Origin of the sequence: Burkholderia sp. FL-7-2-10-S1-D7 (assembly GCF_001524185.1) — a bacterium.
GTDB classification, from domain to species: Bacteria; Pseudomonadota; Gammaproteobacteria; order Burkholderiales; family Burkholderiaceae; genus Burkholderia; species Burkholderia diffusa.
This window is the reverse complement of the sequence record NZ_LOWY01000014.1, coordinates 172,845-288,187: the sequence shown is the minus strand read 5'-3', so window position 1 is coordinate 288,187 and position 115,343 is coordinate 172,845. Positions and strand designations below refer to the sequence as shown.

General features: G+C 65.1%; 90 protein-coding genes and 7 pseudogenes (2 of these 97 cut by a window edge). 59 read left to right on the top strand and 38 right to left on the bottom strand.

The annotated features are described in order from the left end of the window. A protein-coding gene (locus tag WS75_RS05795) for a PAS domain-containing sensor histidine kinase (RefSeq protein WP_059679561.1) crosses the window boundary here: on the bottom strand, positions 1 to 1,612 show its 5' portion. It extends 500 nt beyond the left edge of the window; only the first 1,612 of its 2,112 coding nucleotides appear in the window; its start codon is at positions 1,610 to 1,612; its stop codon lies off the left edge, out of view. A 319-nt stretch (positions 1,613 to 1,931) separates the two neighbouring features. Here WS75_RS05795 and WS75_RS05790 point away from each other — a divergent pair, with 319 nt between their 5' ends. The 5 genes from WS75_RS05790 to WS75_RS05770 all read left to right on the top strand — a co-directional run bounded on the left by WS75_RS05790 (position 1,932) and on the right by WS75_RS05770 (position 7,481). Further along, positions 1,932 to 2,402 carry a universal stress protein gene (locus WS75_RS05790; protein ID WP_059679560.1) on the top strand — a complete coding sequence of 157 codons (471 nt, stop codon included), beginning with the start codon at positions 1,932 to 1,934 and terminating at the stop codon, positions 2,400 to 2,402. 370 nt (positions 2,403 to 2,772) lie between these two features. Continuing rightward, positions 2,773 to 3,279: a cupin domain-containing protein gene (locus WS75_RS05785; protein WP_059679559.1), complete on the top strand. Its 507-nt coding sequence runs from the start codon at positions 2,773 to 2,775 to the stop codon at positions 3,277 to 3,279. Between the two features lie 166 nt (positions 3,280 to 3,445). Further along, positions 3,446 to 4,471: a DedA family protein/thiosulfate sulfurtransferase GlpE gene (locus WS75_RS05780; RefSeq protein ID WP_059679739.1), complete on the top strand. Its 1,026-nt coding sequence runs from the start codon at positions 3,446 to 3,448 to the stop codon at positions 4,469 to 4,471. A 440-nt stretch (positions 4,472 to 4,911) separates the two neighbouring features. Beyond that, positions 4,912 to 6,294: an amino acid permease gene (locus WS75_RS05775; RefSeq protein WP_059679558.1), complete on the top strand. Its 1,383-nt coding sequence runs from the start codon at positions 4,912 to 4,914 to the stop codon at positions 6,292 to 6,294. Positions 6,295 to 6,545: 251 nt separating this feature from the next. Continuing rightward, on the top strand, positions 6,546 to 7,481 hold the full coding sequence (locus WS75_RS05770; protein WP_059679557.1) for a universal stress protein: 936 nt from the start codon (positions 6,546 to 6,548) through the stop codon (positions 7,479 to 7,481). A 502-nt stretch (positions 7,482 to 7,983) separates the two neighbouring features. On the opposite strand, the gene WS75_RS05765 is transcribed toward WS75_RS05770, so the two are convergent. Continuing rightward, positions 7,984 to 8,394, bottom strand: a complete 411-nt coding sequence (locus WS75_RS05765; protein WP_059679556.1) for a hypothetical protein — start codon at positions 8,392 to 8,394, stop codon at positions 7,984 to 7,986. A gap of 587 nt (positions 8,395 to 8,981) precedes the next feature. On the opposite strand from WS75_RS05765, the gene WS75_RS05760 reads away from it, so the two are divergent. Both WS75_RS05760 and WS75_RS05755 read left to right on the top strand, forming a co-directional pair. After that, a complete protein-coding gene (locus WS75_RS05760; RefSeq protein ID WP_059679555.1) occupies positions 8,982 to 9,236 on the top strand; it encodes a DUF3562 domain-containing protein in 255 nt (84 codons plus the stop codon). A gap of 259 nt (positions 9,237 to 9,495) precedes the next feature. Continuing rightward, positions 9,496 to 11,295: a methyl-accepting chemotaxis protein gene (locus tag WS75_RS05755; protein WP_059679554.1), complete on the top strand. Its 1,800-nt coding sequence runs from the start codon at positions 9,496 to 9,498 to the stop codon at positions 11,293 to 11,295. Between the two features lie 53 nt (positions 11,296 to 11,348). On the opposite strand, the pseudogene WS75_RS05750 reads toward WS75_RS05755, so the two are convergent. Then, positions 11,349 to 12,387: pseudogene (locus WS75_RS05750) on the bottom strand (sigma-54 interaction domain-containing protein). A 356-nt stretch (positions 12,388 to 12,743) separates the two neighbouring features. On the opposite strand from WS75_RS05750, the gene WS75_RS05745 reads away from it, so the two are divergent. Then, positions 12,744 to 14,696 (top strand): hybrid sensor histidine kinase/response regulator, encoded by a 1,953-nt coding sequence (locus WS75_RS05745; RefSeq protein WP_059679553.1) that lies wholly within the window; start codon positions 12,744 to 12,746, stop codon positions 14,694 to 14,696. A gap of 157 nt (positions 14,697 to 14,853) precedes the next feature. Continuing rightward, positions 14,854 to 15,426: a DUF4142 domain-containing protein gene (locus WS75_RS05740; protein ID WP_257129331.1), complete on the top strand. Its 573-nt coding sequence runs from the start codon at positions 14,854 to 14,856 to the stop codon at positions 15,424 to 15,426. A 34-nt stretch (positions 15,427 to 15,460) separates the two neighbouring features. Here the strand turns inward: WS75_RS05740 and WS75_RS05735 are convergent, their stop codons facing one another. The 3 genes from WS75_RS05735 to WS75_RS05725 all read right to left on the bottom strand — a co-directional run bounded on the left by WS75_RS05735 (position 15,461) and on the right by WS75_RS05725 (position 17,046). Then, positions 15,461 to 15,961, bottom strand: coding sequence for a PRC-barrel domain-containing protein (locus tag WS75_RS05735; protein ID WP_059679552.1), 501 nt, complete (start codon positions 15,959 to 15,961; stop codon positions 15,461 to 15,463). 65 nt (positions 15,962 to 16,026) lie between these two features. Next, positions 16,027 to 16,458, bottom strand: a complete 432-nt coding sequence (locus WS75_RS05730) for a CBS domain-containing protein (RefSeq protein WP_059679551.1) — start codon at positions 16,456 to 16,458, stop codon at positions 16,027 to 16,029. A 339-nt stretch (positions 16,459 to 16,797) separates the two neighbouring features. Then, the gene (locus tag WS75_RS05725) at positions 16,798 to 17,046 is read right to left on the bottom strand and encodes a hypothetical protein (protein WP_059679550.1); all 249 of its coding nucleotides are present in this window, start codon (positions 17,044 to 17,046) and stop codon (positions 16,798 to 16,800) included. Between the two features lie 521 nt (positions 17,047 to 17,567). Between WS75_RS05725 and WS75_RS05715 the strand changes: the two genes are divergently transcribed. The 4 genes from WS75_RS05715 (at position 17,568) to WS75_RS05700 (ending at position 23,068) form a co-directional block, all read left to right on the top strand. Beyond that, positions 17,568 to 17,879, top strand: coding sequence for a hypothetical protein (locus WS75_RS05715; RefSeq protein WP_059679548.1), 312 nt, complete (start codon positions 17,568 to 17,570; stop codon positions 17,877 to 17,879). 207 nt (positions 17,880 to 18,086) lie between these two features. Continuing rightward, entirely contained in the window at positions 18,087 to 18,965 is an 879-nt protein-coding gene (locus WS75_RS05710) for a MipA/OmpV family protein (protein ID WP_059679737.1), read from the top strand. Between the two features lie 105 nt (positions 18,966 to 19,070). Then, positions 19,071 to 20,771 carry a VRR-NUC domain-containing protein gene (locus tag WS75_RS05705; protein WP_059679547.1) on the top strand — a complete coding sequence of 567 codons (1,701 nt, stop codon included), beginning with the start codon at positions 19,071 to 19,073 and terminating at the stop codon, positions 20,769 to 20,771. Then, positions 20,768 to 23,068, top strand: a complete 2,301-nt coding sequence (locus WS75_RS05700) for an ATP-dependent DNA helicase (protein WP_059679546.1) — start codon at positions 20,768 to 20,770, stop codon at positions 23,066 to 23,068. Before WS75_RS05705 ends, WS75_RS05700 begins: the two co-directional genes overlap by 4 nt. Positions 23,069 to 23,107: 39 nt before the next feature. Here WS75_RS05700 and WS75_RS05695 read toward each other — a convergent pair whose 3' ends face one another. From WS75_RS05695 to shiA, 3 genes are all read right to left on the bottom strand, one after another. Continuing rightward, positions 23,108 to 23,878: an IclR family transcriptional regulator domain-containing protein gene (locus tag WS75_RS05695; protein ID WP_059679545.1), complete on the bottom strand. Its 771-nt coding sequence runs from the start codon at positions 23,876 to 23,878 to the stop codon at positions 23,108 to 23,110. Between the two features lie 268 nt (positions 23,879 to 24,146). After that, positions 24,147 to 25,448, bottom strand: a complete 1,302-nt coding sequence (locus WS75_RS05690) for a UDP-N-acetylglucosamine 1-carboxyvinyltransferase (protein WP_059599449.1) — start codon at positions 25,446 to 25,448, stop codon at positions 24,147 to 24,149. Positions 25,449 to 25,658: 210 nt separating this feature from the next. Beyond that, a complete protein-coding gene (shiA, locus tag WS75_RS05685) occupies positions 25,659 to 26,966 on the bottom strand; it encodes a shikimate transporter (RefSeq protein ID WP_059679544.1) in 1,308 nt (435 codons plus the stop codon). A gap of 357 nt (positions 26,967 to 27,323) precedes the next feature. Between shiA and WS75_RS05680 the strand changes: the two genes are divergently transcribed. After that, on the top strand, positions 27,324 to 28,451 hold the full coding sequence (locus WS75_RS05680; RefSeq protein ID WP_059679543.1) for a 4-hydroxyphenylpyruvate dioxygenase family protein: 1,128 nt from the start codon (positions 27,324 to 27,326) through the stop codon (positions 28,449 to 28,451). 53 nt (positions 28,452 to 28,504) lie between these two features. Here the strand turns inward: WS75_RS05680 and WS75_RS05675 are convergent, their stop codons facing one another. The 5 genes from WS75_RS05675 to WS75_RS05655 all read right to left on the bottom strand — a co-directional run bounded on the left by WS75_RS05675 (position 28,505) and on the right by WS75_RS05655 (position 33,836). Beyond that, positions 28,505 to 29,740, bottom strand: a complete 1,236-nt coding sequence (locus WS75_RS05675) for an NADH:flavin oxidoreductase (RefSeq protein WP_059679542.1) — start codon at positions 29,738 to 29,740, stop codon at positions 28,505 to 28,507. 104 nt (positions 29,741 to 29,844) lie between these two features. After that, a complete protein-coding gene (locus WS75_RS05670) occupies positions 29,845 to 31,179 on the bottom strand; it encodes a type II toxin-antitoxin system HipA family toxin (RefSeq protein WP_059679541.1) in 1,335 nt (444 codons plus the stop codon). A 2-nt stretch (positions 31,180 to 31,181) separates the two neighbouring features. Then, on the bottom strand, positions 31,182 to 31,604 hold the full coding sequence (locus WS75_RS05665) for a helix-turn-helix transcriptional regulator (protein ID WP_059679540.1): 423 nt from the start codon (positions 31,602 to 31,604) through the stop codon (positions 31,182 to 31,184). Between the two features lie 172 nt (positions 31,605 to 31,776). Continuing rightward, a complete protein-coding gene (ribBA, locus tag WS75_RS05660; protein WP_059679539.1) occupies positions 31,777 to 32,901 on the bottom strand; it encodes a bifunctional 3,4-dihydroxy-2-butanone-4-phosphate synthase/GTP cyclohydrolase II in 1,125 nt (374 codons plus the stop codon). Then, positions 32,898 to 33,836 carry an alpha/beta hydrolase gene (locus WS75_RS05655; RefSeq protein WP_059679538.1) on the bottom strand — a complete coding sequence of 313 codons (939 nt, stop codon included), beginning with the start codon at positions 33,834 to 33,836 and terminating at the stop codon, positions 32,898 to 32,900. The genes ribBA and WS75_RS05655 overlap by 4 nt, the downstream gene beginning before the upstream one ends. A gap of 281 nt (positions 33,837 to 34,117) precedes the next feature. On the opposite strand from WS75_RS05655, the gene WS75_RS05650 reads away from it, so the two are divergent. Next, positions 34,118 to 35,308, top strand: a complete 1,191-nt coding sequence (locus WS75_RS05650; protein WP_059599475.1) for a helix-turn-helix transcriptional regulator — start codon at positions 34,118 to 34,120, stop codon at positions 35,306 to 35,308. Between the two features lie 217 nt (positions 35,309 to 35,525). On the opposite strand, the gene WS75_RS05645 is transcribed toward WS75_RS05650, so the two are convergent. From WS75_RS05645 to WS75_RS31565, 7 genes are all read right to left on the bottom strand, one after another. Further along, positions 35,526 to 36,395 carry a 4Fe-4S dicluster domain-containing protein gene (locus tag WS75_RS05645; protein ID WP_059679537.1) on the bottom strand — a complete coding sequence of 290 codons (870 nt, stop codon included), beginning with the start codon at positions 36,393 to 36,395 and terminating at the stop codon, positions 35,526 to 35,528. Positions 36,396 to 36,405: 10 nt separating this feature from the next. Next, positions 36,406 to 39,384, bottom strand: coding sequence for a molybdopterin-dependent oxidoreductase (locus tag WS75_RS05640; protein WP_059679536.1), 2,979 nt, complete (start codon positions 39,382 to 39,384; stop codon positions 36,406 to 36,408). 39 nt (positions 39,385 to 39,423) lie between these two features. Continuing rightward, a complete protein-coding gene (locus tag WS75_RS05635) occupies positions 39,424 to 40,167 on the bottom strand; it encodes an OmpW/AlkL family protein (RefSeq protein WP_059679535.1) in 744 nt (247 codons plus the stop codon). A gap of 115 nt (positions 40,168 to 40,282) precedes the next feature. Next, positions 40,283 to 42,277 (bottom strand): acyl-CoA synthetase, encoded by a 1,995-nt coding sequence (locus tag WS75_RS05630; protein WP_059679534.1) that lies wholly within the window; start codon positions 42,275 to 42,277, stop codon positions 40,283 to 40,285. Beyond that, positions 42,274 to 43,230 (bottom strand): fumarylacetoacetate hydrolase family protein, encoded by a 957-nt coding sequence (locus tag WS75_RS05625; RefSeq protein WP_059679533.1) that lies wholly within the window; start codon positions 43,228 to 43,230, stop codon positions 42,274 to 42,276. Before WS75_RS05625 ends, WS75_RS05630 begins: the two co-directional genes overlap by 4 nt. A 37-nt stretch (positions 43,231 to 43,267) precedes the next feature. Continuing rightward, the gene (locus WS75_RS05620; protein ID WP_059679532.1) at positions 43,268 to 44,338 is read right to left on the bottom strand and encodes a VOC family protein; all 1,071 of its coding nucleotides are present in this window, start codon (positions 44,336 to 44,338) and stop codon (positions 43,268 to 43,270) included. Positions 44,339 to 44,350: 12 nt separating this feature from the next. Beyond that, positions 44,351 to 44,761 carry a hypothetical protein gene (locus WS75_RS31565; RefSeq protein WP_257129328.1) on the bottom strand — a complete coding sequence of 137 codons (411 nt, stop codon included), beginning with the start codon at positions 44,759 to 44,761 and terminating at the stop codon, positions 44,351 to 44,353. Positions 44,762 to 44,897: 136 nt separating this feature from the next. Between WS75_RS31565 and WS75_RS05610 the strand changes: the two genes are divergently transcribed. After that, a complete protein-coding gene (locus tag WS75_RS05610) occupies positions 44,898 to 45,647 on the top strand; it encodes a TetR/AcrR family transcriptional regulator (protein WP_059679530.1) in 750 nt (249 codons plus the stop codon). 161 nt (positions 45,648 to 45,808) lie between these two features. Here WS75_RS05610 and pstS read toward each other — a convergent pair whose 3' ends face one another. Both pstS and WS75_RS05600 read right to left on the bottom strand, forming a co-directional pair. Continuing rightward, positions 45,809 to 46,834 (bottom strand): phosphate ABC transporter substrate-binding protein PstS, encoded by a 1,026-nt coding sequence (gene pstS / locus WS75_RS05605; RefSeq protein WP_059679529.1) that lies wholly within the window; start codon positions 46,832 to 46,834, stop codon positions 45,809 to 45,811. Between the two features lie 51 nt (positions 46,835 to 46,885). Beyond that, positions 46,886 to 47,152, bottom strand: coding sequence for a hypothetical protein (locus tag WS75_RS05600; RefSeq protein ID WP_059679528.1), 267 nt, complete (start codon positions 47,150 to 47,152; stop codon positions 46,886 to 46,888). Positions 47,153 to 47,660: 508 nt separating this feature from the next. Between WS75_RS05600 and WS75_RS05595 the strand changes: the two genes are divergently transcribed. Next, positions 47,661 to 47,975: a hypothetical protein gene (locus WS75_RS05595; protein WP_059679527.1), complete on the top strand. Its 315-nt coding sequence runs from the start codon at positions 47,661 to 47,663 to the stop codon at positions 47,973 to 47,975. A gap of 312 nt (positions 47,976 to 48,287) precedes the next feature. Here the strand turns inward: WS75_RS05595 and WS75_RS05585 are convergent, their stop codons facing one another. The 6 genes from WS75_RS05585 to WS75_RS05560 all read right to left on the bottom strand — a co-directional run bounded on the left by WS75_RS05585 (position 48,288) and on the right by WS75_RS05560 (position 57,879). Then, complete coding sequence (locus tag WS75_RS05585) at positions 48,288 to 48,959, bottom strand: PqiC family protein (RefSeq protein WP_257129327.1); 672 nt, start codon at positions 48,957 to 48,959, stop codon at positions 48,288 to 48,290. A 26-nt stretch (positions 48,960 to 48,985) separates the two neighbouring features. Continuing rightward, positions 48,986 to 50,581, bottom strand: a complete 1,596-nt coding sequence (locus tag WS75_RS05580) for a PqiB family protein (protein ID WP_059679524.1) — start codon at positions 50,579 to 50,581, stop codon at positions 48,986 to 48,988. Positions 50,582 to 50,620: 39 nt separating this feature from the next. Further along, positions 50,621 to 51,955: a paraquat-inducible protein A gene (locus tag WS75_RS05575; protein ID WP_059679523.1), complete on the bottom strand. Its 1,335-nt coding sequence runs from the start codon at positions 51,953 to 51,955 to the stop codon at positions 50,621 to 50,623. A 127-nt stretch (positions 51,956 to 52,082) separates the two neighbouring features. Continuing rightward, positions 52,083 to 53,549 carry an efflux transporter outer membrane subunit gene (locus tag WS75_RS05570; RefSeq protein ID WP_059679736.1) on the bottom strand — a complete coding sequence of 489 codons (1,467 nt, stop codon included), beginning with the start codon at positions 53,547 to 53,549 and terminating at the stop codon, positions 52,083 to 52,085. Further along, positions 53,549 to 56,716, bottom strand: coding sequence for an efflux RND transporter permease subunit (locus tag WS75_RS05565; RefSeq protein ID WP_059679522.1), 3,168 nt, complete (start codon positions 56,714 to 56,716; stop codon positions 53,549 to 53,551). Before WS75_RS05565 ends, WS75_RS05570 begins: the two co-directional genes overlap by 1 nt. Beyond that, positions 56,713 to 57,879 (bottom strand): efflux RND transporter periplasmic adaptor subunit, encoded by a 1,167-nt coding sequence (locus WS75_RS05560; protein ID WP_059679521.1) that lies wholly within the window; start codon positions 57,877 to 57,879, stop codon positions 56,713 to 56,715. Before WS75_RS05560 ends, WS75_RS05565 begins: the two co-directional genes overlap by 4 nt. 373 nt (positions 57,880 to 58,252) lie before the next feature. Here WS75_RS05560 and WS75_RS05555 point away from each other — a divergent pair, with 373 nt between their 5' ends. Continuing rightward, positions 58,253 to 58,990 (top strand): TetR/AcrR family transcriptional regulator, encoded by a 738-nt coding sequence (locus WS75_RS05555; protein WP_059679520.1) that lies wholly within the window; start codon positions 58,253 to 58,255, stop codon positions 58,988 to 58,990. Between the two features lie 320 nt (positions 58,991 to 59,310). Here WS75_RS05555 and WS75_RS31555 read toward each other — a convergent pair whose 3' ends face one another. Continuing rightward, positions 59,311 to 59,487, bottom strand: a complete 177-nt coding sequence (locus WS75_RS31555) for a hypothetical protein (protein ID WP_156429714.1) — start codon at positions 59,485 to 59,487, stop codon at positions 59,311 to 59,313. 185 nt (positions 59,488 to 59,672) lie between these two features. Between WS75_RS31555 and WS75_RS05550 the strand changes: the two genes are divergently transcribed. The 3 genes from WS75_RS05550 to WS75_RS05540 all read left to right on the top strand — a co-directional run bounded on the left by WS75_RS05550 (position 59,673) and on the right by WS75_RS05540 (position 61,663). Next, positions 59,673 to 60,128 (top strand): hemerythrin domain-containing protein, encoded by a 456-nt coding sequence (locus WS75_RS05550; protein ID WP_059679519.1) that lies wholly within the window; start codon positions 59,673 to 59,675, stop codon positions 60,126 to 60,128. A gap of 37 nt (positions 60,129 to 60,165) precedes the next feature. Then, positions 60,166 to 61,290 carry a zinc-binding metallopeptidase family protein gene (locus WS75_RS05545; protein WP_059679518.1) on the top strand — a complete coding sequence of 375 codons (1,125 nt, stop codon included), beginning with the start codon at positions 60,166 to 60,168 and terminating at the stop codon, positions 61,288 to 61,290. Between the two features lie 151 nt (positions 61,291 to 61,441). After that, positions 61,442 to 61,663 carry a hypothetical protein gene (locus WS75_RS05540; protein WP_059679517.1) on the top strand — a complete coding sequence of 74 codons (222 nt, stop codon included), beginning with the start codon at positions 61,442 to 61,444 and terminating at the stop codon, positions 61,661 to 61,663. Between the two features lie 520 nt (positions 61,664 to 62,183). On the opposite strand, the gene WS75_RS05535 is transcribed toward WS75_RS05540, so the two are convergent. Genes WS75_RS05535 through WS75_RS05525 form a run of 3 tightly spaced genes read right to left on the bottom strand, consistent with a single transcriptional unit; the run spans position 62,184 to position 63,167 of the window. Then, on the bottom strand, positions 62,184 to 62,495 hold the full coding sequence (locus tag WS75_RS05535) for a hypothetical protein (RefSeq protein WP_059679516.1): 312 nt from the start codon (positions 62,493 to 62,495) through the stop codon (positions 62,184 to 62,186). Next, positions 62,495 to 62,866 (bottom strand): hypothetical protein, encoded by a 372-nt coding sequence (locus tag WS75_RS05530; RefSeq protein ID WP_059679515.1) that lies wholly within the window; start codon positions 62,864 to 62,866, stop codon positions 62,495 to 62,497. The genes WS75_RS05535 and WS75_RS05530 overlap by 1 nt, the downstream gene beginning before the upstream one ends. A 52-nt stretch (positions 62,867 to 62,918) precedes the next feature. Further along, positions 62,919 to 63,167, bottom strand: a complete 249-nt coding sequence (locus tag WS75_RS05525; RefSeq protein ID WP_059679514.1) for a CsbD family protein — start codon at positions 63,165 to 63,167, stop codon at positions 62,919 to 62,921. Between the two features lie 231 nt (positions 63,168 to 63,398). Between WS75_RS05525 and WS75_RS31550 the strand changes: the two are divergent. Further along, positions 63,399 to 63,964 (top strand): annotated as a pseudogene (locus WS75_RS31550) (transposase); the annotation flags it as partial. Positions 63,965 to 64,513: 549 nt separating this feature from the next. Further along, positions 64,514 to 65,314: a metallophosphoesterase gene (locus tag WS75_RS05515; RefSeq protein ID WP_059679512.1), complete on the top strand. Its 801-nt coding sequence runs from the start codon at positions 64,514 to 64,516 to the stop codon at positions 65,312 to 65,314. Between the two features lie 295 nt (positions 65,315 to 65,609). Here the strand turns inward: WS75_RS05515 and WS75_RS31545 are convergent, their stop codons facing one another. After that, a complete protein-coding gene (locus tag WS75_RS31545; protein ID WP_082729505.1) occupies positions 65,610 to 66,332 on the bottom strand; it encodes a TetR/AcrR family transcriptional regulator in 723 nt (240 codons plus the stop codon). A 371-nt stretch (positions 66,333 to 66,703) separates the two neighbouring features. Here WS75_RS31545 and WS75_RS05505 point away from each other — a divergent pair, with 371 nt between their 5' ends. From WS75_RS05505 to WS75_RS05475, 7 genes are all read left to right on the top strand, one after another. Beyond that, positions 66,704 to 67,678 carry an enoyl-CoA hydratase/isomerase family protein gene (locus WS75_RS05505; protein WP_082729504.1) on the top strand — a complete coding sequence of 325 codons (975 nt, stop codon included), beginning with the start codon at positions 66,704 to 66,706 and terminating at the stop codon, positions 67,676 to 67,678. 47 nt (positions 67,679 to 67,725) lie between these two features. Then, complete coding sequence (locus WS75_RS05500; RefSeq protein ID WP_257129326.1) at positions 67,726 to 68,607, top strand: alpha/beta hydrolase; 882 nt, start codon at positions 67,726 to 67,728, stop codon at positions 68,605 to 68,607. Between the two features lie 38 nt (positions 68,608 to 68,645). Continuing rightward, entirely contained in the window at positions 68,646 to 70,109 is a 1,464-nt protein-coding gene (locus WS75_RS05495) for a class I adenylate-forming enzyme family protein (RefSeq protein WP_218919264.1), read from the top strand. Between the two features lie 97 nt (positions 70,110 to 70,206). Then, positions 70,207 to 71,055: an SDR family oxidoreductase gene (locus tag WS75_RS05490; RefSeq protein ID WP_257129325.1), complete on the top strand. Its 849-nt coding sequence runs from the start codon at positions 70,207 to 70,209 to the stop codon at positions 71,053 to 71,055. Between the two features lie 147 nt (positions 71,056 to 71,202). Continuing rightward, entirely contained in the window at positions 71,203 to 72,840 is a 1,638-nt protein-coding gene (locus WS75_RS05485) for a GMC oxidoreductase (RefSeq protein ID WP_059679509.1), read from the top strand. A gap of 245 nt (positions 72,841 to 73,085) precedes the next feature. Further along, positions 73,086 to 73,814, top strand: a complete 729-nt coding sequence (locus WS75_RS05480) for an OmpW/AlkL family protein (protein WP_059679508.1) — start codon at positions 73,086 to 73,088, stop codon at positions 73,812 to 73,814. Between the two features lie 223 nt (positions 73,815 to 74,037). Beyond that, positions 74,038 to 74,562 carry a DUF2147 domain-containing protein gene (locus tag WS75_RS05475; RefSeq protein WP_059679507.1) on the top strand — a complete coding sequence of 175 codons (525 nt, stop codon included), beginning with the start codon at positions 74,038 to 74,040 and terminating at the stop codon, positions 74,560 to 74,562. Between the two features lie 588 nt (positions 74,563 to 75,150). Here the strand turns inward: WS75_RS05475 and WS75_RS33315 are convergent. Further along, positions 75,151 to 75,308, bottom strand: a pseudogene (locus WS75_RS33315) (IS3-like element ISBvi4 family transposase); the annotation flags it as partial. 123 nt (positions 75,309 to 75,431) lie between these two features. Between WS75_RS33315 and WS75_RS05465 the strand changes: the two are divergent. Next, a pseudogene (locus WS75_RS05465) lies at positions 75,432 to 75,808 on the top strand (transposase); the annotation flags it as partial. A 33-nt stretch (positions 75,809 to 75,841) separates the two neighbouring features. Here the strand turns inward: WS75_RS05465 and WS75_RS05460 are convergent. Then, a protein-coding gene (locus WS75_RS05460; RefSeq protein ID WP_156429713.1) for an IS3 family transposase occupies positions 75,842 to 76,965 on the bottom strand; the annotation gives its coding sequence in 2 pieces (ribosomal slippage) (positions 75,842 to 76,704 and positions 76,704 to 76,965; 1,125 coding nt in all). A 239-nt stretch (positions 76,966 to 77,204) separates the two neighbouring features. On the opposite strand from WS75_RS05460, the pseudogene WS75_RS05450 reads away from it, so the two are divergent. The 7 genes and pseudogenes from WS75_RS05450 to WS75_RS33310 all read left to right on the top strand — a co-directional run bounded on the left by WS75_RS05450 (position 77,205) and on the right by WS75_RS33310 (position 85,970). Next, positions 77,205 to 78,221 (top strand): annotated as a pseudogene (locus WS75_RS05450) (AraC family transcriptional regulator). A gap of 346 nt (positions 78,222 to 78,567) precedes the next feature. Next, positions 78,568 to 80,256, top strand: a complete 1,689-nt coding sequence (locus WS75_RS05445; RefSeq protein ID WP_059679732.1) for a tannase/feruloyl esterase family alpha/beta hydrolase — start codon at positions 78,568 to 78,570, stop codon at positions 80,254 to 80,256. Between the two features lie 1,004 nt (positions 80,257 to 81,260). Beyond that, positions 81,261 to 81,986: a nitroreductase gene (locus WS75_RS05440; protein WP_179948879.1), complete on the top strand. Its 726-nt coding sequence runs from the start codon at positions 81,261 to 81,263 to the stop codon at positions 81,984 to 81,986. 14 nt (positions 81,987 to 82,000) lie between these two features. Continuing rightward, positions 82,001 to 83,653 (top strand): AMP-binding protein, encoded by a 1,653-nt coding sequence (locus tag WS75_RS05435; protein ID WP_059679731.1) that lies wholly within the window; start codon positions 82,001 to 82,003, stop codon positions 83,651 to 83,653. A gap of 116 nt (positions 83,654 to 83,769) precedes the next feature. Next, the gene (locus WS75_RS05430) at positions 83,770 to 84,738 is read left to right on the top strand and encodes an NADPH:quinone oxidoreductase family protein (protein ID WP_059679504.1); all 969 of its coding nucleotides are present in this window, start codon (positions 83,770 to 83,772) and stop codon (positions 84,736 to 84,738) included. Between the two features lie 440 nt (positions 84,739 to 85,178). After that, positions 85,179 to 85,607, top strand: a pseudogene (locus WS75_RS05425) (alpha/beta fold hydrolase); the annotation flags it as partial. Between the two features lie 162 nt (positions 85,608 to 85,769). Then, positions 85,770 to 85,970 (top strand): hypothetical protein, encoded by a 201-nt coding sequence (locus WS75_RS33310; protein WP_156429712.1) that lies wholly within the window; start codon positions 85,770 to 85,772, stop codon positions 85,968 to 85,970. 62 nt (positions 85,971 to 86,032) lie between these two features. Here WS75_RS33310 and WS75_RS05420 read toward each other — a convergent pair whose 3' ends face one another. Then, on the bottom strand, positions 86,033 to 86,662 hold the full coding sequence (locus WS75_RS05420; protein ID WP_059679730.1) for a TetR/AcrR family transcriptional regulator: 630 nt from the start codon (positions 86,660 to 86,662) through the stop codon (positions 86,033 to 86,035). 132 nt (positions 86,663 to 86,794) lie between these two features. Between WS75_RS05420 and WS75_RS05415 the strand changes: the two genes are divergently transcribed. The 21 genes and pseudogenes from WS75_RS05415 (at position 86,795) to WS75_RS05320 (ending at position 109,127) form a co-directional block, all read left to right on the top strand. Next, positions 86,795 to 87,877 (top strand): alkene reductase, encoded by a 1,083-nt coding sequence (locus tag WS75_RS05415; RefSeq protein WP_059679503.1) that lies wholly within the window; start codon positions 86,795 to 86,797, stop codon positions 87,875 to 87,877. 56 nt (positions 87,878 to 87,933) lie between these two features. Further along, positions 87,934 to 88,722 carry an SDR family NAD(P)-dependent oxidoreductase gene (locus WS75_RS05410; RefSeq protein ID WP_059679502.1) on the top strand — a complete coding sequence of 263 codons (789 nt, stop codon included), beginning with the start codon at positions 87,934 to 87,936 and terminating at the stop codon, positions 88,720 to 88,722. A 40-nt stretch (positions 88,723 to 88,762) separates the two neighbouring features. Beyond that, a complete protein-coding gene (locus WS75_RS05405; RefSeq protein ID WP_059679501.1) occupies positions 88,763 to 89,608 on the top strand; it encodes an alpha/beta fold hydrolase in 846 nt (281 codons plus the stop codon). 55 nt (positions 89,609 to 89,663) lie between these two features. After that, positions 89,664 to 90,062 (top strand): hypothetical protein, encoded by a 399-nt coding sequence (locus WS75_RS05400; protein ID WP_059679729.1) that lies wholly within the window; start codon positions 89,664 to 89,666, stop codon positions 90,060 to 90,062. A 6-nt stretch (positions 90,063 to 90,068) separates the two neighbouring features. Beyond that, complete coding sequence (locus WS75_RS05395; RefSeq protein ID WP_059679500.1) at positions 90,069 to 91,319, top strand: NADH:flavin oxidoreductase/NADH oxidase family protein; 1,251 nt, start codon at positions 90,069 to 90,071, stop codon at positions 91,317 to 91,319. Positions 91,320 to 91,568: 249 nt separating this feature from the next. Beyond that, a complete protein-coding gene (locus WS75_RS05390; protein ID WP_059679728.1) occupies positions 91,569 to 92,432 on the top strand; it encodes an alpha/beta fold hydrolase in 864 nt (287 codons plus the stop codon). 67 nt (positions 92,433 to 92,499) lie between these two features. After that, the gene (locus WS75_RS05385; protein ID WP_059679727.1) at positions 92,500 to 93,501 is read left to right on the top strand and encodes an NADP-dependent oxidoreductase; all 1,002 of its coding nucleotides are present in this window, start codon (positions 92,500 to 92,502) and stop codon (positions 93,499 to 93,501) included. A gap of 6 nt (positions 93,502 to 93,507) precedes the next feature. Continuing rightward, positions 93,508 to 93,904 (top strand): annotated as a pseudogene (locus WS75_RS31535) (transposase); the annotation flags it as partial. Positions 93,905 to 94,278: 374 nt separating this feature from the next. After that, positions 94,279 to 95,289 carry a DNA-binding protein gene (locus WS75_RS05380; protein WP_059679499.1) on the top strand — a complete coding sequence of 337 codons (1,011 nt, stop codon included), beginning with the start codon at positions 94,279 to 94,281 and terminating at the stop codon, positions 95,287 to 95,289. Positions 95,290 to 95,412: 123 nt separating this feature from the next. Beyond that, entirely contained in the window at positions 95,413 to 96,033 is a 621-nt protein-coding gene (locus tag WS75_RS05375) for a TetR/AcrR family transcriptional regulator (protein ID WP_059679498.1), read from the top strand. A 201-nt stretch (positions 96,034 to 96,234) separates the two neighbouring features. Continuing rightward, positions 96,235 to 97,293: an NADP-dependent oxidoreductase gene (locus tag WS75_RS05370; protein ID WP_059679497.1), complete on the top strand. Its 1,059-nt coding sequence runs from the start codon at positions 96,235 to 96,237 to the stop codon at positions 97,291 to 97,293. A gap of 93 nt (positions 97,294 to 97,386) precedes the next feature. Then, a complete protein-coding gene (locus WS75_RS05365; protein ID WP_044843118.1) occupies positions 97,387 to 97,686 on the top strand; it encodes a putative quinol monooxygenase in 300 nt (99 codons plus the stop codon). 141 nt (positions 97,687 to 97,827) lie between these two features. Next, positions 97,828 to 98,283, top strand: coding sequence for a (2Fe-2S)-binding protein (locus WS75_RS05360; protein WP_059679496.1), 456 nt, complete (start codon positions 97,828 to 97,830; stop codon positions 98,281 to 98,283). A gap of 1 nt (position 98,284) precedes the next feature. Continuing rightward, complete coding sequence (locus WS75_RS05355) at positions 98,285 to 100,519, top strand: xanthine dehydrogenase family protein molybdopterin-binding subunit (protein ID WP_059679495.1); 2,235 nt, start codon at positions 98,285 to 98,287, stop codon at positions 100,517 to 100,519. A gap of 15 nt (positions 100,520 to 100,534) precedes the next feature. Next, entirely contained in the window at positions 100,535 to 101,854 is a 1,320-nt protein-coding gene (locus WS75_RS05350; RefSeq protein ID WP_059679494.1) for a c-type cytochrome, read from the top strand. Positions 101,855 to 102,018: 164 nt separating this feature from the next. Beyond that, positions 102,019 to 103,464 carry an NAD-dependent succinate-semialdehyde dehydrogenase gene (locus tag WS75_RS05345; protein ID WP_059679493.1) on the top strand — a complete coding sequence of 482 codons (1,446 nt, stop codon included), beginning with the start codon at positions 102,019 to 102,021 and terminating at the stop codon, positions 103,462 to 103,464. Positions 103,465 to 103,819: 355 nt separating this feature from the next. After that, complete coding sequence (locus tag WS75_RS05340; RefSeq protein ID WP_059679492.1) at positions 103,820 to 104,086, top strand: hypothetical protein; 267 nt, start codon at positions 103,820 to 103,822, stop codon at positions 104,084 to 104,086. A gap of 147 nt (positions 104,087 to 104,233) precedes the next feature. Further along, positions 104,234 to 104,719 (top strand): hypothetical protein, encoded by a 486-nt coding sequence (locus WS75_RS05335; RefSeq protein WP_059679491.1) that lies wholly within the window; start codon positions 104,234 to 104,236, stop codon positions 104,717 to 104,719. A gap of 249 nt (positions 104,720 to 104,968) precedes the next feature. Then, complete coding sequence (locus WS75_RS05330; RefSeq protein WP_059679490.1) at positions 104,969 to 106,432, top strand: PepSY-associated TM helix domain-containing protein; 1,464 nt, start codon at positions 104,969 to 104,971, stop codon at positions 106,430 to 106,432. After that, positions 106,410 to 106,841, top strand: coding sequence for a DUF2946 domain-containing protein (locus WS75_RS05325; protein WP_059679489.1), 432 nt, complete (start codon positions 106,410 to 106,412; stop codon positions 106,839 to 106,841). The genes WS75_RS05330 and WS75_RS05325 overlap by 23 nt, the downstream gene beginning before the upstream one ends. 171 nt (positions 106,842 to 107,012) lie before the next feature. Beyond that, the gene (locus WS75_RS05320) at positions 107,013 to 109,127 is read left to right on the top strand and encodes a TonB-dependent receptor family protein (protein WP_059679488.1); all 2,115 of its coding nucleotides are present in this window, start codon (positions 107,013 to 107,015) and stop codon (positions 109,125 to 109,127) included. A 421-nt stretch (positions 109,128 to 109,548) separates the two neighbouring features. Here WS75_RS05320 and WS75_RS05310 read toward each other — a convergent pair whose 3' ends face one another. Next, positions 109,549 to 115,343, bottom strand: the 3' portion of a protein-coding gene (locus WS75_RS05310) for an LWXIA domain-containing protein (protein ID WP_059679486.1). The gene runs 6,538 nt beyond the window's last position; 5,795 of the gene's 12,333 nt are visible here — the last part of the coding sequence; its start codon lies beyond the right edge, outside the window; the stop codon is at positions 109,549 to 109,551.

The following is a 115,343-nucleotide window of genomic DNA, read 5'->3' as shown; positions in this document are numbered from 1 at the left end:
CCTGCAGTTGCGACAGCACGTCGTCGTCGGGTTGCGCACGGTTCGGCGCGCGCAGCTGCTGCTCGATGACCGACAGGTCCATCTTCAGCGCGGTGAGCTGCTGCCCGAGGTCGTCGTGCAGTTCGCGCGCGATGCGGGTCTTTTCCTCTTCGCGCACGTTCTGCAGGTTCGCCGACAGCTCGCGCAGCTCCTCGCGCGACTGCTTCAGCGCATTCTCGGCGCGCTGCCGCTCGGTGATGTCGCGCAGCATCACCGTATAGAGCTTGCCCGACGCGTCGCGGATCTGCGAGATCGACGCCTCGATCGGGAATTCCTCGCCGTTGCCGCGCAGCCCGAACAGCACGCGCTGACGGCCCATTTGCCGCTCGGACACGCCCGTCACGCCGAACTGGTCGACGTGCTTCGCATGCGCGGCACGAAACCGCTCGGGGATGAAGCGCGACAGCGGCGCGCCGATCGCTTCCATCGCCGATACGCCGAATACCTGTTCGGCCATCGGGTTGAAGATCACGACCGTCTGCTTCTCGTCGATCGTGATGATCGCTTCCATCGACGAACGGATGATGCCCATCATCCGCGCCTCGTTCAGGATGCCGCGGCTGCTGGCGCCCGTATCGGCGGTGCCGGCGCGGCCGCGCAGCAACGCATGGACGAGTGCCGCGAACGCGAACGACGCGATCAGCCCTGCGGCGAGCACCGTGCCCGCCGCGCGCTGCGCGCCGGTCGCGCTCGGGCGGCCGTCCGCGGAATAGGCGAGCGTCAGCACGGTCCCGCCGAAATTCAGCTGGTCGCTGCGCCGCATCAGGTCGGGCGACGCCAGGGCCTCGTCGGTCGTCGTCTCGGCGCTCGCGATCGGCCGAGGATCGTCGCCGGCGCTCAACCGCAGGTCGAGCCCGCGTTCCGCGTCGAGCGCGCGCTCGATCAGGCTTTTCGGGCTCACCTGCGCGAACAGCACGCCGTCGGCACCGGTTTCACGGGCGCCGGCCTGTGCGGCGGTCGTGCGCGGTGAAGCCGTGGCGGGCAGGAACAGCGTGAGGGTGCGCGCATCGCGTGATGCGTCGTCGTCGGCCGAATGGATGCCGAGTGCGACATCGCCGGTCCGCAGCGCGCGCGCGAGGGGGGCCTGATCCGATGCACCGAAGTGCACGTCGGCCGAGCTTGACGCGGGCGCACCGAGCGTCGCCACCGCGAGCGGGCCGGCCGGCATCGGCGCTTGGCCGGCGAGGGCGCTGCGCGCCGCGGGCGACAGCGGCGCATAGCCGAACTGCCGGATCGGCGAACGCCCGCTGTCGAGCTCGAGCGTGTCGGCATACCGGCGCCATTGCTCGGGCGTCATCTGTGGCGCGAGCGCGAATGCGCCGCGCGTGCTTTCGAGCACGGCGACGGCGGCTTGCAGCTCGTGGCGCAGCATCGCCGTCACGTGCGTGGTGCGTCGCTCGAAGCGCGTATGGACGGCGCCTTGCCACTGCTCGCGAACGAGCAGCGCAACGCCGAGCGACAGCGCCGCGCCAGCGAACAGCGCAACGACGCCAGCCGTGAGCGGCTGGCGTAACATGATCTGGAAGCGCGCGGGCCCTCGGGCGTCACGCGGCGGGGTTCCACTGGCGGTCATTCGATGGCCATTCTGGTGTCGGGGCCGCCCGTGGCACTCGGGCGGCGCGGTATAACCGGGAAAAATCGCACCGGCCGCGTGCGGTATCTATTTTCAAGATGAAATTGTGCGCGTTTTACACGTTTTTTGTAATAGGGTCAGCTAAAAATGAGATAGTCAGGCGGTGCAGCGGGCGTTCCGGCCGCGATTGATACGCGTCAACCGGTGTGTCCGCACGTGGGGCAGACTGTTCGGCAGGCGAGCCGGCATCGGGCCGGCTTGCGGTGACGGGGGCGTCGTTCGCGCGATGTGCGGCGGGCTTCCGGTCGGAGGGCGGACCATGTACAAGCGGATTTTCGTCGGGCTCGATGGGGGCCCGAGTGCGCGTCTTGCGCTGAACGAGGCGATCCGGATCGCGGCGGCATCCGGCGGCGAGGTCACGTGCGCGTATGTCGTTGAGCACCGGCCGCAGCTCGTCGACGTCGATGCGGGCTTCGCGGCCGAACACGACGGCGACGCGGCGGCAGCCGAAGCGGCGACGCTCGTGCTCGACGATGCGAAGGCGGCGCTCGCGCAGCGGCACGTGCCGGGCACCGTGCGCGCGCTCGACGCGTACGGCGAGGACATCGCCGCGGTGCTGATGCGCACGGCGGCCGAGGCCGGCGCCGATCTGATCGTGATGGGCACGAGCGGGCGGCACGGCCTGCGCCGGCTGCTGCTCGGCAGTGTCGCGGAATCGCTGCTGCGCGCGGCCGATCGGCCCGTGCTGCTGGTGCGCCACGACGAGCCGGCCGCGGCGCCAACCGCGTGACGGCGCGGTGCGGCGTCGCGCCGTGAGCGGCGGGCAGGCGGCTGCCGCGCGGATGGCGGTGTGATGGCGGTGTGATGGCGGTGTGATGACGGGCGCGGCGGTGCGTCCGCTGCATCGATCGACGTGCCGCCGATATCTTGCGTCGCTACGGCGTGAGCGCGTAGCGCCGGTTGCGTCGCGTCCCGCACTTCTGGCAGCATCGGCCGGTGTTCGCTTCATCGTCGCGCGCCGCGTTCAGCGCGCGATCCCGTCGCTGCGTGCATGGCCGCGGCGATCGACGCAGCGGCACGCGACGTCGGCCGATGGGATTCCCGAGCGGCCGGGCCGTGTGTCGCGTGCCCGGTTCAATCCTTCACCGACGTCATCCGCCATGCCGATCTCCGCCGCCGACCTGATTCACCAGTTCGATCTGCAACCGCACCCCGAGGGCGGCTATTTCCGGGAAACCTACCGCGCGGCCGACACGGTCGTGCGTCCGGCCGACGGCGCGCCACGCGCGGCGTCGACCGCAATCTATTACCTGTTGTGCGACGGCGCGTATTCGTCGTGGCACCGGATCCGTTCCGACGAGGTCTGGCACTTCTACGCGGGCGATCCGCTCGAAGTGTGGGTGCTCGACGAGCGCGAGGGGCTGACGATCCACCGGCTCGGCAACCCGCTCACGCATCCCGGCACCGTATTCCAGGCGGTCGTGCCGGCCGGGCGCTGGTTCGGCGCGCGTTGCGCGTCGCCGGAGCACGTCGCGCTCGTCGGCTGCACGGTCGCACCCGGGTTCGAGTTCGCGGAATTCGAACTCGCGGACGCGACGGTACTGGCCGCGGCGTTCCCCGAGTACGCGGAATACGTGGCGGGGCTCGCGCAGCGCCCCGACGCGTGAGCGCGGCGGCCGCCGCCAACGGTAGGTGTTCCGCGCGGTCCGGGCCAAACCCGTTTAGAATGCACGACTGTGCAGGATCGGCCGCGGACGTGCCGCGGCGACCGCTGTCAGCCGTATCGACGGCCTCCCCCGTGGCACGGTCAGCATGTCTTTCAGGAGCGCCGCCGTGTGGCACTTTCCCATTGCGATTCCCTCGTCGCTCGGCCCGTGGGCCGTGTTCGCGAGCGTACTGATCACGCAGCTCGGCGTGCCGGTGCCGGCCGTGCCGATGCTGATTCTCGGCGGTACGATGGCGGCGATGGGGCAGGCGTCCTGGACAAGCATGTTCGCGGCGGCGATCGGCGCGACGATGCTTGCCGATTCGCTGTGGTTCTTCATGGGCCGCACGCGCGGCCGTCGCTTGCTGAACGGCCTCGTGCGATTCTCGCTGTCGCTCGACACGACGCTGCGCTTCGCGCGTAATGTATTCGAAAGATTCGGCGCGCCGCTGCTCGTCCTTTCCAAATTCCTGCCGGGCCTCGGCCTTGTGTCGGCGCCGCTGCTCGGCACGACCGCGATCGGCATCGGCGTGTTCCTGTTCTGGGATCTGGCCGGCGCGTCGCTGTGGGCTGCGTTCTGGCTCATCGGCGGCGCGGCCGTGCATGAGCAGATCGTGCAGTTCGTGCTGTGGGTGCGCGCGAGCGGCGGCACGATCCTCGACGCATTCCTCGCGATCTTCATCACGTTCCTGCTCTACCGCTGGGTGCGCCGCGTGCAGTTCCGCCGCTACCTCGCGCAGGTGCGCATCTCCCCGCCGCAGCTCGTCGAGATGATGACCTCGAACGAGCCGCCGCTGATCTTCGATGCACGGCCGCGCGCGATTCGCGAACGCGAGCCGTATCGGATCTCCGGCGCGGTGCCGGTCGATCTCGATTCGCCTGACCTGCTGGATCCGGAGCTGCTGAAGCGGCCGATCGTCGTGTATTGCGTGTGCCCGAACGAGGCAACGGCGAAACGCCTGATCGCGAAGATGCAGCGCAAGAAGATGCTTCACAACATCAAGGCGCTGAAGGGCGGGCTCGATGCGTGGGAGAAGCACGGCTATCCGGTCGAGCCGCTGCCGGCCGATCTCGATTCATCGAGGTATTTCGTGCGGCCGGAGCATGGGGCGCTCGCAGGCGAATATACGGTGCGGGCGACGCTGTCGAAATAAATCGTGCGCGGGATCCCGCGCACATCCCGATTTGGCCTCCGATTTCACACATCGCATTACCGCTAAAAATCGGCTGGCGAGAAACCGCTGATTATTCTTATAATCCCGCCTGCATATTGCGTGCTTGATTGCGCGCATTCGACGCGCGTTCGTTCGCACCGAAAACGGTTGATCCCGTAGCCGACCACCACGCGCACATCCCCGTCGAACGGGCCGCACGGGCTTAACCCGTGAAAGGCCGGATCCGTTTTCCGGATTGTTCCGGAGAATGTCGATAATCAACGGCGATTCCAATCGGAGTGGCGCAGTATCCGCAACGTTTTTCATCCGGAAAACGGCGGTGGGGGTTTTGCGTTTTCGGTTTTCCGGTATCGGCATGAACGGCCACGCATTGACATCCACAATGACGGCGGCCCGTTCGCGGCTGCCAGGAGACGGACTTGAAACAACCAGAAGACCAGCTGCACCGCGGGCTGGAGGAGCGACACATCAACCTGATGGCGCTCGGCGCGACGATCGGCGTCGGCCTGTTCCTCGGCTCGGCCACCGCGATCCGCACGGCGGGCCCGGCCATCCTGCTGACCTACCTGCTGGGCGGCATCGCGATTTTCCTGATCATGCGCGCGCTCGGCGAAATGGCGATCACCAATCCGGTCGCCGGCGCGTTCAGCCGCTATGCGCGCGACTACCTCGGCCCGCTCGCGGGCTACCTGACCGGCTGGACCTACTGGTTCGTGTGGATCGTCACCTGCATGGCGGAGATCACCGCAGTCGGCGTCTACATGCACATGTGGTTCCCAGGCGTGCCGAACTGGATCTGGGCGCTCGCGGCGCTCACGGCGATGGGCGCGGTGAACTTCATCGCGGTCAAGCTGTACGGCGAATTCGAGTTCTGGTTCGCGCTGATCAAGATCGTCACGATCGTGCTGATGATCATCGGCGGCGGCCTCATGATCGCGTTCGGCATCGGTAACGGCGGCGTCGCGACGGGCATCTCGAACCTGTGGGCCCATGGCGGCTTCATGCCGAACGGCATCGACGGCGTCATCGGCGCGCTGCCGATCGTGATGTTCGCGTATCTCGGCGTCGAGATGCTCGGCCTCACGGCCGGCGAGGCGCGCAATCCGGAGAAGTCGCTGACGAAGGCGGTGAACTCGGTATTCTGGCGCGTGCTGATCTTCTACATCGGCGCGCTGTTCGTGATCATGTCGCTCTATCCGTGGGACCAGATCGGCACGCAGGGAAGCCCGTTCGTGATGACGTTCTCGCGGCTCGGGATCCCGGCGGCCGCTGGCATCATCAACTTCGTCGTGCTGACCGCGGCGCTGTCGTCGTGCAACAGCGGGCTGTTCAGCACCGCGCGGATGCTCTACAACCTCGCGCAGCAGGGCCAGGCGCCGGCCAGCCTCGGTCGCGTGAACCGCAACGGAGTGCCGGTGTACGGCGTCGCCGTGTCGGTCGCGCTGCTGCTGATCGGCGTGCTGCTCAACTATCTGGCGCCGCAGCAGGTGTTCACGTGGCTGACGTCGGTGTCGACGTTCGGCGCGATCTGGACGTGGTGCGTGATCCTGATCGCGCAGATGCGCTTTCGCCGCACGCTGTCTGCCGACAAGATCGCGCGCCTGCCGATCCGCGTGCCGTTCTATCCGCTCGGCTCGTTCGTCGCGCTCGGGTTTCTCGCGCTGGTCGTCGTGCTGATGGCATTCACGCCGGACACGCGTGTCGCGCTCGTGATCGGCCCGGCGTGGATCGTGCTGCTCGGCATCGCATACGCGGTGTTCCATGCGAACCGCGCGGGCGCACCCGCGTCGACGAAGTCGTAAGCAAACCGGGGCAAAAGTCGCCGCGCCGCGTGCCGCACGCGTGCGGCGGCGCATGGCGGCCCGCACGGGGTTTGATCGCGATCATGCACGCGGGGGCCGGACGACATATGCTGTTTGAATCGTTGTCCACGCTTCGCGTGGCCGTCCGCCGATCCCTGCGACCGCGTCGGCCGTTCGTCCGCCGCGCGCAGCTGCCCGCGCGAAGCTCCGGTCGTCGTCCGCGACGACGCGTCCGCCAGGAGACCTTCGCCATGCAATCCAGCCCGACCATCCCGCCGCTCGCTCGAATTTCGCTGGCCGTCGACCTGACGCCGGAGTCGCTGGCCGCCGCGCGCTACATGCGCACGCTGCTGCGTCCCGGCATGCAGGTGCGCATCGTCTGCGCGATCGACAATCCGCGTCTCGTGCTGCCCGACATTCCGCGCGTCGATGCGCTGCTGACCTCGGCGCGCGAGGAGATGACGCGCGAAGCGCAGGCGACGCTCGAGCGCATCGCGGCACTGTTCGCCGGGAGCGGCGCGGAGATCGAACAGGTGATCATCGACACGTCGGTCACGGGCGGCACGGTGGCCGATGCACTCGCGAACGACACGTCGGCATCGCACGCCGACGTGCTCGTGGTCGGCGCCAATCCGCACCATGGACTGTTGCGGCTCGTCGAGGGCGCGGTGTCCGACACGCTGGCCTCACGCGCACGCTGCGCGCTGCTGATCGTACCCGCCGACTACACGCGACCGTCGGAAGGGCCGCTGCAGCGCCTGATGTTCGCCGTGGACGGCAGCGAGCCGTCGCTGCATGCGGTGCGCGTCGGGCTCGGCTTCGCGGCGCCGACGACGCTGCTGTATGCGGCCTATGTCGTCGATCGCGCGGTCCGTCTGACGGATCTTGTGCCGGTGCGCGCGCTCGAGGATGCGTATCGCGCGGAGGGCGAGGACGCGCTGGCACGGATCGGCCCGCTGTTCCATGCAACGGGGAACCCGACCAAGCGCGGCATTGTCGAAACTCGCCCGACCAGCGACGACGTCGCCCATGCGCTGATGCGCGACGCGGTGCACTGGCATGCGGAACTGCTGGTGGTCGGCACGCACGGCCGGCGCGGCATCGCGGCGTGGCTGATCGGCAGCGTGGCGCGCCGGATCGCGCATCTCGCGCAGGTGCCGGTGCTGCTCGTGCGCGGCGCGGAGTGAAAATCGCGACGCAATGGTGCAGAAGCGGACTTTTGTTGATCTGGATCAGAATTGCCGTGCGCCTGGTATGAGAGGGTGACAAATCGTCCGGCGTGGCGGGTTGCTCGTCGTCCGTGCGCGACGCGGCGATTCGACACGCCAGGTCCAGAACCGCGCGAACGGGCGCATATCTGACGCTGTTAGTTTGCGCTTCAACCGATTTCCGGAACCGTGCCACGCAGCGCGTGGCGCATCAGCCGATCACGAACTCTCTGGCGCGAGGGTAGGCAGCCGACGGCTGCCTTGGAATGACGGACGGGGTGATTTTCACCCCGTCCGCTTCCTGGCCCCGTGCAGACTACTTTCCTCGCAGGTATTGTCTTGCTCGATCCCGCCGTGCGGAACGGCGTGTGGCGGCACGCGATGTGATGGCGCGCAGCGGTCGTTGCCGATTGGCGTGACAGCCCTCGTCGCCATCGCGCAGCCCCGCGCCGCGTCGGCTGCGTTCGGCTTTTTTCGGCCTTTACGCGACGCGAGGCGCTCGCAGGCCGTGCCCGCTGCGGGCGCCGCGGCATACGCGTGCGCGCCGACGCACGCCATGCAGCCGTCCTCGTCCGCCCGGCCTGCGATTGCGCAGCCGCGGCCAGCCGGGGCGCGCCTTGCGGCGCGGCCTCACGACGACCGGTGCGTCGGCACCGGCCCGCGCGCAGAGGGCGGCGGCGAAGCGCTGCAGCGCGAGCACCGACCCCGCGACGCTCTGATATTTCTCGCGGCCGATCTGCCCGTCGAGCGTGACGAGCAGACCCGATTCGCGCGCGAGCGCGAGCAGCGCGTCGAGATCGTCGGGCGGGCGGATTGCGACCGGCACGGCAGTCGCGAACAGCAGGCGCGTGCGCCGCTGTCCGTCCCGCGCCGGGAAGTTGCGATGGGCCATGATGGTCTCCCTGCGCCCGACCCCGCGTGCCGGCTCGATGGCCGGCTGAGCGATGACCGGGTATGAACGCATCGTTCATGACTGCAGTATCCGCCGGGCAGGCCGCGTTGCCAATCGGCGCGGGCTGAAGTCGCTGTCAGACATTGCGCGTACGGTATCGGAATCCGCTGACACGCACGGCCGACGATCGGTTGCGGCGGCGCAAGGGGAGTCATCAAGCGATGTTCGGCCCCCGATCCGGTGCATTCGAACAGACGAATCGCGGCCGGCGATCATCGCTTGACGCGGGATTTCGGCCGGTCTAAGTTTTCCGTTGCATCGGCGTCGCGCGACGGTTCGTCGTACGCGCGATCGGCGATGCCGCGCCTCCGGGGGGCGTGGGCAATCCTTCCAGTCGTTCGCGGGCCACGCGCGCCGCGAATCCTGCGCGCGAGCCGATCCAGCGACGGATCGGCTCGGCGACACGCTACGTGCCGTTGATCGCGCGCAAACACGCTTCGGCGCATCGTACGCTGGGCGGCTGTCCAGTCTCTAATCTTCCAGTAGCGTCATTTTCCTCTCGTTACTCGACCGTCAGGAGCTCGTCGATGTCACAGGACAATCTGCTTGATGCTTTGAAGGCCGTCGCCGAAGAGCGCGCGATCGGCGCCGACCAGTTGCGCACGATGCTCGACGACGAAGTGCGGGCGTTGTCGTCCGATGCCCGCGTGCACGACTACATCCACGTGTTCGCGATCCGCCACCTGCGCGAACGGATGCGCAGACAGGACGAACTCGAGCGCGACACGCCAGCCAGTACGCCGAACCGGGAGCCGGATACGAGTACCAGTCAGCGTCTGTAAGGAGGCCCGCCGCGGCCAGCGCCATCGACGCCGGGACAGCGGCCGACTGCCGACCGATTGCCGACCGACGCCGACGCGCAGGCATGCCGTATCGGCAACCGCTGCGCGCAAGCGTGCCGACAACGCACGCGCGGCCGTCGGCGTCTTTCGTCATACGTTTCATCGAATCGACACAACGACCTCAAGTTCGTGGCGCGAATGCCGTTTACCCGGACAATTCGTCCACCGGGCGTTCGCGCTCCCTTACCGAGTCGTTGCCATGCTCTCGTCCCTCCGCACACGCATTCTTGCAGCGTGCGTCGCCATCGTCGTATTCGCGCTCGTCGCCACCACGCTGATCAATTACTTCATCGCGCGCACCTATAACGAAGATGCGATCGACCGCAACCTGAAATCCGTCGCCAGCGGCCACGTGGTCGGCATCGGCGACTGGGTCGCGACCCGAAGCCGGATGATCGCGTCGCTGCAGGACGCCGCGCTGTCGCCCGATCCGCTGCCGGTGTTCAAGCAGATGGCCGCGGCCGGCGGCTTCACGAACGTCTACGCGGGCTACGCGGACAAGGTGTTCCGTTTCTCCGACCCGACCGGCATCCCGCCCGACTACGATCCGACCGGCCGCCCGTGGTACAAGCAGGCCGCACAGGCCGGCAAGCCGGTCGTCACGCCGCCGTACGTCGATGCGGGAACCGGCAACCTGGTCGTCACGTTCGCGGTCCCGATCCTGCGCGACGGCGCGCTGAAGGGTGTCGTCGCGGCCGACGTCGCGATGGACAGCGTGATCGCGAACGTGAAGTCGATCCACCCGACGCCCGCGAGCTTCGGGATGTTGATCGACAGCAGCGGCCACGTCGTCGCGCATCCGGACGCGAAGCTCACGCTGAAGCCGGTCGCCGACGTGTCGCCCGACCTCGGCGGCATGGGCGTCGCGTCGCTGGCAGCGGCCGTCGCGCCGGTCGAAGTGCACGTGGGGGGCGACGCGAAGCTGGTGCGCGCGCAGGCCGTGCCGGGCACCGACTGGTACGCGCTGGTCCTGCTCGACAAATCGGAAGCGACGGCAGGGATGCGCTCGCTGCTGACCGCATCGCTGATCACGCTGGTGGTGATCGTGGGCGTCGCGTCGCTGATCGTCGGCGCGATCACGGCAACGGCGTTCCGCCGGCTGTCGCAGGTGCGCCAGGCGATGGCGTCGATCGGCTCGGGCACCGGCGACCTGACGCAGCGCCTGCCGGCTGAAGGCAGCGACGAAGTCGCCGACATCGCGCGCTCGTTCAACAGCTTCGTCGACAAGCTGAACGACGTGATGCGGCAGATTCGCGACGCGAGCGAATCGGTGCGCACGGCCGCGAACGAGATCGCCGCGGGCAACCAGGACCTGTCGTCGCGGACCGAATCGGCGGCGGCGAGCCTCCAGGAAACGGCCGCCTCGATGGAAGAGATCACCGCGACGGTCGGCCAGTCGGCGGCCGCTGCCAGCCAGGCCGACGAACGGGCGGCCGCCGCGTCGCGCATCGCGTCGCACGGCGGCGCGGTCGTGTCGGACGTGGTGTCGACGATGGGGAAGATCGAGGAAGCGTCGGGCCGGATCGGCGACATCATCGGCGTGATCGACGGGATCGCGTTCCAGACCAACATCCTCGCGCTGAACGCGGCGGTGGAAGCCGCGCGTGCCGGCGAGCAAGGGCGCGGTTTCGCGGTCGTCGCGCAGGAAGTGCGCAGTCTCGCGCAACGCAGCGCGCAGGCCGCGCGCGAGGTGAAGGTGCTGGTCGAGTCGACGGTGGCGAGCGTGTCGGCCGGGTCGGGACAGGTGCGCCAGGCCGGCGACACGATGCGCGAAATCGTGTCGAACGTCGCCAATGTGACGACGATCATCTCCGAGATCACGCACGCGGCGAACGAGCAGACGCGCGGCATCCAGGAAGTGAACCGCGCGGTCACGCAACTCGACGAAATGGTGCAGCAGAACGCGGCGCTCGTCGAACAGTCGACCGCTGCGGCGACCGCGCTGCAGACGCAGGCGAACGCGCTCGCGACGACGGTCGGGCAGTTCAAGGTCGCGTGACCTGCATCGGGCGATGCGGGCCGGGTCGCTGCGCGCCACGCGCGCGGCGACGCTCAGCCGGGGCCGCCGTCGCGCATCAGCGCCAGCCGGTTGTAGAGCGTTTTCAGGCTGATGCCGAGCGCTTTCGCCGCTTGCGGCTTGTTGCCGTCGAAGTGCTGTAGCGTCGCCGCGATGAAGCGCTGCTGCGCGTGGTGCAGTGTCGCGCCGAGCGGCAGCGCCATCGCATCGTCCGACGTCTGGTCGGGCAACATCGTCGGCTTGGGCAGCGCGACGTCGATGCCGTCGTCCGCGAGGATGTACGCGCGCTCGATCGTGTTGTGCAGCTCGCGCACGTTTCCTGGCCACGAATACGCACGCAGCGCGGCGATCGCCGCGTCGGTCAGGCGCTTGTGCGAGTGGTGCCGCACGTTGAGCGCATCGACAAACTCGTGCGCGATCGTCTCGACGTCGTCGTTGCGCTGGCGCAGTGGCGGCACGTACACCGCGAACGCGGCGAGACGGTAGAACAGGTCCTCGCGCAGCCGGCCGTCGCGCACGGCTTCGGCGGGATTGTGGCGGGTCGCCGACAGGATGCGCACGTCGAGCGGAATCGATTCGGTGCCGCCGACCCGCACGATCGTGTTCGATTCGAGCGCCCGCAGCAGCTTCACCTGCAGCGACGCGGGCATCTCCGCGATCTCGTCGAGCAGCAGCGTGCCGCCGAACGCGGCTTCGAAGAACCCTTCGCGTTGCGCGATCGCGCCGGTGAAGCTGCCTTTCTCGTGACCGAACAATTGCGCTTCGGCGATGTCCGCCGGAATCGCGCCGCAGTTGACGGGGACGAACGGCCCGTCGCATCGCGCGCTCAGGTCGTGGAGTCGCCGCGCAACGATATCCTTGCCGACCCCGCTTTCGCCGGCAATCATCACGCTGGCGCGGGTCGGAGCGATTTTCTCGATACGGCCGAGCAGCGTGCGCATCGCCGCGGAGCGGCCGGACAGCCGGCGCGCGTCGGCGCGTGGCTTCGGACGGTTTGCAGAGTCGACCATAGGCGTTCAGCGGGCCGTTTTGAAAATCGGCACCGCGCACTCCCTTCTTTGCAATATTTATCATCGACAGCGAAACCGCACGGAAGGTGCCGCGATTTAGAAATTTCCAATGTCCGGTCCGACGATGGAAGAAATAAGCGATCGCTGGGGCACGATGCCGACAGGCGGCAGCCGATGCCGCCCCATGGTGCTTTTTTACAGCCGACGAATGAAAAATCGAAACACGCCTGCCATCGCGCTCTCCGCAAACGCGGCAGGCGGCTGAGCGACGCGGCGCGACGGCACGTGCAACACCTGGCGTTGCCGCGAAGTCGCCAGGCGCCATGCGGCGGGTACGCGCGTTGCGGCGGCTCGTAGGCTCGCCCGGTCCGCTCGAGGGCATACCGTCGAGCGACGGTCGCAGGGCGATGCAGGGAAACGATGAGAACCTTTACCCGTGAGGTGTTTCGGCAGGGCGCATGGGTCGTGCTGGCCGTCGGGCTGGCGTCCGCGCTGCAAGTGTGGGCGATTCACGCCGTCGGCATGCGTGAACCGTTTACACCGCTGCCTTTCTACGTCGGTGTCGCGGCCGCGGCCTGGCTGACGTCGTTCGGCGGCGGTCTGGCCGCGACCGCCGCGAGCGCGGCTGTGATCGGCGCGTTGGGGTGGCCCGATATGCCGCTGCTCGCGCTGCTGACGCGGGCCGGCGTCTTCGTCGCGATCGGTTTCGTCGAATGCATGCTCGTGCTGGCCGTCAAGCCGCTGTTCGCGAACGACCGGCTGCGCGGAGCCGACGATGCCGAAGACGATGACGCGTGCCCGGCGAGCCGCGAACCGGCGCGTGCGCCGCTCGCACTCGACGACATCCTTCTGCGCCGCGTGGTCGACGCATCGCCCGACGCGATCGTCGGCGTCGATGCCGCACGGCGGATCACGAGCTGGAACGCGGCGGCGCGGCGCCTCTTCGGCATCGACGTCGCGGCGGTGATCGGACACGACGTCACGACGTTGATCGCGCCGCGCTGGCTGCGGCTGCATCCCGTTCCCGCATCGTTCGCGAACGCGCGCGCGCCCACCGGCCCACTCGACATCCTGTGTGTGCGTCGCGACGGCGGCCGCTTTCGCGCGACCTTCGCGGCAGCGCCGATCGTCGACGCGCAAGGCAACTGCACCGGCCTGTCGATCACGCTGCGCGAGGCGCACGAACGCCGCGACGAGCGGCGCGAACTGCGTTCGCTGCGCGGCGTGCGCGTGCAGGCCGACGAATCGAACCGGATGAAGGACGAACTGCTGGCGACCGTGTCGCATGAATTGCGCACGCCGCTGAACGTGATCTACGGCTGGGTCGAGGTGCTGCGCAGCGCCGACGGCCAGGGCTTCGCGCATCAGGCGATCGACGCGATCGATCGTAGCGCGCGGTCGCTGTCGCGGATGGTCGGCGACCTGCTCGACGCCTCATCGCTCGCGACGGGCCGGATGCGGCTCGAACGCACGCCCGTCGACCTGGTGCGCGCCGTGAACGAGGCAGTGCGCGAGCTCGACGCGAGCGCGGAGGCGCACGGACTCGAACTGTCGACCGCGTGCGCGATGTCCAACTGCGTGATCTACGCGGACGGCGAGCGCATTCGTCAGGTGCTGTCGAACCTGCTGTCGAACGCGATCAAGTTCACGCTGCCGGGCGGCCACATCAAAGTGTCGCTGACCCGCGCCGGCGCGCGCGTACGGCTGTCGGTCGCCGATACGGGGCAGGGCATTTCCGCGGATCGCCTGCCGCATCTGTTCGATACGTTCAACCGGCCGGAAGGCGCGTCCGCGTCGCCGAAACGCGGCCTCGGGCTCGGCCTGTCGATCGTGCGCGACATCGCGCGGCTGCACGGCGGCGAGGTGGCGGCCGCGAGCGACGGCGTCGGCCGTGGCACGACCGTGACCATCATGTTGCCGGTGGACTGGAGCGCGGACGACCTGATCGGCCAGCCCTTGCGGCCGAGCGGGGCGTCGACGGCGGTGGCGCTCGACGGCCAGCGCGTGCTGGTGGTCGACGACGATGCGACGTCGCGCGCGAGTCTTGCGGCGGCGCTCGAAACGCTGGGTGCCCAGGTGTCGACCGCGCAATCGGGGCGCGACGCGCTCGACGTAGTCGCGCGGCAGCACCCGAGCGTCGTGCTGTCCGATCTCGCGATGCCGGACGGCGACGGCTTCTGGCTGATCGACCACATCCGCCATTTGCCGAACGGCGGCGGGCGTCTGCCCGTCGTGGCGGTGACCGCACACGCGGGCACGGACCGGCGGCGCGTGATGGCCGCCGGCTTCGACGCGTTTCTGTGCAAGCCGGTCGACGTGCCGACACTGGCCGGCGTGATCGTCGACGTGGCGGCCGCCGGACGGCACCGCTGACGCCCGGCGGCCTCCGCAACACCCGCCAGGAGGCACGATGAAGCGATCGAACGACACGCAGCGCGACGTCCCGGGCGCCAAGCCGGCGCGCTCCGGGCGCATGCCGCTGATCGTGCGGATCCCGTTTGCCGGAAATGCCTGCTTGCTGGTATCGGGCATGCTCGCGGCGTTCTGCGCGCCGGCATTCACGCCGGCGCATGCGCAGGCACCGCCTGCATCGTCCGTTCATGTCGCGCCGGGCGTCGTCCGTCCCGGCGAGACCGCCGACGAGGCGGACATGACGCGGCGGCCGAACGGCATCGACGCGGAATTCGTCGACAAGGCAGGCATCGTCGGCAAGACGGCGCTGCAGGCGAGCGAGCTCGCGCTCGATCGGTCGTCGAATCCGGACGTGAAGGCCTTCGCGCGCCGGATGGTGGACGATCACGTTCGCATGGCCGCGGAATTACGCCGGCTCGGCGCGCAAAAGGGCCTGCCCGTGCAGACGCGCATGCTGGTCGGCCCTGGGCTGACGGCCCTGCGAACCATGCGTGGCGACGCATTCGACAAGGGTTACATCGCGCTGGCGGGACCGAACGCGCACGAGGCGGCGATCAGGCTCTACGAAGCCGAAGCGCGCAACGGTCATGACCCGCAGCTTCGCGCGTTCGCGGCAGACACGCTGTCGACGCTGCGGGCGCACCTGAGCGCCGCGCGCGCGCTCGAGCGTTCGATCGCGGGCGCGCACTGATCCGCACGGCGGCTGCGCGCGTCTGGCGCGTCGGTCAGTGGCGTCGCGGGCCGCTCTCCGGGCCGTTCGGAGACGCCTCGTATGGCGGCGAGTCGAGCGCCGTCTCGCCTTCCTCGATCAGCCAGTACGGCGACGCGCCGTAGTGCGCGTGCAGCGCCTCGGCCCATGCGGGATCGGCCATTGTCGGCCAGCGGTCCTTCTCGAAGCCCGGTGCGTTGCGCACCCGTTCGGTCGGAACGGGCAGCACGAAGCAGCGGCGCTCGACGTCGAGCGCCAGCACGTTCCACGGCACCGCGAGCAGTTTGTCGCCGATCCCGGCAAATCCGCCCGACGACACGACCGCGTACGCGATCCGGCCCGAGCGGACGTCGAGCATGATGTTCGTGACCTTGCCGATGTCGTCGCCGTCCATCGTCAGCACGCGATCGTTTTCCAGCGTGCCGGCGGCCATCACGTCCGGCCCCGGCCCGCCGGCCGAACGGCCGCGGTCGCCGACAATGCGCGCCTGCGTGCGCGACTGTCTGTCCGTTGTCATCGCTTTTCTCCTGATCGAGGCGGCACGGCGCTTACGGCGCGCGGGCAGCACGGATGGGGGGGCGCTCAGCGGCGGCGCGGCAGGGACACGTCCTCGAGCGTGTTCGCCAACTCGTCGCGCGCCGGGCCGCCCGCGCGCGTCGCGATGTCGCCCAGCGACACCATGCCGACGATCCGGTGGTTGGCGTCGAGCACCGGCATCCGGTGCAGCTGGATGTCGGCCATCCGCTGCTGCACGTCGCCGACGCCGTCGCCCTCGACGCACCACTGCACCGGCGCCGATGCGACCACTTTCACGGGAGTATCGGGCGGATGCCCGTACGACAGCGCGCGGACCGCGAGGTCGCGGTCCGTCACGATCGCGACGAGCCCGGTGTCGTCGCACACCGGCAGCACGCCGATGTCGAAGCGCTGCATCAATTCGGCCGCATGGCGAATCGTGTCGGTGGGCGCGACGCAGACCACGTCGCGCGACATGATTTCATTGACGCGATACATGAACGCCTCCTTCGTGAGCGAGACGATGCGGGAGCAGGACGCGTGCCGCGGTCAATCGACAGGCGCCGGACCTGCACGGCCGTGCCACGGAGAAATTTGCCAGCCGGGTTGTACATCTTCCACGGCGGCAGCCGTGGTCGGGCCGCGCGCTGCGCTCAGTGTCCGACGCCCGTCATCACGACGATGGCGAGCACCAGCGCACTCTCGATCGCGGCTAGCGCCGCGACGCCCGCGGCGCCGCTGACTTCGTGCCATGCACGTTCGATGCGTTTCATCAGTTCGCTCCGGTTGAGCCGGCCCGTTGCCGCGCTCCCGCGCATCGCGGGCCGGGTGCCGCCGTCAGCCGTGATCGCGGGGCGGTGGCGGGGCGTCGGGCGCGCGACGTTCGCGCTCGCCGGACGGCCTGGCGGGATCGATGCGGGTTGCGCCGCCGACGGCGGGCGGATCGCTGGCCGGGAACGACTCCTCGAGCCCTTCGTCGATGCGTTCCTCCGTCTTGTCTTCGGACGGCTTGCGCGACGTGGCCAGCGGGAGCGGGCCGGCAGCCGGTGACACGGCGTTGCGGCTGCCGGGGGCGGATGCGGTCATGATCGAACCTCCTTACGGGTACGACGACCGCAAGCGCCGTGCCCGCGCGGCGCGGGCGGCATGACGCTTGCAGTCGTCGAGGCGGCCGGGCGGGCAAACCATGCGGGCTGCCCGCAGCCGGTGTGGACGAAAGGACATCGTGATGATTGAACCCAGGGAAAGGATACGTTACGACGCGAACGTGTGTGGCGGCGACTTCCGTGATGTGCACGAACGGTTCGACATATGCGCGGCCGCGGCGCCGGGCAGGCACACCCGTTGCGCGTGCTCGCCACGCCAATCGACACGCGCGAGCCGCCGCGCAGGAGTGAAATGAGCACGCGATCCATGCTGCACCGTCCCGAGCCGACGCCCGACGTCGATCCCGACCCGGCGCTGCCCGAGCACGACGATCCGTTCGATCCGCCCGTGCCCCCGGGGCAGCCGCTCGGCGATCCGCCGTCGCAGCCGCCGCCGATGCGAATGCCGGGCGGGCGCAGCCAATCACGGCCGGCCGCGCGATCACTGAAAGGAGGACCATCATGGACATTCACGTGCAATCGCCCGACAAGCGCGCGATCGCCCAGGCGCTGGGCCGCTATTTCGAGTCGCGTTCGCTGCGCTATCACATCGAGGAGTTGCCGGGCGGCGTGCTGCATATCGGCTTTCGCGCGAGCGGGCGCCCGGTCGCGGTTACCGTGTCGTTCGACGACACCGCCTATGACACCTACACGCACTGGGACGCGAGCCAGAAGCAGCTCGCGCTCGGGCGTCTCGCCGACGGCTTCTCGCGCATGATGGCGAAGCGCAGTCCGGCCGCGCTGGCCGGCGACTATCACGTCGAGCGTTTCTGAGTCCGCAATTCTGCACCGGTTCGTACCGGAAATCGGCAAAGTGCCCGTGCTCAACGGGCGCTTTGCGGCTTCGCCGCGCGTCGCGTAGGATGATGACAATTCAGCGCACGCTACGTTCGCGCCGTCGGCTGCCTGCCGTTTCAGCCGATCGGGATGCGACGCGCTTTCCCTTAGGTTCGTTTCATGCAACCGACGGAGATCGCCTTGATGACCGTTGCCCGCCCGTTCTTGTCGCCCCGCACCCGCCGGGTCGTGTCCGGCCTGTCGGCCTTCGCCGCGCTGGCGGCGGCAGGTGTCCGCGACGCGTCGGCGCAGACGCCTTCGCCGCTCGGCGAATGGCAATACTCGGCAGGCGTCCCGCTGCAGAAGCTGTTCACCCCGACGGTTCCGACGTGGCAGGTCAGCGTCGGTGCGGCGATGACGCTCCAGCCGCGCTACGCGGGTTCCGATCGCTACCGCGTGATGGGCGGCCCGAACGTGGACGTGCGCTATCGCGACCTGTTCTTCCTGTCGACGGGCGAGGGGCTCGGCGCGAACGTGCTGCGCGGGCCCAACTGGCGCGTGAGCCTGTCGGTCGGCTATGACCTCGGGCGCCGCTCGGCCGACGACCTCGACCACCTGAACGGGCTCGACAACATCAACGCGGCGCCGGTGATGAAGCTCGCGGCCGATTACGTGATCTCGAAGGATTTTCCGCTCGTGCTGCGCGCGGATGTTCGGCGCAGCATCGGCGGCTCGAACGGCTGGATCGGTGATTTCTCCGCGTACATGCCGATGCCGGGCAGCAACGAGCATTTCTTCTGGTTCGCCGGGCCGACGGTGTCGTTCGCCGATTCGCGCTACATGAACGGCTGGTTCGGCGTGAACTCGGGTGCGTCCGCGCGTTCGGGGCTGCCGACCTATTCGTCGGGCGCGGGGATGAAGTCGTTCGGCGCCGGCGTGACGATGGTCTGGTTCGTCGACAAGCACTGGTTCGTGACCATGGACGGCGCGATCGAACAGCTCGTCGGCCGCGCAAGGCGCAGCCCGATCACGCAGCAGTCGACGAACGGCGTGTTCGACATGTCGGTGAACTACCAGTTCTGATCGGATCGGCGCTGGCGAGGCGGCCGGACGGGGCCGCGGCATGCAGCATTTTTCGTCACATTTGATATGATTCCGACCTGTACAAACGTACAGTGATCGATCCCCGTGACGCCTGCATCGCCGACGCCCCCGGCGTTTTACTACCTGACCAATTTCGAACGCGCGCTGGCCTGGCTCGGCGAGCGTTACGACGACCTGCTCGATGCGCGCGAACACGCGTTTCTTCGGGATTTCGCGCAGTTGCCGAAAGTGTCGCGCGCGTTGCTCGTGCGCATGCTGATGCGCAGCGGGTCCGACTTCCGTGCGAGCAAGCTCGTGTATGACGAGATCGGCAGCACGCTCGACGCGGCCACGCCACTCGTCGAGCTCGGCTGGGTCGATCCGGCGCCCGCGCTCACGCTCGACGAGCTGTTCGCGCTGTCGACCAAGGCCGATCTCCTGAAGGTATTCCCGTCGCTCGCCGCGCACGCGGGCGAGCGCAAACCCGACTGGCTCGAACGGCTGCGGCCCGCGCACGACGTGGCGCAGCCGCTCGACGCCTGGTGCGCGCAGGCCGACGATCGCGTGCTGCGCGTGACGGTCGGCGCGCTGTGCGATCGGCTGCGACTGATGTTCTTCGGCAATCTTCATCAGGACTGGAGCGAATTCGTGCTCGCCGATCTCGGCGTGTTCCAGTACGAAAGCGTGCCGTTCGCGCCGTCGTCTCGCGCGTTCCAGCAGCGCGACGACATCGAGACATATCTTGCGCTGCAGACCTGCCGCGAAGCACTCGATGCGTGGCCCGACGACCTGCCGTTCGACGCGCTGCTGCAGGCGATCGACGCGGTCGGCTGCGCGCAGCCGTGGCTCGCGACGCGCCGCGCGAAGCTGCTGTTCACGCTCGGGCAGACCTGCGAGCGCCGCGCCGACTGGACCGCCGCGCTGGACGCGTATGCGCGCAGCGCGTGGCCGGGCAGCCGGCACCGGCGCATTCGCGTGCTCGAACGCTGCGGCCGCGACGACGATGCGCTCGCGCTGGCGCTCGAGGCGCGCAGCGCCTTCGAAAGCGACGAGGAGCGTCAGCGCGTCGAGCGGATGCTGCCGCGCCTGCAGCGCCGTCTCGGGCAGCGGGTCGAACGCGCGGGCAGCGCGCCTGACGTGCCGCGCGAGACGCTCGTGCTTGCGCGCCCCGACGCGTTCGTCAGCGTCGAATACACGGTGCGCGACCACCTTGCACGGCCCGACGCGCCGGTTCACTACGTCGAGAACACGCTGATCAATTCGTTGTTCGGGTTGCTGTGCTGGGAGCCCGTGTTCGCGGCCGTGCCCGGCGCGTTCTTTCACCCGTTCCAGCGCGGCCCGGCCGACCTGCACGCACCCGATTTCGCGGTACGCCGCACCGCCGCATTCGCCGCCTGTTTCGCGCAACTCGATTCGGGCGCGTACCGCGACACGATCCGCCGGCACTACGCCACGAAGATGGGGTTGCAATCGCCGTTCGTGTTCTGGGGCGTGCTGACCGACGCACTGCTCGACGAGGCGCTGGCATGCCTGCCGCCCGAGCACCTGCGGCTGTGGTTCACGCGCCTGCTCTCGGATATCCGCGGCAACCGCTCGGGGCTGCCCGACCTGGTCCGTTTCTGGCCCGGCGAGCGGCGCTATGAGCTGATCGAGGTGAAGGGCCCCGGCGACCGGCTGCAGGACAACCAGACGCGCTGGCTCGCGTACTGCATCGCGCATGCCATGCCGGTGCGCGTCGTCGATGTCGAATGGGCGGGCGCGGGCGAGGGCGTCCGGCAGGACGAAGCGGCGGGGTTGTCCGCATGAGCTATGTCGTCGCGGTGCGGGCGATGTGCGAGTTCACCGCGCGGCGCGGCGATCTCGACTTGCGCTTCACGCCCGCGCCGACCGCGCTCGAAGGCATCGCGGGTCACGGCGCCGTCACGTCGAAGCGCGGCGCACGCTACGAAACCGAGATCGCGCTGACCGGCACGTGGGGCACGCTCACCGTGCGCGGGCGCGCGGACGGCTACGATCCCGTCGCGAACCGGCTCGAGGAGATCAAGACCTATCGCGGCAGCCTCGACGCGATGCCGGCCAATCATCGCGCGCTGCACTGGGCGCAGGCGAAGGTCTATGCGCACCTGATGTGCGACGCACGCGGCCTCGCGGAAATCGACGTCGCGCTCGTGTATTTCGACATCGTGTCGGAGCGGGAGACCGTGCTGACGGAGACGCTCGGCGCAAGCGCGCTCGCCGCGTTCTTCGCCGAGCAATGCGCGTGCTTCGTCGGCTGGGCCGAGCGAGAGACCGCGCATCGCGCGGCTCGCGACGCGGCGCTGCGTGCGCTGACGTTTCCGCACGGGCAATTCCGCAGCGGTCAGCGCGAGCTGGCCGTGTCCGTCTATCGGGCGGCGCGCGACGAACGCTGCCTGATGGCGCAGGCGCCGACGGGTATCGGCAAGACGCTCGGCACGGTGTTCCCGCTGCTGAAGGCATGCGGCGAGGGCGAGCTCGATCACGTGTTCTTCCTGACCGCGAAGACGCCCGGCCGGGCGCTCGCGATCGAAGCGGCGACCACGCTGGGCGCCGGCACGCCGGCGCTGCCGCTGCGCGTGCTGGAACTCGTCGCGCGCGACAAGGCGTGCGAGCATCCGGACCGCGCGTGTCACGGCGAATCGTGCCCGCTTGCGCAGGGCTTCTACGACCGGCTGCCGGCGGCGCGGGACGCGGCGATCGGCACCGGGCTGCTCGATCGCGACACCGTGCGCGAGGCGGCCCTCGCACACGACGTCTGTCCGTACTACCTCGCGCAGGAGCTTGCGCGCTGGTCGGACATGATGATCGGCGACTACAACTACTACTACGACGGCAGCGCGATGCTGCATACGCTCGCGCAGCAGAACCAGTGGCGTGTCGGCGTGCTCGTCGACGAGGCGCACAACTTGCTCGATCGCGCCCGCAAGATGTACAGCGCATCGCTCGACCCGTTCGCGTTCGCGGCCGCGCGCGAGGCCGCGCCCGCGGCTCTGCGCAAGGCGTTCGACCGGCTCGCGCGCGCGTGGGGCACGCTCAATCGCGCACAGGCCGAGCGCTACGCGGCGTATCCGGAGATTCCCGGCCCGATCGTGACGGCCGTGCAGAACCTCGTCGCGGCGATCGGCGAACACCTGACCGATGCGCCGCGTGCGAACGGCGACGCGCTGTTGCGCTTTCATTTCGAGGCGATCCAGTTCGGTGTGCTCGCCGACGCGTTCGACAGCGCGTCGATCTTCGACGCGACGCTGCACGGCGAGCCGTTGCCGCGCCACTCTGGGCTCGACGGCGTCGCGCCAGCCGCGCGCCGGCGCCGCATCCAGTCGACGCTGTGCGTGCGCAACGTGATTCCGGCCGGCTTTCTCGCGTCGCGTTACGCAGCCGCGCGCGCGACCGTGCTGTTTTCCGGCACACTGAGCCCGTTTCATTTTTATCGTGACACGCTCGGACTGCCGGCCGACACGGGCTGGCTCGACGTCGACGGGCCGTTCCGCGCCGAACAACTGACCGTGCGCGTCGCGAGCCACGTGTCGACGCGCTGGCGCGACCGCGACCGTTCGCTCGAACCGATCGTGGACCTGATCGCCGCGCAGTATGCGACGCGGCCCGGCAACTACCTCGGTTTTCTCAGCAGCTTCGACTATCTCGGCCGCGTCGTCGCGCTGATGCAGACGCGCCACCCGGACGTGCCCGTGTGGGCCCAGGCGCCCGGCATGGCCGAAAGCGAGCGCGACGCATTTCTCGCTCGCTTCGACGCGGGCGGGCGCGGGGTCGGCTTCGCCGTGCTGGGCGGGGCGTTCTCGGAGGGCGTGGATCTCGTCGGCGAGCGGCTGATCGGCGCGTTCATCGCGACGCTCGGGCTGCCGCAGGTCAACGATGTCAACGAACAGATGCGGCGCGCGATGGATGCGCGCTTCGGCAACGGATACGACTACATGTATCTGTACCCGGGTTTGCAGAAGGTCGTGCAGGCGGCCGGACGCGTCATCCGCACCGAACACGACGAGGGCGTCGTGCATCTGATCGACGATCGTTACCGGCGGCGCGAGGTGCGCGATCTGTTGCCGCGGTGGTGGCGGATCGGGTGACCTGCCGGACGGGCGTCGTGCGCCCGCTTGCATGAATCCCTAAAGCACGTTCAGCATCGCGAGCGCGGCTTCCTGCAGATGCGGCAGCACGCGCCGCACGGCCGCGTCGGTCGACTCCGCACCGATCGGCATGTTCGTGCTCAGCGCGGCGACGACATCGCCGTGTCGGTTCTTCAGCGGCACCGCGATGCCGCGCACGCCGACCTGCAGTTGCTGTTCGATGACTGCGAAGCCCGCGTCGCGCGCGTGATCGACCTGTTCGAGCAGGCGTGCCTTGTTGGTGATCGTGTGTGGCGTAAACGGTGCGAGTTGGGTGTCGTCGAGCCACGAGCGGACGGCCTCGCGATCCGGATGATGCGCGAGCAGCACGACGCCCGGCGACGTCAGCGGGGCGGGCACGCGCGCGCCGAGCACGAAGCCGGTCGTCATCACGCGCGACACGCCGTTGCGGGCGATGAACACGAGTTCCCAGCCATCGAGCACGCTCACGTACGCCGATTCGTTCAGCGACGCGCTCAGTTGCTGCAGATACGGCTGGACCGTGCGCGGCAGGCGCGCCGAGTCGAAGTACGACCAGCCGACCCGCAGCACGCGCGGCGTGAGGCCGTACAGCTTGCCGTCGGTGTACACGTAGCCGAGCGATTCGAGCGTCAGCAGGTAGCGGCGCGCGGCCGTGCGCGTGAGACCGGTGCGGGCGGCCGCCTGGGTGGGCGTCATGCGTGCATGCTGGCTGTCGAATGCTTCGAGGATCATCAGGCCCTTTTCGAGGCCGGCAATCCAGTCGCGTCGGTCGAGATCGGGCTTTTTCATCGTCGGTGGCGCACGGGTAGGCGCGCGGTGTTCGCGCGGGAATGGGCGATTATCGCGCAGATCCAAAATCGTGCGAGAGCAATGGACGGTCGTACGACGGGTGACGAGGAGGGGGAATGTACCGGGCGCCTAGAGTACGGTCGGTTAGAGCTGGGGGCGGCGACCCTGATTGGTCAGGGTCGACCGGCGGATTGTCCGGGCATCCGATGAATGCGGGGTAGACAGGATACGCGGCGCGGACATCGTCCACGCCGCGTCCGGATCGACGTTACTCGCTGCTCGTCCACTCGACGTTCGCACCGACCGAACGCAGATTTTCGACGAAATGCGGGTGCGCGCGGCGGATCGGCAGCGCGTTCATGATTTCCGAGCGGCCTTCGATGCTCGCGGCCACCATCAGCAGCGCGATCGCGACGCGGATGATGTACGGGCTCTCGACGCGCGCTGGCGTCAGCTGCAGCCCGCCGAACGTGATCAGCCGGTGCGGGTCGGACAGCAGCACGTGCGCGCCGAACTTCGACAGTTCGCCGGACCAGCCGAGCGCGCCGTCGTAGACCTTGTTCCAGAACATCGCGCTGCCTTCCGCGCGCACGCCGAGCGCGATGAAGATCGGCAGCAGGTCGACCGGCAGGTACGGCCAGGGCGCGGCTTCGACCTTGGTCAGGATGTTCTGCGTGAACGGCCGCCGCACGCGCAGCGGGCCGTCGCGTTCCGCGCGAGACCAGCCGTCGCGGTGCGTGACGTGCACGCCGAATTTCGCGAACGTGCGGTCGATCAGCGGGAAATGCTCCGGCGACGAGTTGCGCACGGTGATGTCGCCGCCCGTGATCGCACCCAGCGCGAGGAACGTCGCGATTTCGTGGAAATCCTCGGCGAAGCGGAATTCGCCGCCGCCGAGCTTGCCGCCGCCCGTCACGCACAGGCGCGACGTGCCGATGCCTTCGATCGCGACGCCGATCATCGCGAGGAACTGGCAGAACTCCTGCACGTGCGGCTCGGAGGCCGCATTCATCAGCGTCGACGTTCCGCCCGCCGCCGTCGCGCACAGCGCGAAGTTTTCGGTGGTCGTGACCGATGCGTAGTCGAGCCAGTGATCGTTGGCCGTCAGCGGGCCGTCGGCACGGACGATCAGCGAATCGGGCGTGCGCTGGATGTGCGCGCCGAAGCGCTCGAACACTTCGACGTGCGGATCGATTTCGCGCACGCCGAGCGTGCAGCCCTTCACGTCGTTCTCGAGGCGTGCGACACCGAAGCGTGCGAGCAGCGGCGGAATCAGCATGATCGACGAGCGCATCGCCTCGGGCAGGCGGTGAACGGCCGGGTCGAACGTCGTGTTGCGATGGTGGAGATCGAGAATGCCTGTCGTGAAGTCGACCGACACGTCGCTGCCGAGCGTGCGGAAGATGTCGAGGATCTTGCGCACGTCGGTGATGTCGGGCACGCCGACGAGGCGCAGCGGCTGATCGCTCAACAGGGTGGCGCACAGAATCGGCAGGACGGCGTTCTTGTTCGCGGACGGCTTGATGTCCCCGCGCAGCGGAGTGCCGCCGTGGACGATGAGATTCGACATGATATGGGGGCGTATCTGTGACTAACGTAGGCCCATATGATGCCATTGGTCGGCGGGTGGCGTGGAATGTTCAGAGGGGAAAAGGGGCTTCTGTCCGCGGGATTGACCGTGTTTGACGTTGCGCGGGGCGCGATTCCCTTGCCCGGTCGGAGATGGCGGTCGATGCGGAAATGGCCGGCGCGTATCGCGGCCGGCCATTCGGTCATTGCCTCACTGCGCTGCCCGCATCCGCGCGGCGACCACCAGCGAGATCAGGCAGCCCACCGCCAGATAGCCGGCGACGAGGTGCCACGAACCGCCGGCCACGCTGACCAGCGCCACCGCGATGAACGGCGTGAACCCGCCGCCGACGACGCTCGCGAACTGATAGCCGACGCCCGCGCCGCTGTAGCGGTATTCCGCACCGAACAGCTCGGTGAAGAGCGGCTGCTGGACGCTCACGACCATGTCGTGCGCGGCATTCGCCAGCAGGATCGAGAAGACCACGATCCACGCGATCGAGCGCGATTCCAGCGCGACGAAGAACGGCACCGCCGACGCGAGACCGATCACCGCGCCGATCAGGTAGATGCGGCGCAGGCCGAAGCGGTCGGCGAGCCACGCGAAGCACGGGATCGTCACGCAGCTCACCGCACCGACCAGCAGGCCGATGTTCAGGAACAGGTCGCGTGACATGCCGAGGTTCGACGTGGAATAGCTGAGCGCGAACGCGGTGACGATATACATCGTGAACAGCTCGGCGAGCCGCAGCGCGACGATCAGCAGGAACGCCTTCGGATGGCGCGTCAGTGCCTCCAGCACCGGCAGGCGGAGCTTGCGGTTGCCGTGCTCGACCTTCTCGACGAACTCCTGCGACTCGTCCATGCTCTTGCGGACCCACAGCCCGATCAGCACCAGCACGATGCTGAACACGAACGGCAGACGCCAGCCCCACGACTTGAAGGCGGCCTCGCCGAGCGTATGGCTCAGGATCGACACGATCCCCGTCGCCAGCACGAGGCCGACGCCGTAGCCGACCTGCACGCCGCTGCTGTAGAACGCCTTCTTCTGCTTCGGCGCGCTCTCGACGGCCATCAGCGCCGCGCCGCCCCATTCGCCGCCGACCGCGAAGCCCTGGATCGCACGCATCAGCACCAGCAACACGGGCGCCCACCAGCCGATCGTCGCGAAGCTCGGCAGCAGGCCGATCGCGACGGTCGACAGCCCCATCAGCATGACGGTCAGCACGAGCATCCGCTTGCGGCCGAGCCGGTCGCCGTAATGGCCGAACACGACACCGCCGAGCGGGCGGAACAGGAAGCCGACGCCGAAGGTCGCGAAAGCCGCGAGCGTGCCCATGGTCGGGCTGACCTTCGGGAAGAATTCGGAATTGAAGACGAGTGCGGCGACGATCCCGTACAGCAGGAAGTCGTACCAGTCGACGACGGCGCCGACAAAGCTGCCGATCGCGGCCTTGCGGGCCTGGCTGCGCGCGCGGGCGCCGGCGGCGGCGTCGAGGGTGTCGAAGGTTGGGGTCATGGCGATGTCTCCTGGCACGGCGCATCGTGGAATCGTGGCGGCGCCGCGTCCGATGCTGCATTGAAGTCGATGGGTGAACGGAGAATAGGGCGCGCGCCGCACGGCGGCAATTAGCCGATCGGTCAAAGTGCGCGATTATCGTTCAGTTGTGTGCGATTATCGAACGATTTTCGGGTTTGCACTAGGCGCGACACCAATATCCCGTTCAGCCAGGGTGTGCCGCCGTGAACGATCTGGTTAAAATCTGGACCATCGAAACCTCGCCCGAATCGGGCGGTTGTCCGGCCGTCACATCGGCCGGGCGTGCCGCGCGCGCCGGGCGTCATCCCCATCGACCGCATGCCCCCGGAGACTGGAATGCCCGGCAATTCCCACCCCCTGTCCAGCGATACGCCGCCCGTTGCCGATCCGGCCGCCAATCCGCTCGGGATGGCCGGACTCGAATTCGTCGAATTCGCGGCACCGGTGCCGGACACGCTCGCGCAACGCTTCGAGCAGCTCGGGTTCAAGGCGATCGCGCGCCATGTGAGCAAGAACGTCACGCTGTACCGGCAAGGACAGATGCAGTTCCTGGTCAACGCCGAGCCCGATTCGTTCGCTGCGCGCTATGCAGAGGAATACGGGATGGGCGTCTGCGCGATCGGGCTGCGCGTGGCCAGCGCGCGCCGCGCGTTCGAGCGCGCGATCGAGCTCGGCGCGTGGGCGTTCGAGGGCGAGCGGATCGGGGTCGGCGAGCTGAAGATTCCCGCGATCCAGGGGATCGGCGATTCGCACCTCTATTTCGTCGACCGCTGGCGCGGGCGGGACGGCCAGCGCGGCGGTGTTGGCGACATCTCGATCTTCGACATCGATTTCCGGCCGATCGACATCGCGACCGCGCATACCGATGTCGACTGCGTCGGCACGGGCCTGCAGCAGGTCGACCACTTCACGCAGACGGTCGGCGCGGGGCGCATGCGCGAGTGGCTCGACTTTTATCACGACCTGCTGCACTTCCGCGAAATCCACGAAATCGACGCCCACTGGCATGTGTCGGAAGAATCGCGCGTGATGGTGTCGCCGTGCGGCGCGGTGCGGATTCCGGTCTACGAGGAAGGCACGCGGCGCACCGAACTGATGCACGCGTATCTGCCCGACCACCCGGGCGAAGGTGTCCAGCACGTTGCGCTGTCGACCGACGACATCCTGGCGAGCGTCGATGCGCTGCGTGCGAACGGCGTCGAATTCATCGAGCCGCCGGCGCGCTATTACGACGAAGTCGATGCGCGGCTGCCGGGGCACGGCGTCGATCTCGACGCGCTGCGCCGCCGCGCCGTGCTGGTCGACGGCGAGATCGGCAGCGATGGCGTGCCGCGCCTGTTCTTCCAGACCTTCGTCAAGCGCCGGCCGGGCGAGATCTTCTTCGAGATCGTGCAGCGGCAGGGGCACCACGGATTCGGGGAAGGGAACCTCGCGGCGCTGGGGCGGGCCCGCGACGCCGGCTGAGCGGCAGGCGCACGATCGTGACCGCGGAATCAGCCGCTGCGTAACCTCAAGCCTCAAGCCCCCACGGCCGGCACGCGGTTCGGCTCCGGGTCGTTCGGCGGCTTGAGCACGCACGCGGTGCCGCCCGGCGTGTACATCGACACGACGCAGCGGTTGCATGACGTGCAGCCCGACTGCGCGAGCCGGCCGTCGTGCAGCGCGTTCACGAAGTCCGGCTCGAACACGAGCGCGCGGGCCAGCGCCACCGCGTCGAATCCTTCGCGCATCGCCAGCGCGACGTTCTCGCGGGAACGCACGCCGCCGAGATACGCGAGCGGCATCCGGACGGCCCCTCGCACCTGCTTCGAATGCTCGAGGAAATACATCTCCCGAAATGCGCCCATCCTCGGCTCGGTGAGCTTCTGCAGCGTCATCGCGGCACGCACGATCGCGTTGTCGGCGTTCGCGCGCGCGTCGCCCGGCAGCGGGCTGCCGAACAGCTGCCACACCGACTCGACGTTCATCCCGCCGCTCAGCACCAGCAGGTGCGCACCCTCGGCCTCAAGCCGCCGCGCGATCTCGCACGCGTCGTCGGCGGTTCCGCCGCCGCGCACGCCTTCGGTCACGCCGATCTTGCAAACCACGGCGAGATCGCGGCCGACCGCGTCGAGGACGCGGCCCAGCACCTCGACGGGAAACGCCGCGCGGCGCGCCGCATCGCCGCCGTACGCGTCACGACGACGGTTGTACAGCGGCGACAGGAACTGGCTCAGCAGATAACCGTGTCCCATGTGGATCTCGACTGCATCGAAGCCCGCGTCGCGCGCATGTCGCGCCGCCCGTGCGAATTCGTCGGCGATCGCGGTCATCTGGTCGCGCGTCATCGCCTGCTTCAGGAAACGGCCACTCATCACGCCGACCTTGTTGAAGCCGCCCGATGCGCTCAACGGTCGTTTCGTCGACAGCGACGGCAGGAACGTGAAGCAGCCGCCATGCGTGATCTGCGCGGACGCCGCCGCGCCTTGACGATGGACCGCGTCGGTCAGCGCACGGAATTGCCGGACCGTCGGCGCATCGAGCCGCGCCTGGTCGACGAACGTGCGGCCGTCGTCGCTGACCGCACAGTACGCGACGGTCGTCAGCGCGGCGCCGCCTGCGGCGATACGCTCATGAAACCCGACGAGCGCGCGCGACGGCACGCCGTTCGGCGTCATCCCTTCGTTGGTCGCGGATTTGATCAGGCGGTTGCGCAGCGTCAGCGGTCCGATCTGCAGCGGGCTGAATGCGGTATCGAGCGTGGCGGGTTCCATGTCGGGCGGGCGTCGGGAATGGGCACGGCGACCATTGTGCTGAGTCGGTGCGGGGCGGCATCGTCCACGTGGATGACCCGCCGCCCGGGCCGCGCCCACACCGCCTACTCGGCAGTACCCAGCTTGCGCGCCTGACGACGCATCCCGTCGAAGATCGCATCGGCCACGTCCGCCGGGAAATCCGCCGGAATCCCCGACGCGACGGCGGCGATCACCGGTTCGGTGCGCGCGGCCACATCGGCCATGGCCGCGCGCACGTCGTGTTCGGTCAGACCGACGCGCGCGCCTTGCGCGATCCAGTGACGCGGCTGGATGTCGCCGATCACGTAATGGCGGTTCTTCCCGCAGACGGCCATCGCGAGCCGTGCGCGGCGCGGCGGCAGCTGGTTGCGTCGCGTGCCGATGATCGGGTGCGCGGACAGCACGTCGTACAGCGGCGTGCTGCGATACGTATTGCCCGGCAGGTGCGCGATGCTGAAATTCTTCGCGTGGCCGTCGATGGCCGCGAGCACCCAGAACACGAGCTGCGTGACGAAGAAATTCCGCCGGTCCTGCGCGGCATCGGCGGAATTCGCGAGGATGCCCATGATCGTCGAGATGCCCGGGCCGCCGTCGGATTCGTATTTGGCGCCCGACGGCGTGCCGGTCGCCTGGCACATGTCCTCCTGCGGCAGCCGCAGGATCCACGTGCCGTCACGGGACGGGTGACGGTCGAAGCGCTCGACGATCAGCGCCTTCTGGTCGTCGAACCGGCCGATATCGCACGCGGCGACGGGCAGGCCGTATGCGGCGACGATCTTCGAGCACAGCCATTCGTTCTCGACCGATGTGCGCATGTCGGCCTGCATGTTTCCGACACGCCCCAGCGGCAGCTTGAAGATATGCGTGGTCGGTGTGCTGCCCGCCGGCAGCAGCCAGCGCTTGCCGTCGCGCAGCAGCGCGGTCTTTTCCTGCGCGCCGGCGATCGACAGGCGCAGCTCGCCGTCCGGCTCCGCGTGGCCGGGCAGCGGCGCGGCGGTTGCGTGGCGCAGCACGTCGGCCACGGCCGCGTCGTCGAGCACGGTGCCGTCGATCGATTCGAGGTCGATCGGGGTTTCGTCCGGCGGCAGCAACTGCAGCGCCCCGACGCAATCGCGGCCGATCGACGCGAGCAGTTCGAACGGAGCCGTCGACCCGAGCCGGTAGCGCTGCGCGATGCGGCGGCGGATCGGCTGGCTGTCCGGCAGCAGGTTGTCGAAATAATCGGCGACGATCGCGCCCTGGTGCGGCTGGTTGCCCGGCGTGAACGGCAGCGACAGCGACAGCGGACGCCCTTGCGGATCGTCGATCCATGCCGGCAGGTAGATGAGGCGCTCGACGCCGCGCCGGACTTCCCAGTGTCCGACCGGGATGCCGTTCATCCACAGGTCGAGGCGGTCGTGGCGGGGACGGCGGGCCATCGTCACCAGTCCTCCCGCGTGGGGTTCCGAGACTTGCCGGGTGTCGCCGCGGCAGACCGTTTCCGCGCGGTGGCGGATGGCGCCTTCGCGGCGGCCGGCGGGCGAGCCGGCACATCCGACGAACCGGGCGCGCCGGGCGAGCGGCCGCGTGCGGCCGGTGCGCGCTTGAGCGCTGGCGTGGTGTCGTCGGGCACCGTTGTGTCGTCCGGGGTACCCGGCACGAGCGTCAGGCGAACGCCGAGCACGTTCAGCACCTTGAAAAGCCGTTCGATGCTGACCGCGGACGGATTGGCTTCGAGCTGCGCGTACGACTGTTGGGTCACGCCGAGACGGGCGGCGAGCTGCGCCTGCGTGAGCCCCGCCGACTTCCGGAAGCCGACGAGGATCGGGCGCAACTGACTCAAGGTCTGGACCGGGAATGGCATGGGCTCTCCGCGAAATGACAGGCGATCGCTTGTAATCGAAAAATACAGTCTATGGTATGTATCGGCAAAATACAAACCCGAGACTGTAATTCACAAAAACAAACGATAGCCTGTCAGGCGGAGGCCCGTGGGCCGGTGAAAGGGCGGGCGGCGCGCGCTCGTCAGCCCGGCATCACGCCGCCCGCAGCGGGCTCGCGTGGGCGGCGCGCGCGCTTTCCGGATCGTCGTCGCCGAGCGGGATGAACGCCATGATTTCCAGATCGTGCCCCGACAGCGCCGGCAGCCGGAACGGGCTCGACAGCACGTTCAGCCGTCGCACGCCGAGGTCACGCAGGATCTGCGATCCGATCCCCGTCACGCGGCCGTCGCGGCGTGCGTGGCCGGCGGGCGTTCGCATCGCGTCGCCGCGCATGTCGCAGTCGAGCAGCACCGCGACGCCGCAGCCGGCCGCATCGATCCGCTGCAGCGCCGCGTGCAGCGGCCACGAATGCGCGGACGGTTCCGCGTCGAGCAGGTCGAGCAGCGAATGGCATTCGTGCACGCGCGTCAGCACGGGCGTCGACGGATCGGGCTCGCCTCGCACCAGCGCGAGATGCGGCGCGCCGTGCACGGTGTCGCGATACTCGATCGCGCGGAACCGGCCCCACGGCGTATGCAGCGGCCGTTCGCCGACACGTTCGACGAGCGACTCGTGCTCGCGGCGGTAATGAATCAGGTCCGCGATCGTGCCGATCTTCAGCCCGTGATGCGCGGCGAACGTCTTCAGCTCCGGCAGCCGCGCCATCGTGCCGTCGTCGCTCATCACCTCGCAGATCACCGACGCGGGCGTGAGCCCGGCAAGCGCCGCGAGATCGCAGCCGGCCTCGGTGTGCCCGGCTCGCACCAGCACGCCGCCTGGGCGCGCGGCGATCGGAAACACGTGGCCGGGCTGCACGAGATCGTCGGGGCGCGCGCCCGCGCGGACCGCCGCGCGGATCGTCCGCGCCCGATCGGCCGCGGAAATGCCGGTCGTCACGCCTTCGGCCGCCTCGATGCTGACGGTGAACGCGGTGCCGAACGGCGTGCCGTTGTGATTGGCCATCGGCGGCAGGCGCAGTTGCTCGCAGCGCTCGGCGGTCAGCGTCAGGCAGATCAGCCCGCGCCCGAAGCGCGCCATGAAGTTGATCGCGTCGGGCGTCACGTGATCGGCCGCGATCACGAGGTCGCCTTCGTTTTCGCGATCCTCTTCGTCGACGAGCAGGACCATCCGTCCCGCCCGCAGTTCGTCGACGATTTCCGGCGTAGTGGCGAGCGTCATTGCGCCTCCGTCGCATCGAATGCGCGGCGCAGCGCGTCGGCGCCGAAGGTCAGCACGCGATCGGCCGCGTCGACCGCGCCGAGCATGCTCGCGAAGCCGTGCAGCTGGCCCGGCCAGCGCACGAGCGAGACCGGCGTGCCGGCCTGCGCGAGACGCAGGGCATACGCTTCGGCCTCGTCGCGCAACGGATCGAATTCCGCGCTCACGATCGTGGCCGGCGCCGCGCCCGACAGGTCCGCCACCGCGAGCGGGCTCGCGAGCGGCGATGCGCGGTCGGCGCCGTCGTCGAAATACTGGCGCTTGAACCAGCGCATGGCGTCCGCCGTCAGGAAATAGCCTTCACCGAGCGATTCGTACGACGGATGCTCGGTCGCGCAATCGACGACCGGATACAGCAGCAACTGGTGCGCGATCGCGATGCCCGAGCCGCGCAGCTGCAACGCGGCGACCGCGGCCAGGTTGCCGCCGGCGCTATCGCCGGCCACGGCGATCGCACCGGCGCGCGCGCCGAGATCGCGCGCACTGGCGGCGGCCCAGCGCACGGCATCGCATGCGTCCTGCGCGGCTGCCGGGAAGCGCGCTTCGGGCGCGAGCCGGTAATCGACCGACAGCACGAGCGTGCGCGCCCGTCTGGCAAGGCTGCGGCACACGTTTGCGTGCGAATCGATACCGCATGCGACGAAGCCGCCGCCGTGGAAAAACACGGTCAGCGGCAACGGCCCGTCGGCATCGGGCCGATACAGTCGTGCGGATAACTGACGACCCGGTGCGGGGATCTGCCAGTCCTCTTCGGCGGCAATCGCGTCGCCGGGCGCGAACGCGCCGCCTCCGGCGAGGCTCGCGCGGTACGCGGGCACGGTCAGTTGATCGAAATCGATCGCGGGCGCTTGGGCGAGCGCGGCGAGCAGCGCTTGCGCCTGAGGGTCGAGTGGCATTGGAACTCCTGTCTGAATCGGATGCGGTCTGAATCAGGTAAACCCGCGTCGCGGTTTTCCCTGAGCCCGCGCCGGACGCTTGTCGGCACGGCTTGACGGGCATTCCAGCGCAGCGGGCAGGGCGCCACATCATCCGATTGGACGATGGTTCGCGCGTCCGATTGGCCAAAGCTCACCATTCAGTGAATGTCCCGATGACGCCGGAATTAAGACGAGTCTTAATCATGGCGGCGCGGATGAATCGCACGGAATACAAGTTGCATGGAGGATGGAGCGTGCTGATGGAGACGAGATGGGCTCCGCAAGAGAGCCAGTCAACAAGTGAGGAGGCCGGCATCGGCGTCGCGGATTTCAGCGAGCTGATGGCGCGCATCTACCAGGGACCGTTGGAAACGCCGCCGTGGGCGGGGGCGCTCGAGCTGGTTCGCCGGTTGCTGCAGGCCAACTACGTGACGCTGATCCTGCGCGCCGCTGCGAGCGACCGCCGCGCGCCGCTGTCCGTGCATGCGTCGGAATACGGCCCGGTCGTGCCGGGTGACGGCGAGGCGTCGTACAACAACTACTACTATTCGCTCGACCCGTTCGTCGGCCTGCCGGCCGATCGCGTGGTCACGGTCGACGACGTGTTCGGCGATACGGGCTGGCTGTCGAGCGAGCTGTACAAGCAGTTCCTGAAGCCGGCGGACGTGCGCTACATCCTCGGCGCGGACCTGCGCACGCCGTCGGGCGTCGAGTGCCGGTTCCGCGTGTGCCGCAACCATGCGTCGAAGCAGTTCTCCGCGCGCGACAAGGCGATCTGCGCGCTGCTGCTGCCGCACCTGAAGCGCGCGGTCGAGCTCCATTCGCGGCTCGACACGGCCGAGGTTGAGCGGTCGATCTACGCGAACGCGATCAACCGGATGCAGATCGGCACGATCACGCTCGACGAGAACGGCACGATCATCGACATGAACAGCGTCGCCGACGAGATCCTGAAGCAGAACAATGGTCTGACGATTGCGCGCGGCACGATCGAGGCGACCGATGCGCAGGAGAACCGCACGCTCAAGCGGCTGATCCGCCACGCGGTGATGGGACATCACGGCACGGCTGCGGCGACCGTCGAGGCGATGCCGATCACGCGCAGTTTCGACAAGCCGCGTCTCGGGCTGCTGGTGCGCACCGTGCTGCTGTCCGACTGGTCGGAGGACAACAAGCGCCGGCCGGCCGTCACGCTGTTCCTGCGCGACCCCGACCGCAAGCCGCAGGGCGCGCAGGAAATCATCCGCAAGCTGTTCGACCTGACGCCGGCCGAGACGTCGCTCGCGCTGCTGCTGACCAACGGGCTGACGCTGGAGGAAGCCGCGGACGAATCGGGAATCAGCAAGAACACGGCGCGCACGCACCTGCGTGCGATCTTCTCGAAGACGGGCGTCACGCGCCAGGCGACGCTCGTGCGGATCCTGCTCGGGAGTGTCGTGCCGCTCGGGTAAGCGGCGGAGTCGATGCCGCCGCATCGGCGACGGATGCGTTCGCCCGGCGATACATCGGCAACGGCCGATGCGTTGCGCGCGGCGCGGCGATGGCGACATCATGCAAAAGAGGCTCGCACCGCGCGAGCCTCTTCTTCATTCCGTGCCGCCGATCACGAGTGCGGCGAGCAACGACGGCGCGCATCGGTCCGCACGTGCGAGCCGACAGCCTTTCGGATCATGCGCACTCGATCGCCACGGCGTTTGTCGATTGACTGAGCCTGATCTCGCCCAGGTAGGTACTGTCGCCCAATTCGCACTCGCGCCAGGCGTTGCCGAGGGCATGTCGGATCTTGACTCGGTAGCGGCCGCTTCCCCTGGCCAGGCCGTCGAACTGGAAATCGCCGAAGTCGTCCGAGACGGTTTCGGCTACCTGCTGATTATCGACATACAAGGCGACGGCCGCACCGGCGACACACTCGACCCCGTCCGCTGCCTGGGCACTGACACTTCCGCCGACGAAGCACGTTTCCCAGCGCTCCAGGCCGCTGTACCACACGCGGGGCTTCGTGCTCAGGTTGGGGCGCAATACCTTGAGTCCCTCGCGCCGGGCCTTCTCGGCCATCGCCGTGTCATCGAGCTTGACCGTCTCGAAGACATCGGTGGGGCACGACTGCTGGCAACGCGGACGCGACCATCCCTGGTCGAGCAAATGAGCATCGAAGATCCAGATCTGAGGCAGTTGCAGTTCTTCGTTCCAGACGATCGCCTTGTACGGGCATGCCTTCACGATGTCCTTTCGGCCTCGTGCCTTGTCCGGATCGATGATGACGATGCCGTCGGCGCGCTTGCGAATGGCGCTACCGCCCACACGCATGCAGGGCGCGTCGTCGCAGTGGTTGCACATGACCGGCAGATAAGTGGTCTCGATCATGTGCGACGCACCGTGTACACGACGCAGGATGCGGATGGGGCTCTCGGCGTTGGCCGAGGCGGGTGCCGCGTAACCGGGGAAGTCATTGCCGACGTGCTCGTCCCGCGCGGCGATCACACAGTTCTGGCAGTTCTCGCAACGGCCGACTTTGATAATCAGGTTCCATTTGCTCATGTGACATTCCTCACGCTGCGCGACCGAGCATGAATGCTTCGGCACCGCGCCATTTCTCGACCTGCACGAGGCAGGAATTCGGGCTCATGCTGCTGGTGCCGGAGGTCTGCGGGCGGTCGGGGGTAAGCATGTTCATGCAGCCGCCAATCTCGACTTGCTCACCATCGATCTCGATCAACTGAAATTCCGCGCTCGCCTCGTAGGACTTCACCACGCCAGCGTTCACCAGCGGCGAGACATCGGCCGCACAGATCACGGCGCCGCGGTCGTTGTGTACTTTGACGAGATCGCGATGGGCAATGTGTCGAGCGGCGGCGTCAGCCGGATTGAGCCTCAGGAGCCAGAACCGGTGCCCCGCGATCAGCGCGCGGTGATCGTCGATGCCGTTCACCGCAGAATTCTTGCCGTCACAGTGGGTATGAAAACTGTAGCGGCTGTGGGTGGCGATCAATTGCAGCGGGTAGCGCCGAGCCTGGTCCGAGCGCAATCCCTCCCACGAGGGGATATACCGGTTGAGCGGTGGCCGCTCCGGATTGTCCGCAGTGTGCCGCTTCAGCAACTCGGGCACGAACTCCAGCTTGCCGCTCGGCGTCTGCAGGCCGTTGCCGAATTTTTCCGAGAACTGTGACGGCAGCGGATGAGGTTCCGGCAGGTCCTTCATTCTGCCTTCCGCATACCAGCGCATGTCCACGGGATGGCGCAGCTCGGGCTTTTCTGGCGGCACGACGAAGTAGCCCTTGCGGCAAAATGCGCGCCACGAAATGTGATCGGGCAGATCCGACGAATCGAAGACGCGCTTGACCCAGTCGAGATCGCCGCAGCCTTCGGTGAAAACGCCCCCCAGGCCCAGCCGGGTCAGGATAGCGGTGAAAATGTCGTAGTCGGAGCGGGACTCGCCCAAGGGTTCGATGCATTTGTGCTGCAGCGTCAGCATGCGATGGTTGACCGTGCCATACCCATGGTGGGCGTAACCACCTGAATTCGCCCATTCCCCAATGTCCCAACGCTCCAGCGACGTGCACGCGGGCAGGATGATGTCGGCGAACTGGGCTTCGCCTTCCATCCAGATCGACTGATTCACGACGAACTCGATGCTCGAGTGCCGATACGCCTCCGTCCAGCGTCCGGAATTCGTCACGGTACTGAACGCGGATCCGCCGTAGCGGTAGATCATGTGGATCGGCGAATAGCCGGGCATCGGGTACGTGAACGGCGCAAACTGGGCCTCCTGGGACATGCCGTCCCAGAGATAGCCGGTGGCGTGGCCGTTGAGAATCGCATCGGGCATCTGCTGTCGAGGCACCATCTGCTTGACGGGATTCATGGTCAGGATGTGCGGCATGCGCTGGTAGTTGTCCACCGCATTGGCGGTCCACGCCAGGTCGCCGGAAATGCCGCCGTCCGCGTAACCGGGGAAGTAAAACTGCAGATCGTGCGGGACGCCGATTTCGAGGCAGCCGAAATTCACGCCCGGCTTGCCCCAGCCCTGCATGGACATCATCATGATCATGCAGCGCGCCCATTGCGCGCCGGTCGCCCCGCGGCCCGCGCCACCGAATCCCGCGCCGGTCATGCCGACAGCGAGGTGCACTTTCTTCTTTCCCCACAGGCGCGCGAGCGCACGGGCGTCCTTGGCCGGCACGCCGGTCTCGCTTTCCTGCCACTCGGGAGTCTTGGGGATACCGTCGGTTTCGCCCAGAAGGTAGGCTTTCCAATCGTCGAAACCGGTCGTGCGCGTCGCGACGTAATCCTTGTCGTACAGGCCCTCCACGGTCCAGACGTACATGATCGCAGTCGCCAGGGCGGCGTCGGTTTGCGGCCGGACCGGGATCCAGCGGCCGCCCAGCAGCTGTGCGGTCGGATTGCAGTGCGGGTCGATGTGAACGAACTCGATGCCGAGCTCCTTGGCCCATAGGCGGCGCGGCGTTCCCTCGAACCCTGCATAGGCCCCGTTGGTACTTTCGGGGTCGCAGGACCAGAAGACGATCATTTCGGCCTCCTTCAGACCATCCTCGAGGCCGCCGTAGCCGGAGGGCACGCCGACCCGCATCGAGTTGCCGAAATGATGCATGGCGCCCCAGTACCAGCCTTCCCAGCTGTCCGGATTCGCGGCGACGCGGGTGAAGCCGATCAGGTTGGCGAAGCGCGTCAGCGCGCTGAGGTAGTAGCCCACGTTGCCCCACTGGTGGTGAGACGACATCGGGAAAGTGATGGAACCGGGGCCGTGAACGCGCTTCTGCCGGTTGATCTCCTTGGCGACGATGTCGAGGGCTTCGTCCCAACTGATACGCACATAGCCGGACTTGCCGCGGTTCTGGGGATTGCGCTCGCCGTCCGGGTCGAAGTCGACCCGTTTCATCGGATGAAGGATGCGCTTGTCGGAGTACACCAGCGACTTGAGGGTCAACGCGTGCGGTGCGACCAATGCTCGCCGTGGCGGGCTGAAGCGGCGTCCACGTGCCTCGATCACCCAACTCGATGCATCCGTATCGTCCAGCTCGATGGGGGTCACGCGAACGATGCGGCCATCCTTGACGTAGACGAACAGGGGCCCGCCATTGGTGCAGGTGGTATAGCGTCGCGTGCCGTCGCGCATGGGCGTGCCCATCGGCAGACCGACGGTGCGCATCATGCTCAAGGTTTGCATGAGCCAGACCAGCAGTTCGTCGTCGCCCTCAGTGACCACCTTGAAGTTCTTCGCGGCGTGGACGATTTCGCCTTGGTCCGGGTTGGGGGAAAGGAACTTCAGGGCGGTGGCGACATCCTTGAACGCCATGCGCACGTCGGGCCGCGGATGCTTGCCGGCGCGCGACCGAATGCGGCCATTCCTGAACTCGATGGCGCGACCGATGCTGTGATCCATGAGCCCGATCCATGCGACGAGATTGCGCTCCTTGAGGCGATCACGATAGGCGGGAAAGCGGCGCGCCGTCAGGTCCAGAACCTTGGGCAACGCAAAGAGAATGGTCTTGAGAGCCTGTCGTTTCATCGTTCGATCCAAAGTGTTGCTTCCATGCGGGCGCGTCGGTTAGAACGTGTAAGCGACGTTCAAGAAAACGCTGACGGGATTGAGTCGGAGCGTCGATGTGGAAACGATCTGTGTCCCGGTCCCGGTCGCGGTCTGCCCGTATAACGTGAGGTGGGTCTTCACCGGCATGTAGTTGATGGAAGTACCGACAGACCAGTGTTTGGTCATCGCGTAACTCGCCCCCAGCTCGAACACAGGGTTCCACGATGCGCTGAGTGTCGCGTGCGCCGAGCCGCCCGGCCCAAAGCTGTCGGAGATGAATTGGCTGTTGGTTGCCCGAACCTGGGTGAACCACGTGTAGTTCACGCCAAGTCCCGCATAGGGACGGAATTTCGAAGCAGCGGAAAACAGGTGATATCGAAGCTCGATGGCAGGCGGCATCGGCCGTGTCGTGCCGAGGGTGCCATACTTCTGCAACGTCCCGTCACCGATCAGATTCACTTTCAGAGGCAGTCCAAGAAGCATCGCGACACCGATGTTGTCGGTGACGTAGTACTCGGTGGTGATTCCCATCGTATCGGTCGAGCTGGCGTGCGCGCCGGTACCGGCCATTTGCCGATTCACCGGTGCGCCGCCAACGCTTTGCACGGTCAGCGGCGTTGCGTTGCCCTGTGGCGATATGTGCAGCCATCCCACCGATGTGGTGATGCTTCCGGCCGTCTGTGCGTCCGCATTGTCGACAAGTGCAGCCGTGCAGATACAAACCGCCACGCCTGCGAAACGCGTCATTCGCGTCAAATTCATCCTGTGTCTCCTCTGTCTCGATCCTGTTAATTAATCACAACTGATTCGGATGCCTTATTTGTCATGACGAGCCGCTTTCCGGGTTTGTGTTATCGCGGCTAGTCGTGCGCCTCCGTCACCGCAGATCTGTCGCTGTCGATCCAGGCGACCGTACCGGCCTCGCGGCGATCGAAATCGAGAACGCAAACGGAAACCGGCCCAGCACCAGGCGTGCTGCGGTCCCGTGCGCTGGATCGCTCAGCTCGACCACGACCGACATTCCGCCGGAAGCGTTGGTTGCGACGTCGACTGATGCGCCGGGGGCTCCGCCCTGGTCCAATGCAGCACGTATCGCGTCACCTGTCTCGCGGCGTTTGAGTTCCGGTTTGAATATCTTGCCGACGCCCGTGAGCGGGATCGCTTCGACGATTCGGACGTGCTTGGGCAGGGCGGCGCGCTCGGTGATCTCCTGCTGCATGAACCTGTCCAGATCGTGCTCGGTGGCGGTCATACCCGGCTTGAGTTGAACATACGCGACCGGCAATTCACCGGCATATGCGTCGGGGCGCCCGATTGCCGCGGCGATCTGGACCGCCGGGTGCCGATGCAGCGGTTCCTCGATTGTCGCCGGGTCGATATTGTGTCCGCCGCGGATGATCAGATCCTTCTTGCGGCCGGTCAGCCAGAAGTAACCGTCGACGTCGCATCGGCCGAGGTCGCCGGTGTTGAGCCAGCGCTTGCCGTCGCCGAGATCGAGCCAGAGGGCCTTGTTCTGGTCGGCATGCGTGTAGCCGGTGAAAACGTTCGGCCCGGAGATGACCAGCAGCCCCTCTTCGTTAGCCGCGCAATCGCGCAGATACCGTCCGGCTTCGTCCACGACGACGGCTTTCATCGCCTGGAAGGGGATGCGAAGCCCGATCGACCCGAGCCTGCGCTCGCCGGTCGTCGGGTTGACGCTGCTCACGCACGTTCCTTCGGTCAGGCCGTAACCTTCGAGAATCCGGATGCCCGTCTTTTCCTGGAAGGCCTTGAAGACCCCGACCGGCATCGGCGCGGCACCGCACAGGCCGTATTCGAGCGAGTCGATAACATGATCGCCGACCGGAATGTCGAGCAGCGAAGCATAAAGTGTCGGGACGCCACTGAAGAAATTGATGCGATGATGTTCGACGATTTCCCAGAAACGTTTGACGACACCGTCACCTCGGTAGCCCTGCGGTGTGCCGAGCACGACATGGGCGCCGCGCGAGAACGGCAGGAGGCCGGTCACCATCGCGGCATTGACGTGAAAGAGCGGCAAGCCGCAAAAAGTCGTTTTGCCGGGGCCGATACTGTCGCCGAAGAATCGCCCGGCGCTCCACGCATTCGCCACTTCGTTGCCGTGACTGCGCATCGCGATTTTCGGCAACCCGGTGGTTCCACCGGTACAGAAGTAAGAGGACATGTCGTCGGGTTGAATGCGGCGTGCATTGTCGAGTGCCGTACCGGATTCCCGCGCAATTTCCGTACCGAAGTCGTGGATCTGGATGTGCGCAGGCACCGCGCCGCGCAAACCACCATCGCCGTGCAGCTTCATGCACGCGTCATGCTGGAGCGTTCGGGCTGCTGATTGCGCCGTGCCCCGCACGCGATCGGCCAGATTGACCAACACGAGATGCCGCAGCGACTCGACCCGGGGAAGGATCTCCACGACTTTTTGCCAGAGATCGGTCCCGGGAAATGGCGCGAGCGTCACAAGCACGCTGGCACCGGCCGCGTTGAGCAGATTGCTTATCGCTTCGCCTTCCAGCAGCGGATTGATCGCGCATACGATGCCGGTCGCCTGCCCGCCCCAGATCACGAAATGTGTTTCGGGAAGATTGGGCAGCACGTAAGCGATCACGGAATTCGAATTCACGCCGAGGCGCGCGAACAGGTTGGCCGTGCGCGCGATGTCACGGACCAGCTCGCGATAGGTCCAGCATTCGGCGTCGCGGTGCGCGTCGGCGGTCATGAAAAAGGAGAGGGCCGGGGCGGACGGATCGATGGCCGCACCGGCGCAGATCATCTCGTACGTGCTGGTCGGAAGATCCGGCGGAAGGCCCTGTGCTTCAATCGCAAGCACGTCGTCCTGGGTCGCGATGCCGTTCATGCCGCTTCGTCCACGATTTCGTTACGTTGCACGCCCAGATCGATCGTTCCGTCGCGGCTCGCGATCCGGGCTTCGACGATGTCGCCGGCCTTCAGATACTGCGCTCGCCCCGCCTGCACCTTCATGAACATCTTCCATTTGACGGATTCGGGAAAGAGCGCGACCGCTCGCTGCTTGAGCGGCGACGGGATGCTGAGTGCGCAGCCGGCCGGCGTGCCGGTCGCGAGCAGGTCGCCGGCGTGAAGGTCGTGCACGCCCGACAACTCGGTCAACGTTTCCGCCGGACCATAGACGAGGTTCGACGTCGAGTCCTGCTGACGCACCGCGCCGTTGACGGTCAACGTCAGGTCGAGCGATTTCAGCTTCGGGAAGTCACGCCGCTCGAGCAGGCACAGATAGGGGCCGACCGGGCCAAAGGTCCGGAAGCTCTTGCCCTTGTAGAACTGCATCTGCGGGATCTGGACATCGCGCGCGGAATAGTCGTTGACGATCACGGTGCCGGCGACATACTCGTGCAGGTTCGTGTCCGTGATCTGCCGATGAGACGTGATGTCGCGTTTGAGGATGAGGCCGAGCTCGATTTCGTAGTCGAGAAACCTGACGTGCCGCGGTTTCACGACCCGGGAGTCGGCAGCGACGATGCAACTCGTCGCCTTCGTGAAGATCATGTTGAACTTCTTCGCGTCCGGATCCATGCCCGATTCGATCATGTGCCGACGATAGTTCGCACCCTGGCAAACGAACTGCTGGTTGGCGGTCACCGGCGGCAGCCACTCCACGTCCGACTCAGGAATCGTCGATCCGTCGAGCGTGATGAGTCGTTCAACCGGATTCGCCGCGAGAAAGCTCGCGGTCGTTTCGAAGTCGCCGGGAATCGGCGTGACGGCGCCGTTGGCGACCACACCCCATTGGGCGCGGCCGTTATGCCGGAAGTGCAGGACATGCAGTGACATGAATGTGTCTCTCGTGAGTCAAACAGGCGGATGGGGATCAGGCGAACAACTTCGCCAGGGTCAGCAGCTTGCGGATCGTCAGATCGGGACTGCGGCGCAGGTTGCGAAGCAGCGCCGCGAGGCTCGACGGCGTGAACCGCGGTTTCGTGAAGCTGCGCGGCATCGTCGGGCCCCACTGCGCCATCGCTTCGCGGCTGACTGCGTGCGTGCCCGTCGGCTCGTCGGCCGTGAACAGGTCGCCGTCGCAATAGTGTTCGTGCTTGTCGCCCCATGGATCCTGCCAGTAGTCGAAGATCTGGCTGCCCAGGATGTGCCGGCCGATGCCCCACGCATGCGTCCACCCGTTGTCGCGGAGCATGCGCTGGCCCATGCCGACGGCGTCGGCGTCGACCAGTTCGTATGCGCTGTGGCTATACGTCGGCACGAACCCTTGAGCGAGCGCGAGCGTATGGTGATCCGCCGGCCTCTCGCCAAGATCGAGCCGCATGAATGCAACTGCGGGTGAGCCGTCCGGCAGCACCTGGACGTCGCTGGGGATGAACCCGAAATGTCGCGTGTACCACGCGCAGGTTTCCTGGAAGTCGGCCAGCTCGAGTACGACGTGCCCAAGACGAATGATCTCGGGCGCGTGTGCGGGTGGCCGCTGCGTCTCGTTGATCCGCACGGGCGCGTCGACCGAGTTGAATGGAAGCGGAGCACGATGCGGCAGCGTGTCGGCCGGTATCTGGCCCGCAATCGCGTCGACCCGAAAACCCGACGGATCGACGAGCCGCACCCGATGGCCGCCGCCTAGCCAATCCGATGCCTCGATCTCCGACGCGCCAGGGACTTTGGCGAGCGCCTCCAGATCAGCGCGACTGTCGACCCGCAATCCGAAGCCAACGAAGCGGGCCTTCGGCGCGTGGCGAACGACATAACAGAAGGGTGCGGTGCCAGTTCCACGCAGCAGCAATTGCGTGTCATCCCGCAGCACCGTTCGGAGACCGAAGTCGTTGAGAAAGTGCTCTGCCTCGTCGAGATCGGGGCGATCGAAGATCAAATAGGCGAGCGCCGATGCCTTCGTTGTGGGGTGAGGATGGCGAGCCGGTTGTGTGGTGGTCAGTTTCATGGCGGATGACAATCAGGCAGATCGAGTGGCGCTCGCGAGGGCACACGCCGTCGCACCGAGGGGCTTGCCGCGCAACGGCGGGCATGCGATCGAATCGGGGCACGACGTGACTGGCCGGCCCGTGAATATTGCGAAGCGGATCGTCGAGTTCGCATGGAGGCGGCCCGCCTCGGCGCAGGTGCCGGGCGTCCGCAGCGTTTCGTCGCCGAATGCGATCGCGCGTGGGGCGACGCGTATCTCGGCAGCCTCGTCGACGATCAAGACGTCGACTTCGTGACGGGCCCGCCGATTGGCCAGTGCGGTGCCGGCCGCCCCGAATCCGGCAATCCGTGTGCCGAGCGCCAAAGGCAGCGCACGCTCCGTCGATGAGCGCGAGTTGTTGTGAATGGACGCGCGGGCGCCCGTGTGCAGTTGTGTCTCCACCGTATCTCCATTCGTCGTTCGACCGGTTCTCGAGGGTTTGTCAGTCACCTTTTGTGACATTAAAGTCATAGATGATAGTTTTGTCAATATAGACATTTGAATCTATACTTGGGCACGAACAAGCATCGGAAACCTCATGACGAATACACCGAGTCGCCGGACACCCAAGCGCTCCGCTCCGGAAGCATCCAGTCCAGCGGTCGCCGAAGAGCGTGAGCCACGTGGCGCGCGCCGCAAGCGGGAGACCCGTGCACGCCTGTTGGACGCCGCGCTCAGACTGATGGCGGAGAAGGGCATGGAAGGCGTCGCCATCAACGAAATCACCGAGGCCGCCGACGTCGGCTTTGGCTCGTTCTACAACCACTTCGAATCGAAGGAGGCGATCTACGCCACGCTGGTGGAATCGGTGTTTGAGGAGTTCGCGGATTCGCTCGATCGCATGGCCAGCGGCTTGTCCGACCCGGCGGAAATCATCTCCGTCGCGGTGCGGCATACGCTGATGCGTGCCCGGCGCGAGCCGGTATGGGGACACTTCCTGATACGCGAGGGCTTTTCGGCGCGCGTCCTGACGCTTGGCCTGGGTCAACGCCTACTGCGGGACATCGAGCGCGGTATCGCCGAGAAGCGCTTCGTGGTTGCCGACCCGTTCATCGGCTTCCTTTCGGTGGGCGGTACGGTGCTGACCGCAATTGCCGCCGAACTCAACTTCGTCGCGCCGGGCGCGCCGGCGGCCGGTGTTCTCAAGGAACTCGGCTTCAACGGGGAGCATTTCCCGGAACGCACGGCGGCGACGCTCCTGCATATGCTGGGGCTCAAGCGTGCGGATGCCGAGAAGATCGCAAGCCGGCCGCTGCCGGTCGTGGAAGCGGCCGAAACGGCAGAGTGACCTACCGGGCGACGCAGGCGCCGGCGAGGCCACCCCGAGCGCTGGTGCGGTAGCTGTCAGCTGACTTGCTGCGCCGAGCCTGGCGTATGTCGTCCAGTCGGTGCATGCCGACCGCGTTCGACCAGGTGCGTCACCGGTTCAGATTGCCGATCCCACCGCACTCAATCCGCCAGCGCTTTCCCGGTGGCGTCCTTGATTTTCGCCTTCCATTGCTTGCGGATTTCGGCGACGACCGGATCCGGGAGCGAGATGTAGTCGAGATCCGTGGCGGCCTGGTTGCCATTGCGGAACGCCCAGTCGAAGAACTTCAGCGTTTCCTTGCCCTGTTCCGGCTTGTCCTGCTTCGTGTACAGCAGCACGAACGTCGCGCCGACGACCGGCCATGCTTCCTTGCCCGGCTCGTCCGTCAGGATCTGGTAGAACGACTTCGACCAGTTCGCGCCGGCAGCAGCAGCCTTGAACGTTTCGGTCTTCGGCTCGACCACCGTGCCCGCCGAGTTCTTCAGGGCCGTGTAGGTCATGTTGTTCTTCTTCGCATAGGCCCACTCGACGTAGCCGACCGCTCCCGGCAGACGCTGCACGAAGGCCGCGACGCCGTCGTTGCCTTTGCCGCCCGTGCCCGTCGGCCAGTTGACCGTCGTGCCTTCGCCGATCTTCGACTTCCACTCGCCGTTGACCTTCGACAGGTAGTTCGTCCAGATGAAGCTCGTGCCCGAGCCGTCCGCGCGGCGAACGACCGCGATGTCCGTATCCGGCAGCTTGACCTTCGGGTTCAGCGCGACAATCGCGGGGTCGTTCCACTTCTTGATCTTGCCGAGGTAGATATCGCCGAGCACCGGGCCCGACAGCGTCAGCTCGCCTGACTTCACGCCCGGCACGTTGACGACCGGCACCACGCCGCCAACCACCGTCGGAAACTGGAACAGGCCATCCTTCGCGAGTTCTTCATCCTTCAGTGGCGCGTCCGAACCGGCAAAATCGATCGTTTTCGCGTTGATCTGCTTCAGGCCGCCCGACGAACCGATGCCTTGATAGTTGACTCTGCCGCCGCCTGCCTTCCTGTACGCATCCGCCCATTTCGTGTAAATCGGTGCCGCAAACGTGCTCCCGGCACCGGTGATGTCGGCGGCTTGACCGGCTGTGGCAACAAGAGCGAAGGTGCAGCAAACCAGGATCCGGATGTTCATGTACCACCTCCTGTCTGCGGTCGGCATGCCGGCCCACACGCTGGTTACGATCTAGAAGTCTGATTTGCCGAGCTGGATGTGCCGGCCGTCGCTCGGCAATGCATGTTGACTGACCGCGATCGTGATCCTGTCGCGATTGCTTTCAAAAGCCGTGAGCAACTGCTCCGGTGTCGCCGTGTTTGCGCCGAGCTTTTCTCGAATGATGTCGGCCGGGAGCTTGACCGCAACGTACCCCCAACCAGTGCCATAGGCAGAGAACGACAGGCTCCGATCGTCGCAGACGATTGGGTATGTCAGACGAGTGGTGTGGTCCGTCATGGCACGCGGTGAGTGGTCTCGCATTGGAGGGTGATAGGAGTATTGCATCTGGAGGTGAAAACTCAAGGAGCGAGCAACTGCCGGAAACGCCTAGTTCCCGCCAGTTGCCACTATGGAGGCCAGCGCGCGATCGCCGTCGCGTTGCGCAGTGTCTTCAGCGGAAAAGCTGTGCTCGCTGAATGCGATCAGTTTGAAACCGCTTCCCGTGCGGCGAGGAATCGTGATGCCCCAATGCCAGCCCCCATCTTGTTCGAACACATGGAGGACCGGGGGCGACTGACTCGGTGAGGGTGAAGAAGTCGTCATGGCGTGCTCTCCCGTCATGGGGCGACTGCTGGGGAACGACATCGAAGACGCGAACCCAGTCTACGGCCATTCTTGTTGCGCTGCAATATTCGGTTTGCTGTGAAAATTCCGATACGCCAAGCGTCACAATTTTGAAATACCCATGTGCGCAGTGAGCGCTTCTGTCATATTGATGTGACGATTGTGAATCTTCGGAGGCTTTATGGAGAGCGGTTCGCTTGTATGGGCAGGGGTGCCGCACAACAGCGATGGTGTGGTCTTTCAGATTCGAGTAGGGCGCGGACTTCAACGTTTTCATGTCGCACGCACGGTTCTTGAAAAAGCGCTTGATCTTGAGCGGTTGGCGTCCGATGCGCGCCAACTTGAATGCTTTTATGAGCAACTGGGCTCGATCCTGAGCGTCGCTCGGAAGGCGCGCTCGAAGGCCAAGGCGGATACTGTTTCGCTGAACATTGCCGATTTCTTGCGAACGAGCCATGCGCGCGCCGGGCAGGATTCTGCGGCGGCGACGCGCTGAGCGCCATAGAGAGGTTGATGGCGTCAAGCCTTGGAGTTCCTCTCGTCGGACACTATCCGATGACTGCGTTCACTCGGAATTTGCGAAGGTGCTGCGTTCCAACGGCGGATTCCCGGACGCACTGTGCGACGGCACGGGTCGTTCGGCCCGATCCGTCGACGCCGACGTCGACCAACGCGCCAGCAACGCCGTCTTCAACCAATGCGGCGCCAGTTTCGCGGCCCCTGAGTTCCGTCTCGAAGAAGATCTTGCTGAAGCCGATGATCGGAACCGTGTCGACGATCCGGTCTGTCGCGTCGTCACGGCGCCGATTCAATCGTCGAGCGCGTCTGGCGCGCCGCGACTGACATCAGAGAGCGCGTTCGGGCGCTTGAATGCGCCCGCACGGCAATCGGCCGGCGGCGCGGCGTGCGTGGCCGCCGTGCGAATGCCCGCAGCGACCCCGAGCGCGAGCGCATCAAGCGCGCGGCGATACGCATCGACGAGTGCATCGTAGCCCGCCGCCGTATCGGCCCGAACGATGCTGCGGCACGTCAGTGCCGGCTGTCCGGCCGCGGAACTCACGCTCCACGTCGCGTCGAGCAGCACGTGCGACGCCGGCCACGACTCGACACGCTGCATGTCCACCGCGACCCGGTAGACGGGCGTGCCGTCCGGGTGGGCGACGCGGTGAACATCGATCGTGCCGAGCATCGAGGCGACACGTGTCGACAGTCCGTCGCGCATTTCGTCGCCGAGCGGCGCGGCCCAGCGCTCCTGCTCCAGGATGTCGGCCCGCTGGGGGCTGCGCTGCACGACGAGCCGGTTGCCGTCCGCCGGCGCCGCGACGTGCACGGCCTGAATGTCGATCAGCCATGCGGGATGCGCGGCGGTGGCCTCGACACGCGCATCGTCTGCCACCGCGAGGGTATGGAAATGCACCGGCGGCGAACCGCACGCGCTCAGCACCGCGAGTGCGACGCACGTCGCGATGCGCGCCGACATGCGAAGCCGACCAAACGAACGCGCTTTCATTGGTGGTCCCCCTTGTTACCGAACAGCAGCGACTCCGGATGACGTTCGAGATAGTCCGCGAGCGCGTTCAACGACTGCAGCGTATGCGTGAGCGATTGCATCGCCTCATGCACGTCCGACTGCATCGGCGAATCCTGCCGCAACGTCGACTCCGCCGCGTTGAATGTGCGTTGCGCGGCGGCCAGCGTGTCACGCGCCTGCGGCACGACCTGCTCGTCGAGGTGGCCGAACAACTGGTTCGCATGCGCCAGCGCGCCGTTCAGATTGTTGCCGATCCGGTCGAACGGAACCTGATCGAGCTTGCGCGCGATGTCGGCGATCTGCACCTGCAGTTCGTCGAGCGTATTGGGCACGGTCGGCAGCTCGACCGGCGTATGGCGCACGTCCACGCTCGCGCGCGGCGCCTTCGGGAACATGTCGAGCGCGACATAGAGCTGACCGGTCAGCAGGCTGCCGGTGCGCAACTGTCCGCGAAGCCCCTGGACCACCAGGTGCTCGAGCAGTTCGTGGCCGCCGGCCGTATCGGGCGCGGGAAGCGCCGTATCGCTGTGCCGGCTCAGTCGCGACGGATACAGCGCCATCGTGACCTTCATGCTGAAGTTGCGCGAGTGTTCGTTGTACTCGATGCCGATGTTCGTGACCTGACCGAGCGCGATGCCCCGCAGATCGACCGGCGCGCCGACCGACAGCCCGCGCAGCGACTGGTCGAAGCGCATGACGACCATCAGCGGCGTGCCGTCGGGGTCGCGCATTGCGTCGGCTTCGTCGGGGGCGAGCCGGAACGGCGCATTGTCGGCTGCCTGCGGCGCGTCCGGTTGTCCGGGTGGCGACTGAAACGCGAGACCGCCGACGATCACGGTAGCCAGCGACTGCGTGTTGAGTTTCAGGCCGCTCGAATCGAGCCGCAGATCCACGCCGCTTGCGTGCCACCAGCGCGCATTGACGCTGACGTATTTGTCGTAGGGCGCCTTCACGAACGCCTGCACATCGACGCCGGTACCGTCCTTGTCGAGCGAGAAGCCGAGCACCTGACCGACCTGCAGATGCCGATAGAACACCGGTGAGCCGATGTCGATCGAGCCCAGCGAGTCGCCGTGCAGCAGGAAGCGTCGACCCTGCTGGTCTGCGGTGACGGCAGGCGGCGTCTCGAGGCCGGTGAAATCCGTCTGTTTCTCCGGTGAGCGGCCGAGATCCGCGCCGATGAATGCGCCGGAGAGCAGCGTGCCGAGACCGGAAATGCCGGTGGCGCCCACGCGCGGCCGGACGACCCAGAAGCGCGTGTCGCGGTTCGCGAAGCGCGCGGCGTCGCGCGTCAGTTGAATGCCGACGATCACGCGCTTGAAGTCGGGCGTGAGCGTAATGGTCTGGACGGAACCGATATCGACGTCCTTGTAGCGGACCTTGGTCTTGCCGGCTTCGAGGCCTTCGGCGTTGGCGAACGTGACCGTGATCGTCGGGCCGGTCGCGGCAACGGTCCGGATCACGAGCGACAGCCCGATCAGCGCGCACAGGAGCGGCACGATCCAGACGAGAGACGGAATCCAGCGGCTGCGCGGCCGGATCTCGGGTGGAGGAAAATCGAACGGAGACATCGTTTTGGAATTCGCGAGAAAGCGGGCGCTTGAGCCGGCTCAGGGTTGGTGATGGGCGGCGGCCGTGCGTGGCGCACCGTCCCAGATAAGCCGCGGATCGAACTGCATCGACGCGCACATCGTCAGCACGACCACGGCGCCGAACGCGAGCGCACCGGGCCCGGGTGTGATGTCGGCGAACGAGCCGAAATGCACGAGCGCGATCGTGAGCGCGACGACGAATACGTCGAGCATCGACCAGCGGCCCACGCGCTCGACCAGCCGATGCAGCCGGGCTCGTTCGAGCGGCCGCCATTGCACGCCGCGATGGGCAGCAATCGCCTGAAAGGCGAGGATCGCGAGCTTGAGCATCGGCACGAGCACACTCGCGACGAACACGATGGCGGCTAGCGCCCAGTCGCCGGATGCCCAGAAGTACGCGACGCCGCCGAGAATCGTGTCGTCCTCGGCTCGGCCGAGCGACGTCGCGTGCATGACGGGTAACAGGTTCGCCGGGATATAGAGCAACGCAGCGGCAGCGACGAGCGCGCCCGTGCGCGCGACGCTGTGCGGGCGGCGTGCGTGCAGCGACGATCCGCAGCGTGGGCAGTGCGGGCCGCATGTGTGCGCGAGCTGCACGTGAGAGCAGAGGTGACAGGCGATCCAGCCCGCGGTGAGGGCCGTCATGCCCGCCGATCCGCTGCTTTCGGTTGTCCGGGGCGACGCATGTCGCGTCATGCCGGGGCGGGGCGGTTTCGTATGGCCGGCGTCGCACGGCTGCAGCGCGGCGAGTTCGTCGTGTGCTTCCCACAGTCGCGCCGGTTCGATCGTCGACAGCATGCAGAGCATCACGGTAAGCCCGGCGAACGCGAATAGCGCAGGGCCGGCGAGCACGTGAGCGAGGCTCGTCAGTTTGACGATCGTGATGAGCACGCCGAGCATCAGCACCTCGACCATGCTCCACGGTCGCAAGCGGTGAATGCCGCGCAGCACCGGCGCGAAGCGGCGTGGCATGCGGCCCGCGCGCAACGGCACGAGTAGATACAGCCACGCGGCCAGTTCCAGCAGCGGAAACAACATCGTCGTGCAGAACACGAGCGCCGCCACAACCGGCTGACCGTTCGACCATAGCGCGCGCACCGCGTCGCCGATCGTCGCGTGCGACGCGATGCCGGCTGCATCGAGCGCGACGATCGGAAAGGCCAGCGCGACGCAATACGTCACGAGCGCGGCGACCGTCAACGCGCACAGCCGGTCGAGGGAGCGGCGGCCGTGCGCCGCACCGCTCACGCGCGCGCGGCATCTCGGGCAGTGTGCCGTCAGTGCGCGCAGGCGAGGCGGACGCTGAATCAGCAGGTCGCATTCGTGGCAGGCGACCAGGTTGTCGGATTTCATCGGGAATCAATCATGCGGGTAACGAAGGCCGGCATCGCGCGATGCACGGGTACGCCGGGCATCGGGCTTCGAGATGGCGGACCGGTGCGGCTGAAGGCGCCGGCCGGTCCGTCGACGCAAGCAGCGGCTACTGCCGGGCCGCGACCGTCGTGCCGGTGTCGGGTGGCAGTTCGCCCATTGCCTGAAGCAGCGCGGCCGTATCGGTCATCCGGCGGCTCGCGGCACGCACCGCATCGAGCTCCGCGTTCAGATAGACCTGCTCGCTCGACCGTTGCGCGGACATCGGAACGGCACCCAACATGCGGCGTTGCGCCGTTTCGTGGAACGCCTCGCCTGCCGCGCGCGCCGCGAGTTCGCTCGCGGCCTGCGCCTGCGCGTCGTTGTCCAGCGCGGCGAGCGAATCTGCGACGTCACCGAATGCGGACAACACCGCCGCCTTGTACTGCAGCACCGCGGCGTCGTACGCATCGCGCGACGCCCGCCGGTGCGCAAGCAATGCGCCGCCGTGGAAGATCGGCTGCGACAGCCCGGCGCCGACGGCCCACAGCCCGCCCGCGCCCGACAACAGCGCCGGCCAGCTGAAGCCGCCGCGCCCCATCGTCGCGGTGAGCGACAGGCTGGGGAACAACTGCGCGGTCGCCTCGCCGACGTCCGCTGATGCCGCCTTCACGGCTGCCGCGGCCGCGCGAATGTCCGGGCGAGCTTTCAGCAGGTCGGACGGCACGACCACGGGGACGTGTTCCGGCAGCGACAGGCCCGTGAATGACGGGACCGGCGGCGGCGCGTCGGGCGTGCGGCCCAGCAGGATCGCCAGCGCGTGAACTGCGCTCGCGCGTTGCTGGCGCAGCAGCGGCAGCGTCGCGGCAAGCGACGCCGCGCCCTGCGTCGACGCCAGCGCTTGAACATGGGATACCGCACCGAGCGCGTAACGCTGCTGGTCCTCGGCTGCGGACGCCCCGGCGACGGCGATCAGGCGCTCCGTCAGCATGATCTGGCGGTCGAGCGTCGCGGCGCGGATGGCGGTGCCGACGATGTTGGCCGCCAGCGCACGCCTTGCCGCTTCGAACTCGCAACCGCGCACGTCGACGCGCGCGGCGCTTGCCTCGTTCGCGTATCGCGTGGCGCCGAACAGGTCGAAGGTGTAATGCGCCTGCAGTTGTCCGACAAACACGTTGTAGCGCAGGCTTTGCGCGCCTGCGCCGGAGATGTCCGGCGTGCGCGTGCGGGCGACCTGCGCATTCGCGTCGATCGACGGCAGCGTCGACGCGCCGATCTGCGCACGCAGTTCCTCCTGCGCGGCGGCGAGCGTCTTTTCGGTCGCGGCCAGCGTCGGATTCGCGCGCAGGCCTTCATCGACCAGCGCGTCGAGCACGCTGGAGCGATACAGGCGCCACCATTGAGGGACAGGCGCGGCGCCGACGTCGAATTGCTGCGCGACGCCCGCCGCCTCGGCGGTGCGCGGCGCCTGGGGCGTCTCGCCGTAGTGCGCCGGCGACGGCATCGCGGGCGGCGCACTGCTCGGGGCCATCGCACAGCCGCCCAGGCCAAGCGCCGCGCTGGCGGCCAGCACAGAAGTGATATGAGAGAGTTTCATCAGCATGTCTCCGAGGACGCGACGTCCATTGCGCGCGACTCGCGTTCGTCGGCGCGCACCTTGAAGCAGGTCGCGTAGAGCGCCGGCAGGAAGAAGATGGTCAACACCGTCGCGATCGTGATGCCGCCCATCAGCGCGGTGGCCATCGGGCCGAAAAAGCCGGAACGCAACAGCGGAATCAGCGCCAGCACGGCGGCGGCGGCGGTCAGCATGATCGGCCGGAAGCGGCGCACGGTTGCGCCTACGATTGCGGTGAAGCGGGGCTGCCCGGCCGCGATGTCCTGGTCGATCTGATCGACCAGGATCACGGAATTGCGCATGATGATCCCGAACATTGCGATCACGCCGAGCAGCGCGACGAAGCCGAACGGCTTGCCGAACAGCAGCAGCGCGGCGACGACGCCGATCAGGCCGAGCGGTGCCGTCAGCACGACGATGAAGGTGCGCGAGAAGCGCTTGAGCTGGATCATCAGCAGCGTCAGCACCGCGATGATCATGAGGGGCATCTCCGCGTTGATCGACGTCTGGCCCTTCATGCTTTCCTCGGCCGCGCCGCCGATATCGATCCGGTAACCGGCCGGCAAAGTGGCGCGTAGCGTCGACAAGGCGGCATCGAGGTCGCGCGTCACGCCGATGCTCGGCGCTTCGCCGCGCACGTCAGCTTGCACGGTGACCGTCGGCTGGCGGTCGCGTTCCCAGATCACGCCATATTCGAGCGTGTCGCGCACATGGCCGATCGAGCCGAGCGGCACCGGACCGTGCGGCGTCGGGATCGCCAGGCCGGCGAGCCTGGACGGATCGACGCGTTCGCTCTTGGGCGCGCGCAGATCGACGTCGATCAGCTTGTCGCGCTCGCGATACTGCGTGACGGTATAGCCAGACAGCGTCATCGCAAGGAAACTCGACACGTCTTCCGATGTCACGCCAAGCTGACGTGCCTTCAGTTGATCGATCTCGAACGACACCGATCGCTCGGCCGGCTCGTCCCAGTCGAATTGCACGTTGCGCGTGCGGGCGTCGGCGCGCACCTTGTCCGCGACCTTTTCCGCGATGCCGCGGACGGTCGCGATGTCGTCGCCGCTGACGCGGAACTTGATCGGAAAGCCGACGGGCGGGCCGTTTTCGAGGCGGGCGACGCGCGTGCGCACGGTCGGGAAGCCGTTTGCCAGCGTCGACTCGAGCCAATGCGACAAGCGGTCGCGCGATTCGATGTCCTTGGCCGTGATCACGAATTGCGCGAAGTTCGGCTGCTGAAGCTGTTGATCGAGCGGCAGATAGAAGCGCGGCGCACCGGTGCCGACGAAGTCCACGACGTGATCGATTTCAGGCCGACCGTTCAGCGCCTTCTCGAGCCGCTTCGCCTCGCGCAGTGTCGCGTCGAACGACGCGCCTTCCGGCAAGCGCATGTCGACCAACAGTTCGGGCCGCTCCGAATTCGGGAAAAACTGCTGCGGAACGCGCGTGAAGGCGACCATCGCGATCGCGAACAGCACGGCCGTCACGCCGAGCACGACCCAGCGGCGGTCGATGCAAGCGGAGATCCAGCCGGACAGCCGGCGGTAGAACCCCGTGTCGTACACCTCGTCGCCATGCGTGTGACCGTCGCGATGCGCGTGCTCCGGCAGCATGTGATAGCCGAGCAGCGGCACCAGCACGACGGCCGCGAACCACGACACAATCAGCGAGATCGCCGATACCTCGAAGATCGAGCGCGTGTATTCGCCGGTGCTCGATTTCGCGAGCGCGATCGGCAGGAAGCCCGACACGGTGACGAGCGTGCCCGTCAGCATCGGGAACGCCGTGCTCGTGTACGCGAATGCGGCGGCGCGCGCCCGGCTCCATCCCTGCTCGAGCTTCACCGCCATCATCTCGACGGCGATGATCGCATCGTCCACCAGCAGCCCGAGCGCGAGCACCAGCGTGCCGAGCGACACCTTGTCGAGGCCGATGCCGAACGCGTGCATGCACAGTGCCGTCACGGCGAGCACGATCGGAATCGTGATGACGACGACCATCCCGGTGCGCAGGCCGAGCGACACGAGGCTGACGACGAGCACGATCGCGACGGCTTCGCCGACCGCTTCGACGAAGTCGTCCACCGAGTGCTTCACGGCATGCGGCATGCTGGACACCGCGGCCAGCTTCAGCTCGGCCGGCAAACCGCGCTGCAGCTCGGCTGCCTTCGCGTCGAGCGCCTTGCCGAGATCGATCACGTCACCGCCTTTTTGCATCGTGACGCCGATGCCGAGCACGGCGTGACCGTTCGTACGCATCTGCGTGACCGGCGGATCGTCGTAGCCGCGCGTGACCTTCGCGACGTCGCCGAGCGGGAACGTCCGGCCGTTCACCTCGATCAGCATGTCGGCGAGCGCCTGCGTGTCCTTGAACGCGCCGCTCGGGCGCACGAACACGCGATCGTCCGCCGTCGTGATCGTGCCGACCGGCGCGACCGCGTTTTGCGCATCGATCGCCTGCGCGAGCTGCTGCGGCGTGATCGCGAGCCGCGTCAGCTGCGCGTTCGAGATCTCGACGAACACATGCTGGGCCGGGTCGCCGAAGTAGTCGACCTTCGCGACACCCGGCACACGCAACAGCACGGTGCGCAGCTTGTCCGCGTAATCGTGCAGTTGCGCGGGCGAGTAGCCGTCGCCTTCGAGTGCATAGATATTGGTATAGACGTCACCGAATTCGTCGTTGAAGAACGGGCCGACGACGCCCTTGGGCAGCGTCGCACGGATGTCGCCGACCTTCTTGCGAACCTGGTACCAGGTTTCCGGCACCTGATCGACCGGCGCCGAATCCTTCATCGCGAAGAAGATCATCGACTCGCCGGGCCGCGAATAGCTCTTGATGTTGTCGACGTACGGCGCGGCCTGGAGCTGGCGGCCGATCCGGTCGGTGACTTGTTCCTGCACCTCGCGCGCCGTGGCGCCCGGCCAGTAGGTCTGGATCACCATGGTGCGGAACGTGAACGGCGGATCCTCCGATTGAGCGAGTCGTGTATAGCCGATCACGCCGAAGATCGTCGCGAGGCCGATCAGGAAGATCACCAGTTGCTGATGCTTCAGCGCCCATGCGGAGAGGTTGAAACGGCCGCCGTCGTGCGATGCCGCGCCGGTTCGAGCGAGCGTGCCGTCGGTCGACGGCTGGTGTTCCGGAGCATTCATGATGCGAAGTCCTCCGCATGCAGCGGCGGCACGACGCGCACGTGCTGGCCGGCGCTGACCGTGTGAACGCCTTGCATCACGACACGTTCTTCGTCCGCGAGACCCGACGTGACGGTGATCGTGCGTTCGTCGTAGCGTCCGACCGACACCGGGCGCAGCTCCAGCGTGTCGCTGCCCTTGCGGACGATCCATACGGCCGGCGCGTCGCCGCGATGAAAGAGCGCGGTGGCCGGGAGGGTGACCGCGTGGTCCGCGGTGGTGTCGGCGGCGCCGTCGAACGTGACGCTGGCGGTCATCCCGGAGCGCACGTCCGGCCCCGGTGCGAGCAGCGTCAGCTTCACGCGCCAGGTGCGGCTCTGCGGATCGGCGGCCGCCGCGACTTCGCGCACGCGAGCGTCGAGCACCTTGCCCGGCAGGGCCGTCAGGCTGACGTGTGCGGTGCGGCCGACCGCGAGATCGCGCAGGTCGCGCTCCGCGACGTCACAGACGATGTCGAGGTCGCCGCTCCAGTCCAGATGAAACACCGCCTGGCCGGGCTGCACGTTCTGCCCGGTATCGGCATCCTCCGACGTGATGACGCCGTCGTGATCCGCGACCAGCGTCGCGTAGCGCAGCTGATCGCTCGCGAGCGCCATTTGCGCGAGCGAGGAATCGCGTTGCGCGACCGCCGATGCATACGCGTCCTGCGTCGTCTCGAGCTGCGCGGGTGCGATCAGGTTGGCCTGAGCCTGGGCGCGGTCGCGATCCAGCTGCTGCTTCGCATAGGCAACGCGATGCTCGGCGGCATCGAGCTGGGCGCGCGCGTTCAGCAGCGTGTTGTGCAGATCCGTCGGATCGAGCATCGCGAGGGTCTGGCCGGCCTTGACGGTGTCGCCGATCCGCACGCGGCGCTCGACGATCTTGCCGCCGACCCGAAACGACAGCGGCGTCGAATAGCGCGCCTGAACCTGCGCGGGCAGCACGCGCTGCACCGCGCCGTTGTCCGCATGAACGGGCAGCGCGACCACCGACTGCAGTTCGGGCGCGGGGGCTTCGTGCGAGTGGCACGCCGTGAGGAGAATCGCACAGCAGGCGAACGCAATCGGGGCTCGCCGAAGCGGCGGCGCGATGCGTGTCAGAAACGGGCGCGTTGAAGTCGGCGCGTCAAGACCGGGTGATTTCACGATGTTTCCAAGACAAGTGAGGGCCAACTGAAAAGAGGTCGGCGACCACGGCGGGTCGCCCTGGTTTATGCAGGCGCACGTGAGCGTTTCCGCGGCGGTACGTCTGACGATCAATCAGTACTCCAATGTTCCGGGCGCAGACCATTCCATTTGCCGACATGGCGCGGCTCCCGCTAGGCGATAGCCGCGCATGTGCCGACGCGGCCGTCCGCACGTCGCTGACGCTCGCTAGCGTGGGGTGGACGGTGTCTGGACAGGGACCGGCTCTGCGATTTCCGAGATTAAACTCATAACTGATAATATTGTCAAGTATGAGAGAAAAATCTAAAATTGCCCCATGCAGAAAATTCTTTCGAAAAAGGGAGGCGCGCTCATGGGCGACGCACCGGTCCGGCCCCGCCGGTCGAACGCATCATCGGGCGAAGCGGAACAGCGTCAGCCGCGTGGCGCCCGGCGCAAGCAGGCGACGCGTATGCGCTTGCTGCAGGCGGCATTCAGCCTGATGGCGGAAAAGGGCAGGGACAACGTGGCGATCAGCGAGATCACCGAGGCGGCGGATGTGGGGTTCGGCTCGTTTTACTACCACTTCGAATCGAAGGACAGCATCTTCGCCGCGCTGACGGAGTGGGTGTTCGACGATTTCGCGGACGGGCTCGAGCGTCTGGTGAGCGGATTGTCGGATCCGGCGGAGGTCGTTTCCGTCTGCGTGCGCCACACGCTGATGCGGGCGCGCCGCGAGCGGCTCTGGGCGCAGTTCCTGATGCGGGAGGGACTTTCCGTGCGCGCGCTCGGTCACGGGCTGGGGCAACGTTTGCGGCGGGACAGCGAGCGAGGAATCTCGGCGCGCCGCTTTGTCGTCGGCGATCCGTTCATGAGCGTGCTCGCGACGACGGGGACGATCCTGGCGGTGATCGCGGCGGAGTCCTACGCGGCGGCGGGCGCGGCGCGAAAGCCGATGGGGGGCGAGGGCAAGTTCCCCGAGCGAGCCGCGGCGATGGTATTGCAGATGCTCGGCCTGACGTGCGCCGAGGCACTTGAAGTGGCGAACCGACCGTTGCCGCCCGGCGACTTCGCTCGTCAGGTAAGAGAATCCCGCAGTGCGCTCACGTAATTTGTGTCGAAAAGCTCGAATTTGCGAGCGTTATTGGGGGACAGTTCTTGCTGCTGGTGATTCATGACCCGAGTGCTGGCGCTAGAACAGATTCATCGCGGTAAGGGGCCGGGGCTTCAGGCACGGAAGCCCCGCTAGAAATGTTCAACCCACGTAATCCGTGCTGGAAATGGTGGCGCTAGTGCGACGTGCCGTTCGCCCGCGTGAGCAGCGGTGATTACGTGGGTTTGCCCAATTTATGTTGTGTGGCGTCAGGCGACAAGTTTGGTCGTATGCAAGCAGTTTGGAGCGACACACGAGGAGGGATCGGCATGAGGCATTCAGCGCAAAAGTGCACAGGGGTCAATTTGGGGTAGATCGCGTTCGTCGGCCTCAAGTTCTTCGAGCCGCGACTCGAGCTGCGCAATCTGGCGGTCGAGCTTCGCGCAGCTCCAGCCGATCTGCGTCCGGCGCAGTTTCGCGATCAGCAGCTTAGGATGCTCGATCTCGCGACGCAATTCGAGCGTAAGGTTGTACTCGGAGATGCACGGTTCCTTGTCGTTAATTGCGCGTCGAGTGTCGAAGGTCGTCGGTCGCGTAGATATGCACTAGTGCATTTGCAACTGTCGCGAGGCACCAAGGTTTGTGACCATGTCGACTCCACGGCGCAATGCGCCATATGCCGACTACCCGGGAGCCCCGCATGTCCGAAACGATCTTCGATGCACTGCGCGAAAGTCACGAGATCCAGCGCGCATTGATGCGCCGGTTATTGCGGTCAACGCCCGGCCCGGATCGGGGCGCCCTGTTCGAAGAGCTGCGCATCGAGCTTGGCGCGCACGAGGCCGCCGAGGAGCGCTTTCTGTACGCTCCGATGCTGATGGACGATCGCGGGCTTCATCCGTCACGCGATGCGCTTGCCGATCATCACCGGATGGACGAGATCGTCGACGACCTGCGCGGCCGCGACTCCGGCTCGCGAGGCTGGCTGGCGACTGCCAGGAAATTGTCAGGAGAACTGCACGATCATCTGAAAGAAGAGGAAAAGATCTTCTTTCAGATATCCGGAAAGATCCTGCGCGATACGGACAAGTCGACGCTCGCGAAGCGATACCGGAACGACTATCGGCGCATGCACGCGCGGCTGGCGGACGAATAGCGGCCGACGACGTCATCCCCTGCCCGGACGGCACATCATGAAAACCTTCCACTGCGGCCAATGTTCGCAACTGGTGTTCTTCGAGAACGTGAAGTGCGAGCGCTGCGATGCATTGCTCGGTTATCTGCCGGACGTTGGCGAAGTCGGCGCGTTCGAGCCCGCGGGCGATGGAACATGGCGCAGCCTGCACGCGGCCGCGCCCGGGAAACGCTATCGGCAATGCGCGAACTACGCGATGGAGCGCGTTTGCAACTGGATGATTCCGGCGGAAAGCGATGAAGCGCTGTGCCGCGCATGCGTGCTTACCGAGACGATCCCAAACCTGTCGTCCCCCGACAACCGGCTGCTGTGGTTCCGGCTCGAGGCTGCGAAGCGACGGATGCTATATACGCTCCTCGTGCTGGGCTTGCCAGTGGAATCGCGCGCGCAGCAACCGGCACGCGGGATGAGCTTCGCTTTCAAGGCGTCGACGGACGCCGAACCTGTCATGACCGGCCATGCGAACGGCCTCATCACGGTGAACCTCGACGAAGCAGACGACGCGAAGCGGGAGCGGATCCGCGCGGACATGCGCGAGCCCTATCGCACCTTGCTCGGCCACTTCCGGCACGAAATCGGCCACTACTACTTCGACCGCCTCGTGAGCGGCAGCCGCTGGATCGAATCGTTTCGCACCTGTTTCGGCGACGAGCGCGCCGATTACCAGGCGGCGCTCGACGCACACTATGCAAACGGGGAACCCGCAGGCTGGGAGAAGGCATACGTCAGCGAGTACGCGACGATGCACCCGTGGGAAGATTGGGCCGAGACGTGGGCGCACTACCTGCATATCGTCGATACGCTCGATACCGCGACCGCGTGCGGGCTCGTGCTTGCCCCCGACGACGCGAGCCTGCCGACGCTGGCCGACCACACGTCCGTCGACGAAGCGAGCTTCAGCAGCCTGATGCGGCGCTGGTTCCCGTTGACCTACGCGCTGAACAGCCTGAACCGCAGCATGGGGACGCCGGACGCCTATCCGTTCGTGCTGGCGCCTGCCGTCGTCGCGAAACTGCGCTTCGTGCACGATGTCGTGGCCGCCTCAGGCGACGCGACGGCGGTCCAGCCGTCGCTCGTCGCGTATGCGGCGGGGAGCGGGGCGGAGCCGGACAGCGTGCGGTAGACGTCCGGGCCTGGTGAGTACCGACACAGTTCGGATACAGACACGCGGCATGCGCCTCACGCATGTCGAAAACGTTTCGTGCAGACGGCGAGTGCGCTTTCACGCAGGATGGGCCTGCGCGGGCGCCCCGCCTTTTCAAGGAGAATTCTCCATGAAGTTCCTTTCGATCGCAGTGGTGTGCGTCGCGTTGTCGGCCGCTTCCATGTCGGCTCAGGCGGCTGGATGCCTGAAAGGCGCGGCGGTGGGCGGGGTGGCTGGACACGTCGCCGGCCATCACGGTGTGGTCGGTGCGGCAGCGGGATGTGCGATCGGCCATCACCATGCGGCGAAGAAGGCGAAAGAGGCGAGCGCGGCGGTCGCCGCGTCGCAGTGACGTGACGGGACGACCGGCCGCGACCTGCTGCCGCTCGTCCGTTCCCACCGGGTGGCCATAGTGGCAATCCGGATGGCGCGCCGCGGCCACTTCGTCGAACAGCGCAAGATCGGCGCCGAATATGCGGCGTCAGATGCCCGCGATCGCTGGCGCGTCTCGGCGGCGTTATCGGAAAAACGACCACAACATCGCGGTTGCGTCCGGTCCTTCCGCCGCATGAAACGGCACGCGAGCGTCTCCGCCGCTCCACGCGTGACCTAGCATGCGGACAATGCAGACACGCACGGTGCAACTGCCGCTGCACCGATGGTCGATGACCAGCCGGTCGCCTCATTGTCCGACGGTCCGCGCAATACAGGACAAAACGCGGAACGGAATCACTTGATTCTGCGCTACCCGGCGAGGCCGTTCGGCACGCTTGAAATAGTCTGTAGAAATCGGACCGGTCATTCGACCAGGCCTCCGATGGAAGCGGCCGCTCCGGCACTCGCCTGGACGCTTCGCCCGGGTGTGCGCTGGTCTACTTCTGCATGATCTCCCGCGTCATTTGCCCGATCAAAGCGACCAGCCCCGTGCGAACGGCCGTCGTTACGAGCCGCCGCGGCCCCAGGATCACGAAACCGGCCAGCGCCACCGCGACGGCGGCGCCGGTCGACCCGCCGAGGGTCGGCAGCCTCATCACCGGATATTCCGCGATGTCGCCGGAACGTGCCCGCCGGGTCATTTCGACGACTTGGTTAGACGCGGATAATTCCGCCCGAGTCGCCGCCATGCGGGCCAGCAGAACACGCCGCATCGATTCCGGCGAATCGTCGGGGATTCGTCTTTTCATCACAGGCTCTCTTTGACGGTCTGGATGTCGCGCCGCAATTCCTCGGTCAGGACGGAAAACGTGCCACGCTCGTCACGCATGCGCACCGCCAAGAAGGAACCGACGGACACGCACACCCAGAACCCGGCGACGACCCATGACGTCTCGATCAGGTACGGCGTTCGCGCTGCACTGACGATCGCCGCCACGCACACGAAAGCCAGCCCGAACGTTACGCTCAGGCCGAGCAATGCATACAGCATCAGATCGCGCAAGAAGTACTTCCTGGCGAGATCGAATTCGATCGCCGCGAGACCCGCGTAATCGGTCAGGCGCGCGACCGAGAATTGCGCGACATCCTGCCATTTCCTGATTCTTGAAAGCAAAACCATGACATGCTCCGAGGATGACTTCAACGCATGCCGTCGGGCTCGCGACAGCCGATCAGCGCTTCGACCACATTGCGCCGATGATGAAACTCACCGCCGCGACGGTCGCCAGCGCCGCAATGGGATTGCTTGCGGCAACGTCGCGCACCTGCTCGAGCGCCTCGCCATAGGATTGCTGAACTGCGCCGGCCACCTGACGCGCTTTTCCCTCGAAGTGCATGTCGGCACTGCCCGTGGCGTCGCCCACCGCTTCCTGCGCCTTGCCCGCCAGCTTCTGCACGGTGCCTTCCGTCTTTTCGAACATGATCGACCTCGTCGTTCAATTTGGTTGCCAAACCATTGGGACAACGATGGAACACATCCGTGAAGCCATTCGATATCCCGGCACTCAGTGTAGAGAGGCTGCGGCACGCGCGTCATGTTCAAATGCACTGCGAAGGGTAGTGCATTTGAGCTGATCCGCTTCAGGAATCCTGGACCGATCAGCGAGTGAGCTCTGCGGCAAACTTCACCCTGAACCAAGAGGTGATTTGTCATGAAACGGCAACGCTGTTCGATCGAACAGATCGTGGCGGTGCTGAAGCAAGCCGAGCTGGGCATGCCGGTGGCCGACGTGATCCGGCAGGTCGGTATTTCGGAACAGACGTTCTATCGGTGGAAGAAGCAATGGGCCGGCATGCAGTCGGATCAGGTACGCGAACTCAGGCAGCTGCAGGAAGAGAACGCGCGGCTGAAGAAGCTGGTCGCCTAACTGAGCCTGGACGCGGCGATCCTACAGGACGTGGCATCAAAAACGTGGCCCGGCCCGCGCTGAGGAGAGACGTGGTGGATTACGTAGTGAGCCACTCCGGATTGACGACGAGGCGGGCCTGTCGGCTCGTGAAGCAACCACGCAGCGTTCAGTACTACAAAAGCGTCAAGGATTCGCGTCCGGAACTGCGCTCACGTATGCGCGAGATCGCCTATACGCGTGTGCGTTACGGGTATCGCCGTATCCGTGTACTGCTGCGCCGGGAAGGCTGGCAGTTGGGCCGGAACCAGGCGTACCGGTTGTATTGCGAAGAGCAGTTGCAGCTGCGCTCGAAGTTGCCGAAGCGACGAAATCAAGGCTCAAGGTCCACGTGACTGCGACCATTCCAGTTCATCTGCACCGGCGGTCATGCTGACCAAGTCAAAACCGTCAACCACCTAAGTCAAGCCGAAATTCCGAGTCGTCCGCTTTGATCGACACGCGAAGTGCCTCTAAACGGTGAACTCTGCGTTTGGAGCGGAATTGCGTGGAATATCAGACACAAATTACGTGAGCGCACTGAGGCTTAGCCGTTCTTCGGCCACGACAAGAGGGCGGGAACGTTTACAAATTTGCGCAAAGAGACGGCGATCGTCTGGTTGCAGAATTTTGTAATTCCCTGACAACCGCAATTCAAGGCTCTCTGCCCTGGTAGTTACAAAATTATGCACACAAATTTTGCAGAATTTTGTGCGTTTATCAGACGATTGCGCAATTTTGTAAATCCTCCCACCGAACTGACCAGCGCTGGTCTACTCTTAAGCTCAAGCGCCTGATCGGCACAGGAGGCTCTCATGGAGAGCGCCGTAGCTGTTGGCCGCACGGCGGACAAGCAAACGGATGGATTGCAGTGAGTGGTAATGAAAAAGCCTTATCGCGCCGTCAAGCGGTACTTGCTCAACGTCGAGGGCCGCGACTTCGTTGTCGGCGACGTACATGGCTGCTTTTCTCTACTACAGGAACAACTCGCTCCCGTTGCGTACGACCCTCGTTGCGATCGTCTGTTTAGCGTTGGCGACTTGGTTGACCGTGGTCCGGAATCTGCGTATGTGCTCGATATTGTTCGCCGATACAGAATCAAGGCGATCCGCGGCAATCACGAAGACATGATCTTACGATGGTACGGCGGCTATACGTCTAGCGATCAATTGCTCGCCAACGGGGGCGAGTGGTTCATCGCGATGGACGATGGGAGTGGTAGAGCGCGGAAATTGGCAAGTTTTATGGCTTCGTTGCCGTACGCCATCGAAATAGAAACACGCAACGGACTTGTCGGGCTACTGCACGCGGATGCGCCTCACGAGGATTGGCCCAAATTGGCTGAGATGCTCGAGAACGAGGCGCCGGATGGCATGACCCGCCGGAAGGCGTTATGGCAACGTACACGCTGGCTCAAGCATAGGGAGCGCGATGCTGGCGAGCTCTCCTCACTCCGCGCATTGTTTGATTCATCAGTGGCGGCCGGAACGCCGTTAGCGTTCGATCCTCGCAGAATCATTCATGGCGTGGGGGCTGTGGTTGTCGGCCATACTCCTGTTCAAAGGCCAACGGTACGCGGCAACGTGGTCAATATTGACACGGGTGCCGTTTACGGCGGAGCACTGACAATACTTGATCTCAACGACATGTGGGGCCTACTTTCGAGCGTCGAGGCGGCTTAAACGCCAGAGCCAAACCGCCTCAAACGGGCGTTGAACGGCGGAGTAGCGGCAATTGGGTCATATGCTGGGCTGAGCATGGGGCGGACCACCGACGAGCTGCCTGCCGGTGGTTCATGTCATAGCAACAGCAACGCGTAGATATGATGCTCATCAGCTATCAGTTCCGCACCTGAACATGGATCAACCGGTGCGGCCGTCTCAGAACTTCGGGCAGCCTGCCGACGCTCCCGCTCGGGGGCAAGGCTCCATGCCATGGGGGCGAACGAGCAATCCGGCCCCGGGGTGCATGGTCATGTCAGGTCGCTCTTCGCTTACGTGACTGCGGCGCGGTCGATTCGACTTCCTGCGTGCTCGCCCGCAGACCAAGGACGCGGCTCGTGGCGGCCTTGACGCTTGCGTGCGTCGCGCCGAGGCCGACGACCAGGTTGTTGCACATTGGTACTAGGATCTCCGAAGGCGGATCCACCACGTCGGCAAAGTGACCCGCTAGCTCGAGCGTGACGAATCCATGCACCGCGCCCCAAAGTTGCAGGCCAATGTGAACAGGATCGGTTTGTCGCACGCACCCGGTTTCCACCAGACGAGCGCATGTATCAACTAGAAGGGCAAATGCCGCCTTGAAAGCTGGCGAATGTACGCTCGGGACCGCACTCGCGCCAACCCGGGCCGGACCATATCTGCTGTGGATTGAGAGGCCGAACATTAGGTCGTACAAATGCGCGTTGCGTCGTGCGGCATCCCGATGTGCCAGCGCCATCGCGCACAGATCGGCCAACGGATCGTCAGTTTTTGGAACCTGTTCGAACGCGGCGGCCAGCCTTCGAAGCCCCTCGTCGGCAACGGCACGAAGCAATTCCGGAACACCTCCAAAGTAGTTGTAAACGCCGATCGTTGACAGGCCTGCTTCGGTCGCTACCGAGCGCGCCTTGACTTCGGAGGGGCCGTTCGTCGCAAGCAAACGAATCGTCGCTTCGATGAGACGGGTGCGGACATCAGGGTTTGACCTATCAGTGGACATATTGCGGCTTCCAAATAACGAAGTTATTCTACCAAATAACGAAGTTATGTGTGTGATGGCTTCGAGTGGGAAAATGGTTGCATAGACATCATGCCCGTCACGCTGTCATCGATGACCGACAAAGCAGTATTGACTTGTTATCAAGCAGTGCTGATTGATAGAGAAGAGCGCATGAGCCTGACGTGTCGACGCTTTCGCTTCGCGCAGCCAAGGCGAAGCTGAAGGCGGTCATTGCCTGCCACGTAGAACCAGCGCCGAATGCTTGCAGCGGCGCAAATTTCGGCCATCGAATCGAAGTCGACTCGAGAGGCGTGTGCCGTGATCGACCCACGAAGAGCGTATCGGCTCTTCAAGTTTCAGAGGATTCAGAGATGAAAATGACACCTGCGATGCCCGGGCGCCTCGATGTCGAGGCTCGCGGCGCCGTATTGATTGTGCGGCTGGACGGCGGTCCACTGGGGCTGATGGGACTGAACATGGCCAACGCGCTCGCCGCGCTGGTGGACCAGGTGGAATCTGACGATTCCATCAAGGCAATCGTCCTGACAGGAACGCATCCCGGGCGATTCATCGGACACGCGGACGTTCGCTGGTTGCAAGAGGGTGGCAAGAGCATACCGGAAGTCGGGCTGGGTCTTGCCTCCGCGATCGCGCGTGCCTCCGCCGCAGTTCGACGCGTGCGTCCGCTGGCGGCTGTCGCTTCCGTCACGCCGATGGAGGGCGGGATGCAATTGGATGCATTGCACGACACGTTCCTAAGGATGAACCGGTGCGGGATCATCTTCGTGGCCGCGCTCAACGGGTCGGCGCTCGGCCTAGGCAGCGAGCTTGCGCAGGCGTGCGACGTCCGCTTGATGGCGGATGGCGATTTCTTCATCGGGCAACCGGAAATACTCCTCGGCATCAATCCCGGTGGTGGTGGCACGCAACGCCTGACTCGACTGGTGGGCGCCCATCGCGCCCTAATGATGATGCTGGAGGGACGCCCGGTGCAGCCGAGAAAGGCGCTCGAAATCGGCCTCGTCGACGAAGTGGTACCGCCCGACGAACTGCTTGAGCGGGCCGTCGAACTTGCGCGATATATGAGTTCCCGCCCGCGTGACGCAATCGCAGCGATCAAACGTGCAGTGTACCTCGGCGGCTCCATGCCGCTTGAGGAAGGCCTGCATGTCGAGCGCACGGAATTCATTTCGATCTCGCCGACCGAGACCGCTCAATCCCTGATGGTCGAATACCTTGAACGTACCGCTCGTGACGGGGATCTGCCGTTGTACGACCCGGCCGTCTACAAGGAGGCGCTCGAGAGCGGCCGTTTCCCTTTGCACAGCAATGGTTCAGAAAAATGAGCACCCTTTCAATCCCACATACACCTCACAGGTTCACGCGCCGGGAAGTGCAGTTCGTCTCCGGCGAAACCTACTGCACTGCGTGGCTCTACCTGCCGGTCGGCGTGAAGCAGCCGCCGGTCATCGTGCTCGGGCACGGGCTCGGCGCGGTTCGAGAAATGCGTCTGGATGCCTATTCCGAGCGGTTTGCAGCGGCAGGCATGGCCACATTGGCGTTCACGTATCGCTATTTCGGCGACAGCGGTGGCACACCCAGGCAACTGATGTCTGTGAAACGTCAGCTTGCCGACTGGGACGCGGCGCTGGATTTCGTCAAAGGATGTGCCGACGTCGACGGAAGCCGCATCGCGATCTGGGGGAGTTCGTTCGGCGGGGGACACGTCATTCGCGTGGCCAGCCGTCATCCTGAACTGCGCGCAGCGATTAGCCAGTGTCCTTTTACAGACGGTCTGGCTTCCGCGGTTGCGTTGGGCGCGCGGGCATCGATGCGCATGACTCCTGTCGTCATGCGTGATTTCGCGGCGAAGCTGTTTGGTCGTCCGCCCGTGATGGTACCAATAGCCGCCATGCCCGGCCAGCCGGCCTTGATGAACGCACACGATGCGCTGTCGGGCTACTTGGCGTTGGTGCCCAAGGGACTGAAGTTCGTCAATCACGTAGCGGCGAGGGTGATTCCTGAAATTGCGACTTACCGGCCCGGACGCTCGGCTCAGAAGGTCAGGTCGCCCATCCTGTTTTGTGTCAGCACGACGGATACGGTTACTCCGGCGGACCGGACCATCGCGCTGGTCAAACACGCCCCGCGCGGCGAAATCAAGCTGTACGGTGCCGGCCATTTCGACTTCTATCTGGGCGAACCCTTCGAACGCCTAGTGTCTGACCAGGTTCGATTCTTGACCGAACACCTGCTCGGATCCTCGGCGCGCTGATTCGGATGCTAAACGTACCAAACTATCTAGAGAGAGCAATGATGCGCTTTTCCAAACTTCCCGACCTGCGCGCGGCGTCGGCGCCCGACGCGCCATGCATCGCGGACTCCTCTACCAGCCTCACCAACAGCGAGTTTCACGCCAGGATCGTCGGGGCGGCAGAGGTTTTCGCAGATCTTGGCGTACGGGCGGGCGACGTCGTCGCCGTCATGCTGCCGAACCGAGTGGAGTTCGTTGTGGCGATGTTCGCCGCATGGCGTCTGGGCGCGGCGGTCACGCCTGTCAAGCCCAGTCTGACGAGCAAGGAGGCCACCCATCAAATCGTCGATTCTGGTGCGAAGCTCGTCATCGATGTGGCCGGTAACGAGGTCGTTCCAGGCATTAATTCCTTGCCGGTTGCAGCACTGCGGAAGGTAGCGCGCGACCCCCGGGAGCCATTCGACAATCCTGCAGCACTGGCATTGCTGATCTACACGAGCGGCACGACCGGCCTCCCTAAAGGCGTGATGCTGGATCACGCCAACGTCGAAGCCATGTCGGAAATGGGACTACGCTCGCTCGATGTCACGTCGGCGGACCACAGCATGCTGGTTTTGCCGCTGTTCCATGTCAACGGCATCATAGTCAGCACCCTCATGCCGCTTCTCGCCGGAGGCCGCATCACGTTGCGCGAGCGGTTTGACATCGACACATTCTTCGACGACGTCGAGCAATGTCGACCGACGTTCTTTTCCGGCGTACCGACGATCTACGCTTTGCTCAACGCACTGCCTGATCATGTGAAACCCGACACGTCGAGCCTGCGGTACGCGATTTGCGGCGCGGCACCCGCGCCGGCGGATCTGCTAAAAAGCTTCGAGACACGCTACGGGTTTCCGTTGATCGAAGGGTACGGACTGTCGGAAGGCACCTGTGGTTCGACCATCAACCCATTAGACGGCATGCGTAAGGCCGGCACAGTTGGTCTGCCTTTCGCCGGTCAACGGATTGCGATCGCCGATCCAGACGGAACGCACTTGCCGCAGGGTTCGACTGGCGAAGTGCTGATCCAGGGCCCCAATGTCATGCGCGGCTATCTCGGCAGGCCCGAGGAAACGGCGCGGACCATCGTCGACGGTTGGCTGCATACGGGTGACATCGGGCGTATTGATGAGGACGGTTACCTTTCCATCGTCGGACGCTTGAAAGAGATGATCATTCGTGGCGGCGAAAACATCTATCCGAAGGAAATCGAAGACGCGTTGTCCGAATTCCCGGGTGTGCTGGAAGCGGCGGTTATCGGCGCCGCCGACGAGACATTCGGCGAAATCGTCGTTGCCTACGTCGCATCCCGCCCGGGATTCGCGTGCGTGGAAGCTGAACTACAGGAACACTGCGCAGGCCGTTTGACACGCTACAAGCGACCGGTGGCGATCAATGTCATCGACAGCCTCCCGAAGAACGCGGTGGGGAAGATCGACAAGTTGAAGCTACGCGACATGTGGTCGACCTCCAGCAGATGATCCTCGCCGATAAGCCGGGAGCGGCGCTTGCATCGAGGGAACGCGCCGGTGGCGAGCAAGCCTGGTTCATCTCCGACCGATGAAAGAGACTATCGACATGAAGAAGCACTTCACCATGGCGAACGGCAGTCGTGCGCCGCGGCCGCCGGCTGACGACTACGGCGCGGCCGGCCGCCCCTCGATCTTCGTTACAGGCGCAGCTTCGGGGATCGGCCGCGCGTGCGCCGAGCTGTTTGCGCGGCACGGATGGTTTGTCGGCCTGTACGACATCGACGCGGACGGCGCGGCCGCAGTCGCTGCCACTCTAGGGCAGCCCAATACCGTCTCTGGTGTGCTGGACGTGAGCGATCCGCAAGCATGGCAGCGAGCGCTTTCGGAATTCTGGACGAACAGTGGCGGACGGCTCGATGTGCTGCTCAACAATGCCGGGATACTCACGTCCGGGCGATTCGAGGACGTGCCGCTGACCCGACACTACGCGATGTTGAACGTCAACGTCCGGGGCATGGTCACCGGCTGCCACAGTGCGTTCCCGTATCTGCGAGAAACGCCGCGCTCCCATGTAATTAATATCGCGTCGGCGACTGCGATATATGGCCAACCGGCGCTCGCGACCTACTCAAGCACCAAATTCGCCGTGCGCGGATTCACCGAAGGGCTCGATCTCGAGTGGGCCGAGTTCGGCATTCGCGTGAGCGATATCTGGCCGAGCTTCGTCAACACCGCGATGGCCAAGGGCTTCAACCACCTCCACAGTGCGAAATCGCTCGGGATCCGGCTCGTGCCGTCGGACGTCGCTGCAACCGTATGGGCCTGCGCGACGAGCAGAAGCTTGTTCCATCGGACTCACTGGACAGTCGGCTTGCAAGCGAGAATGCTGGCGCTCGCCACGCGACTCGCGCCGTCCGCACTCACGCGGTGGGTCGTCCGGCGCATTGCGCAGTGAGCGGAACCTAGATCTGGGGCTCGCGCGTCGGTTCAGCTGTGTTCGCGCGGCCGGCAATACGTTGCGGCTCGAAGCCGAATCCTGGATGTCCCAGCGTGCCCGCCGGCAAAGCAACGAGCGATTGAACACGGAGAAAGGGAATTTACTTTGATTAGTACTACTTTAGATTTTGACTGGATCGTGATCGGTTCAGGATTCGGCGGCAGTGTTTCGGCGTTGCGCCTGGCGGAGAAGGGCTATCGAGTTAGCGTAATCGAGCGCGGCCGGCGCTTTCGGGATGAAGACCTGCCCGAATCCGCGTGGCAACTTGGCAGGTTCCTGTGGGCGCCCATGCTCGGCCTGAAGGGCGTCATGCGTATGCGCGTGTTTCGTCATGTGTTCTTTCCCAGCCAGTCGGCAGTCGGCGGCGGCAGCACTGTCTATGGGGGCGTGTTGTACCGTGCGCGTCGACGCTTCTTCGACGATCCGCAGTGGCGAGAACTTGGCGACTGGGAGCGACTGCTCGAACCGCACTACGCGGTGGCCGAGCACATGCTCGGCGCTAGGACCGTGCCGTTCAACTCAACCAATCAGCGTTTGGCACGGGAAATGGCGCGGCACTTCGGCAAAGAGGACGGCTTTGTTCTCTCTCCCACCGGGGTGTATTTCGGCGAACCAGACAAGACTGTCAAGGATCCCTATTTCGGGGGAGAGGGCCCCGATCGCACCGGTTGCACGCGGTGCGGCGCCTGCATGGTGGGGTGTCGGGTCGGTGCCGTGAATACGTTGACGAAGAACTACCTATGGTTCGCAGAGCGGCACGGCGTGCGGATCGCGGCTGAGCGTGAGGTCGTCGACGTGAGTCCGCTTGGGGCCGCCGACGGCAGCGACGGGTATCGTGTAGTCTCCCAACGTTCCGGCGCGTTGCTGGGCCGCCGGGATCGCCAGGTACATACCGCGCGTGGCGTGGTTTTTGCGGGCGGGACACTGGGGACCAACGAACTGCTTGCCACCTGCAAGTTCGGCGGCTCGCTGCCGCGGATTAGCAACCGCCTCGGCGAGCTGGCGCGCACCAACAGCGAGTCGGTTCTGAATGTTCGTCTTCCCAAGGATCTGAAGACCTGGAACGACGTCACTGCTAGCAGCAGCGTGCGCGTGGACGACGATACTCAGATCGAGTTCCTCACGTATGGGCGCCACGCCGACCTCATGGGCCTGATGTACACGGTCCTGGTCGGCAACGGCAATCGCCTGACACGCCCGTTGAAATGGCTCGCCAACATCGTCCGGCATCCACTGCAGTGGCTCGGGACGTTGTGGCCGAAGGGATGGAGCCGCCACATGGTCACGCTGCTAGTGATGCAGGCACTGGACAACGCAATAGTGCTGCGCGCGAGGAAGCGGTGGATAGGGCGGGGTTACCGCCTCTCGACCGAACAGAATCGCGACCGTCCCAATCCGACGTACATCGAAATCGGCAATCGAGCAGCCCAATGGCTGGCCAGCCGCACCGGCGGCGTTGCTCAAAGCAACGTTCTAGAAGCCCTGGCGAACATCCCAACCACTGCCCATGTGCTGGGCGGCGCCGTCATCGGCGCAAGTTCCGCGTGTGGGGTGGTCGATACGCACATGCGCGTTTTCGGATATCAAAACATGCTGGTGTGTGACGGTGCGGCAATGCCAGCCAATCCTGGAGTCAACCCCGCTTTGACAATAACTGCACTGGCCGAGTACGCGATGGCACAGATACCGGCAGCGAGCCCGGAGCGGCACGATGAATCGTCCGAGCGCGAGGCCGCGCGATGAACGAGATCACTGGACGAAGCCGAACGTGTCACGCGTGTGCTTCGCGCGACGTGATTCATCGAATCGGATCGCCGATCGTCATCGAAAGTTGGTCGACGCGTTTACCGAGTGTCGCGCGAGGGAAAACCGCATATAAAAGTTGCGACCGCATGTCGATGCGCGCCGGATAGCGCCAGCCGCCCACCTCGCAATCGCCGTGCCGCTTCACTCAATCAGTCACATATGCCAAAAACGGAGGAGACAGGATGTTGAAGAATAGAGCTTTTGCAATTACTGCCGTGCTGCTGACGACCACGACTGCACACGCGCAAAGTGCGGGAGATCTCGTCGTGAACGCCGGCTGGTTTCACTTCGCGCTGCAGGATTCCAGCCGACCACTCACGGTTTCCGCATTCGGCACGAGCGCGACCGTTGCAGGCACTGGCGCGTCGGTAGACGATTCGGATACCTTCGGGCTCACCGCGACCTACTTCATCACGGATCACATTGTCGCGGGCGCCGCTCTCGGCATACCACCGAAGTACAGGCTGACAGGCACGGGATCACTCAGTACGCTTGGACGGATAGGTTCTGCATACGAGTGGAGCCCGGCGCTGCTACTGAAGTACTACTTCAACGATGCCACAAGCAAATTTCGCCCTTACTTTGGCGCGGGCGCGTCGTACGTCTGGTTCAGCGGAGTGAAACTGGAACCTGCTACTGCCAGCGGTGCTTTCCTGTATTCGCCGACGTTCGGTCACGCGCTGGAAGGACCGACCACCGCCAAGCTGAGCAGTTCGTTCGCGCCCGTTATTAATGCGGGACTCAGCTACAACATCAACAAGCACTGGTCGCTCGATGCGTCGCTCTCCTATATGTGGCTTTCTTCCCGGGCCACGCTGACGACGCAGTCGCCGCGTGGCGTCGTGACCAGCAGTACGAAGCTCAAGCTCAATCCTGTTGTTTCCTTTGTATCCGTCGGGTATCGGTTTTGATGTTCACTCGTGTCGTACCAGGTGGTGACGTACCGTGTCCTCTACCGCCTGAATCGATCCGGGAAAACGAGCGGCAGGCTTGTGCCGGTCGTGGTGCGGCATTCCGATGAAACCCTCGCTCGTGCGTCTCCATTTCGAATTCGTGGGGCGCACGACATTTTGCCAACTTCATGCCGCCGCTCGAACGAAGCGGCGGACGAATAACCAAATAGGATGACGCGTTATGCATTCTTCGAACCATGTCGACACAAAGCCCACCGGCGCTGTCAAGCGAGGCTGGGCTAGCGTGACAATCGCAGGCGCGCTGCTGACATGTGCGGTGCCAGTTTTTGCCGACGTCTCCGGCACGCCGGTCGGCATATGGCAGACGATCGACGATCACACTCACCAGCCCACCGCACTCGTACAGATTTCGCAGAACGGTGACGGTACGCTCAGCGGCAAGATAATCAAGGGACTCAATGCAAACGACGCGCCCGAGCGCCGCTGCACGAAGTGTACCGATGAACGCAAGGACCAGAAGATCCTGGGCATGACCGTCATCCGGGGTATGCGGAAGCAAGGCGACGGATGGGACGGTGGCAGGATCCTCGATCCGATGAACGGCAACGAGTACAGCTGCAAGATGCGTGTCGAGGCCGGGGGGCAGAAGCTTCTGGTGCGCGGCTATATTGGTGTGTCGTTGCTTGGCTGCTCCCAGATTTGGACCCGCCATGACGATGCTGCCGAATCGGACGCGCAGAACTGACTTCGTGAGTGGCGAGCACCGCGTCACACTTGTTAGGCGCATGGCGTCACGCCTCTGTTCCCTGTCCAATCAAAGCGCATGAGCGTGCTTTCCGAATCGCGTCACTGCGCGTTATCGCGATGCAGGCCCGGGGCAACGGACACGGCAAGTTTGATGGCACGGAGAGGCTGGACTACGCGGACTTCGTGCCAAAAGCGCTCGAGTTCCTTGGCCAATAACTTTGGAGATGGCGCCCATAAGGGCGCTCGATCCTCCCAGACAGACTGGCGTAGTGCGGAGAAAGACAAGTTTGAGGCGGCAGCCGGCTAGTTTCCCGGTTCGTACCGAACATGATGCCAGTCATTAATTTTCGGACATCAATAATCATAAGTACTCCGTCATGAATGATGGGTCAGTTTTGCGTGGACATCAACACTCAATATTTCGGCCCGACCGACGCCAAAGACCTTGATCTTGGACCGTTAACGGCTATCCCCGAATGGGGCATGGACAGTTTGGAGTCGAACGAAGAAAAAGGAGAACCATAGTCGACCCCGCAGGGAACATCGGTTGTCGGAGCCCTTGTGTTCTATGAAATCCAACACCTTCCACCGGATAGTCCTGTCGCATTTGTTCAATCACGCCGTACCTCACCGCGACTCCTTCGCGAAGTACGTCGCGAACTTTTTTAGGAGATCGCGCTCCATTTTGACCTCGGCCAGTTCGCGCTTGACCTGCACCAGCTCGGCCTCGATTTCCGTTGACCTGCCCCCGGTTTTAGTCCGAACTGCAGTTAGAGTCCGAGGTTAAAATTGAGCGGCCCCCAGTAAACAGTGCCATGATGTAAGCGAGTTTTCGGCGGACTTTTTCAGTATGAAAGGAGCCGTACGATGAAACGCAAGCGCTTCAGTGTCGAGCAGATTGTGGCGGTGTTGAAACAGGCCGAAGCAGGCATGCCGGTAGCGGAACTGATTCGTCACGTGGGCATTTCGGAGCAAACCTTCTATCGCTGGAAGAAGGTGTATGCCGGTTTGCAGACGGACCAGGTGCGACAGCTCAAGCAGCTTCAAGACGAGAACGCCCAACTGAAGAAGGTGGTCGCGGAGCTGACGTTGGACAAGGCGATGCTGACTGACGTATTGAAAAAAAAGTGGTGAAGTCCTCGCCGCGGCGCCACGTCGTGGATTATCTAAAGTCCGCCTATGGAGTAGCAGAGCGGCGTGCCTGTCGTCTGGTGGCCATATCGCGCTCGGTGTACCAGTATCGTGAACGGTCCCGGTTTTCAGTGCCAAAGGCAATGTTAGTCTTCGGCGTTCTGTTGGTCCGTCAGTTGGGCCTGCAGGCCCAACTGACGGACGTATTCGGCAGGCGGCACTTCACCGAGAGCCCTGTGAGGCCGACTCTCGTTGTATTCGACCCGCCATCGTTCAATCTGCTCCCTGGCATCGGCCAGCGATGTGAACCAGTGCACGTTCAGGCATTCATCGCGTAGCGTGCCGTTGAACGACTCCACGAATGCGTTATCCGTTGGCTTGCCGGGCCGGCTGAAGGCAATCTCGACCTTGTGATGGTAAGCCCACAGGTCCATCACCTGACTCGTAAATTCCGAGCCGTTGTCACAAAACAGCGTGCGGGGCGCTCCGCGTTTGCTCCTCAGTTCATCCAGTGCACGCACGACATCTGAAGCGCTCAATTGCTGACCAACATCGATGGCTAGTGCTTCGCGCGTAAAGACGTCGATGATGGTCAGCGCGCGGAACCTCTGGCCGTTCGAAAGCTCGTCGGCGACGAAGTCCAAACTCCACGCCTGATTTGCCGCCGTCGACTTTGCACGTGCCGGGCGGCTCATCTGCGCACGTCGCTTGCGATTTGGTCTGTAGCGCAGTGACAGCCATTCCTCACGATACAGACGGTACAGCCGATTCTTGCTGACCTGATAGCCCTCCCGTAGCAGCAGCACGCGTATCTTGCGGTAACCATAGCGCACCCGCGTCGCCGCGATTTCACACATGCGCTGCCGCAATGCAGTCTGCGGGTCGCGGTGGCTGCGATACTGGTACACCGAGCGCGATATGGCCACCAGACGACAGGCACGCCGCTCTGCTACTCCATAGGCGGACTTTAGATAATCCACGACGTGGCGCCGCGGCGAGGACTTCACCACTTTTTTTTCAATACGTCAGTCAGCATCGCCTTGTCCAACGTCAGCTCCGCGACCACCTTCTTCAGTTGGGCGTTCTCGTCTTGAAGCTGCTTGAGCTGTCGCACCTGGTCCGTCTGCAAACCGGCATACACCTTCTTCCAGCGATAGAAGGTTTGCTCCGAAATGCCCACGTGACGAATCAGTTCCGCTACCGGCATGCCTGCTTCGGCCTGTTTCAACACCGCCACAATCTGCTCGACACTGAAGCGCTTGCGTTTCATCGTACGGCTCCTTTCATACTGAAAAAGTCCGCCGAAAACTCGCTTACATCATGGCACTGTTTACTGGGGGCCGCTCATAGACCTCTTCATGCGTGGGCCCATCGGACATATTGGGCGGGGGCATGTGTCGCCCGCCAGCGTTCTTCGTCCGATGACTGCCCGCGGTCAGGCGGGTAACAGGTTTCGCTTGCGCTCGGCAGCGAGTAACATCCGTACACTTTCTGTGGGTGAGCCAGACCATGAATGACGCTCAAGACAAGGGTACAACTTCTATAAGCCTGGTACGTGAGGCAATTCTCGTGGCGACACAACGGGGTCTCGATGTGTCTGCGGTCCTCCAGCACGCTGGAATCGCGGCAGAATTGTTGAATGCACCGCGGGCCCGTGTGCCGGCGTTGGCCTTTTCGCGCCTGTGGGCGGCTCTGGCCGACTTGGTGGACGACGAGTTCTTTGGTCTCGACAGCCACGCACTGCGCCGGGGTAGTTACGCTCTGATGTGTCACGCGGTGCTGCATTCGGACAATCTGGAACACGCGCTGCGCCGCATGCTGAAGTTCCTGCGTGCCGTTCTCGACGACATTCACGGGGAGTTGCGCTCCGAAGGCGAGCATGCAGTGATCATCCTGCATGACGATGGGCGGACACGCCGGCTCTTTGCCTACGGGACGTGGTTCATCCTCGTGCACGGTTTTGCATGCTGGCTCGCACGCAGACGGATTCCACTGATCGAGATGAGGTTTCGCGCGTCCGCACCGATCGATGACAGCGACTACCGCATGCGCTTCTGCGAGGACGTGACGTTCTCCGCGGAGGAGACCCTGATCCGCTTCGATCGCAGTTTCCTCGACCTCAAACTGTCCGGGACGGAAGCGAGCCTGCGTGCATTCCTGGAAAATGCACCCGCCAATATCCTGGTCAAGTATCGCAATGAATCGAGCGCTACGGCCCTCGTCAGGCGCCGACTAAGAAGCCAGGCCCCGGACGATTGGCCCGACCTCGACGCACTATCGCGATTACTGAATCTATCCGCGGCCACTCTGCAACGCCGTCTGCTGGCCGAAGGCACGAACTACCGGCAACTCAAAGACTAACTGCGCCGTGACATCGCCATCGAGTTGTTTTCCAGCAGTTCTCTCACGGTCGCTGAAGTCGCTGCACGGACTGGATTTCAGGAAACCAGTGCTTTTCACAGAGCCTTCCGGAAGTGGACGGGAGTTAGCCCGGGAATGTACCGCCACGGCAAGTCGGACTCGTAACGTTAGCACTCGAGCGTTGCTCGAAAGCATAGCTGCCGGAGCCAGGCAAAGCAAAGCCGTGCAACCGATGAATCGCATATAGGCAAGCAGCGCTGAAGCGGCATTCCACTCATCCTCGTTTGAATTCTCCGGATGATGGGCAGCCTACACACGAAGCAGAACGAAAGCCCCGCGTGTCCACACACCTCATGCAAAGTGAGGTCGGTGGGCATGGATTGGTGTCCCAGCCAGGGTGACACTGCAATTGTGTTCGGCAAATCAGCACAAACCTCGCGCCCGGTTACACAGAGTAACCAGAGTTGGCTCGACGAGAGCCCGCGGTAACAAAAATTATATGGAGACGAGAATGAGAACCCGGTTCAGAATCCGCCGAAGCCCGGCTATTGTGAGTGTTCTATTCGCAGCATCGGCCGTTACCGTATCTGGTTGCGGCGGCAATGACGCGGCACCGACAAACGCCGCTGTCGTGACGCCAGCCGCGAAGTGCAGTGCGTTGACTGGTATGACTGTTCCTTCCAGCTCTATCGGGTTGCCGACAACCGGTGCCACTGTCGTGTCCGCGACGCTCGTTTCCGATACCAATTCTGCTAATAGCAATGGTGAGTACTGCAAAGTTCTCGGAACTATACATCCGGTCGATTTCAATGCACCCGATATCCGGGTAGAGGTCGACCTTCCGAGTAACTTTAACGGAAAAGCTGTTCACTTCGGTGGCGGGGGATTTGACGGCACCATTGCCGATACCGAGGGCTCACCCGCTGACGGGTTCTTAGCCGGGGCAGAGCCCCTAGGCGTCAGTACACCCTTGCGCAGGGGTTACGTGACGGTGGGAAGCGACAGCGGGCATGAGGGAAACCTCCTGGACGGTTCGTTTGCAGCAAACGACGAGGCACTCGCCAACTATGCTGGTGACCACATCAAGAAGACTCATGATTTCGCAGCCTACATTGCAAAGACACGATATGGCTCCGATTTCGTGCACAGTTATTTTATTGGCGGCTCGAGCGGCGGACGACAAGCTTTGATTGCGGCACAACGGTTCCCGCAAGACTACGACGGTATCATTTCGACCTTTCCCGCGTCGGGAATAACAGGACTATGGCTCCAGATGGGCAGAATCTCGCAATCTCTGCTGGCACCTGGAGGATACATCACGCCTACGAAAGGCAAGGCAGTTCTCGCAGCCGTCATGAAGCAATGCGACGCTCTGGATGGCGTCGCCGACGGCATTATCAGTAACCCTGCAGCATGCGCGTTCGATCCAGCAGTGATTCGCTGCGCCGGCGGGGGCGACACCGGTGATAGTTGCTTGTCAGACGCGCAAATCAATACGCTAACCGCCGCTGGCACACCGCTTAACCTTAGTTTCAATCTGGCAAACGGCATACAGACATTCCCTGCATATAACGCGTTCACTGGTGCGGACTTTTGGTCCACTGGCTTGGCTTGGGGCACCTCAGCCGCAGATGCGATAGTAGAGCCTGGGGTGATCGGCAAGAGCGCGTTTTTTTACACGTTTTCAAATGACATGCTCCGGTTCGCAGTTGCTCGCGACGCTGGCTTAAGCATTCTAAATTTCAATACTGCCAACCCGGGATCATTAACCTCGCGCATTCAGGCGGTGAGCGCGCTCATGGACAGCACCAGCACTGATTTGAGTCAATTCCAGACTCGCGGCGGCAAGATCATTCTCCAGCACGGACAAGCAGACCAGTTCATTCCGGCGCAATTGTCGATTGATTACTATAACCGGCTGGTATCCCGATTCGGGCAGGGGCCACTTAGCCAATTTCTGAAGTTCTACCTGGTTCCGGGCGCGGCCCACAGCGTCGGCGGACAGTTCAATGGTTCATATGACGGTCTAACGGTGTTAGACAACTGGGTGACAAAAGGAGTTGAACCCAAAGATCTGACTATCACCGACCTGACTCCGGCAACAGCCGGACGTACGAGGCCCATGTGCGAATACCCGCAGTGGCCCAAATACATCGGTGGGGACCAGAATCTGGCAGCGAGCTTCTCGTGCTCGAATTAGTCCTGTTCGCCGAGCGTGCCAATCGGTCGTGCCGGGCGGCTCTCTTCCGCCCGGAATTGACGGCGCTGACGCAACCGGGTCCGCCCGTTACCGCCCGATGCAAATCACCCCGTCAACGATCCGCAGCGGCATCTGGCTTGTGGCCACACTGAGCGGGCTTACGACATTTCGTTGCGCAGGAACCTTGCGTAGATCCGCTGCTCGCACATTCGGCGCTCTGTAGCGCGCGGCTCGGCTATCTCACCGAGCCTATCCGCAGCGTCCATCTTTACGCCCGTACTCAGACCAATAAACGAATAGCCAGTCCAATGCAGACAGTCGCAATGTTCGCGTGGTTCGCCCGATGGACTGCGGCAATCCGTCGTCAAGAGAAGCGATTTCTCCAACTGGAAATCGGGACTCTCGCGTGACAGAGATCTGGGCTGCCGCCGGTAGCGTAACGCCGCAAACGTGGGTGTTCGGTGACCTCATTCAGGTTGAAGTTCGCGGACATGGACTGCGAGCCGCGTCCGCCTGACACTGGTTGCAGCACGACGGCAACTGTCGATCGGGCGCGATAGGGTCGCACCATCGATGGCGCCCTCAGACCGCGCGAATTTCATGCACGACATTAAACCCAAGGAGACGACATGAACCAGATAGCCGTGTGCTCACTCGCCGATCTGGCGAGATTCACTCGCTTTCATACCCTTGTCCTGTTCTGGTGTGTCCGGTGCTCATTGGTTGGCTCGTTTCCCTGAAGTAGCCGATGGAACAGAATTTCATGGCAATCGGCCTGCCTCAATGGCACGGCTGCGGTGACGCTGATCAACCAGACGCATGCCGACTCGCATCGCTCAAACAGCGCGCCTGTTGTCGCGGTTCAGGGTAACGCAGGGCACTGACGCTTCTGCCATCACAGCTTGGTCGGCGAGATTCTTCCGAACAACACCGCTCGTATGGAGCTCTAGCTCAATAAACGCCACGTGGCTCAGTACAAAGCAACTTTCAATACCGACATCGAAATGGACCGTCTATCTCCTGCTCCCTTGAACTCGTTTGGCGACGTGGCGCGAGCCGTCGATTGGGCGCTCGTCACGCGGCGCAGCGTCCGTGCTTTCCTGCCCACGCAGGTTCCTCGCGAGGAAATCGAGTCCATCCTCGACGTGGCTCGCTTCAGCGCAACTGGCGTCAACATCCAACCCTGGCATGTGCATGTTGTAACAGGCGCGAGGAAGTCCCGCCTGTCTGCCGCTATCAACGAAATCAACGACGATCCTAGCCAGAGCTCCGGCCTGGACGAACCCTACGATTACTACCCGCGCGAATGGATCGCGCCATATGTGGACCGCCGGCGTGCGGTTGGTTGGAACCTATATGGCCTCCTAGGCATCGAGAAGGGTGATAGGGAGCGGATGCACGCCCAGCACGGTCGCAACTACCGCTTCTTTGATGCACCCGTGGGCCTGTTCTTCACGATTGACCGGGTCATGCGTGAAGGAAGTCTGCTCGACACGGGGATGTTCCTGCAAAGCGTCATGATCGCCGCTCGAGCTCGGGGCCTCGACACGTGCCCGCAGGCGGCTTTTAACAAGTTCCACCGCGTCATCGCCAGTGAACTGTCCATTCCCGACAACCAGATGTTGGTGTGCGGAATGAGTCTGGGCTATGCGGATCACAGCTGCATCGAGAACACTCTGGTAACAGAGCGCAGTCCGGTCGGCGATTTCACTACTTTCTATAATGAATGAATGGAGACAAAGTCATGAGTGCAACGGCCTATTCTCGAGGACTTGAGAAGAACGCGGCAAACCATGTTCCATTGACGCCCTTGACCTTTCTCGATCGAACCGCCGACGTCTACCCGAATCGAACCGCGATCGTTCATGGCGACTTCCGGCAGACGTGGTCGAAAACGCGCGAGCGTTGCTATCGCTTCGCGTCGGCGCTCGTTCAGTTGGGGATCGAACCGGGCGACACGGTGTCGATCATCGCGCCGAATACCCCCGCCATGCTTGAGGCCCACTTCGGCGTCCCTCTCTCGGGGGCCGTTCTCAACGCCATAAATTGCCGCCTTGATGCTGACGGCATCGCATTCATTCTGCGCCACGGAGAATGCAAGCTCCTGCTCGTGGACCGCGAATTGGCTCCTCTGGTCGAGAAAGCATTGCTGTCGGTTCCCAATCCGCCGCGCGTGATCGACATCAACGATCACGAAGCACCCGACGGCCCCGCCATCGGGGAAACTGATTATGAGTCGCTGCTGGCGAGCGGCGACCCGGCATTTGCAGGCCGCCGTCCGGTCGACGAGTGGACCCCGATCGCCTTGAACTACACCTCGGGCACCACTGGGGATCCGAAAGGCGTCGTTCCGAGCCACCGTGGCACCTATCTGATGAGCCTGTTGCAAATGACAAACTGGCCGCTCCCGCGTGCGCCGATTTACCTATGGACGCTGCCCATGTTCCACGCGAACGGCTGGTGCTTCACATGGGCGATTACGGCAGCGGCAGGAACGCATGTCTGTTTGCGCAAGGTGAATGCCGCGAATATTCTCTCCGCCATCGCCGAACACGGCGTCGATCATTTTTGTGCGGCACCGATTGTCCTCGCAGGCATCGCGAGCGTGCCCGAGTCGGAACTGCAGCCTTTGCCTCATCGTGTGCGGGTCCTTACCGCCGGCTCGCCGGCGCCGGCAGCGGTTCTGGAGGCCGTTGGCGCTAGGGGTTTCGACGTCGACCACGTCTTCGGAATTACCGAGATCTCCGGCACCCCCATCAGTTGTGCATGGCACGACGAGTGGGATACGTTGCCGCCGGAGCAACAAGGGAAATTGAAAGCTCGGCAAGGTGTACGCGCAGCAGCGTTCGAAGAAATGTCGGTCACCGATGCCGCGACGCTTGAGCCGGTGCCCGCCGATTGCAAGTCTAGCGGTGAGGTTCTGGTCCGGGGGAATACGGTAATGATGGGATACTTCAAGAATCCCGAGGCAACGGCGAAAGCTTTCGGCGGCGGCTGGTTCCATACCGGAGACCTTGCCGTCGTCCATCCTGACGGCTACATCCAGATCACGGACCGCTCCAAGGACGTCATCATCTCGGGTGGAGAAAACATATCGTCCGTGGAGGTGGAGGAGGTCATCTATCGCATGCCGGGCGTCCTGAACGCCGCCGTAGTCGCGCAGCCGGATGATAAATGGGGCGAGACTCCTTGTGCGTTTATCGAGCTGAAGCCCGATGCTCCGGGCCTCACGGAGGAGGATGTAATCTCGTTCTGTCGGCAGCGACTGGCGCATTTCAAATGTCCACGTCGAGTGATTTTCGGCGAATTGCCCAAGACCGCTACCGGGAAGATCCAGAAGTTTCGTCTGCGCGAGCAAGCGGGCAGCCGGGAAGCGATTACCAGATTGGCCGGATGAAGCTGCTGGTCCGCTAAGCGCACCATGCACTGTAAAGTGCGAATAGAGTCAAGTGCGGCTGTAATAGCGCGTATTCATGGACGAGCTGGTAACGGTGCTCGAGATGGAGGTAAGGCATGCAAAGCTTCTCAGGGACAGAGTTCGATCTCGGCTCCTACGCGTTGGTCGATGAGCCGTTGCCAGAACCCGGTCCCGGGGAACTGCGAGTTCGCATCGAAGCAACGGCTCTTGGCTTCGTTGACGGGCTAATGATGCAAGGCCACTATCAGATCAAGCCGCGCTTGCCTTACGTCCCCGGCGGAGAAATTGCTGGCGTGGTTGACGCCGTCGGTTCGGGCGTGACGGTACCACTTGTCGGTGAACGTGTCGTCACGTGGCAGCTGGGGGGAGGCCTGGCGGAATACACGGTGGTTGACGCCGCTGACGTGGACATTGTCCCGGGCGGCCTACCGATGCCTATTGCCGCAGCCATGCTGGTCGACTACCAGACGGCACACTATGCATTGTTCGATCAGGGACGTTTGACGGCCGCCGATACGCTGCTGGTGCTTGGAGCGGGTGGTGCGGTGTCGTCGGCCGCCATTCAGCTAGCAGTGCATGCCGGGGCTCGTGTGATTGCGGCGGCTTCGAGCGAGTTCAAGCGTAAAGTGGCACGTGAGCTAGGTGCAGTGGCTGCGATCGACTACTGCCTGCCGGATTGGCGCGATGCCCTCAAGAGAGTGGCGCCAGAAGGCGTCGACGTCGTACTCGACCCTGTCGGCGCAAACATGTTGGAGCCGGCATTCCGCTCGCTGGCCAAAGGCGGCCGCTATCTCGTGATCGGATTTGCGGGCGGCGCCATTCCGTCGCTCCCAGTCAACCTCGCGCTTCTCAAGAACGCCACCCTGCATGGGGTCGATGTGCGGTATTTCCTGGCAAACCGGCCGAAACAGGCGCGGCGTGTACGCACTGCGCTGTTTTCGATGGTCGCCCGCGACTACCTTCGACCACCTGCGACTATCGCTTTCCCTCTCGCAAACGCAAGGGACGCTGTGCTGGCAACATTTGACCGAAGTAGGCGCGGGAAAATCGTCGTGCTGCCCTGAGCGTCGTCGGTGCGAGCGACGCTGGGATTCATGCGCTCAAAGCCGGGTACACGATGCCACGCTACGCGCATCTGGTCACAGGTATTGAACACCTTGAGCGTCTCTCTCGCCCGTGACCGAACGGTCAATCGGACCGACGCAATGGTACGGACGATGAGCGCTGTAGCGGGAGCCCCAACAACGGGTTTGCGGCCATCGATTGACACTTTTCCCCAAGGCGCGTGAGGCTAGCCCAAGCCGAATGCCGCGGCGATCCCGAATATCAACGCCCACATCCTGTGTCGATCTCAAAGAATTCAAGCACCAGCGGGACTGGAAGTACTGATCCCCGCGTGGACGGGGATCGGATGGCCAACGCATCCTCAGCATTCTCCAGACGCGTTGCGGGGTCGCGCAACTGAATGGTGTCTAGACCATCGATACGTGGCGACATTGCGGCCATCAGTGCCGTGACCGGCGTTACCTTCTACGACATGCTTCGAGGGTACCTTGCTGGCACGGATCCGAAGCAGTACATGTTCTTCACCCGTACACCAAACGGCATTGAAGCAGGAAAAGCGCGTCTGGCGCGTTTGAAGGAGCGTTCGGAAAGCCGAGACAAGAAAATCTCCCTGACCGCATTTAGGGCTCAATTGGAGGCGATTCGCGCATGGGGCCGGAAAGAACCAGAGAACCTATCGCTGGTGCAGAACCCGGTGTTAGTTGTCAACGGCGATAGCGATCGGATGGTTCCAAGCAAGAACTCCGAGGAATTGGCGCGGCGCCTGCCGAACCGCACGCTCATCATCTACCCAGACTCGGGCCATGGTGGAATGTTTCAGTTCTACGCGGACTTCGTGCCAAAAGCGCTCGAGTTCCTTGGCCAATAACTTTGGAGATGGCGCCCATAAGGGCGCTCGATCCTCCCAGACAGACTGGCGTAGTGCGGAGAAAGACAAGTTTGAGGCGGCAGCCGGCTAGTTTCCCTCGTTCGCACCGAGCATAGTGCCAGTCTGTCATTTTTGAACACCAAGAATCATAAGGATTCCATCATGACCGATACTTCCCGCAGTCGCACATCTGCTGCAGGGCAGGCCGAAATATTCAAAAAATGGGTTCAATCTTTCGGCGCGTCTGATCCCAGGGATCTCGACCTCGGAACGTTAACGGCTATCCACGCGTGGGTCATGGACGGTTTAGAGCCGAATGATCAAAGACAAGAACGGCAGTCGGCCCCGCGCGAGTATCGGTGATTAGACATTGCCCGTTCCATGAAATCCAAAACCGTCCCGTACGGGGCTATCGGTGCCCCATGTCACGTTTGCTTAGCGGGGCTGTGATTACCATGATCGTGCGCCGGATCGCGTGCTGTCGCCGACGGCCCCAGTGTCGCGAGAATCTTGTCGCGGCATACCGTCAGGATTTCGTCGGCCAGTGGAGAATCGTCCGGGCATGCGCGCGACAACACAATCGCGCCAACCGCATGCGCCATGATGTCGAGGCAGCCGGCTCGCGCCTCCGCCGAGTCTACGCCGTCTGACGAATCACGTTCCTGGACCAACGCCGCCAGCAGTTTTTCGATGCCGTCCGCGAAGATGGCCCGGACCTCTTCGGGTTGACGCGCGGCATCCCCACCCAGCGCGGCCATCGTGCAGCCGGTTGCGCGCGAGTCGCGGTGTTCGCGCGCGAGATACAGTCGCACGAACTCCGCTGCGTCCACCCCAGCCGACAGCGCAACGGTCTGCGCCATGCCGCAGGCCGACGATTCCGCCATCAGATCGGCCTTTGAGCGGAAGTGCTTGTAGAAGCCGCCGTGGGTGAACCCGGCTGCGCTCATCAGATCAGCAACTCCGACCCCATCAAAACCGCGCTCCCTGAACAGCGTCGACGCTGTTTCAACAACGTGGGCCCGGTTGGCCTGGGCCTGTGCCTTGGTGACTTTCACTTTTCCTCTCCGTGGGCGCATTCCTGTCTGATGGCCTGACTATACATTGATGTTGGTCGTCATCAAAGTATTGACACGTTAGATTATGATCGTCATTATTAAGCCATTCCCACCACCCGACGCTGGAACGACATGTCAGAGAAAACGCTTTTCGAGCCGTACGCCGTCGGTGGCCTGACGCTCACCAATCGCATCGTCATGGCACCGCTGACCCGCAACCGTGCCGGCGCCGGGCAGGTGCCCAGCGAGCTTGCCGCGACCTACTACGCGCAGCGCGCGTCGGCTGGCCTGATCATCACCGAGGCCACTCAGGTTTCGGCCCAGGCCCAGGGCTATCAGGACACGCCCGGCCTGTACACGCCCGAGCAGATCGCCGGCTGGCGGAAGGTCACGGACGCCGTACATGCGAAGGGCGGACGCATCTTCGTGCAGCTCTGGCATGTGGGCCGCGTCTCGCACACCGACCTGCAACCTGGCGGTACGGCGCCGGTCGCGCCTTCCGCCATCCGCGCCGAGACGAAAACCTTCGTCAACAACGGATTTGCCGACGTGTCCGAACCGCGCGCGCTGGAACTCGCCGAGTTGCCGGGCATCGTGAGCGACTTTCGACAGGCTGCGGCCAACGCGATTGCCGCCGGTTTCGACGGCGTGGAAATTCACGGCGCCAACGGATATCTGCTGGAGCAGTTCATCAAGGACGGAGCCAACCAGCGCACCGACGATTACGGCGGCTCGATCGAGAACCGTGCGCGCCTGTTGCTGGAAGTAGTCGCCGCAGTGGTCAGGGAAATCGGCGCAGAGCGCACCGGCGTGCGCATTTCGCCGGTTTCGCCGGCCAACGGCATTTCCTGCAGCGATCCGCAAGCGCAGTACGACTACATCGCCGAACAGCTCAGCGCGCAAGGCATCGTCTATCTGCACGTGGTCGAAGGCGCGACTGGCGGCCCACGCGATGTGGCGGCATTCGACTATGACGCGCTGCGCCGCCGTTTCAAGCAGACCTATCTGGCCAACAACGGATACGACCTGGAATTCGCCACCACTCGACTCAACGAGGGTAGAGCCGACTTGTTCGCGTTTGGCCGTCCGTTTATCAGCAACCCGGACCTGGTCGAACGCCTGAAGCACGGCGCACCCCTGACGCAACTCAACCCGGCGACGCTCTATGGCGGTGGCGCGGTGGGCTACATCGATTACCCGACGATTTCCGGCTAAGCCTCGTGGTCTTGATCGAGCCTCCGCCAGAAGAACCCTTGCAAAGGAAAGTACCCATGACCACGCTTCCGACAGTCCTCATCACCGGCGCCTCCAGCGGCATCGGTGCCACCTACGCCGAGCGCTTCGCTCGGCGTGGCCATGACCTCGTCCTTGTCGCCCGTGACAAGGCGCGACTCGATGCCTTGGCAGCGCGCCTGCGGGAGGAAAGCGGCGTGGCCGTAGAAGTGCTGCCGGCCGACCTGACCCGGTCCACCGATCTGTCCGCGCTCGAGGCGCGTCTGCGCGATGACGATCGAATAGGAATTCTGATCAACAATGCCGGCGTGGCTCAGTCGGGCGGCCTCCTGCAGCAAACCCCTGAAAGCATCGAACGCCTGATCACGCTCAACACGTCGGCGCTGACGAGGCTTGCAGCCGCGGTCGCGCCACGCTTCGTGCAGTCCGGTAACGGCTCGATCGTCAATATTGGCTCGGTGGTAGGTTTCGCGCCCGAGTTCGGCATGTCGATCTACGGCGCGACCAAGGCATTCGTGCTGTTCCTGTCGCAGGGCCTGAATCTCGAGTTGTCGCCCAAGGGTGTTTACGTGCAAGCCGTCCTGCCGACGGCGACGCGCACGGAGATCTGGGAGCGCGCCGGAATCGACGTGAACACGCTGACCGAGGTGATGGAAGTGGGTGAGTTGGTCGACGCGGCGCTGATCGGGTTCGACCGTCGCGAACTGGTCACGATCCCGCCGCTGCACGTAGCCGGGCGGTGGGACGCGCTGGATGGCGCTCGCCAGGGACTGCTATCGGACATTCGACAGGCACACGCGGCCGAGCGTTATCAGCTCCACGCCTGACCATTTGATTGCGGCAAACGGCGGAACGACGGATACCACGATGACCGACAACCATATCACTACGCCCACGCGCTTCGTGGATGTCAACGGTACTCGATTCGCCTACCGCCGATGGGGTAAGGCAGACTCTTCGCAGCCGCCGTTACTGTTCCTGCAGCACTTCCGCGGGGGGATGGACAACTGGGATCCCCTGATGACGGATGGGCTTGCCGAAAGCCGCGAAGTCATTCTCTACAACGGTCGCGGCGTCGCTTCCTCCGGCGGACAACCACGAACGCGCATCGAGGACATGGCCGATGACGCAGCGACCTTCGTTCGTGCACTCGGCTTGCAGCAAATCGACGTTCTGGGTTTTTCGCTGGGCGGGTTTCAGGCTCTCGACCTGACCTGGCGCCATCCCGAGCTCGTGCGCAAGCTGATGCTGCTGGGCACCGGGCCGCGCGGGGGGAATCCGGAAATGGAGCAGCGCGTATTGACCACCGCGGTCAATCCGGTCCCGGTTTTCGAAGACTTCCTCTACCTGTTCTTCGGACGATCAGCAGAAGCCGAGCAGGCGGCAGGGGCCTTCTGGGAGCGGCGTCATATGCGAGCCGACCAGGATCCGCCATCCTCGCCGGAGGTCGCGATCGCCCAGATCGAGGCCAACCTACTGTATATGCCGAGGCTGTCGGAGGACGATCCTTTCGCGTATCTGCGAGGCATCCGGCAGCCGACGTTCATCCTCAATGGCGTAAACGACGTGATGGTCCCGACGATTAACTCCTTCTACATGGCGCGCAACCTGCCAAATGCGCAGTTGTTCATTTACCCGGATGCCGGCCACGCCGCGCAGTTTCAGTACCCGCAACGCTTCCTGGGTCACGCAGTTCAGTTCCTGAGCGAGTGACGCGACGGTCGTCATAGTCGGAACGCACTTTTCTCAGGTCAAAAGGATGCCCGAAATGCTCAAGTTCAAGTTCCTGTTGTGGGCATTCGCCCAGCTGCTGAGACGCAAGATCAGGCGCGACGCCAACGCCGCGCGCTACGTTGCGTCCAAGAGCCTGGTATTCCAGATTCGTACGGTTTCGGGCGCTGGGCGCTATTTTGTGATCGAAGAGGGCACCGTCAGATCGTTTGCGGGACTGGCAGCGACGCCTCGATTCACGCTCACCTTTACGAGTGCCGCCAAAGGCTTCGAGATTCTGTCGGCCAAGGATGCCCAGGCGGCTTTCCTCAAGGGGGTGGGCAGTAAAGACCTGATCATCAGTGGCGACTTCCGGGAAGTGATGTGGTTCCAGGGCCTGACGGCGTTCCTGCAGCCTCCGAAAATCGTCTTGCCTTACGACCGCACCGCATTCTGAGTTGCCATGAAACCCGATCTGCTGAACCAGCCGTTGCGCCTGCCCAATGGCAGCTTGCTGCGCAACCGACTCGCCAAGGCCGCCATGAGCGAGACTCTCGGCACCTACGATAATCGCCCGACACCGGACCTGGTGCAGTTGTATCGACGCTGGGCTGCGTCGGGGCTTGGACTGATCATGACGGGGAACGTGATGATCGACCGCCGCGCGTTAGGCGAGCCCGGGAATGTCGTGATCGAAGACGAGGCAGACTTGCCCGTGCTGCGCCAGTGGGCGAAGGCTGCAACCGCTCAAGGGGCATCGATCTGGGTGCAGCTGAACCATCCTGGAAAGCAATCGACCAAGGGTTTGAACGCCTTCAACCTAGCGCCCTCCGCGGTTCCTTTCCGCGAGGACATGGCGGCATTCTTCGAGACACCGCGCGAAGCGACTGCGTCCGAGATTCAGGACATCATCGAGCGCTTCGGGCGCAGCGCGGCCATTTGCAAGAAGGCTGGGTTCAGTGGCGTCGAGATCCACGGAGCACATGGTTATCTGATCAGCCAATTTCTTTCTCCGCACCACAACCGCCGCAGCGACGAATGGGGTGGCAGTCCCGAGAAACGGCGCCGCTTCGTACTGGCCGTCTATGCGGAAATCCGACGGCAAGTCGGCCCGGACTTCCCGGTGGGTATCAAGCTCAATTCGGCCGACTTCCAGCGCGGTGGTTTTACGGAAGAAGAATCGATCGAGACAATCCGCGCGTTGAGCGATGCGGGGATCGACCTGATCGAGATTTCCGGCGGTACCTATGAGGCGCCTGCCATGAGCGGGACGATGCAAGAGTCGAAGAAGGAATCCACTGCGGCGCGGGAGGCCTACTTCCTGGATTTTGCCCAGAAGGTGCGCGCGGCAGTCAAAGTGCCACTCATGGTGACCGGTGGTTTTCGCACCGCCGCCGGCATGAACGCGGCGCTGCACTCCGGTGCGCTGGATGTCGTGGGCCTCGCACGGCTGCTCGCGATCGATCCCGAGGCGCCCGCCGCCTTGCTTCAAGGGCGCGACAGCCTGCAGCAGGTGCACCCGATCAGCACCGGCCTGAAGGCTGTCGATCGCCTCGGAATCATGGAGGTACTGTGGTATACGCGCCAGCTCAAGCGCATTGCGAGGGGGAGAGAACCTCGCCCCGACGAGGGCGGGCTTGCAGCATTCCTGAAGTCTGCTTTCAGCAGCGGCTGGGGAACGTTTCGCACGCGGCGTCTGCGGGCGCGCATTTGAGCGCCGAGCGCCAGCGATCAGAAACTGATCGCTGATGAACGTCATATAAAACGATCTACCACCCGATCCAGGGAAGCCACGCACAAGCGCATCGTCGACGTTGGCGCGCGCCGTCGACGATGCGCTGTTGTCCGAATCGATGCTTGAGGCCACACTCGAGTTTCTGGTTTGCGGCGCGGATTGAAGTCCCACGTGTTTCCCGGTCAGCACGAGGCTCGACATATGAAAGCAGCGCCCAAGGAGTCAATGATGCAGAGCATCAACGCGGACACCCAATCGACAACGTCGTATACGCGGGCACCGAACAAGTTCGTCAACGCGGCTGGAACCCGGTTCGCCTACCGTGAACTGGGTCCGCACGGCGGCATTCCTTTGGTTTTGCTGAACCATTGGGGCGCCGTGCTGGACAACTTCGACCCGCGCATCGTCGATGGCTTGGCTCAGACGCATCGCGTCATCGCCATCGACTATCGAGGAATTGGCTTATCCGGTGGTATCGCGCCCGTGACCGTGGACGAGATGGCGCGCGACACCATCGCGCTGATTCGAGCAATGGGTTTCGATCGAGTCGATCTGCTCGGCTTCTCGCTTGGCGGCTTCGTCGCGCAGGACGTTGCACTCAAGGCGCCGGGCCTGGTGCGCAAGCTCATACTCACTGGCACGGGCCCCGCCGGCGGTCACGGGATTGATCGCGTGGGCGCCGTGTCCTGGCCACTCATGCTCAAAGGCCTGCTCACGCTGCGCGATCCGAAGGCGTATCTGTTCTTCACGTCCACGACCAACGGCCAGCACGCGGCAAGCGCCTTCTTGAAACGGTTGAAGGAACGTAAGTCTGGCCGCGACAAGGGGCCGACACCTCGCGCCTTCCTTCGTCAACTCAAGGCGATCAAGGCGTGGGGCCAGCAAGCGCCTCAGGATCTCGCCAGCCTGCCGATACCTGTCCTGATCGCCAATGGGGATAACGACATTATGGTGCCGACCGCGCTCAGCCACGATATGGGCCGCCGCATCCCCCAGGCGCAACTCGTCATTTATCAGGACGCCGGCCACGGCGGAATCTTCCAGCATCACACCAACTTCGTACCCATGGCACTGGAATTTCTATCTCAATGAATACCTTGTGGACCAGAGGCGTATGAAGTTTCTCGCGAATACAACGCACCATCGGAGCAAGCGCAACATGAAAGCACTCACATTCAAACGCTATGGCAAATCACCCGAGATCGGGTTCGCCGAAGTGTCGCGCCCCACGCTCAAGCCCGACGAACTGCTAGTCGAGGTTCACGCCGCGGGGGTGAACCCGATCGACAACATGATTCCAACGGGAATGTTCAAACCCGTCTTGAAGGTCCAACTGCCCGCGACCATGGGGAGCGATCTGGCCGGCATCGTGATCGATGTCGGCAGCCGCGTCACTCGCTTCAAGAAAGGCGACGCCATCTTTGCAAGTCTGTTCGACCTTGGAAGTGGATCTATCGCCGAATTTGCCGTGGTACCGGAGAGCGCTGCGGCCCCGAAACCGGTTAATCTGGACTTCGTGCAGGCCGCCTCGGTCCCGATGGTCGGCCTCACTTCATGGCAAGCACTGAAGGAGCGTGCCAATCTTCAGCCGGGTCAGAAGGTGTTCATTCCTGCGGGGTCCGGCGGTATTGGAACATTTGCGATCCAATTGGCCAAATATTTCGGCGCCAAGGTGGGAACCAACACCAGCACAGGTAATATCCCGTTGGTGAAAAGCCTGAGCGCGGACGAAGTAATCGACTACAAGAAGCAAGCGTTCGAGAAAGTGCTGCGCGACTACGATGTGGTGCTTGGCACGATTAGGGGAGACGCGGTCGAAAAATCGGTAGGAATCTTGAAACCGGGCGGGAAGATCGTCTCTCTTATCGGTCCGCTGGACGCAGCGTTCGCCCGTGCTCGCGGGCTGAACTTCGTCCTGAAGTTTGTATTCAGTCTGATGAGCCGCAAGATCATGCGTCTTGCGAGGAAGCGGGATGTCACCTACTCATTTCTCTTCGTACGCCCCGACGGTGCTCAACTCGCCGAGATCGGCAAACTGCTCGAATCCGAACGTATCCATCCTGTGATTGACAAGGTGTTTCCGTTTGAACAAGCAAAGGAAGCGCTTGAGTACCTAGCGCAAGGACGCGCGAAGGGTAAAGTCGTGGTCAAGATCAAGTAAGGTGCCATCGACGACGAGCGGTTGGCCCAGCTGATTCACAAGGCCCTGCACACCAAGCCCGCGGATGGCTCCACGTACTGGGGCATGCGCACGATCGCCGCCGAAACCGCCATTTCGCCAACACGTGTGCATCGTTACTTCAAGCTGCTGGGCCTGCAACCGCTTATTCCTGTCCTTCCTGCACGAAATCGACAGGCCGTGCCAGCCGAACTCGACGTGCAGTGCATCGTCGACCTACAGCAGTCACAAGCATCCGAAGGTCGAGGCGTGGTTGGCGACACGCTCCCGCTGGCACGTGCATTTCATTCCCACCTATAGTTCGTGCCTCAACCAGGTCGAACGCTTCTTTGCGCTGATCACCGCCAAGGCAATCCATTGCGGCTCGTTCGGCTCGGTCAGCCAGCCAGGCAAGCAGGGAGGGATAGCGATCTACTACGACCATCGCATCCAGCCGTTCGGTCGGCGTGGTTACAAATTTCCCGACTGCCGTAGCAAATCGTTCAATAGCAGAGTGCATTTTCAGGCAGCAGGACCCGGTCTCAATTCATGTCGATGAGCGTGGTGCGAGGCCGCCAAGCTGTGCTGGGCAAGGCCTGTATAAGGCGCACCAAAGGCATAGTTACAAAATTGTGCAAACGGACGACAGCGATGCCAAACGCGAGACCGGCGCCCCCTGATCTCGACATTATAGAAATAATGTCAAATCAAGCGCGACTGTTGATTGGATATTTAACGGTTTACGTTATATTATTAACGAAATTATCGACGCAACCCGCTATGTCCGACCACGCCCCCGACGAATCCCGCTTGATCGCCGAAATCGACCGCCTGAAGGCCGATTTCCCGAAAACCCGCGAGCTGTATCGCGAGGTCTGCGCATTGATGTTCTTCCGCTTCGGCATCACGCCCACCGCGAACCGTCTGTACCAGCTCGTGCGCAAGGGCAGCATGAGCACGCCGACGGCGGTTCTCGGCGAGTTCTGGGCCGAGTTGCGGGAAAAGAGTCGGGTGCGCATCGAGCATCCTGACTTGCCGGCCGACCTGCAGGCTGCGGCCGGCGAGCTCGTCGCCGCGTTGTGGAATCGCTCGACTACCGATGCCGCCGCGGCGCTCGATGCACTGCGCGCCGAAGTCGAAGCCGAGCGGGCGGCGGCGAAGGCGGAGGTCGCTGCATCGCAGGCCGAGCTGTCCCGTACCGAAACCGCGCTGGAGCACCGCACGAGTGCGTTGCTGGCGGCCCAGGTGCGCATCCAGGAGCTCGAGCAGGCGTGGGCGGCCGACGAAGCATCGCACCGCGCGCTGCAGGCGGAAGTCGAGCGACTGAAGTCCGACAATGCAGACGCCGATCGTGCGCTGGCGCAAGCTCGCGCCGATTTCACGTTGCAGCTCGACCGGCTGCGCGACGACGCGGGCCGGGCGGAGGAACGCTTGCGCGCATCGGAGAAACGGGCGCTCCAGGAGATCGACCGCGAACGGCTCGCGGCCGCGCGGGCTCAAAAGGAACTCGATGCGGCCGCGACGCGCGCCGAACAGCGCGATACGCAGCACCGTAAGGATCTCGCGGCGCTGCAAGCGCAATTGGCCGACATGCAGCACCGCTGCGGGGTGCTCGAAGGTCAGCTCGAAGGCGCCCGCGCGGCCAATGCCGCGTACGTCGGCGAGCTCGATGCATTGCGTGCCGAACGCGCCTCACGCGCCCCCGTGCGCAGGGCGCCCGGTCGGCCGGCGGGTGGCGGCCTGCGTGCGGCGAAACCGGTCGCCAGGAAGCGCGTTCCCAAACCCGCGTGACATGGGCGCCACGGTTCGGCGATAACGCATCCGCGACGCGGTGCGATTCGGGTAAAGTGCCGCTCAACTTGCCGGCTCGACGCTGCTAGACGACCGGTCTAATCGTTGTTAAGATACGCCATCATGAATGCATCTTCAGGCGCGGAAGTCCGCCATCACATTCTGAATATCGCGAAGCCGATCATGCTCCACAAGGGGTTCTCGGCGGTCGGTCTGAACGAGATTCTCGCCGCGGCGGGCATCCCGAAGGGCTCGTTCTACCATTACTTCGGCTCGAAGGAGGCGTTCGGCGAGGCGCTGCTCGAATCGTATTTCGAAGGCTATCTCGAGCATCTCGACAACCTGCTCGGCCAACAGGCCGGCACGGGCGCGCAACGCCTGATGACGTACTGGGGCAACTGGCTGCACACGCAGTGCGCGGACGATCCGGAAGGCAAGTGCCTCGCGGTGAAGCTCGGCGCGGAAGTGTCCGATCTGTCGGAGGCAATGCGCGCGGTGCTGCGGCGCGGCACCGACCAGATCATCGAGCGGCTCGCGGGCGGGATCGAGGCCGGGCTGGCCGACGGTTCGCTGAGCGGCGTCGACGATCCGGCGCATACGGCCGCGATCCTTTACGAGCTGTGGCTGGGTGCGACGCTGCTGGAGAAGATCCACCGGAACCGCAAATCGCTCGAACGCGCGATGCTCGAAACACGGCGGATGCTGAACCTGCCGTCCTTCGAGCCAGACGGAGCGCTGTCGTAACGTGGGCGCGCGCAGGCGCGCCTTGTTTTTTGGTTGAATACTAGACGACTGGTCTACTTAAACAGAATTCCCGTTGCCTTACCCGCGCGGCTGCGGCTCCGCCGGCCGACTGGCCGGCCCGGCCCGCAGCCTCGCATCACGGTTGTCCAAGTTGATCCGATCGTGCCCGGTGCACGTCCCATCCTGTTGACGGAGGTTCCCATGCCGCAAAGCAAGGCAGCAAACCGCAGAATCATCCTGAACGCGCGCCCGGTCGGCGCGCCCACCCCGAACGATTTCCGTACCGAGACCCTCGACGTGCCGGTGCCCGGCGCCGGCCAGGTGCTGTTGCGCACGGTCTGGCTGTCGCTCGACCCGTACATGCGCGGCCGGATGAGCGACGCGCCGTCGTATGCACCGCCGGTCCAGCTAGGCGACGTAATGGTCGGCGGCACGGTCAGCCGCGTCGTGGCATCGAACCTGCCCGCGTATCGCGAAGGCGACCTGGTCGTCGCGGGCGGCGGCTGGCAGGACTATTCGCTGTCCGATGGCAGCGATCTCATTCCGCTCGGCCGCGACTTCCCGCATCCGTCGCATGCGCTCGGCGTGCTCGGCATGCCGGGGTTCACCGCGTACACCGGGCTGCTGAAGATCGGCGAGCCGAAGGCGGGCGAAACCGTGGTCGTGGCCGCCGCGAGCGGGGCCGTCGGCGCGGTGGTCGGCCAGATCGCGAAGCTGAAGGGCTGCCGCGTGGTCGGCATCGCGGGCGGCGCAAACAAGGTCGCGTACGTGAAGGACACGCTCGGTTTCGACGCGTGCGTCGATCACCGCGATCCGCAATTTGCAGAGAAACTGAAGGCCGCCTGCCCGAACGGCATCGACGTCTATTTCGAGAACGTCGGCGGTGCCGTGTTCGACGCGGTGTGGCCGCTGCTCAACGATCATGCGCGCGTGCCGGTGTGCGGAATCATCGCGCATTACAACGACGCGGCGTACGACGACACCGCGGTATCGGGCGGCCGTGACCGCGTGCCGGCACTGATGGGCACGATCCTGCGCAAGCGCATCCGCATGCAGGGGTTCATCATTCTGGATCACTATGCGACCGGCTATGCGCCGTTCCTGAAGGAGATGAGCGAGTGGGTCGCGCAGGGCAAGGTGAAGACGCTCGAAGATGTGGTCCCCGATCTCGCCGAAGCACCGCAAGCACTGATCGGCTTGCTCGCCGGCAAGAATTTCGGCAAGGTCGTCGTGCGTGTGGGCCCGGACGAACTGGCCTGACACCGGCGCAAGACGACACACGACGATTGCACGCTGGCGTCGCGAGACGCCTGCTTGTGGCATGCTCGATTCCGTTTTGAAAGGAGTGACAAGATGGCGCTTCACGTGATTGCTTCCCTGTTCCTGAAACCCGAACACGCGCAGGCCGCCGAGGCCGAATTGCGCAGCATGGTCGCCAAGACGCGCGTCGAACCGGGCAACCGGCGCTACGACCTGTTCCGCGAGCAGGACGGTTCGCCGAACCTGCACCTGTACGAGATCTACGACGACCAGGCCGCATTCGACGCGCATCTCGCCAGCCCGCATTTCACCGAATTCCGCGTGAAGTCGGCCGACTGGTTCGCGGCGCCGCCCGTCATCAAGGTGCTGTCGGGCATCGACGTGGCCGAGTGACGGCGCGACACCGTCGTCGCGGCTCGCTCGAGCCCGGGCCGCGCGGCAGCCGTCACGCATGACGCGACGGCAATGACAACGACAACGCGGCGCAGCGAATCGTTCGTGCCGCTTCCCCAACACACTGGCCTCGGAGTTTGAATGGTCACCCTCAATATCAACGGCGAGAACCGTACGGTCGACGCCCCCGACGACATGCCCCTGCTGTGGGTCCTGCGTGACGTCGTGGGCCTGACCGGCACGAAATTCGGCTGCGGGATCGCGCAATGCGGCGCGTGCACCGTCCATCTCGACGGCGTTGCCGCACGCTCGTGCGTGCTGCCCGTCGCGGCCGTCGCGGGCCGCAAGATCACGACGATCGAAGCCGTCGGCGCGACGCCGGCCGGGCAGAAGGTTCAGGAAGCGTGGCGCGAGCTCGACGTCGTCCAGTGCGGCTACTGCCAGTCCGGGCAGGTGATGGCGGCCACGGCGCTGATCGCGTCGAACCCGAACCCGAGCGACGCCGACATCGACGCGGCAATGGCCGGCAACATCTGCCGCTGCGGCACGTACAACCGGATTCGCGCGGCCGTCAAGCAAGCCGCGAAGGGAGCGTGACATGTCGCGAGGACTGATCGAAGCAGGCAAGGTCGCCGGGCAGGCGGCCGGGGCGGGCATGTCGCGCCGAACGTTTCTGAAGGCGGGCATGTCGCTCGGCGCGGCGGCGGGCGGCGGCTTGCTGCTCGGTTTCAGCATGCCGGCAGCGGGCGATGACGCACGGCGCTCGGTGATCGGCGGCGACGCGGACGAAAGTGCGCGCGCCGGCGTATTCGCGCCGAACGCGTTCGTGCAGATCGATCGCAGCGGCAAGGTCACGCTGGTGATGCCGAAGGTCGAGATGGGGCAAGGCGTCTACACGGCGCTGCCGATGCTGATCGCCGAGGAGCTCGAAGTGCCGCTGTCGAACGTCACGCTCGACCATGCGCCGCCCAACGAGAAGCTGTTCCTCGATCCGCTGCTCGGCGGCCAGTTGACGGGCGGCTCGACGTCGGTGCGCTACGCATGGGAACCGCTGCGCCGCGCGGGTGCGACCGCGCGCACGCTGCTGGTTTCCGCGGCGGCGAAGCAATGGAGCGTCGATCCGGCCACCTGCCGGGCGGAAAACGGCGAAGTGCAACATCTCCCGAGCGGCCGGCGCGCATCGTACGGCCAACTCGCGGACGCCGCGTCGAAGCTGCCGGTGCCGAAGGACGTCGCGCTGAAGCAGCCGGCCGATTTCAAGCTGATCGGCAAGCCGTTGAAGCGGCTCGATTCGCCGGAGAAGGTCGATGGCACCGCGCAGTTCGGGCTCGACGTGCGTCTGCCCGGCATGCTGTACGCGGTGATCGTGAACAGCCCGGTGTTCGGCGGCACGGTCGCGAGCGTCGACGATACTGCCGCGAAGAAGATTCCGGGCGTGCGTCAGGTCGTGCGCGCGGACAACGCCGTCGCGGTGGTCGGCGATCATACGTGGGCCGCGAAGCGCGGCGCGTCGGCGCTCGTCGTGAAGTGGAACGAAGGCGCGGGCGCGAAGGTGTCGACCAAGGACATCGTCGCCGATCTCGCGCAGGCCGCCGCGAACGGGAAGGGCGCGGTCGCGCGCAAGGACGGCGACGTCGGCAAGGCGTTCGCGAATGCGAAGACCCGCATCGACGCCGTCTACGAACAGCCGCTCCTTGCGCACGCAACGATGGAGCCGGTGAACTGCACGGTGCACGTGCGCGGCGACGGCTGCGAGATCTGGGTCGGCACGCAGGTGCCGACGCGCGCGGTCGACACCGTGCAGCGGCTCACGAGCTTTCCGCCGGAGAAGATCGTCGTGCACAACCACCTGCTCGGCGGCGGTTTCGGCCGGCGACTCGAAACGGACATGATCGGCCAGGCCGTGAAGATCGCCAAGCAGGTCAACGCGCCGGTGAAGGTCGTCTGGACCCGCGAGGAAGACATCCAGCACGACATGTATCGGCCGTACTACTACGACCGGATTTCGGCCGGCCTCGACGCGAACGGCAAGCCGGTCGCGTGGCAGCACCGGATCGTCGGTTCGTCGATCCTCGCGCGCTTCGCACCGCCGGCGTTCAAGGACGGCGTCGATCCCGACGCGGTCGAAGTCGCGACCGACCTGCCGTACGACCTGCCGAACCAGTTGATCGATTACGTGCGGCAGGAGCCGCGTCACGTGCCGACCGCATTCTGGCGCGGCGTCGGCCCGACGCGCAGCACCTTCGTCGTCGAGAGCTTTATCGACGAACTGGCCGCGCAGACCAAGACCGATCCCGTGCAATATCGCCGCGCGCTGCTCGGCAAGACGCCGCGCGCGCTGAACGTGCTCGACGTCGCGACGAAGGCGGCGGGATGGGGCGCGCCGCTGCCGAAGGGGCAAGGGCGCGGCGTATCGGTGATGCATGCGTTCGGCAGCTTCTTCTCGATCGTCATCGATGTCGCGGTGGAGGGCGGCGAAGTGCAGGTCAAGCGTGCCGTGTGCGCGGTCGACTGCGGGATGGCCGTGAATCCGGACACGATCGACGCGCAAGTGCAGGGCGGCATCATCTTCGGGATCACGGGCGCGCTGTATGGCGAGATCACAATCGAGGATGGCCGCGTCGTGCAGAGCAACTTCAACGACTACCGGATGATACGCATCAACGAAACGCCGCCGATCGAGGTGCATCTCGTGAAGAGCGCCGAGGCGCCGGGCGGAATCGGCGAACCGGGCACCGCTGCGACGGCCGCGGCGCTGTCTAACGCGATCTTCGCGGCAACCGGCACGCGGCTGCGCAAGCTGCCGGTCGGCAACCAGTTGAAGACGGCCTGAGGGGAGGGAACGAACATGCGAAACCTCACCCCGAACAGTCTGAATCGCGCCGCTCGCAAGCTCGGCGCATCGTTGATCGCGCTGTCCGCGCTGATGGCCGGCACGGTGGCGCACGCCGCGCAAACGGCGCCCGCCGACAGCGCGCTGGTCGCACGCGGCGCGTATCTCGCGAAGGCCGGCGATTGCGTCGCGTGCCACACCGCGCCGCGCGGCGCGCCGTTCGCCGGCGGCCTGAAGATGATCACGCCGATGGGCGCGATCTACACGACCAACATCACGCCCGACCCGGACACGGGCATCGGCGGCTATACGGAGGCCGAGTTCGCGGGCGCGCTGCGCTCGGGTGTCGCGAAGGATGGCCATCACCTGTATCCGGCGATGCCGTATCCGTCGTACGCAAAGCTGCGCGACGACGACGTGAAGGCGCTTTACGCGTACTTCATGCACGGCGTCGAGCCGGTAAAGCAGGCGAACCGTGCGTCCGACATTCCGTGGCCGCTCAACATGCGCTGGCCGCTGGCGCTGTGGAACGCGGTGTTCCTCGACACGACGCCGTACACCGACAAGCCGGCGAAGGATGCGATGTGGAACCGCGGCGCGTACCTCGTGCAGGGGCTCGGGCATTGCGGGTCGTGCCATACGCCTCGCGGCGTCGGCTTCCAGGAGAAGGCGCTGGACGAAAGCGGCTCGGCGTTCCTGTCGGGCGCGCCGATCGACAACTGGTTCGCGTCGAACCTGACCGGCGAGCACAATACCGGGCTCGGCCGATGGAGCGATGCGGATGTCGTGCAATTCCTGAAGACCGGCGCGAACCAGCATGCGACCGCGTTCGGCTCGATGGTCAGCGTGATCAACCACAGCACGCAGGAACTGACCGACGACGATCTCGCGGCGATGTCCCGCTATTTGAAATCGCTGCCGGCGGCGGGCGGCACGGGCGCGCCGCCTTACCGTTATGATCCGAAGCCGACGCAGGTCGCGTTGGGCCGGCCGGCGAACGATCCGGGCGCAAAGGTGTATAACGCTTACTGCCTGAATTGCCATAGCGCGGACGGTCGCGGCTACGCGCCGCTGCTTGCACCGCTCGCGGGCAATCCGAACGTGCTCGAGACCGATGCATCGTCGCTGATCAACGTGACGTTGAACGGCAGCGAGTCGCTCGTGATCGGCGGCGTGCCGTCCGCGTATCCGATGCCGGCGTTCGCGAATCAGCTGAACGACCAGCAGATCGCCGACGTGCTGACGTTCATGCGCGCCGGCTGGAACAATGGCGCGCCGGCGGTGCAGGCGGCGGACGTCGCGAAACTCCGCAAGGCGACGGCGGCTGCGCGCTGAGTGCGCGGCCGCACGTGGCGGATGACGACGGGCATGCGTGCCGCGTGCGCGTCGTCGAACGTTGCCGGGTGCAGGGCGCCCGGCAACGCAGTGCTTTCTGTCAACCGGCGTGCGGCCGTTCGCGGCAGCGCGCGTTTTATCGAACGCAAAACTGGGGTGTCTGGATGGCTAACGTAACTTATACGGATACACAACTGCTGATCGACGGCGAGTGGGTCGACGCCGCGGGCGGCAAGACGATCGACGTCGTGAACCCGGCGACGGGCAAGACGATCGGCAAGGTGGCCCACGCGGGCATCGCCGATCTCGATCGCGCGCTGGCCGCGGCGCAGCGCGGTTTCGAAGCATGGCGCAAGGTGCCCGCGCACGAGCGCGCGGCGACGATGCGCAAGGCGGCCGCGCTGGTGCGCGAGCGCGCCGACACGATCGCGCAGCTGATGACGCAGGAGCAGGGCAAGCCGCTGACGGAAGCGCGTGTCGAAGTGCTGTCGGCAGCCGACATCATCGAATGGTTCGCGGATGAAGGCCGCCGCGTGTATGGCCGGATCGTGCCGCCGCGCAATCTCGGCGCGCAGCAGACCGTCGTGAAGGAGCCGGTCGGTCCGGTCGCGGCGTTCACGCCGTGGAATTTCCCGGTCAACCAGGTCGTGCGCAAACTGAGCGCCGCGCTCGCGACCGGCTGCTCGTTCCTCGTGAAGGCGCCGGAAGAAACCCCGGCGTCGCCGGCCGCGCTGCTGCGCGCGTTCGTCGACGCGGGCGTGCCGGCCGGTGCGATCGGTCTCGTGTATGGCGATCCCGCCGAAATTTCGTCTTACCTGATTCCGCACCCGGTGATCCGCAAGGTGACGTTCACGGGCTCGACGCCGGTCGGCAAGCAGCTCGCGGCGCTCGCGGGCCAGCACATGAAGCGCGCGACGATGGAACTGGGCGGTCACGCGCCGGTGATCGTCGCCGAGGACGCGGATGTCGCGCTGGCGGTGAAGGCCGCCGGTGGCGCGAAGTTCCGCAACGCCGGCCAGGTGTGCATTTCGCCGACGCGTTTCCTCGTGCACAACAGCATTCGCGACGAATTCACGCGCGCGCTGGTCCAGCATGCGCAGGGGCTGAAGGTCGGCAACGGCCTCGAGGAAGGCACGACGCTCGGCGCGCTGGCGAACCCGCGCCGGCTGACCGCGATGGCATCGGTCGTCGAGAACGCGCGCAAGGTCGGCGCGAGCATCGAGACCGGCGGTGAACGGATCGGCTCGGAAGGCAACTTCTTCGCGCCGACCGTGATCGCGAACGTGCCGCTCGAAGCGGATGTGTTCAACAACGAGCCGTTCGGCCCGGTTGCGGCGATTCGCGGTTTCGACAAGCTCGAGGACGCGATCGCCGAAGCCAACCGTCTGCCGTTCGGGCTGGCTGGTTATGCGTTCACGCGTTCGTTCGCGAACGTGCACCTGCTGACGCAGCGCCTGGAAGTCGGGATGCTGTGGATCAACCAGCCCGCGACGCCGTGGCCGGAAATGCCGTTCGGCGGCGTGAAGGATTCGGGCTACGGGTCGGAAGGCGGGCCGGAAGCGCTGGAACCGTACCTCGTCACGAAGTCGGTGACGGTGATGGCGGTCTGACGACCGTTCGAGCGCGAGCGTGCCGCCGTTTGCGCGGCGCGCATGCGGCGTAGCGTTGCCGAAGGCCGGGCGTTTTGCCCGGCCTTGTTATTTCCGCGTCGTCGGTCGCCACGCAATAGTTGAACGCGAGCAGCTTGTGAGCGGTGATTGGCGTCCTGGGGAGTCTGGGAGGCGAGCTGGGCGGCCAAGCTGGGATGGCTTTTCGTCGTTTTCATAATTTTACATAACGTGAATTATCGACAATTCATGTTGTAGCGGCTAAGTTGTAATGTCCGCTTCTGGCTAAGTTCAAATGTCCGCTTTTCGACCCGTCGTAAGCTGACTGGCCGCTGGGAATCCAGCGCTGGAGGCTTCGATGGCTGCAACGGAACGGATCACGATGACGATGCGCGAGCTGGACCGATTCAAGCTCATTCAGGACGTGGCCGACGGCAAGCTCAAGCCACGGCGTGCGGGCGAACGGCTGGAGTTGACGAAGCTGGCAGAGGTCGATGAAGGCGCGATCATTGAACACAAGCGCCTGAGTCATGCGCTGCAGGTGGTTGAAGCGATCGAGCCGCAGCGTGATAACCGGAGGATCTCGGGGGCGCCGTCGCAACAGCGCTGCATTGGCGGCACGTAAATCGAACAATTCCGCGTCGAATCCGGGGCCGATCGAGCTTCGGTAACGTTCTGCCTTTTCACTGTTGGGGGCGTTCGATAACGACTGATACCGGCCATTGGCGCGGCAGTCTTTCCCTGCCAGTAAACCCATGTACAATCGCGCGCCATGAACGCACTTCGCCGCTTCCTGCTCCGGCAAGGCGTCGCGCGACAGCTTCTGTGGGGGTTCCTCCTTGTAACGCTGCTGTCCCGCGCGCTGATGTCGGGCGCCGTGATGCTCGATCCGGACGGTCCGGATGCGGGCTCGGTGGTGCTGTGTTCGGGGCGCGGCCCGCTGCTCGTCGACGTGGCAGCACTCGCCGCCCGATTCGAGGCGGGTGCGCCGATCACGCCGGCCAACGATGCGTTCGCGCTCGCCGGCGCGCTGAAGCACGATGCACACGCCGGCAAAGCAGCGTCGTCCGCCGGCGAAGACGGCCTCTGTGCGTTCGGTGCGGCGCTGTTCACGGCGCTGGCGTCGGTCGCGCTGCTGGCTCTATTGTTTCCCGCCGCGGCACCTCAACGGTTCCGGATTCAATTCGACATCCCTCGCGTCGTGCGGTCGGTACTCGACGATCGCCCGCCCTGCCGCGCCCCTCCTCTGTTCTGCTGATCGATTTGCCTGATGGCCCGCGTACGTCGACGTGCGCGGATCGTCACGCCGTTCGTTTCACATCATCCGATTCAAGCGATCACCCGACAGCGCCCGCCGTTCTGGCGACGCCGCCATGCGCGCCATGACCGCGCGCGCATGACGTGTCGTCGTCCGTTCGGCCGCCGTGCGCATGCGGGTGTGCCGCGCGTCGACGGCGGCCGGCCGCGTGCCGGCCAGACCGATCGACGAACACGAGGAGCTGACACCATGTCGACCACCGTCGAGCGGGCCCTTTCGCCCGCCCGTTCCGCCAGCGCCGGTTACCGGACGCTCTGGCGCTGGCATTTCTATGCCGGCCTGTTCGTGATGCCGTTTCTCGTGATCCTCGCGATCACGGGAACGCTCTACTGCTTTCAGCCGCAAATCGAGCCGCTGCTGTATCCGCACCGGCTGATCGTCAACCCGCGCGCGACGCCGCGACTCGATCCGGACACGCTGCTCGCGAAGGCGCGCACCGCGATGCCGGCCGCCGCGACGCCGGTGTCCGTCCAGGTCTCGACCGCGCCGGACCGCAGCGCCGAATACGTGTTCCGGCTGCGCGACGGCAGCCGCGAGAGCGTGTATGTGAACCCATACGACGGCAGCGTGCTCGGCACGCTGAGCGTCGAGAACCGCTTCATGCAGATCGACCGGATGCTGCATCGCAAGCTGCTGCTCGGCAAGACCGGCGAGTTGCTGATGGAGCTCGCCGCGTGCTGGACCTTCGTGATGATCGGCACCGGCATCGCGCTGTGGTGGCCGCGAGGCGCGGCGCGCGTCGGGCAGGCGCTGCGTCCCGACCTGTCGCTACGCGGCCGGCCGCTGTGGAAAAACCTCCACGCGACGGCCGGCATCTGGCTCGCAGCCGGCACGGTGGCGTTCATCCTGACGGGGCTGCCGTGGTCGGGCTCGTGGGGCAAGAACTTCAAGGCGCTGGCCGCGACCGTGAACCTCGGCGCGCCGGAAGGCGCATGGGGCGGCGGGTCGGTGCGCTCGACGCGCCCGGGTGCTGCCGCGGTGCCCGCGCCTGCCCAGGCCGCTGCGCCGTCCGGCCATCACCACGCATCCGGCGATGCGATGCCGGGGATGGTGATGGACGACCTGCCGTTGCCGCAAACGCCGTGGGCGGTCGGCAACGTGCCCGTCCCGCGCTCGCCGTCGGCGCCGACGCCGGCACCGCTGCCGCTGGCCCGCGCGATCGCGACGGTCGCCGGCCTCGGCGTGACGAGCGGCTATACGCTCGCGCTGCCTTCCGGCGCAGACGGCGTGTTCACCGCGTCGTATTTCCCGGCCGACCCGAAGGCGGAACGCACGATCTACATCGATCAGTACAGCGGCGCGGTGCTGAAGGACATCCGCTACGACGACTACGGCGCGGTATCGCAAGCCGTGTCGTACGGCACATCGCTGCACATGGGCCGCTACTTCGGGCTCGCGAACCAGATCATCTGCGCGGTCCTGTCGCTCGGGCTGGCCGCGATGGCCGTCACCGGTACCGTGATGTGGTGGAAGCGCCGCCCGGCCGGGAAGCTGGGCGCGCCGTCGCGCGAACGCGGCACGCCGCCGATGCGCGGCTGGATCGCGGGGCTCGTGCTGCTCGGCATCGTCTTTCCGCTGATGGGCGCGACGATCGTCGCAGTCTGGTTGATCGACCGTCTGCTGTTCGGCCGTGCGGCACGCGCAGCCGCCTGAATCGTCGCGCGCCGGCACACGCCGCGCGCCGACACGGCAAGCCCGGGCCACGGGGTGGCTCGGGCTGTTCGCGCTCGTGCTCGCCCTGGTCGCGCCGCTGATCTCGCAACTGCGCGCGGCCGCATCCGATGACGGCTTGCCGGCCGCGCCGATCTGCTCGGCAACCGGCAACACGCGTGTGGCGCACGCGGAAACGCATGCGCCGTCGGATTCGCCGTCCGACCGGCATTTCGACCGCTGCGGCTATTGCGGCCTGCTCGCCGGCCATCCACCGCTGTCATACGCGGTGCCCTTCCCTGCCCCCACGGCCCTGCGGCACGCGCTGCCCGAACTGCCGATCCCGTCTACCCGATTCCCGTCGAAACGCTACGCGCTCGCCGCGCGCGGGCCGCCGTCCGCTCGCGCCTGACGCGTTTCTCGAACGAGCCGACGCACGACCGTGCCGACGTCGTTCGCACAGATTGCCGCCCACGCCGATGCCAGATGCCGAGCCCGCGCGCAAGCGCGTGCAGCGACTGGCCGCCGACCGTGGTGCGCACCGTATCCGTTTCGCATTCACCATAACCATACATACAACGACATGTTTCCCTTGACCCGTATTGCCGTCGCGCTGTCCGGTGCGATCTCCGTTCTGTTCGCCTCGAGCGCATGCGCACAAAGCGCCGCCGCGCCGACCGAAGCGTCGGCCGCGTCGACGCTACCCGCCATCAACGTCAACGCGACCCGCGCGGAGGATTCGCTGACGTCGAAATCGACCGACGACCTGAAACGCACGCTCGGTCAGACGGTCGGCTCGGTCGGTTTCGTCGACGCCGACAGCTACCGGAACACCTACGCATTCACGCTACGCGACGTGCTGAAGGACGTGCCGGGCGTATTTGTCGAAAACCGCTACGGGCAGGAATTGCGTCTGTCGATCCGCGGCTCGGGGATTGCCCGCGCGTATCACACGCGCGGCCTCGAGATTCTGCAGGACGGCATTCCAACCAACCTCGCGGACGGCAGCGGCGACTACTACCAGATCGATCCGCTCGCGCTGCAGGCGGCGCAGGTCTACAAGGGCGGCAACGGCCTCGCGTACGGAGCATCGACACTCGGCGGCGCGATCGACTTCATCACGCCGACCGCCCATACCGCCGACGCGCCGAACATCCTGCGCGTGGAAGGCGGCAGCTACGGCACGGTGCGCACCAGCGCGCAGATCTCGCGCGTGCTCGGCCCGCTCGACTTCCTCGCGAACTTTAGCGTCAACCATGCGGACGGCTATCGCGATCATTCGAAGGGACAATACGAGCAGTTCAACGCAAACGTCGGCTACCGTTTCAGCCCGACGGTCGAAACGCGCTTCTACGTCGGCGTGTACGTGGTCGACCAGTTGCTGCCCGGCACGCTGTCGCTGTCCGACGCGCTGAACAATCCGACCAAGGCTGCGCCGAGCGCGGTGTCGGGCGACCAGGCGCGCAACACGCGCACCGAGCGGATCGCGAACCGCACGACGGTGAAGCTCGATTCGGGCGAACTGCAGTTCGACACGTGGGCGATCCACAAGAGCCTCTATCACCCGATCTTCCAGGCGCTCGACCAGGACGGCTGGACCTACGGCTTCGCCCCGCGCTACACGGGGCACCTCAAGCTCGGCGGGATGCGCAACGACCTGATCGTCGGTGCGCGCTTCTTCGGCGGCCGCACGCAGGCGAACCAGTACGTGAACGTCAACGGCGACAAGGGCGCGCAGACGCTCGACTCGACGCAGACGGCGTTCAACTACGAGGCGTACGTCGAGAACCGGCTGTTCTTCGTGCCGACCGTCGCGCTGATGACCGGCGTGAAGGTACTGCACTCGGTACGCGAGTACATCGACAACGGCGGCCTGCCGCGCGACCCGAACTACAAGTCGACGAATGCGAGCTACAGCGGCGTCAATCCGAAGCTCGGGCTGCTGTGGCAGCCGGATGCGAACACCCAGGCGTACGTCGACATCACGCGCAGCCAGGACGTGCCCGATTTCACCGACCTGACGCAGACCTTTTCTGGCACGACACGCTTCACGCCGCTCGCGTCGCAGCACGCGTGGACGCTCGAGTTCGGCACGCGCGGCTCGCGCGAGCGCGTGAGCTGGGACGTCACCGCCTATCGCTCGCTCGTGCGCGACCAGTTGCTGCAGTACACGACGAACCCGGACATCCCGGCATCGACGTTCAACGCGAACAAGACGGTGCTGCAAGGCATCGAGGCCGGCGCGTCGGTCGAGTTGCTGCGTAACGTCACCGGTCGCGGCGTGGGCGACACGGTCACGCTGTCGGGCATCTGGAACCTGAACGATTTCCGCTTCAAGAACGACCCGCAGTACGGCAACAACCGGATCGCGGGCGTGCCGTTGAACGTGCTGCGCGCGACGCTGGGTTATGCACGCCCGAGCGGTTTCCACATCGCGGCGACACTCGACTGGGTGCCATCGGGTGCGTGGGCCGACGACGCGAACACGCTGCGCGTGCCGAGCTACACGCTGCTCGGGCTGCAGGCGGGCTACGACTTTCGCAATGGGCTGTCCGTGTTCGTCGACGCACGCAACCTGACCAACAAACGTTACGTCAGCGACATCAGCACGGTCGCGAATGCGCGCACCGCGAGTAACGCGATCTTCTACCCGGGCGAAGGTCGCAGCGTCTTTGCCGGCATGCGGTACGCGTTTTGACGAAGCACGCGAATTCCACCACTTCGAACCATGGAGGTTGGTATGAGCGTTCGCCTTCCCCTGCTTGAACGCATCGGCGGCACCGGCGGTCGTTGAACATCGCGACCCTCGTCGTGATCGAATTGCGGGCAGGATGGGTCGCGTGGATCACGCGGCCCGCTGCACGCGACGCGCTTTCGCGCATTGCCCGATGGTGCACGTGAGCGACGGAGTGAGCGGCTTCGTCGCATGGCATTCGATCCCCGGACCGCCCCGCGTCGCAGCGCGGGGCGCAATCAATACGGTACTCACTTCCCGCATAAAGCGTCTTTTCCCGATCCATTCGTTCGCCGGGCGGATCGCATGCGGCATCGCGCTCGCCGTGGCCACCGCGAATGCATGTGCGGCCGACGACCCACCATCGGTTTCGACGTTTGCCCCCTCACCCGACGATCACCTGCTGCCCCGGATTGATCCCCCCCGGATTGCTCGCCAGGTTCGGGTTGAGCTGCAGGATCTCGTTCAACGCGGCGTTGATCCGTTGACCGTCCGACATCCGTTGCTGTTCGTCGGCCGGCACGCGAGCGGCTGCAAGCAATGACCCTTCGTGGCTTTCCGCAATGGTCCACAACGAATCGCCCGCGACCACCTGCACCGTCAGCGGGGATGGCGTCGGGCGCGGCAAACCCGTCGAAGGCTGCGCCGGTGAGGATGGCGTCCCCGATGGCTGCGCATTCGGCGTCGATGACGCAGACGCACTCGGCTGAGCCGCCGGCGCCGTCGTCGCCCCGGGCGGCGGTGCGAGCGAGGCCCCGGGCGTCGGCGTCGTGCTGCTCGAACCCGAAGGCGTCGGCGACGGACCGGAACCGGGGTGCTTGTTCCTGTCGTCCGATCCCGTCAACGCCGAGATCACGCCGTACCCCTGCATGATCCCGAAGATTGCCACCGGAAACAGCGCGATGCCGGTCGGCAAGCGCGCGAGCCACGGCGTGGCATTCGGGAATTGCGTATGCAGACGGCCAGCGCCCAGCAGCGCGCCGGACATCGCACCGAGCACGCCGGTCATCCCGTCGCCGAACGTATGGGCGGCCATTGCGCCGTGGATACCGCTTGCCAGACCAACGGCCGATGTCACGTAGTCACCGGTCGCGCTCGCGATCCGCGCCAGCTGACTGCGATTCTCCGCATTCACGCCGCGCGAACCACCCTTGTAGACGATGCCGGTAGAGACGGCGCTGATGATGCCGCCCAAAGCCTGCCCGCCGGCCAGCCCGTCGCCATGGAGGAACTTGGCCCCGTTGATCGTGATCGAGCCACCGTATCCTCCCAGCGCGAACAGCCGCCCTAACCGACCAACCGCGTGCCGCGGGCTGCCATGGTGCAGCAGTTTCAGTGACGTCCCGCCGACCACGCCCTGCATCTGCGCGAGCATGTCGGCGGCGATCGCCTGCGTGTGCGTCGCGGTTTCGTCGAACGACAGCGTCCCGTCCGCGTTCAGCGCGCGCAACTGCGCGGCGGCGGCCTTGCCTTCGTGTGCAATCTGCTCGAGCTGCGTACCTCGCGCGTCGGCGTCGAACCCGTTCGCCTTGAGTTGCTTCTGCATGCCGCGCACGAGGCGGTCGACGACGCGATCGAACACGCGCGGATCGCCGTTCTTCAGGCTGGCGACTGCGCCGTGATGCAGCGCCTGGAACACGCGGCCGACGCGCAGCCCGGCGTACAGCGAATTCGTCGCGGTACCCACGAACGCCTTGCCCGTCGCGACGAGCGCGCCCGCGCCGGTCCCGCCGGCCAGCGTGGCGGCGGTCATTTCGCCGGCAATCCGCCGTCGCGACGGCGGGCGCCGGTTCGTGCCGATCGGCTCGTCGTGCACGCGCAGTGCGTGCAACTCCGCCTGCGCGCGCTTCGCGTCGGGAATCTCGACGTTGGCGAGCTGTGCCATCTCCCGCCGGCTGGTACCGATCGGCTTGGTGCCATCGTTGATCAGCGCGGGATCGCGCACGACCGCGCGCCAGTGGTCGGCCGGGTCCGCGGCGGATGGCTGCGCTCGGGTGGTCACGCGGTCTGGCACGCTGTCGCCGTATTGCTCCAGCCAGCGTGCGGCGAACCTGCGCGCGCCCTTCTCCGTCTTGTTGCGGGGCTCGTTGCCGTCGCCCTTCCAGTGTTCCGTCGCATGCTCGATCGTCGCCTTGCGCGCCTGGTTCAGCCACACGGTCGTGTTGCCTTCGTAGAGCTTCTTGCGCAGCGCGGCCACTTCGGCGGGCGTCATCCCTTGCGCGGCACCGATCCGCTCGACCTCCGCGAACAGCAGCTGATGCTGGTTCGCCAGCGTCTGGCGGTCGACGCGCTCGAACACGCGCGTGAGCGCATCGGCACCGTGCAGGCGATCGATGATTTCCGGTCGCGCGCGGTTCTCGACGATCAGTTTCGCGAGTGCGCCGGTCAGGTCCTGGTTGCCGATGAAGTCGGCGCCGTGCGTGCCGAGCGACAGACCGACGTGGACCCATTCGAGCCCCTCGCGCTCGAGCACGGCGCGCAACAGCTTCTCGTGCCCTGCGCCCGGCACCGATTCGGGCACCGCGTCCCAGCCGTGAAACGTGACCATCACGTTGGGCGCCGTCGTATCGGGATGTTCGTTCGACCACTTCTCGAGCGCCGTCATGACGCGCACGTAATCGTGGTATGCGTCGTTGGTGCCTGACTGGTACCGGTAGTCGGTGCCGGACACGAGCGCGCGCGATGGCGCCGTTTCGAGTCGGATCGCGAAGCCGGTTTGCGCCGCCTCGTCGAGCCAGCGATTCAGATGTGCGAGATGATCGAGCGCGAGTGCCGTGCCGTCCGTGCCCGGTGCCGGATGAATCATCCCGTTCTCGCCGTCGAACACGGCGTTCTTCTGGTCGCCGAGCGCCTTCACCGCGCGCAGGAAATCCGGATCGTGCGCCTTGCCGAGCACGGCCGCGAGCAGATGAGGATCGACCACGAGCGTGACGACCGGCGTGACGCCGCCGTACTGCTCGACGATCTTGCGCATCAGCGCCGGATCGTCGCTCAGCGACAGCGAACGTGCCATCGGCACCATGCGGTCCTGCAATGCTTCGCTCGAACGCGTGAAGAAATACCGGATGCGCTGGTCGGCGACGGTCGCCGCGCCCAAGCGCCGGGTGCGCGCGCGCAGCTTGCCGGGCACCGGCAGGAAGCGCGACGCCGACGTCGACACGTCGCGCCCGACGTACAGCTTGTTGAGCAGCGTGCGCCACATGCCCGGGTCGACCATCACGGCCTGCGGCTCGCCCTTCAGCACGAGATTCACGTTGCCGGCGCGCTGCGCCTGCTTGTTGTAGGCCTCGATCTGGTCGTGCGTCGGGAAATACTGCCCGGTTTTCGCCGCACCATTGCGCAGGCTGAACGCGACGACGGTCGACGACGAGAGCCCAGGCTGGTACGGCTCGATCGACAGCGGCGCGGGTGCGGTGCCGCTGCGCCGCAAGCGCTGCAAGTCGTTGAGCACCTCGTTGTAACCGTGCCGCGTCCGGGCCGCGAGCGCCCTGAACGGCGCCGAATGCTGACCACGCGCTTCCGCGTCGGTCAGCTGCTCGCGCAGCGCCTTCGCGCGCGCTTCGAGCGCCGCGATGCGCGTCGGCCGCGCACTGCGCAGGAACGCGCGCGGCGGCAGTTGGGTGAGCAGGAAATGCACGTCCGTGCCGAACCGGTCGTTGCCGATCGGCATTTCGTCGAGCGGTACGCCCTGATGATGCGGGTTGTTGGCGTGCCGGACCGCGTCGAACCACCGCATCTCGCCGTTGCGCGCGGCGATCACGCCGACCGGCTTGTCGAGCGCCTCGGCCACGGCGCCGTCCGTCCTGAACACGTAGATCACGTGCTGGTTGCCGTCAACCGCACCGTTGCGGATCGCAGTGAGCAGGTGCGGCACGCTGTTGCCGCTGAAATCGACCGCGTTCAGTGCGGATGTCTGCGACGGCAGTAAATGCGGATCGACCGGCGGCCGCGTTGCCGTGTTGCTTTCAGCGCCCTGCTCCGCGTGCGCGAGCGGCTGGCGAACCGGCACCTTCGACTGGAAAAGATCGCCGAGCGAACGGTGCGGCGGTTTCTCTGCCGCGGTGGCTTCCTTCGCCGGCCGGAAGCCGCCGATTCGATCGACGGTTTCCGGCTTGACGTCGCTGACGACGAACCGGATGCCGCGCCGCGGTGAGCGCAGGACCGGAATGCCGCCCCTGCGCCGCCGCCGGAACACGGTGCGCAGATCCTGCTCGGGAACCTCGGTGTCGCCGAGCGGCGCTTTTTCGTAGTACTTCCATTCGTGGTTCGTGTTGCGCTCCGCGTACCCGAGCACCTTGCCCGTCTCGTCTTCGACCACGTGAATCCAGCGCCGCTCTCCGTCGACGGCACGCACGGCCTGACGCGGCCGCTTGAAACCCGGTGCGTCGTGCAGTTTCGCCACGTCTGCGGCGAGCGCGGTGTCGACCGGATGACCCGACGCCTTCACGGACCACGACGACTTGCCGTCCCGCGTCTCGATCTTCGACGCGCCGCCGAACTGCATCAGCTCGTCGTGCGCGACCGGCGACACGAAGAAATCGAACTGACGGCGTGCCGTGCGCCCGCTGCTGCCGGTCTTCACGAGCGCCTTGCGCAGCGCGCGCGGCACGCGCTTGCCGTCCAGCATCCGGACGGGGCCGAGCGCGCGGTGCTCGTCGGTCTCGAGCACCGCGACGAACGCCGGCGCCGCGTGTTCGGCGTCGGCGGCCGGCGCGTCGGTATGCGCGGTGATCAGCACATGCGCGTTCGGGCCGAGCTGGCGGCCCAACCCGTCGAGCGTCGGCGCGCGCTGGCCATCGACGCGCGTGAGCGTGCGTCGGCCGAGGCTGTCGAGCCACGTCGCGGCAACCGTCTGTGGATCGTTCGCTTCGGCCACCGCGGCGCCCTGCGGCGCGCCCGGCTGGTTCGCATGACCGGATACGGCGGCAGGCGCCGCCGCGCCGGACGATTCGCCGGCCGTGCCGGCAAGGCGGCCGGCCGCCGGGCCCGCCGGGCCGATCGTCGGCCAGGTCGGGCGCCCGTCGGTCGCCCCGACCGCCCGCATGCCGACCGCATGCACGGCCGCATAGCCTTCCGGCAAGCCCGAGCGATCGATGCCGACGAGCCGGTACGACACCTCGCCGGTCGCCGCGTCGCGGGTGCGCACGACGTACATGTCGACACCTGCCGGCTTGACCAGCTCGCCGCCATTGGGCGTCGTGATGCGCAGCGCGCGAGCCGGATCGTGGCCGAGCGCCGACAGCAGCACGACGTCGGTTGGTGCCTGGCCCTCGACCGCGGCGAGGTTCGCTGACGCGCTGGCCGCCACACGTTCCTGCGGTGTCAGGTCGCCCCGTGCGAACGCGGTGCCGTCCGGCAGCGCATCGGTGCGCACGTAGGCGAGGTTCCGTGGGCCGGTATGCGCCGTATCGATTGCCTGCCCGAGATCGCCGTGCGCGACGGTCCGCGCGCCTTCCGGCAATGCGAGCCGGGCATCGGCCGCCGAAGGGACAGGCGCGTGCGTGGCAGCGGTAGCCGGTGCATCGGGCACCGTGCCGCTGAACCGGAACCAGCCGTCCTCGGGATCGAGCGCACCGAAATCGGTGCCGCTGCCGAGCTCGATGCTGCCGTCGCGCGTCACGAATTCCACGCGCAGGTTGGTCAGCCCGGCCGCGTCGAACGCCTGCATCACCCCGTCGATCACGCGGGTCGGGTCGGGGCCGTCGAGGAAGCCGCTCGGCCAGCGCTGGCTTACCGTGCCGCCGGGTTGCGTCACGCGCGCCGCGTCGCCGATCACGCCGGGCCGGTCGGCCAGCGCAGTGCGGAACGGATGATCGAGCGTGACCGATTCGAACGTGTCGTCCGGAATCGCGGTGAAATCGTAGTCGGGATCGGCAAACGTCGGATCGGCCACGCGCGGCACCGTCGGGCGCGGCGGCGGATCGGCGAGCGGGCGCGACGCGGTACGGGCGGTCGTCGCGGCCGGTTCCGCGTCGCGTCCTGCGGGGAGCGCCGGCCGGCCCGCGCGTGCCGGATCGCCGCGGAAGCTTTGCATCGGCAGACGATCCTTGTCGACCTGGCCGGTCAGTCGCGTGCCGCGTACGGTGGTCGAACCGTCGGGCTCGACGAGCAGGATGTCCGGCGGCGCCCAGACCGATGTCGGCCGTCCGGTCAGCTCGGACAGGCGCTGCGCGAGTGCCG

Coding starts and splice junctions, on each gene's coding strand:
- WS75_RS05355 (WP_059679495.1), top strand. CDS start 98,285: ATGTCGCGAGGACTGATCGAAGCAGGCAAGGTCGCCGGGCAGGCGGCC.
- WS75_RS05515 (WP_059679512.1), top strand. CDS start 64,514: ATGAAAAAGCCTTATCGCGCCGTCAAGCGGTACTTGCTCAACGTCGAG.
- WS75_RS05445 (WP_059679732.1), top strand. CDS start 78,568: ATGAGAACCCGGTTCAGAATCCGCCGAAGCCCGGCTATTGTGAGTGTT.
- WS75_RS05540 (WP_059679517.1), top strand. CDS start 61,442: ATGAAGTTCCTTTCGATCGCAGTGGTGTGCGTCGCGTTGTCGGCCGCT.
- WS75_RS05620 (WP_059679532.1), bottom strand. CDS start 44,338: ATGAAACTGACCACCACACAACCGGCTCGCCATCCTCACCCCACAACG.
- WS75_RS05630 (WP_059679534.1), bottom strand. CDS start 42,277: ATGAACGGCATCGCGACCCAGGACGACGTGCTTGCGATTGAAGCACAG.
- WS75_RS05710 (WP_059679737.1), top strand. CDS start 18,087: ATGACCGTTGCCCGCCCGTTCTTGTCGCCCCGCACCCGCCGGGTCGTG.
- WS75_RS05490 (WP_257129325.1), top strand. CDS start 70,207: ATGAAGAAGCACTTCACCATGGCGAACGGCAGTCGTGCGCCGCGGCCG.
- WS75_RS05730 (WP_059679551.1), bottom strand. CDS start 16,458: ATGTATCGCGTCAATGAAATCATGTCGCGCGACGTGGTCTGCGTCGCG.
- WS75_RS05760 (WP_059679555.1), top strand. CDS start 8,982: ATGTCACAGGACAATCTGCTTGATGCTTTGAAGGCCGTCGCCGAAGAG.
- WS75_RS05365 (WP_044843118.1), top strand. CDS start 97,387: ATGGCGCTTCACGTGATTGCTTCCCTGTTCCTGAAACCCGAACACGCG.
- WS75_RS05765 (WP_059679556.1), bottom strand. CDS start 8,394: ATGGCCCATCGCAACTTCCCGGCGCGGGACGGACAGCGGCGCACGCGC.
- WS75_RS05575 (WP_059679523.1), bottom strand. CDS start 51,955: ATGAAATCCGACAACCTGGTCGCCTGCCACGAATGCGACCTGCTGATT.
- WS75_RS05440 (WP_179948879.1), top strand. CDS start 81,261: ATGGACCGTCTATCTCCTGCTCCCTTGAACTCGTTTGGCGACGTGGCG.
- WS75_RS05665 (WP_059679540.1), bottom strand. CDS start 31,604: ATGCCATTCCCGGTCCAGACCTTGAGTCAGTTGCGCCCGATCCTCGTC.
- WS75_RS31545 (WP_082729505.1), bottom strand. CDS start 66,332: ATGTCCACTGATAGGTCAAACCCTGATGTCCGCACCCGTCTCATCGAA.
- WS75_RS05740 (WP_257129331.1), top strand. CDS start 14,854: ATGCTCGCGGCGTTCTGCGCGCCGGCATTCACGCCGGCGCATGCGCAG.
- WS75_RS05375 (WP_059679498.1), top strand. CDS start 95,413: ATGAATGCATCTTCAGGCGCGGAAGTCCGCCATCACATTCTGAATATC.
- WS75_RS05690 (WP_059599449.1), bottom strand. CDS start 25,448: ATGTCGAATCTCATCGTCCACGGCGGCACTCCGCTGCGCGGGGACATC.
- WS75_RS05505 (WP_082729504.1), top strand. CDS start 66,704: ATGAAAATGACACCTGCGATGCCCGGGCGCCTCGATGTCGAGGCTCGC.
- WS75_RS05675 (WP_059679542.1), bottom strand. CDS start 29,740: ATGGAACCCGCCACGCTCGATACCGCATTCAGCCCGCTGCAGATCGGA.
- WS75_RS05530 (WP_059679515.1), bottom strand. CDS start 62,866: ATGGTTTTGCTTTCAAGAATCAGGAAATGGCAGGATGTCGCGCAATTC.
- WS75_RS05625 (WP_059679533.1), bottom strand. CDS start 43,230: ATGTCACTGCATGTCCTGCACTTCCGGCATAACGGCCGCGCCCAATGG.
- WS75_RS05535 (WP_059679516.1), bottom strand. CDS start 62,495: ATGAAAAGACGAATCCCCGACGATTCGCCGGAATCGATGCGGCGTGTT.
- WS75_RS05580 (WP_059679524.1), bottom strand. CDS start 50,581: ATGTCTCCGTTCGATTTTCCTCCACCCGAGATCCGGCCGCGCAGCCGC.
- WS75_RS05725 (WP_059679550.1), bottom strand. CDS start 17,046: ATGACCGCATCCGCCCCCGGCAGCCGCAACGCCGTGTCACCGGCTGCC.
- WS75_RS05635 (WP_059679535.1), bottom strand. CDS start 40,167: ATGAATTTGACGCGAATGACGCGTTTCGCAGGCGTGGCGGTTTGTATC.
- WS75_RS05360 (WP_059679496.1), top strand. CDS start 97,828: ATGGTCACCCTCAATATCAACGGCGAGAACCGTACGGTCGACGCCCCC.
- WS75_RS05410 (WP_059679502.1), top strand. CDS start 87,934: ATGACCACGCTTCCGACAGTCCTCATCACCGGCGCCTCCAGCGGCATC.
- WS75_RS05330 (WP_059679490.1), top strand. CDS start 104,969: ATGTCGACCACCGTCGAGCGGGCCCTTTCGCCCGCCCGTTCCGCCAGC.
- WS75_RS05550 (WP_059679519.1), top strand. CDS start 59,673: ATGTCCGAAACGATCTTCGATGCACTGCGCGAAAGTCACGAGATCCAG.
- WS75_RS05395 (WP_059679500.1), top strand. CDS start 90,069: ATGAAACCCGATCTGCTGAACCAGCCGTTGCGCCTGCCCAATGGCAGC.
- WS75_RS05610 (WP_059679530.1), top strand. CDS start 44,898: ATGACGAATACACCGAGTCGCCGGACACCCAAGCGCTCCGCTCCGGAA.
- WS75_RS05680 (WP_059679543.1), top strand. CDS start 27,324: ATGCCCGGCAATTCCCACCCCCTGTCCAGCGATACGCCGCCCGTTGCC.
- WS75_RS05350 (WP_059679494.1), top strand. CDS start 100,535: ATGCGAAACCTCACCCCGAACAGTCTGAATCGCGCCGCTCGCAAGCTC.
- WS75_RS05715 (WP_059679548.1), top strand. CDS start 17,568: ATGGACATTCACGTGCAATCGCCCGACAAGCGCGCGATCGCCCAGGCG.
- WS75_RS05495 (WP_218919264.1), top strand. CDS start 68,646: ATGATGCGCTTTTCCAAACTTCCCGACCTGCGCGCGGCGTCGGCGCCC.
- pstS (WP_059679529.1), bottom strand. CDS start 46,834: ATGAACATCCGGATCCTGGTTTGCTGCACCTTCGCTCTTGTTGCCACA.
- WS75_RS05545 (WP_059679518.1), top strand. CDS start 60,166: ATGAAAACCTTCCACTGCGGCCAATGTTCGCAACTGGTGTTCTTCGAG.
- ribBA (WP_059679539.1), bottom strand. CDS start 32,901: ATGACGCTCGCCACTACGCCGGAAATCGTCGACGAACTGCGGGCGGGA.
- WS75_RS05475 (WP_059679507.1), top strand. CDS start 74,038: ATGCATTCTTCGAACCATGTCGACACAAAGCCCACCGGCGCTGTCAAG.
- WS75_RS05595 (WP_059679527.1), top strand. CDS start 47,661: ATGGAGAGCGGTTCGCTTGTATGGGCAGGGGTGCCGCACAACAGCGAT.
- WS75_RS05385 (WP_059679727.1), top strand. CDS start 92,500: ATGAAAGCACTCACATTCAAACGCTATGGCAAATCACCCGAGATCGGG.
- WS75_RS05345 (WP_059679493.1), top strand. CDS start 102,019: ATGGCTAACGTAACTTATACGGATACACAACTGCTGATCGACGGCGAG.
- WS75_RS05600 (WP_059679528.1), bottom strand. CDS start 47,152: ATGACGGACCACACCACTCGTCTGACATACCCAATCGTCTGCGACGAT.
- WS75_RS05370 (WP_059679497.1), top strand. CDS start 96,235: ATGCCGCAAAGCAAGGCAGCAAACCGCAGAATCATCCTGAACGCGCGC.
- WS75_RS05755 (WP_059679554.1), top strand. CDS start 9,496: ATGCTCTCGTCCCTCCGCACACGCATTCTTGCAGCGTGCGTCGCCATC.
- shiA (WP_059679544.1), bottom strand. CDS start 26,966: ATGACCCCAACCTTCGACACCCTCGACGCCGCCGCCGGCGCCCGCGCG.
- WS75_RS05430 (WP_059679504.1), top strand. CDS start 83,770: ATGCAAAGCTTCTCAGGGACAGAGTTCGATCTCGGCTCCTACGCGTTG.
- WS75_RS05525 (WP_059679514.1), bottom strand. CDS start 63,167: ATGTTCGAAAAGACGGAAGGCACCGTGCAGAAGCTGGCGGGCAAGGCG.
- WS75_RS05320 (WP_059679488.1), top strand. CDS start 107,013: ATGTTTCCCTTGACCCGTATTGCCGTCGCGCTGTCCGGTGCGATCTCC.
- WS75_RS05670 (WP_059679541.1), bottom strand. CDS start 31,179: ATGGCCCGCCGTCCCCGCCACGACCGCCTCGACCTGTGGATGAACGGC.
- WS75_RS05480 (WP_059679508.1), top strand. CDS start 73,086: ATGTTGAAGAATAGAGCTTTTGCAATTACTGCCGTGCTGCTGACGACC.
- WS75_RS05390 (WP_059679728.1), top strand. CDS start 91,569: ATGCAGAGCATCAACGCGGACACCCAATCGACAACGTCGTATACGCGG.
- WS75_RS05405 (WP_059679501.1), top strand. CDS start 88,763: ATGACCGACAACCATATCACTACGCCCACGCGCTTCGTGGATGTCAAC.
- WS75_RS05655 (WP_059679538.1), bottom strand. CDS start 33,836: ATGCCACTCGACCCTCAGGCGCAAGCGCTGCTCGCCGCGCTCGCCCAA.
- WS75_RS05570 (WP_059679736.1), bottom strand. CDS start 53,549: ATGAAACTCTCTCATATCACTTCTGTGCTGGCCGCCAGCGCGGCGCTT.
- WS75_RS05640 (WP_059679536.1), bottom strand. CDS start 39,384: ATGAAACGACAGGCTCTCAAGACCATTCTCTTTGCGTTGCCCAAGGTT.
- WS75_RS05785 (WP_059679559.1), top strand. CDS start 2,773: ATGCCGATCTCCGCCGCCGACCTGATTCACCAGTTCGATCTGCAACCG.
- WS75_RS05735 (WP_059679552.1), bottom strand. CDS start 15,961: ATGACAACGGACAGACAGTCGCGCACGCAGGCGCGCATTGTCGGCGAC.
- WS75_RS05700 (WP_059679546.1), top strand. CDS start 20,768: ATGAGCTATGTCGTCGCGGTGCGGGCGATGTGCGAGTTCACCGCGCGG.
- WS75_RS05415 (WP_059679503.1), top strand. CDS start 86,795: ATGTCAGAGAAAACGCTTTTCGAGCCGTACGCCGTCGGTGGCCTGACG.
- WS75_RS05555 (WP_059679520.1), top strand. CDS start 58,253: ATGGGCGACGCACCGGTCCGGCCCCGCCGGTCGAACGCATCATCGGGC.
- WS75_RS05695 (WP_059679545.1), bottom strand. CDS start 23,878: ATGAAAAAGCCCGATCTCGACCGACGCGACTGGATTGCCGGCCTCGAA.
- WS75_RS05770 (WP_059679557.1), top strand. CDS start 6,546: ATGCAATCCAGCCCGACCATCCCGCCGCTCGCTCGAATTTCGCTGGCC.
- WS75_RS05585 (WP_257129327.1), bottom strand. CDS start 48,959: ATGTCGGCGCGCATCGCGACGTGCGTCGCACTCGCGGTGCTGAGCGCG.
- WS75_RS05435 (WP_059679731.1), top strand. CDS start 82,001: ATGAGTGCAACGGCCTATTCTCGAGGACTTGAGAAGAACGCGGCAAAC.
- WS75_RS05645 (WP_059679537.1), bottom strand. CDS start 36,395: ATGAGCAAATGGAACCTGATTATCAAAGTCGGCCGTTGCGAGAACTGC.
- WS75_RS05400 (WP_059679729.1), top strand. CDS start 89,664: ATGCTCAAGTTCAAGTTCCTGTTGTGGGCATTCGCCCAGCTGCTGAGA.
- WS75_RS05650 (WP_059599475.1), top strand. CDS start 34,118: ATGGAGACGAGATGGGCTCCGCAAGAGAGCCAGTCAACAAGTGAGGAG.
- WS75_RS05340 (WP_059679492.1), top strand. CDS start 103,820: ATGGCTGCAACGGAACGGATCACGATGACGATGCGCGAGCTGGACCGA.
- WS75_RS05745 (WP_059679553.1), top strand. CDS start 12,744: ATGAGAACCTTTACCCGTGAGGTGTTTCGGCAGGGCGCATGGGTCGTG.
- WS75_RS05565 (WP_059679522.1), bottom strand. CDS start 56,716: ATGAATGCTCCGGAACACCAGCCGTCGACCGACGGCACGCTCGCTCGA.
- WS75_RS33310 (WP_156429712.1), top strand. CDS start 85,770: ATGACCGATACTTCCCGCAGTCGCACATCTGCTGCAGGGCAGGCCGAA.
- WS75_RS05790 (WP_059679560.1), top strand. CDS start 1,932: ATGTACAAGCGGATTTTCGTCGGGCTCGATGGGGGCCCGAGTGCGCGT.
- WS75_RS05380 (WP_059679499.1), top strand. CDS start 94,279: ATGTCCGACCACGCCCCCGACGAATCCCGCTTGATCGCCGAAATCGAC.
- WS75_RS05335 (WP_059679491.1), top strand. CDS start 104,234: ATGAACGCACTTCGCCGCTTCCTGCTCCGGCAAGGCGTCGCGCGACAG.